82 protein-coding genes, 2 tRNA genes and 2 pseudogenes (1 of these 86 cut by a window edge) are annotated in these 89,041 nt (G+C 58.8%); 40 read left to right on the forward strand and 46 right to left on the reverse strand.

Annotation, left to right across the window (positions count from 1 at the left end; translation table 11 throughout):
* Window positions 1-282, reverse strand: partial view of an ATP-binding protein gene (locus HNO86_RS08225; RefSeq protein WP_175376501.1) — the beginning only. Its footprint begins 1,527 nt before the window's first position; the window shows 282 of its 1,809 coding nt (coding positions 1-282); it begins with the start codon at window positions 280-282; its stop codon lies off the left edge, out of view.
* A 13-nt stretch (window positions 283-295) separates the two neighbouring features.
* The gene (rfbC, locus tag HNO86_RS08230) at window positions 296-841 is read right to left on the reverse strand and encodes a dTDP-4-dehydrorhamnose 3,5-epimerase (protein WP_175376502.1); all 546 of its coding nucleotides are present in this window, start codon (window positions 839-841) and stop codon (window positions 296-298) included.
* Window positions 842-1,009: 168 nt separating this feature from the next.
* Here rfbC and HNO86_RS08235 point away from each other — a divergent pair, with 168 nt between their 5' ends.
* The 4 genes from HNO86_RS08235 (at window position 1,010) to HNO86_RS08250 (ending at window position 6,633) form a co-directional block, all read left to right on the forward strand.
* The gene (locus HNO86_RS08235) at window positions 1,010-3,922 is read left to right on the forward strand and encodes an aminotransferase (protein WP_175376503.1); all 2,913 of its coding nucleotides are present in this window, start codon (window positions 1,010-1,012) and stop codon (window positions 3,920-3,922) included.
* Window positions 3,923-4,195: 273 nt separating this feature from the next.
* Window positions 4,196-5,074 (forward strand): N-carbamoylputrescine amidase, encoded by an 879-nt coding sequence (gene aguB, locus HNO86_RS08240; RefSeq protein ID WP_175376504.1) that lies wholly within the window; start codon window positions 4,196-4,198, stop codon window positions 5,072-5,074.
* 5 nt (window positions 5,075-5,079) lie between these two features.
* On the forward strand, window positions 5,080-6,186 hold the full coding sequence (gene aguA / locus HNO86_RS08245) for an agmatine deiminase (RefSeq protein WP_175376505.1): 1,107 nt from the start codon (window positions 5,080-5,082) through the stop codon (window positions 6,184-6,186).
* Between the two features lie 234 nt (window positions 6,187-6,420).
* On the forward strand, window positions 6,421-6,633 hold the full coding sequence (locus tag HNO86_RS08250; RefSeq protein WP_175376506.1) for a hypothetical protein: 213 nt from the start codon (window positions 6,421-6,423) through the stop codon (window positions 6,631-6,633).
* Between the two features lie 145 nt (window positions 6,634-6,778).
* Here HNO86_RS08250 and HNO86_RS08255 read toward each other — a convergent pair whose 3' ends face one another.
* Window positions 6,779-8,872, reverse strand: a complete 2,094-nt coding sequence (locus tag HNO86_RS08255; RefSeq protein WP_175376507.1) for a TonB-dependent siderophore receptor — start codon at window positions 8,870-8,872, stop codon at window positions 6,779-6,781.
* A 444-nt stretch (window positions 8,873-9,316) separates the two neighbouring features.
* On the opposite strand from HNO86_RS08255, the gene HNO86_RS08260 reads away from it, so the two are divergent.
* From HNO86_RS08260 to HNO86_RS08295, 8 genes and pseudogenes are all read left to right on the forward strand, one after another.
* Window positions 9,317-10,603 carry an OprD family porin gene (locus tag HNO86_RS08260; protein ID WP_175376508.1) on the forward strand — a complete coding sequence of 429 codons (1,287 nt, stop codon included), beginning with the start codon at window positions 9,317-9,319 and terminating at the stop codon, window positions 10,601-10,603.
* A gap of 224 nt (window positions 10,604-10,827) precedes the next feature.
* Window positions 10,828-11,145: a hypothetical protein gene (locus tag HNO86_RS08265; protein ID WP_046040827.1), complete on the forward strand. Its 318-nt coding sequence runs from the start codon at window positions 10,828-10,830 to the stop codon at window positions 11,143-11,145.
* Window positions 11,135-11,419 carry a DNA-binding transcriptional regulator gene (locus tag HNO86_RS08270; RefSeq protein ID WP_175376509.1) on the forward strand — a complete coding sequence of 95 codons (285 nt, stop codon included), beginning with the start codon at window positions 11,135-11,137 and terminating at the stop codon, window positions 11,417-11,419. The genes HNO86_RS08265 and HNO86_RS08270 overlap by 11 nt, the downstream gene beginning before the upstream one ends.
* A 231-nt stretch (window positions 11,420-11,650) precedes the next feature.
* A complete protein-coding gene (locus tag HNO86_RS08275) occupies window positions 11,651-11,869 on the forward strand; it encodes a 4-oxalocrotonate tautomerase family protein (protein ID WP_175376510.1) in 219 nt (72 codons plus the stop codon).
* Entirely contained in the window at window positions 11,866-12,522 is a 657-nt protein-coding gene (locus HNO86_RS08280) for a DsbA family oxidoreductase (RefSeq protein ID WP_175376511.1), read from the forward strand. The genes HNO86_RS08275 and HNO86_RS08280 overlap by 4 nt, the downstream gene beginning before the upstream one ends.
* A 43-nt stretch (window positions 12,523-12,565) precedes the next feature.
* Window positions 12,566-13,276 carry an SDR family NAD(P)-dependent oxidoreductase gene (locus HNO86_RS08285; protein WP_175376512.1) on the forward strand — a complete coding sequence of 237 codons (711 nt, stop codon included), beginning with the start codon at window positions 12,566-12,568 and terminating at the stop codon, window positions 13,274-13,276.
* Window positions 13,277-13,529: 253 nt separating this feature from the next.
* On the forward strand, window positions 13,530-14,183 hold the full coding sequence (locus HNO86_RS08290) for a hypothetical protein (protein WP_175376513.1): 654 nt from the start codon (window positions 13,530-13,532) through the stop codon (window positions 14,181-14,183).
* Window positions 14,183-14,503: pseudogene (locus tag HNO86_RS08295) on the forward strand (BRCT domain-containing protein); the annotation flags it as partial. The gene HNO86_RS08290 and the pseudogene HNO86_RS08295, both read left to right, overlap by 1 nt.
* Before the next feature lie 793 nt (window positions 14,504-15,296).
* Here HNO86_RS08295 and HNO86_RS08300 read toward each other — a convergent pair.
* From HNO86_RS08300 to HNO86_RS08355, 12 genes are all read right to left on the reverse strand, one after another.
* A complete protein-coding gene (locus HNO86_RS08300; RefSeq protein WP_175376514.1) occupies window positions 15,297-15,818 on the reverse strand; it encodes a DUF1643 domain-containing protein in 522 nt (173 codons plus the stop codon).
* A complete protein-coding gene (locus tag HNO86_RS08305; RefSeq protein WP_175376515.1) occupies window positions 15,815-16,669 on the reverse strand; it encodes a deoxycytidine triphosphate deaminase in 855 nt (284 codons plus the stop codon). Before HNO86_RS08305 ends, HNO86_RS08300 begins: the two co-directional genes overlap by 4 nt.
* A gap of 24 nt (window positions 16,670-16,693) precedes the next feature.
* The gene (locus HNO86_RS08310) at window positions 16,694-17,254 is read right to left on the reverse strand and encodes a hypothetical protein (RefSeq protein WP_175376516.1); all 561 of its coding nucleotides are present in this window, start codon (window positions 17,252-17,254) and stop codon (window positions 16,694-16,696) included.
* Between the two features lie 1,234 nt (window positions 17,255-18,488).
* Window positions 18,489-21,005, reverse strand: coding sequence for a DEAD/DEAH box helicase (locus HNO86_RS08315; RefSeq protein ID WP_175376517.1), 2,517 nt, complete (start codon window positions 21,003-21,005; stop codon window positions 18,489-18,491).
* A 3-nt stretch (window positions 21,006-21,008) separates the two neighbouring features.
* Window positions 21,009-21,935, reverse strand: a complete 927-nt coding sequence (locus tag HNO86_RS08320) for a DUF1837 domain-containing protein (protein WP_175376518.1) — start codon at window positions 21,933-21,935, stop codon at window positions 21,009-21,011.
* Between the two features lie 194 nt (window positions 21,936-22,129).
* On the reverse strand, window positions 22,130-23,476 hold the full coding sequence (locus HNO86_RS08325) for an integrase arm-type DNA-binding domain-containing protein (protein WP_175376519.1): 1,347 nt from the start codon (window positions 23,474-23,476) through the stop codon (window positions 22,130-22,132).
* Between the two features lie 160 nt (window positions 23,477-23,636).
* A tRNA-Thr gene (locus HNO86_RS08330) sits at window positions 23,637-23,712 on the reverse strand.
* A gap of 416 nt (window positions 23,713-24,128) precedes the next feature.
* Window positions 24,129-25,358, reverse strand: coding sequence for a methyltransferase (locus tag HNO86_RS08335; RefSeq protein ID WP_175376520.1), 1,230 nt, complete (start codon window positions 25,356-25,358; stop codon window positions 24,129-24,131).
* On the reverse strand, window positions 25,339-26,028 hold the full coding sequence (locus HNO86_RS08340; RefSeq protein ID WP_175376521.1) for an ABC transporter permease: 690 nt from the start codon (window positions 26,026-26,028) through the stop codon (window positions 25,339-25,341). Before HNO86_RS08340 ends, HNO86_RS08335 begins: the two co-directional genes overlap by 20 nt.
* Window positions 26,025-26,720 (reverse strand): ABC transporter permease, encoded by a 696-nt coding sequence (locus tag HNO86_RS08345; RefSeq protein WP_175376522.1) that lies wholly within the window; start codon window positions 26,718-26,720, stop codon window positions 26,025-26,027. Before HNO86_RS08345 ends, HNO86_RS08340 begins: the two co-directional genes overlap by 4 nt.
* 77 nt (window positions 26,721-26,797) lie before the next feature.
* Window positions 26,798-27,544, reverse strand: coding sequence for an ABC transporter substrate-binding protein (locus tag HNO86_RS08350; protein WP_175376523.1), 747 nt, complete (start codon window positions 27,542-27,544; stop codon window positions 26,798-26,800).
* A 13-nt stretch (window positions 27,545-27,557) separates the two neighbouring features.
* Entirely contained in the window at window positions 27,558-28,331 is a 774-nt protein-coding gene (locus HNO86_RS08355; RefSeq protein WP_175376524.1) for an ABC transporter ATP-binding protein, read from the reverse strand.
* Window positions 28,332-28,896: 565 nt separating this feature from the next.
* Between HNO86_RS08355 and gabP the strand changes: the two genes are divergently transcribed.
* On the forward strand, window positions 28,897-30,288 hold the full coding sequence (gene gabP, locus HNO86_RS08360; RefSeq protein WP_175376525.1) for a GABA permease: 1,392 nt from the start codon (window positions 28,897-28,899) through the stop codon (window positions 30,286-30,288).
* Window positions 30,289-30,377: 89 nt separating this feature from the next.
* Here the strand turns inward: gabP and HNO86_RS08365 are convergent, their stop codons facing one another.
* Genes HNO86_RS08365 through HNO86_RS08375 form a run of 3 tightly spaced genes read right to left on the reverse strand, consistent with a single transcriptional unit; the run spans window position 30,378 to window position 32,273 of the window.
* Complete coding sequence (locus HNO86_RS08365) at window positions 30,378-30,830, reverse strand: hypothetical protein (protein ID WP_175376526.1); 453 nt, start codon at window positions 30,828-30,830, stop codon at window positions 30,378-30,380.
* A gap of 6 nt (window positions 30,831-30,836) precedes the next feature.
* Window positions 30,837-31,253 (reverse strand): hypothetical protein, encoded by a 417-nt coding sequence (locus HNO86_RS08370; RefSeq protein WP_175376527.1) that lies wholly within the window; start codon window positions 31,251-31,253, stop codon window positions 30,837-30,839.
* A gap of 36 nt (window positions 31,254-31,289) precedes the next feature.
* A complete protein-coding gene (locus HNO86_RS08375) occupies window positions 31,290-32,273 on the reverse strand; it encodes an alpha/beta fold hydrolase (protein WP_175376581.1) in 984 nt (327 codons plus the stop codon).
* Window positions 32,274-32,457: 184 nt separating this feature from the next.
* Here HNO86_RS08375 and HNO86_RS08380 point away from each other — a divergent pair, with 184 nt between their 5' ends.
* Entirely contained in the window at window positions 32,458-32,907 is a 450-nt protein-coding gene (locus HNO86_RS08380; RefSeq protein ID WP_175376528.1) for a carboxypeptidase regulatory-like domain-containing protein, read from the forward strand.
* A gap of 687 nt (window positions 32,908-33,594) precedes the next feature.
* On the opposite strand, the gene HNO86_RS08385 is transcribed toward HNO86_RS08380, so the two are convergent.
* Window positions 33,595-33,774 carry a hypothetical protein gene (locus HNO86_RS08385; protein WP_175376529.1) on the reverse strand — a complete coding sequence of 60 codons (180 nt, stop codon included), beginning with the start codon at window positions 33,772-33,774 and terminating at the stop codon, window positions 33,595-33,597.
* A gap of 102 nt (window positions 33,775-33,876) precedes the next feature.
* On the reverse strand, window positions 33,877-34,659 hold the full coding sequence (locus HNO86_RS08390) for a CHAD domain-containing protein (protein ID WP_175376530.1): 783 nt from the start codon (window positions 34,657-34,659) through the stop codon (window positions 33,877-33,879).
* Window positions 34,660-34,910: 251 nt separating this feature from the next.
* Here HNO86_RS08390 and HNO86_RS08395 point away from each other — a divergent pair, with 251 nt between their 5' ends.
* The 3 genes from HNO86_RS08395 (at window position 34,911) to HNO86_RS08405 (ending at window position 37,586) form a co-directional block, all read left to right on the forward strand.
* Window positions 34,911-35,324, forward strand: coding sequence for an arsenate reductase ArsC (locus HNO86_RS08395; RefSeq protein ID WP_175376531.1), 414 nt, complete (start codon window positions 34,911-34,913; stop codon window positions 35,322-35,324).
* Window positions 35,325-35,587: 263 nt separating this feature from the next.
* Window positions 35,588-36,586 carry a nitronate monooxygenase gene (locus HNO86_RS08400; protein ID WP_218583515.1) on the forward strand — a complete coding sequence of 333 codons (999 nt, stop codon included), beginning with the start codon at window positions 35,588-35,590 and terminating at the stop codon, window positions 36,584-36,586.
* 298 nt (window positions 36,587-36,884) lie between these two features.
* Window positions 36,885-37,586, forward strand: a complete 702-nt coding sequence (locus tag HNO86_RS08405; protein WP_175376532.1) for a 2'-5' RNA ligase family protein — start codon at window positions 36,885-36,887, stop codon at window positions 37,584-37,586.
* A gap of 147 nt (window positions 37,587-37,733) precedes the next feature.
* Here the strand turns inward: HNO86_RS08405 and HNO86_RS08410 are convergent, their stop codons facing one another.
* From HNO86_RS08410 to HNO86_RS08460, 11 genes are all read right to left on the reverse strand, one after another.
* Complete coding sequence (locus tag HNO86_RS08410; RefSeq protein ID WP_175376533.1) at window positions 37,734-38,189, reverse strand: hypothetical protein; 456 nt, start codon at window positions 38,187-38,189, stop codon at window positions 37,734-37,736.
* Between the two features lie 486 nt (window positions 38,190-38,675).
* A complete protein-coding gene (locus tag HNO86_RS08415) occupies window positions 38,676-40,367 on the reverse strand; it encodes a phage/plasmid primase, P4 family (protein WP_175376534.1) in 1,692 nt (563 codons plus the stop codon).
* Window positions 40,360-40,725 (reverse strand): hypothetical protein, encoded by a 366-nt coding sequence (locus tag HNO86_RS08420; protein ID WP_175376535.1) that lies wholly within the window; start codon window positions 40,723-40,725, stop codon window positions 40,360-40,362. The genes HNO86_RS08415 and HNO86_RS08420 overlap by 8 nt, the downstream gene beginning before the upstream one ends.
* A 157-nt stretch (window positions 40,726-40,882) precedes the next feature.
* Complete coding sequence (locus HNO86_RS30550) at window positions 40,883-41,209, reverse strand: AlpA family phage regulatory protein (protein WP_175376536.1); 327 nt, start codon at window positions 41,207-41,209, stop codon at window positions 40,883-40,885.
* Window positions 41,210-41,313: 104 nt separating this feature from the next.
* Window positions 41,314-41,733 carry a hypothetical protein gene (locus HNO86_RS08430; RefSeq protein WP_175376537.1) on the reverse strand — a complete coding sequence of 140 codons (420 nt, stop codon included), beginning with the start codon at window positions 41,731-41,733 and terminating at the stop codon, window positions 41,314-41,316.
* 58 nt (window positions 41,734-41,791) lie between these two features.
* Entirely contained in the window at window positions 41,792-43,000 is a 1,209-nt protein-coding gene (locus tag HNO86_RS08435; protein ID WP_175376538.1) for an integrase arm-type DNA-binding domain-containing protein, read from the reverse strand.
* 175 nt (window positions 43,001-43,175) lie between these two features.
* Window positions 43,176-43,251: transfer RNA gene (locus HNO86_RS08440), tRNA-Phe, on the reverse strand.
* Between the two features lie 102 nt (window positions 43,252-43,353).
* A complete protein-coding gene (locus tag HNO86_RS08445) occupies window positions 43,354-43,626 on the reverse strand; it encodes an oxidative damage protection protein (protein ID WP_175376539.1) in 273 nt (90 codons plus the stop codon).
* Window positions 43,623-44,690, reverse strand: a complete 1,068-nt coding sequence (gene mutY, locus HNO86_RS08450) for an A/G-specific adenine glycosylase (RefSeq protein WP_175376540.1) — start codon at window positions 44,688-44,690, stop codon at window positions 43,623-43,625. The genes HNO86_RS08445 and mutY overlap by 4 nt, the downstream gene beginning before the upstream one ends.
* Window positions 44,687-46,915 carry an AsmA family protein gene (locus HNO86_RS08455; RefSeq protein WP_175376541.1) on the reverse strand — a complete coding sequence of 743 codons (2,229 nt, stop codon included), beginning with the start codon at window positions 46,913-46,915 and terminating at the stop codon, window positions 44,687-44,689. Before HNO86_RS08455 ends, mutY begins: the two co-directional genes overlap by 4 nt.
* 91 nt (window positions 46,916-47,006) lie before the next feature.
* On the reverse strand, window positions 47,007-47,411 hold the full coding sequence (locus HNO86_RS08460) for an acetyl-CoA sensor PanZ family protein (RefSeq protein WP_175376542.1): 405 nt from the start codon (window positions 47,409-47,411) through the stop codon (window positions 47,007-47,009).
* 292 nt (window positions 47,412-47,703) lie between these two features.
* On the opposite strand from HNO86_RS08460, the gene HNO86_RS08465 reads away from it, so the two are divergent.
* The 7 genes from HNO86_RS08465 (at window position 47,704) to HNO86_RS08495 (ending at window position 53,693) form a co-directional block, all read left to right on the forward strand.
* Window positions 47,704-49,365 (forward strand): OFA family MFS transporter, encoded by a 1,662-nt coding sequence (locus HNO86_RS08465; protein WP_175376543.1) that lies wholly within the window; start codon window positions 47,704-47,706, stop codon window positions 49,363-49,365.
* Window positions 49,366-49,654: 289 nt separating this feature from the next.
* The gene (hisB, locus tag HNO86_RS08470) at window positions 49,655-50,248 is read left to right on the forward strand and encodes an imidazoleglycerol-phosphate dehydratase HisB (protein WP_024778052.1); all 594 of its coding nucleotides are present in this window, start codon (window positions 49,655-49,657) and stop codon (window positions 50,246-50,248) included.
* A complete protein-coding gene (hisH, locus tag HNO86_RS08475) occupies window positions 50,248-50,886 on the forward strand; it encodes an imidazole glycerol phosphate synthase subunit HisH (RefSeq protein ID WP_175376544.1) in 639 nt (212 codons plus the stop codon). Before hisB ends, hisH begins: the two co-directional genes overlap by 1 nt.
* The gene (locus HNO86_RS08480; protein WP_175376545.1) at window positions 50,887-51,150 is read left to right on the forward strand and encodes a DUF2164 domain-containing protein; all 264 of its coding nucleotides are present in this window, start codon (window positions 50,887-50,889) and stop codon (window positions 51,148-51,150) included.
* Window positions 51,151-51,245: 95 nt separating this feature from the next.
* Window positions 51,246-51,995, forward strand: a complete 750-nt coding sequence (hisA, locus tag HNO86_RS08485; protein WP_175376546.1) for a 1-(5-phosphoribosyl)-5-[(5-phosphoribosylamino)methylideneamino]imidazole-4-carboxamide isomerase — start codon at window positions 51,246-51,248, stop codon at window positions 51,993-51,995.
* Window positions 51,996-52,088: 93 nt separating this feature from the next.
* Window positions 52,089-52,859: an imidazole glycerol phosphate synthase subunit HisF gene (hisF, locus tag HNO86_RS08490; protein WP_175376547.1), complete on the forward strand. Its 771-nt coding sequence runs from the start codon at window positions 52,089-52,091 to the stop codon at window positions 52,857-52,859.
* 78 nt (window positions 52,860-52,937) lie between these two features.
* Entirely contained in the window at window positions 52,938-53,693 is a 756-nt protein-coding gene (locus HNO86_RS08495; RefSeq protein WP_175376548.1) for an ABC transporter substrate-binding protein, read from the forward strand.
* Here HNO86_RS08495 and HNO86_RS08500 read toward each other — a convergent pair.
* The 5 genes from HNO86_RS08500 to gpmI all read right to left on the reverse strand — a co-directional run bounded on the left by HNO86_RS08500 (window position 53,674) and on the right by gpmI (window position 60,302).
* Window positions 53,674-55,014 (reverse strand): Vps62-related protein, encoded by a 1,341-nt coding sequence (locus HNO86_RS08500; protein WP_175376549.1) that lies wholly within the window; start codon window positions 55,012-55,014, stop codon window positions 53,674-53,676. The genes HNO86_RS08495 and HNO86_RS08500 overlap by 20 nt on opposite strands.
* Before the next feature lie 74 nt (window positions 55,015-55,088).
* Complete coding sequence (locus HNO86_RS08505; protein WP_175376550.1) at window positions 55,089-55,871, reverse strand: divergent polysaccharide deacetylase family protein; 783 nt, start codon at window positions 55,869-55,871, stop codon at window positions 55,089-55,091.
* A gap of 2 nt (window positions 55,872-55,873) precedes the next feature.
* A complete protein-coding gene (locus HNO86_RS08510) occupies window positions 55,874-57,193 on the reverse strand; it encodes a S41 family peptidase (RefSeq protein WP_175376551.1) in 1,320 nt (439 codons plus the stop codon).
* A 31-nt stretch (window positions 57,194-57,224) separates the two neighbouring features.
* Window positions 57,225-58,520, reverse strand: coding sequence for a murein hydrolase activator EnvC (locus HNO86_RS08515; RefSeq protein ID WP_175376552.1), 1,296 nt, complete (start codon window positions 58,518-58,520; stop codon window positions 57,225-57,227).
* A 252-nt stretch (window positions 58,521-58,772) separates the two neighbouring features.
* Window positions 58,773-60,302 carry a 2,3-bisphosphoglycerate-independent phosphoglycerate mutase gene (gene gpmI / locus HNO86_RS08520; RefSeq protein ID WP_175376553.1) on the reverse strand — a complete coding sequence of 510 codons (1,530 nt, stop codon included), beginning with the start codon at window positions 60,300-60,302 and terminating at the stop codon, window positions 58,773-58,775.
* A 154-nt stretch (window positions 60,303-60,456) separates the two neighbouring features.
* Between gpmI and HNO86_RS08525 the strand changes: the two genes are divergently transcribed.
* Genes HNO86_RS08525 through secB form a run of 3 tightly spaced genes read left to right on the forward strand, consistent with a single transcriptional unit; the run spans window position 60,457 to window position 61,654 of the window.
* Window positions 60,457-60,870 carry a rhodanese-like domain-containing protein gene (locus HNO86_RS08525; protein ID WP_175376554.1) on the forward strand — a complete coding sequence of 138 codons (414 nt, stop codon included), beginning with the start codon at window positions 60,457-60,459 and terminating at the stop codon, window positions 60,868-60,870.
* 1 nt (window position 60,871) lies between these two features.
* The gene (grxC, locus tag HNO86_RS08530) at window positions 60,872-61,126 is read left to right on the forward strand and encodes a glutaredoxin 3 (RefSeq protein WP_175376555.1); all 255 of its coding nucleotides are present in this window, start codon (window positions 60,872-60,874) and stop codon (window positions 61,124-61,126) included.
* Between the two features lie 42 nt (window positions 61,127-61,168).
* On the forward strand, window positions 61,169-61,654 hold the full coding sequence (gene secB, locus HNO86_RS08535; protein WP_175376556.1) for a protein-export chaperone SecB: 486 nt from the start codon (window positions 61,169-61,171) through the stop codon (window positions 61,652-61,654).
* 168 nt (window positions 61,655-61,822) lie between these two features.
* On the opposite strand, the gene trmL is transcribed toward secB, so the two are convergent.
* Entirely contained in the window at window positions 61,823-62,278 is a 456-nt protein-coding gene (trmL, locus tag HNO86_RS08540) for a tRNA (uridine(34)/cytosine(34)/5-carboxymethylaminomethyluridine(34)-2'-O)-methyltransferase TrmL (protein ID WP_175376557.1), read from the reverse strand.
* Here trmL and HNO86_RS08545 point away from each other — a divergent pair.
* Window positions 62,277-62,717 (forward strand): hypothetical protein, encoded by a 441-nt coding sequence (locus HNO86_RS08545; protein WP_175376558.1) that lies wholly within the window; start codon window positions 62,277-62,279, stop codon window positions 62,715-62,717. The two genes, trmL and HNO86_RS08545, sit on opposite strands and share 2 nt — an antisense overlap.
* Window positions 62,718-63,320: 603 nt before the next feature.
* On the opposite strand, the gene ntrC is transcribed toward HNO86_RS08545, so the two are convergent.
* From ntrC to glnA, 5 genes are all read right to left on the reverse strand, one after another.
* On the reverse strand, window positions 63,321-64,757 hold the full coding sequence (ntrC, locus tag HNO86_RS08550; RefSeq protein WP_175376559.1) for a nitrogen regulation protein NR(I): 1,437 nt from the start codon (window positions 64,755-64,757) through the stop codon (window positions 63,321-63,323).
* Window positions 64,754-65,839 carry a nitrogen regulation protein NR(II) gene (glnL, locus tag HNO86_RS08555; protein ID WP_175376560.1) on the reverse strand — a complete coding sequence of 362 codons (1,086 nt, stop codon included), beginning with the start codon at window positions 65,837-65,839 and terminating at the stop codon, window positions 64,754-64,756. Before glnL ends, ntrC begins: the two co-directional genes overlap by 4 nt.
* Window positions 65,840-66,059: 220 nt before the next feature.
* Complete coding sequence (locus HNO86_RS08560) at window positions 66,060-66,677, reverse strand: DUF4124 domain-containing protein (RefSeq protein WP_175376561.1); 618 nt, start codon at window positions 66,675-66,677, stop codon at window positions 66,060-66,062.
* Window positions 66,674-67,189, reverse strand: coding sequence for a DUF4124 domain-containing protein (locus tag HNO86_RS08565; protein WP_175376562.1), 516 nt, complete (start codon window positions 67,187-67,189; stop codon window positions 66,674-66,676). The genes HNO86_RS08560 and HNO86_RS08565 overlap by 4 nt, the downstream gene beginning before the upstream one ends.
* Window positions 67,190-67,360: 171 nt before the next feature.
* Entirely contained in the window at window positions 67,361-68,767 is a 1,407-nt protein-coding gene (glnA, locus tag HNO86_RS08570) for a type I glutamate--ammonia ligase (protein WP_175376563.1), read from the reverse strand.
* Between the two features lie 328 nt (window positions 68,768-69,095).
* On the opposite strand from glnA, the gene thiI reads away from it, so the two are divergent.
* Together thiI and typA are read left to right on the forward strand one after the other, a co-directional pair.
* A complete protein-coding gene (gene thiI, locus HNO86_RS08575) occupies window positions 69,096-70,550 on the forward strand; it encodes a tRNA uracil 4-sulfurtransferase ThiI (protein WP_175376564.1) in 1,455 nt (484 codons plus the stop codon).
* A gap of 139 nt (window positions 70,551-70,689) precedes the next feature.
* Window positions 70,690-72,510 carry a translational GTPase TypA gene (typA, locus tag HNO86_RS08580; protein ID WP_175376565.1) on the forward strand — a complete coding sequence of 607 codons (1,821 nt, stop codon included), beginning with the start codon at window positions 70,690-70,692 and terminating at the stop codon, window positions 72,508-72,510.
* 153 nt (window positions 72,511-72,663) lie between these two features.
* On the opposite strand, the gene HNO86_RS08585 is transcribed toward typA, so the two are convergent.
* Window positions 72,664-73,101, reverse strand: coding sequence for a YkgJ family cysteine cluster protein (locus tag HNO86_RS08585; RefSeq protein ID WP_175376583.1), 438 nt, complete (start codon window positions 73,099-73,101; stop codon window positions 72,664-72,666).
* A gap of 259 nt (window positions 73,102-73,360) precedes the next feature.
* Between HNO86_RS08585 and HNO86_RS08590 the strand changes: the two genes are divergently transcribed.
* From HNO86_RS08590 to HNO86_RS08610, 5 genes are all read left to right on the forward strand, one after another.
* Window positions 73,361-75,811 (forward strand): glycogen/starch/alpha-glucan phosphorylase, encoded by a 2,451-nt coding sequence (locus HNO86_RS08590; protein WP_175376566.1) that lies wholly within the window; start codon window positions 73,361-73,363, stop codon window positions 75,809-75,811.
* A gap of 144 nt (window positions 75,812-75,955) precedes the next feature.
* On the forward strand, window positions 75,956-79,129 hold the full coding sequence (locus HNO86_RS08595) for a DUF2339 domain-containing protein (protein WP_175376567.1): 3,174 nt from the start codon (window positions 75,956-75,958) through the stop codon (window positions 79,127-79,129).
* Window positions 79,126-80,511, forward strand: coding sequence for a DUF3999 domain-containing protein (locus tag HNO86_RS08600; protein ID WP_175376568.1), 1,386 nt, complete (start codon window positions 79,126-79,128; stop codon window positions 80,509-80,511). Before HNO86_RS08595 ends, HNO86_RS08600 begins: the two co-directional genes overlap by 4 nt.
* Window positions 80,512-80,809: 298 nt before the next feature.
* On the forward strand, window positions 80,810-81,820 hold the full coding sequence (locus HNO86_RS08605) for a class 1 fructose-bisphosphatase (RefSeq protein ID WP_175376569.1): 1,011 nt from the start codon (window positions 80,810-80,812) through the stop codon (window positions 81,818-81,820).
* 4 nt (window positions 81,821-81,824) lie between these two features.
* The gene (locus tag HNO86_RS08610; protein ID WP_175376570.1) at window positions 81,825-82,427 is read left to right on the forward strand and encodes a DUF924 family protein; all 603 of its coding nucleotides are present in this window, start codon (window positions 81,825-81,827) and stop codon (window positions 82,425-82,427) included.
* 133 nt (window positions 82,428-82,560) lie between these two features.
* Here HNO86_RS08610 and HNO86_RS30555 read toward each other — a convergent pair whose 3' ends face one another.
* Together HNO86_RS30555 and HNO86_RS30560 are read right to left on the reverse strand one after the other, a co-directional pair.
* The gene (locus tag HNO86_RS30555) at window positions 82,561-83,325 is read right to left on the reverse strand and encodes a methyl-accepting chemotaxis protein (protein WP_372242520.1); all 765 of its coding nucleotides are present in this window, start codon (window positions 83,323-83,325) and stop codon (window positions 82,561-82,563) included.
* Between the two features lie 93 nt (window positions 83,326-83,418).
* Window positions 83,419-84,477: pseudogene (locus tag HNO86_RS30560) on the reverse strand (cache domain-containing protein); the annotation flags it as partial.
* 256 nt (window positions 84,478-84,733) lie between these two features.
* Here HNO86_RS30560 and bamE point away from each other — a divergent pair.
* Complete coding sequence (bamE, locus tag HNO86_RS08620) at window positions 84,734-84,988, forward strand: outer membrane protein assembly factor BamE (protein ID WP_175376572.1); 255 nt, start codon at window positions 84,734-84,736, stop codon at window positions 84,986-84,988.
* Between the two features lie 31 nt (window positions 84,989-85,019).
* Window positions 85,020-85,589 (forward strand): lipocalin family protein, encoded by a 570-nt coding sequence (locus HNO86_RS08625; RefSeq protein ID WP_175376573.1) that lies wholly within the window; start codon window positions 85,020-85,022, stop codon window positions 85,587-85,589.
* Between the two features lie 94 nt (window positions 85,590-85,683).
* Here the strand turns inward: HNO86_RS08625 and HNO86_RS08630 are convergent, their stop codons facing one another.
* Window positions 85,684-87,048, reverse strand: coding sequence for a formimidoylglutamate deiminase (locus tag HNO86_RS08630; RefSeq protein ID WP_175376574.1), 1,365 nt, complete (start codon window positions 87,046-87,048; stop codon window positions 85,684-85,686).
* A gap of 146 nt (window positions 87,049-87,194) precedes the next feature.
* On the opposite strand from HNO86_RS08630, the gene hutC reads away from it, so the two are divergent.
* From hutC to HNO86_RS30235, 3 genes are all read left to right on the forward strand, one after another.
* A complete protein-coding gene (gene hutC, locus HNO86_RS08635; protein WP_175376584.1) occupies window positions 87,195-87,905 on the forward strand; it encodes a histidine utilization repressor in 711 nt (236 codons plus the stop codon).
* 9 nt (window positions 87,906-87,914) lie between these two features.
* Complete coding sequence (locus tag HNO86_RS08640; protein WP_175376575.1) at window positions 87,915-88,484, forward strand: HutD family protein; 570 nt, start codon at window positions 87,915-87,917, stop codon at window positions 88,482-88,484.
* A gap of 460 nt (window positions 88,485-88,944) precedes the next feature.
* Window positions 88,945-89,041, forward strand: a 97-nt coding sequence (locus HNO86_RS30235; protein WP_372242521.1) for a hypothetical protein, incomplete at its 3' end; no start/stop codon positions are given.

The following is an 89,041-nucleotide window of genomic DNA, read 5'->3' on the forward strand; positions in this document are numbered from 1 at the left end:
CAGTCGGTTGGCGTTGCCCTGGGTGACGCTGTCGTCGGGCGCGCCGAGCACGGCGCGCAGGGCCGGCAGGTCGCCAAGAATCTGCGGCAGCACTTCATAGCGGTGCAGGGTACCCAGCAGGTTGGCCACGTAGAGGTCGAGGGTCTGGCGATTCTGCCCGGCCAGTTCGCTGCGGTAATAGCGCTCGGCCAGATGCTCCAGCGGCCACAGCAAGGGCGCCAGGCACAGGGCGAGCAGGGCCAGGCTGCGCCAGCGGGGTCTGCGCAGACGGTTGGTACTCATGGGCACATTTTGGCTAGGCAAAGACGTCGGCATCCTTGAACAGTGCTGCGCATTGATCCTTGGCCGAGAGCAGCGGCGCGCCGTTCAGCTGCCAGTCGATGGCCAGGTCCGGATCGTCCCAGCGAATGGTGCGCTCGGCGTGTGGATCGTAATAGTCGGTGGTCTTGTAGAGCACCTCGGCTGCCTCGCTCAAGGCGACGAAGCCGTGGGCGAAACCCTCGGGAATCCACAGCTGGCGATGGTCTTCGGCGCGCAGGTGCACCGCCAGCCACTGGCCGAAATGCGGCGAGCTGCGGCGCAGGTCCACCGTCACGTCCAGCACTTGGCCGCTGATGACGCGGACCAGTTTGCCCTGGGGCGTTTCCAGCTGGTAATGCAGGCCGCGCAGGACGCCTTTCTTCGAGCGTGAATGGTTGTCCTGAACGAAGGTCGCCTGCACGCCGGTGGCGTGGGCGAAGGTTTCGGCGTTGAAGCTTTCGAGAAAGAAACCACGTTCGTCCTCCAGCACCCGGGGTTCGAGGATCAGAATTCCGGGCAGCTCGGTGGCAATGACATTCATGGTTCTCTCCGACAGTAAGCGTTGCTGGGCGACATTCTTGCGCAAAGCGTCGTCGGGTGCGAGTCACCGCTGGGCGGGCAAGTCAGGGGCGGGGGGTTGCGTATCGGCTCGAGCAGTGGCGATATAGGCGCCTAATAAATTTAACACCCTCATCCTGGAGTCCGTTCCATGCCACTCGCCACCTTGATTCATCGCGCCAGTTTGCCCAGCCCGCAGGTTTCTGCGCAGCAGGCACTTGAGCTGTTGCAGGAACATTACGGGCTGAGCGGCAAATTGCAGGCCCTGGGCAGCCAGCAGGACCTGAACTACCGCGTCGACAGCGACCAGGGCCGTTTCGTCCTGAAGATCTGCCGCGGCGATTATTCAGCCGTGGAGTTGCAGGCCCAACACGCCGGCCTCAAGCACCTGGGGCAGCACCCCGACGTGCACGTGCCGCGGGTGATTGCGGCGAAAAACGGTGAGGATCTGCTGTCGCTTCAGGTCGAGGGCCAGGCGGTGCATGTGCGTCTGCTCGATTACATCGAAGGCCAGTCGCTGACTCACCTCGATCATTTCAACCGCACCGTGGTGGCCGGTTTCGGTCGACTGTGCGGCGAGATGGACCTGGCGCTGGCGGCCTTCGACCATCCGGGCCTGGTACGCACGCTGCAGTGGGATGCGCGCCACGCCCAGGCGCTGATCGCGCATTTGCTGCCGGTGATCCAGGACGACGCCCAGCGTAAGCTGATCGCCGAAGCGGCGGCACAGGCCGACCGTCACTTGCAGCCGCTGGTGGACAAGTTGCCGGTGCAGGCCATTCATATGGACATCACCGACGACAACGTGGTCTGGCAGCGCGATGCGGAGCGTCAGTGGCAGTTGCAGGGCGTGATCGATTTCGGCGATCTGGTGCGCACCTGGCGCATCACCGATCTGTCGGTGACCTGCGCGGCGCTGCTGCACCACGGCGATGGCGATCCGTTCTGCATCCTGCCGGCGGTGCAGGCCTATCACGCGGTCAATCCGCTGACCCATGAAGAACTGCTGGCGCTGTGGCCGCTGATCGTCGCCCGGGCGGCGGTGCTGGTGCTCAGTGGCGAGCAGCAGGTCAGCATCGATCCGGGCAACACCTACAGCCGCGACAACCTGACCCACGAGTGGGAAATCTTCCGCGTGGCGACCTCGGTGCCGCTGGCGCTGATGGAAGCGGCGATCCTCACCGCCGTCGGGCAGAACCTGCCGGCCATCGTCACCGAAGGCTTCGCGCCGCTGCTGCCGAGCCTGGTGGGGCGCGAGTTTCCGTTGATTGATCTGGGTGTGCTCAGCTATCACTTCGAGGCCGGCAACTGGGAAGAAGAGGGCATCGATCAGCGTTTGCTCGATGGCGCCGAGAAGTTTCACGGGTTGGCGGCCAGTCGTTATGGGCAATACCGGTTGTCCCGCACCCAGCCGGACAGCGCCATCGAACCGGAGACGTTCCCGTTGCACGTCGAGTTGCGTGTACCTCAGGGCACGGCGGTCGAAGCGCCGTTTGCCGGGGTGGTGCACCAGCCTTCGTCGGGCGTGCTGCAATTGGATGGCCCGCAGCTGAGCGTGCGTTTGTGGGGCGTGACGTCTTCGGTGCATGCCGGTGCCGCACTGGTCAAAGGCCAAGTGCTGGGCGCCGTCAGCGGACCTTTGGTGGTGCAGTTGTGCCGTGACGCATCGTTCAACGCGCCGCTGTTCTGCACACCGACCCGCGCAGCGGCCTGGCAGGCGCTGTGCCCGTCGCCGGCGGCGCTGCTGGGGCTGGCCTGTGACGCTGAAGAAGAACTCGACGCGCAGACTTTGCTGGCCCGTCGCGACGCCAGCTTCGCCCGCACACAGAAGCACTATTACGTCGACCCGCCACGCATCGAACGCGGCTGGCGCAATCACCTGATCGACATGCAGGGCCGTTCCTACCTCGACATGCTCAACAACGTCGCGGTGCTCGGTCACGGTCACCCGCGTATGGCCGCTGTCGCCAGCCGCCAGTGGTCGCTGCTCAACACCAACTCGCGCTTCAACTACGCCGCCGTGGCGGAGTTTTCCGAGCGCTTGCTGAAACTGGCGCCGGATTCCATGGACCGCGTGTTCCTGGTCAACAGCGGCAGCGAGGCCAATGACCTGGCGATCCGTCTGGCCTGGGCCTACAGCGGCGGGCGCGACATTGTCAGCGTGCTGGAGGCCTATCACGGCTGGACCGTGGGCGCGGACGCCGTGTCGACGTCGATCGCCGACAACCCCAAGGCCTTGAGCAGTCGCCCGGACTGGGTGCATCCGGTGGTGGCGCCGAACACCTATCGCGGCGAATTCCGCGGCCCGGACAGCGCGCCGGACTACGTGCGCAGCGTCGAGCACAACCTGGCGAAAATCGCCGAGCAGAAACGCCAGCTGGCCGGTTTCATCTGCGAACCGGTGTATGGCAATGCCGGCGGGATCTCGTTGCCGGCCGGCTACCTCAAAGAGGTCTACGCCAAGGTGCGCGCTCAGGGCGGCGTGTGCATTGCCGACGAAGTGCAGGTGGGCTACGGGCGCATGGGCCACTTCTTCTGGGGCTTCGAAGAGCAGGGCGTGGTGCCGGACATCATCACCATGGCCAAGGGCATGGGTAACGGACAGCCACTGGGCGCGGTGATCACCCGCCGGGAAATCGCCGAGGCGCTGGAAGCCGAGGGTTATTTCTTCTCGTCGGCCGGAGGTAGCCCGGTCAGTTGCGAGATCGGCATGGCGGTGCTGGATGTCATGGAAGAGGAAAAACTCTGGGAAAACGCCCAGGTGGTGGGCGGCTACTTCAAGGAGCGTCTGGAGGCGTTGGTCGATATTCATCCGCTGGTGGGGGCGGTGCATGGTTCCGGTTTCTACCTGGGGGTGGAGCTGATCCGCAATCGCGGAACCCTGGAACCGGCGACGGAGGAAACCACGGCGCTGTGCAATCGCCTGCGTGATCTGGGGATCTTCATGCAGCCGACCGGCGATTACCTGAACGTGCTCAAGATCAAGCCGCCGATGGTCACGTCGCGCCAGAGCGTGGATTTCTTTGTGGACATGCTTTCCAAGGTGCTTTGCGAAGATTTGTAAAATTTGAAATTGCCTTCGCGGGCAAGCCTCGCTCCTACAGATACCGTACCCGTACCCGTACCCGTACCCCGTACCCCGCACCCCGTATCCGTAGGAGCGAGGCTTGCCCGCGAAGCTTTTCTGATATCGATTAATATCTGTGTTTTGTGCGTGTTTTAAGACGAAAGGCAAATCATCAGCTTCTAAAGTCGATATTTATCGGATATAAAGTCGCCAATGCCAGGGCGTGGATCAACCATGCCCGACCGTCACGCACTTGCCCGGAGATGCTTCATGAGCCGTAACGTTACTGTCGCTGCCACGCAAATGGCCTGTTCCTGGGACCTTGAAGGCAACATCGAGGTCGCTGAAAGACTGGTCCGCGAAGCGGCCGCCAAAGGCGCGCAGATCATCCTGATCCAGGAATTGTTCGAAGCACCGTACTTCTGCCAGAAGCCGAACCCCGATTACCTGCAACTGGCCACGGCGGTGGAAGACAACGTCGCCATCAAGCACTTCCAGAAAGTCGCCAAGGAACTGCAAGTCGTACTGCCAATCAGCTTCTACGAGCGCGCCGGTCGCGCGCGCTTCAACAGCATCGCGATCATCGACGCCGACGGCAGCAACCTGGGGATTTATCGCAAGAGCCACATCCCGGACGGCCCTGGCTACCACGAGAAGTACTACTTCAACCCGGGCGACACCGGCTTCAAGGTGTGGAGCACCCGCTACGCAAAAATCGGCGTGGGCATCTGCTGGGACCAGTGGTTCCCCGAGGCTGCGCGCAGCATGGCGCTACAGGGCGCGGAGATTCTGTTCTACCCGACCGCCATCGGCAGCGAGCCCCACGACAAGACCATTTCGTCCCGCGATCACTGGCAGCGCGTGCAACAAGGTCACGCCGGCGCTAACCTGATGCCGCTGATCGCCAGTAACCGCATCGGCAACGAAGAACAAGACGGCTACGACATTACCTTTTATGGTTCGTCGTTCATTGCCAACCAGTTCGGCGAGAAGGTGCAGGAACTCAATGAGACCGAAGAAGGCGTTCTGGTTCACACCTTCGACCTCGACCAACTGGAACACATCCGTAGCGCGTGGGGCTCGTTCCGTGACCGTCGTCCGAACCTGTACGGCGCGCTGAAAACCCTCGACGGAACCCTGGAGTCCTGATCGACATGACCACTTTGAATAGCACCCCTCGCGCAGACGGCTTCTACATGCCGGCCGAGTGGGCCCCACAGACCCAGACCTGGATGATCTGGCCCGAGCGCCCGGACAACTGGCGTCTGGGCGGCAAACCGGCGCAAGCCGCGCACGTGGCGGTGGCCAAGGCCATCGCCCGTTTCGAACCGGTCACCGTGGCGGTCTCCGCCGGCCAGTACGAAAACGCCCGCGCCCGCCTGGATGTGCCGAACATCCGCGTGGTGGAAATGTCCAGCGACGACGCCTGGGTGCGCGACACCGGCCCGACGTTCGTCATCAACAACAACGGCGAAGTCCGTGGCGTGAACTGGGACTTCAACTCTTGGGGCGGTTTTGACGGTGGCCTGTACTCGCCGTGGAACCGTGATTCGCAGGTCGGCGGCAAGATCCTCGAGATCGAGCGCAGCCCGCGCTATCGCACCGAGGGCTTCGTGCTCGAAGGCGGTTCGATTCACGTCGACGGCGAAGGCACCCTGATCACCACCGAAGAATGCCTGCTCAACCGCAATCGCAACCCGCACATGAACCGCGGGGAAATCGAAGCGGTGCTGAGCGCCAACCTGGCTGTGGACAAGATCATCTGGCTGCCGGACGGCTTGTACAACGACGAAACCGACGGCCATGTGGATAACTTCTGCTGCTACGTGCGCCCGGGTGAAGTGCTGCTGGCCTGGACCGACGACCCGCAGGACCCGAACTACCCGCGCTGCCAGGCGGCGATGAAAGTGCTACAAGAAAGCACCGACGCCAAGGGACGCCCGTTCACGGTGCACAAGATGCCGATTCCGGGGCCGTTGTACGCGACCGAGGAAGAGTGCGCTGGCGTCGATCCGGTGGATGGCACCCAGGAGCGTAATCCTTCGGTGCGCCTGGCCGGTTCCTACGTGAACTTCCTGATCGTCAACGGCGGCATCATCGCGCCGAGCTTCGACGATCCGCTGGATGGCCCGGCCAAGGAAATCCTGCAGTCGCTGTTCCCGCAGCACGAAGTGGTAATGGTTCCCGGCCGCGAACTGTTACTGGGTGGCGGTAACATTCACTGCCTTACCCAACAGCAGCCGGCGCCACACAAGGTTTGAGTGAGCCCGTAACATCCTGAGTTGATTATTAAAAAATTCAGGCAAACGTTTTCGCTCGTTGCATAGCACAGAGCCCGCATTCCGCAAGGTTTGCGGGCTTTTTTGTATCGTTTCGCCGACCTTGGCATAGCTCTTGTATCGTTCAGGGTGCAAGACAGGGAGGGGGAGAACTTATTCGTTCTGTCATAAACCTTGGATAATTTAGCCGCTCACAAACCGGGAGAGAGCGCTGAAATGAACGCCGAAGTGAACGTAGTGGGCGAGCAAGCGATGCATCCCCTGGCCGTAAATGGTGAATCGCTCCAGATCCTGGCGCACTGGTTCAAGTCCAATGGAACGCGTCCGATCAGCGAGACTGATCCGCGCCGGACAATGATCGAGCGCTACCCCGCTGGTTTGTTCAGCGAAGCGGAACTGGAGGCGTTGTGGGATTTGATGGAAGGATAAGAAGAAAAACAACGGATTGAACAAACAAAAGCGCTGCCGGGATGGCAGCGCTTTTTTTAAGATCAAAAGCTCGCAGCCTGCGGCAGCTCCTACAGGATGAATGCATTCCAATGAAGGAGCTGCCGAAGGCTGCGAGCTTTTGCTTTTAGAAGCTGTAGGTCCCGGTCACCACCAGGCTACGTGGTGCCCCCGGCTGAATCTGCGCCGCACTGGTCGCCGACGAGTAATACGTCTTGTCGGTGATGTTGTTCAACGCCGCGCGCAAATCCCAATCCTTTTGCCGGAAGCCCGCCAGCGCATCCCAGCGGCCATAACCGGGCAGCACGGTGGTGTTGAGGTTATCGGCATAACGGTCGCCAACCAGGGTCAAACCGGTTTCGGCGTACCAACCCATCTCCGGTTTCCAGGTCACGAACAGGCTGCCGTTGTGCTTGGCGACGTTGCTGATGCGCTTGCCTTCAAAGCCGTTGTTGTCTTTCTCGACCGTGGCGTCCTGCACGCCCACACCGCCACGCACGTACCAATTGCCAGTGATCTTGCCGGCAGCGGTCAGCTCGATCCCGCGGGAACGTTGCAGGCCGGTGAGCAGGGTGATGGTCGGGTTGTTCGGATCGCTGGTGCGGCGGTTGTAGAGTTCCAGTTCGTAGATCGCCAGGGTGGTGCTCAGGCGATCGTCCAGCCAATCGCTCTTCACGCCGATTTCTTTCTGCTTGGTCAGTTCCGGACTCAGGTCGTTGGTGTTGCCCGCAGCGCCCGGCGTGATGCCGATCAGGCCGCCGCCGACCGGGGAAAAGGTTTTGGACCACGAGGCGTAGAAGGAATGATTCTGCAGCGCAGTCCAGACCAGTCCTACACGGGGGCTGGTGCTGTGGCTGTCACGGTCTTCGGAGATGTCCCGCAGCTTGTTGGTCGACTCGATGTCGAAGGTGTCGTAGCGCAAGCCGCCGAGCAATTGCCATTGATCGTTGAGTTGCAACTGGTCCTGCACATACACCGCGCGGCTTTCGACCTCGGTGTGGGAGCTGCTGCTGACCTGCATGCGCCCGGTGTGGCGCAGGTCGCGGTTGGGGTTGTTCAGGTCCAGCGAGGGCACCGGCGAACTGCCAGGCCCCGAGGTGGCGGCGGTGTACAGCGTCGGGTCACGCCGCTGGCTGCCGATCTCGATCCCGGTCAGCAGGCGATGCTCCAGGCCGAAGGTGTCGAAACCGCCTTCCAGCTCCACGTTGTTGTAAACGTTGCGAGTGGTCAGATCCTGTTGCCAGTGCTGGCGCGTGACCCGGTTGGTCGCCGGGGTATAGCCGGTCTGATAGGTGTTATCGAAATCGCTGTTGAGCTTGAACACGCCCAGGGTTTGGCGCAGTTGCCAGTTGTCGCTCAGTTCATAGGTGAGCTTCGAGCGCAGGGATTGGGACTTGTCGTCGATGAAATCGTTGTCGCTGAAGTAGGTGGTATCGCGCCCGACGTCCGCCGGACGACCGTTCACCCCGGGAATGCCGCGATCCGGCGTGCGGTTGTAGCGGCTGTATTCGTACTGCACCAGCCAGTTCAGGTCGGGCGTCAGCTGCCAGCTCATCGACGGCGCAAACAGTTGCCGATTGCCGCTGACCCCGTCGCGGAAGCTGTTCTGATCCATGTTGCCCATGTTCAGGCGCAGGCTGATGTTCTCGGCCGGGTCGGCGCTGAGGTCGGCGTACAGGCTGCGCAGATCGTCGCTGCCGCCCTGGGCTTCTATGGTCGAGCGGCGGCCGAACTCCGGCAACTTGCTGACCCGGTTGACGATCCCGCCCTGGCTGCCACGGCCATACAACACGGCGGCGGGGCCTTTGAGTACGTCGATGCGCTCGATGTTGTGCAAGTCGCGCACGTATTGGCTGTCGTCGCGGATGCCGTCCAGGTAGAAGTCGTTACTGGCATCGAAACCGCGAATGCGCAGGCTGTCGAAGCGGGTATCGGCGCCGCTGCTGACGTTGGGGATGCCACTGAGCGCCGTGCCCAGGTCGTTGATACCGTAATCGGCGACGTTCTCGGTTTTGATCGAATCGATGGCCTGCGGGACGTAGCGTACGGGCGTATTGGTGCGGGTCGCGGTGTTGGTTTCCTTGACGCGTGGGTCATCTTCCTCCGCTTCAGCGCTGATCGCGGTGGCAGGCAGAGTGGTGGTGGCAGCACAGGTAAAACCGGCAGACAGAAATGCGGAAAGCCCAAGACTGAAGGGCAGCAGGCGAAAAGGGGCAGGCATTGAAAGGCGCATCCGTGGAATTTTTAGGGGTGTAGCTCGAACGGCGCGAATGGTAATGCTTGTTATTTACTTGCGTTAATTATTCTTGATAAAGCATTGTGCTGGTTTGTTTCCAATTGTGTCGAAATTGCTACGTTTGGTCGGTTTCGCTTCGTTCGGCGGATGGATCATTGGCTTGCTATCGAATTTTTCTGCTGCGTAAATTCATTTCTTAGACGTTTTTTGCCTAATTCAAGACGATTCATGAAATTGACACACCGTTAAGGCCGCAGCTACGATTCGGCCCAACGCCTGTGGCAGACCGCCATAACCCGAAAATAATAAAAAGGCCCGCCGCGATTCGTCGTGGGCGGGCCTTTTTGTTTGCCGAATGAAAAAAGAGCGCGATAGTGCCGTTTCAGCCGTTCGACACAGCGCGTTTCAACCCGTAATAAGGAAAACAAAATGTTGAACAAGCGAATCAGCCTGATCGCTCTGGGGATTTTGAGCGCTTCACAGGCCATGGCTAACGACCAGGCCGAATCCAAGGGTTTCGTTGAAGACAGCAGCCTCAAGGTGCTGCTGCGCAACGCCTACATGAACCGTGATTTCAAAGACGGCAACGCCGACAAGTCCGAGTGGGGCCAGGCGGCCATCGGTACGTTCTCGTCCGGCTTCACCCAGGGCACCATCGGTGTCGGCGTGGATGCCTTCGGCCTGTACGCCCTGAACCTGGAGCGCAGCGAAGATCGCAGCGGCGCGCAAGGTATCGACTTCTTCAAGAAAGGCGCCAGCGGCGAGCCTGCAGACGACCTGGCCAAGGCCGGCGCGGCAGTCAAATTCCGCCTGTCGAGCACCACGCTGACCTACGGCGACCAGATGCCAGCGCTGCCAGTGCTGAGCTACGACAACGTGCGTCTGCTGCCGGAAAGCTACACCGGTACCCTGATCACCTCCAAAGAGATCAAGGGCCTGGAACTGAATGCCGGTCGCTTCACCGCCGAATCGCGTAAAAGCGCCGAAGGCCGTGACAGTGGTGGCCTGAAGTCGATCAACGTGTTGGGCGGCAGCTACCAGTTCACCGAACAGTTCAAGGCGGCGCTGTACGCTTCCGACGTCGAAGACGTGCTGAAGAAGCAATACGTGAACGCCAACTACGTGTTCCCGCTGTCCAAGGATCAGTCCCTGACCCTGGACTTCAACGGCTACCGCACCAAGCTGGACAGCTCCTACGTCGATGCCAACAACCTGACCGGCGACGACAACAAGATCTGGAGCCTGGCGGCCATCTACGCCACCGGCCCGCACTCGTTCACCCTCGGCTACCAGCGCAGCACCGGCGACAGCAACCTGGGCTACCCGTACGGCGGCTACCAGAAGGATCAGGGTCGCATCGGTGACGGTGGCAACACCATCTACCTGGCCAACTCCTACTGGTCCGACTTCAACGCCGAAGACGAACGCAGCTGGCAACTGGGCTACGGCCTGGACTTCGGCTCCTTCGGTGTACCGGGCCTGAGCTACAACTTCGCCTACGTGCGCGGTGACAACATCACTACCTCCACCAGCACAGGCGGCACCGAGCGCGAAATCTTCAACCAGTTCAAATACGTCGTCCAAAGCGGCCCGGCCAAAGACCTCAGCGTGAAACTGCGCAGCTCCATCCTGCGCGTGTCGCAGAAGTCGAGCGAGTACAACGTCAGCGGCAACGAAGTGCGCGTGTTTGTGGATTACCCGATCAACATCTTCTGATGATTGGTTTGGGATCGAGGCCTGATGTGGGGCTGAGATAGGAAAAGCCCCGACGTGTCGGGGCTTTTTTGTGCGCGTTTGGTGGCTGGCGGTGACTGCTGACTGTTGAAGCAAACCTGCAAATTTCTGACGGACTGGTGACGGACATTGGCAAAATCGTTGTCGGCTTGAATCAGATAGACGTCCATTGCAGTGCTATACGGCAAGGCCGTATAGTTCGCTCCATGTTCACAATCATCGAAACCGAAATTTTCAAGCGTTACGCTGAATCCATCTGGGACGATGGCGAACGTCATGAATTCATTACCTGGCTGGCTGCGAATCCATTGGCCGGTGATGTGGTTCCTGGCAGCGGTGGTCTACGCAAGGTTCGTTGGTCCCGGAGTGGGATGGGCAAACGAGGTGGCACACGTGTCATTTACTACAATACGCTTTCGGAAGGTTCTATCTGGTTGCTGATCGCCTACACCAAGGCGAAGTTCGACAACTTACCCGCGGCCTTTCTCAAGCAACTGAAGGAGGAAATCAGCAATGGTCAATGAACTGGAGCAATTCCAGCAGGACTTGCTGGACTCTGTGCGGCAAATGAAAGCCGGCAAAGCTGCGCGTGTAACTGAGGTGCCTTTGTCAGCCGCCGCTGAAGCGCGGGCCAAAGTGGGCATTTCTCAAAGTGCGTTCGCCGAGCTGATCGGGGTCAGTTTGCGAACCTTGCAGGATTGGGAGCAAGGGAGGAGGCAACCTACGGGGGCTGCACAGACTCTATTGCGCGTCGCCAGTCAGCATCCTGAAGTGTTGCGTGATCTAGAAGCGATTTGAATCACAAATTGGCAGATTTGTTTTGGGAAGTGGCCTGCATCCAGGATAAGTCTGCCAGCGAATATTTGTATGTATTCTCTGGAGCTATAACCCTCTGATCCAGTTTTAATCATTACACTGCGTAATGAATGATGTTCCCCGCCCCATCTTTTTCCCCTCCACTCAAATCCCTAAATTGAGCTCCAACGCCTCTCCCATCATCCCGACGGGAAGGTCACTGGAGACTCCTCAATGCCTTTCGTAAGTGTCCGCATTACCCGCGATGGCGTGACCACTGAGCAGAAAGCTCAGGTGATCGCCGAAATCACTGAAACACTGGAACGCGTTCTCAACAAACGCCCTGACCTGACCCACATCGTGATCGAGGAAGTCGACACCGACAACTGGGGTTACGCCGGGATTACCACCACCCAGTACCGCAAACAGTTGGCGGAAGAGGGGAAGTCATGACCGCGCCGGTGATCATCGATTTCGTCTCCGATGTGGTGTGCCCCTGGTGCGCACTGGGCGCCACGGCGCTGGAGCAGGCGATCGCGAACGTGGCGGGTGAGATCTCGGTGGAGCTGACTTACAAGCCCTTCGAGCTGAACCCGAACATGCCGCCCGAAGGCGAGAAAGCGGTCGAGCACCTGATGCGCAAATACGGACGCACCGCCGAAGACGTTGCCTCCGGCAAAGCGATGCAGATCGCTCGCGGTGAGGCCATCGGCTTCAAGTTCGACCTGGAGAAACGCACGCACTTCTACAACACGTTCGACGCCCACCGGCTGCTGTACTGGGCGCAGGAAGAGGGGCGTCAGGTGGCGCTGAAGAAGATCCTGCTTCGCGCTTACTTCAGCGAGGGCCAGAACCCGAGTGATCAGCAGACGCTGGTGCGCCTGGCCGGTGAAGCCGGGCTGGACGAAGTTCAGGCCCGCAAGGTGCTGGTGTCGGGCGCATACGGCGACGAAGTGCGTGAACTTGAGGAGTTTTACCGGCAGCGCGGCATCAATTCGGTCCCGGCCGTGGTCCTGAACGGTCGTCACCTGGTGTCCGGCTCGCAGTCGGTCGAGTACTACGAGCAAGTGTTGCGGCAAATGGCGTCGGCCCCTGCTGAAGCCTGATTCATCAAATTTCAGATCCCATTATCGGTTAGAGGTATACATCATGAGCAATTCGAAAAAAGTTATCGTTATCACTGGCGCATCCCAAGGTCTGGGCGACGGCATGGTCAAGGCCTTCCGTGAACTGGGCTACCAGATCGTCGCCACTTCGCGTTCGATCAAACCGTCCACCGATCCGGACATCCACACCGTGGCCGGTGACATCGGCGAACCGGAAACTGCCCAGCGCGTGATTCGTGAAGCCATCGCCCGTTTCGGCCGCATCGACACCCTGGTCAACAACGCCGGTATCTTCATCGCCAAGCCGTTCACCCAGTACACCGCCGAAGACTACGCCAACGTGCTGTCGGTGAACCTCAACGGCTTCTTCTACATCACTCAACTGGCCATCGCCGAGATGGAAAAACACGGCAGCGGCCACGTGGTGAACATCACCACCAGCCTGGTCGACCACGCCATCGACGGCGTGCCATCGGTCCTGGCCTCGCTGACCAAGGGCGGCCTGAACGCGGCGACCAAATCCCTGGCCATCGAATACGCCAAGCGCGGCATCCGGGTGAACGCCGTATCCCCAGGCATCATCAAGACCCCGATGCACGGCGAAGAAACCCACGCCGCCCTGGGCGCCCTGCACCCGGTCGGCCACATGGGCGAGATCGACGACATCGCCAACGCGGTGGTGTACCTGGATGGCGCCAAGTTCGTGACTGGCGAAATCCTGCACGTTGACGGCGGTCAGAGCGCGGGTCACTAAGCGCCGGGTTACAAATAGTGGAAATGACCAAGCCCTCGTAGCGATACGAGGGCTTCGTTTTGCGCGGATTAATGAGCATTAATCTCGGAAGGGTCCGACATACGCGGTAGCCAGATTCCGATGATCATTGTTACCTTTGCACGGCATGTCGCTGCGCAATGATCATTGAAGGGATTCAAATGCATCGCGATCAACTACATCACGGTATGTCGAAAGACATGCCTGCGCTGGGCCGTCGCTGATGAGGTCCCCAATGAACAAGGTGTCTTTGGACGTCGATCGCGCATTCTGCATTTCCTTGAGTGCGCGCGAAGACAGGCGGGCATTGTTCGGGCGAACCGTCGCAACCCGGATTGCCAATCCGATCGAATTCCTGCTCGTGGAACGCTGCAGTGACCCGATCCGCGGATGCTATGAGTCCCATCAAGCGCTGGCCAAACGAGTCCTGGCCGAAAACTGGCAGCGCATCCTCATCTTCGAGGACGACGCGCAACCCTACGATATTTGCCCCACACAAATCCGCTGGATAAACCTGTTCCTGCGGACAAGACGATTTCACGCATTGCATCTGGGCTACACCGTGGGACAGGTCTGGCTAACGTGGTTTCCCTTCATCGCGCGCGGGAGAGTGGTTGCACTCCATGCCTACATCATCTCGCGCGAAGCGTGTCAGATCCTGGCTGAAACACCGTACTGCGGAAAGCCTGTTGACGTTTTGTTCAAGCAACGGCTGAAGCAGCACTGTGTGTTTCCGATGCTTTATCGTCAGTATGCCGCGGCTGTGACTGGGAGTGATATTCAGGAGATTCCGATGAATGAGGATGGGTGGTGGGAGCGGAATTGGAAGAAGCACTGGCGGTCGGTGTGGCGGAATATGTGGAGGACGGTGCTTAGGATTGGGTTTTGATTGCCGTCACTCCTACGGACCTACCTTTCAATTCACCTGTGCCTGATTGGGTGTGGAGTGGCCGGACGTTTGTATTCAGGGGGGGCATGGCCTTTGGTCCGCGTAGGAATTGTCAGGTGCTGGTCGAAGAGCGGGGCGGTTTGATTGGAGGTGGTGTGAGCAAGAAGGTGCATTACCTGGTGGTCGGTAGCGTAGGTAATAAGCAGTGGCGCCACAGTACTTACGGAACGAAGATCATGAAGGCAGTGGAATTACGGGAGGCGGGAGCCTCGATTGCCATTGTGGGTGAGGATCATTGGCAGAGGATGCTGTTTGGTTGAGGTCGTTTCGTTGGCTAGCAGCTCGTCGGTGGGCTTGACGGCTTCATCGCGAGCAGGCTCGCTCCCACAGATTTCAGTGTGTGGACAAAAAGTGGACGCTTCAGAAACAACAAAGCCCTCGTATTTCTACGAGGGCGTTGTTTTGTATGGTGCGGCACCAGGAGTCGAATGTGCAGCTAACTTATTAAATTGCCGAACTTTTATTAAATGATTTAACTGTTCTACCCCTAATACTACCTCTAATCGACTTGCCTTTGGTAGACGCCGCGATGAAAGTGAGCGCGGGCTTTCAGAAGCATGTAGGGTATTCCAGTTAGGCGTAATGCTCTATCGGTAGGGGAGTCGGTAAGTCAAGTAAGTATTTATATTTGCTGAGAAAGCTGCTGTGAAATAAGCGATGCCTAATTGCAGTAAACAATTTTTAGTGCTGCAATAGTTAGGCTTAAGGCGCTGACCCCATATGCGGATATTAATATCTTTCGAGAGGTTGGCTGGGAACTGATTCCCATCAATAGTGGCCCAGCTTGCATCCACATCAGCGAAGCGAGTAGGCCGACTGGAAATAATTCGATCGATGTACTTTTCGCTAGCTCCGGTACCGAGAAAACAGTTGTCCCTGCTAGTAAGATTGGTAGCAGACAAGCAAGAACAGTCCCCAAACCAGCAGGAAATCGAGTTTTTGATACAATAAAGCCCGTGACTACACCCGCGCTAGCGCCTAAACATAACAAACCTAATCCATCCAACTTCTTTCTCCCGACTTTTGAATTGTTATTTGTATTTTGTGATGTCTTTATTCTTTCTGCGAATACTGGGTGGTAGTGTTCTGGGAGTAATATCTCACAGGCGTAACTTCACTGCGGAGATATAGTGGGTGTCCAGGCATGCCCTGTTTCGTTATGGCCAGAGCGTATAAATAGTTTGAGTATTTATTCTCTATTAGCTTGTTTCTATCAAGTAGGCTGCCATGGTTTCCCCACGCAGCGATTACCAAATCTGATGATAAAATGGTTTTTTCAAGCCAGTAGTCGTTGTCAGGGCCTACAGGATCTTTAGCTATTAGTAACTCGCTCGGATTTGTAGCGCGGTGTGCGAACAAGTTAACCATCGATAGCGACGTGCCGCCAAAAGCTTTGGCGAATGCTATGCAACGTCGAATCGTCGGGTCATCATTTTCCGCATCGGCCGTAGATGGATTTAAACCAATAAACGCTATTTTTTTGCCTGATATCCCCCACTGTCTTGATAAAAAATAGCGGTATACTCTATCCTCTGAGAGGATAGCTAACGGTTCTTGAGGGAAGAGGTCGTTCATAGCTCACGCCCATACGAGCTGCTCTCAGTTGAAGATTTTTTTTCAACAGAATTCTGCGTTCGTGGTGAATATAGCAGCGGATTTTTTTCTGAGGTTTCTTTTGCATCTGGTTTTTGACGAATTTCATAACCTGCAGAATCCAAAGTTCTAGCGATTACCACTCCCGTCCAGCTTGGTAATAGAGCAAACCCAGCTACTATGATGCCAAGAACGATGCCGATTGCAGTTGCAACGCTAGCGGTAATTCCCATTCTAAGTTGTAGATTGCTCAGCTTTTCATGCACTTGATCAAGCTGACGTTTCAATACTTGCGGGGAAAAAGTCTGGGATGTTAATTTTGTCAAAAGATCAGGCTTGATAGAGTTTTGTCCTTGGGAACCTCCCCTATATATTTCGTTAGAATCTCGGTCTAGATCTGAATAGACGATTAAGAACATGGCTTCGCCTTTTTCGACGACGACAGCTTGAGGTCCTGCATTATATATGCTGAATAAAAGCTTCCCATCCCAGCCCGGGTCTACGTGAAATCCTGATACGTTTATCAAACCCTGGAATTTGTATTTCGCACGCATTGAAATTAGGGCCAATGCATTGATCGGCACCTTGATATTTTCTAGCGTCAAGATGAATGCGAATTGTCCTGGTGCAATTCTGAGCATATTATCCGGAGCCGTGCCTAATACGGTCACTAGCTTCGCTGCTGGCTCAGTAGATTCCAATTGCTCAGATGTTACAAACGCTTGCTCACCTACAGAAAGCTTATACGAAGCGCAGTCTATATTTGAGCTAATATATGGAGTTATAAGACTAGGTAGGTGCTGAGCTAATTTTTCGCCACTCCAAAATGCCAAAGAGAAACTCCCGTTATATAGATTTTATATAGTCCACTGCTCTTCTATTTCGGAAAAGCGGCTTTTGATGTAAGCCTCAAGCCCTCCGTCTAGACGGCCTAAGTTTGACATGACGCTAACTGTAAGTTTTGGTACCAGCATCCTCATTTCGGAGCGTGGGTTCCCATCCTCCATATGGTCCGAGGACTCCATAACTTTAGCCATTCTTCCTCCAATAAGCAGAAAATCTCTAATGGAGGACATGAAAATATCTTGGTTTAAATTATCCCTGGCGAGAACTCTGCATAACTCGTCAAGGTTTGTGGCGTTTTCATCTGTTGATATTACGGAGCTTAACGAGAGCTTTAAAGCATTTGCTGATGCGAAGCATATAATTAAGGCGTCGATCAAGATTTTACGCAAAGCTGCCTTGTCGTTTGCGTCACTAGCCTCTTGGATTTTTCCGGCATATTTATAGAAGTGAAGAACCATATGCTTAAGGCGTTTATATAAATCAAAACTCAATATATCCTTATGGGCGATATTATCATGCTCGCTCTGAAGCCGCTGCAGTGCCTGCAATGTTTGCTCAAAAGCTCGATTCATGATTGGCAATCCCTCCATTTAGCATTGTATCAATTCGGTATTACGCAATTTACCGTTACAAATTCTTATCCAGCTACTGGCCTAATCTGTTGGGTTGATTCACAACCACTGCAAGGCCGATCCCGGGTTTAAGCCCATTTTACTCAAAAATAGCAGATAGCGACTACATCTGTGTGGAGGTCGGATGGCAATAATCAGTCGTTTTTGACGTGCGCTTTCCAAGGGGGGGCTTGGCGAATGGATCCGAGGCTGCGCTGGATGGGCGAAGGGGTGGGCATCAGATCTAGGACGGCCTTTGGCTTTTCGCTTGCAAAATACCTCGGACGTACGCCTCTCGAAACCAAACACTTCAAACCTTCCCTCTCGTCATCCCGCCAAGAATGTTGAGTGTTATCAGGGATCAAGGCCCCTGCGGCCTGTGAGGGCTGTCCGCTAACGCGGGACTGGCGGCCCCTTACGACCGGGAGCTTGGGCATCTCATGATCTGGCCTCCTGAACACCGATACCGGTGGGCGGGTGGAGGTTGCACTGGCTGACTAGACCTGCGCCGCGAGATCCTGAGTCGGGTGAAGGCAGTGATGCGATGACCGGGGCATACCTGACTGTCAGTCAGGTGCAGTCCATCCCGTGGGCTGCGGCACCATCATCGGCATCGCTGTTGCTGGTGACTTTTCGGTGTTTGTCACGCCGATTGTCATGAGGGGGAATGCGGCAAAGCCTTGTACGAGTTGGGCTGCGGCAGCGGTAGGAGCGCCCGTCTCTTTCTAGAAGAAAGAGACGGGCGCAGGTTGGCGCAAGGAAATGGCCAAGCGGATAGGTTGCCGCGGTCAGCTATGAAAGGGGATGAGTTGCCGCAGTGGGCGCACTGGTAAAAGTAGGCATCCATCACATCGCTGTGACCGTGCGAGCCGCCGGACGCTAATCGCACTTTGGGAGAACCACCACGGTGTGGCGTAGCCTAAAGGTTCTGGCTACCTGGGGTTGCTGTCAGGGACAGCGCTTTACCCGATCTTTTTACTCCTGTGGATAATCCGGGTCAAGGCTCGAATTTTTGGGAGTTCTGCGGCTGTGGATGAAATTATCCACCGGTGGAAATCAGTGGTTTTCCACAGATAGTTGCTTGGGCTTTAGATTTTTAAGTGAGGTCCATTTCAGCAGGGCGGCTTTGCAGCTATGCTGAAATGGACCCTGATTGAAGAGGCATAGTGCAATTCAGGATAGGCAATACTGTTAATTATCGTCCCAAAATACTTTTTAGCTCGTTCAGGCATAATTTCGGAAGGTCGATTGAGTTGATATTGATTTTCGAAAGAGCTTCCAAGTAATCTTCTACATCTACGGCGTCTGTGTTCCCGATGATTTTCTTCAATCTAAGCGCAGTAAATCTTGAAAAGCCTACTGACATCAGACCTAATTCAACTTTGTTACATGAGCCGAACTCTAGGAAAGTGTGATAGGGAGCCTGTTGAGCGTCTTCTTTGGAGAACCCTCTTTCCAATAAAGCTAGCTCTAGAAGATCTTCGTATGCGCTAAGGTATTTAACGAGTCTAAATCTTATTGCGCTTTCGATAACTTTCAACACTTGTCGAATTATTGAGGAGGCGCTTAATTTGTTATCGTCGTCTCTGCGGACGTAATTTACGCGATCTTTGAGTATGGATCCGATGGATTTACCAGTAACCCAATCGTGTGCGAGATTACATATAAGATTTCTATATTTTATAGAGTTTACTGGTGCATCCCAAGAAAAATACTCACAAACGAGATCCACAGCATTTGACATTCTTTCTTTTCCGCCAACCTCGAACGGATGCAAAAGCGAAAGATGGTCAATGCTCAGCGCTCCAATCATATGGTTGTAAATATGTTGGAGGTGATCTGGTCTCAATGATCGATGGGCCTCAAGAATATCATAAGGAAGCGTGACCTCAAGCGATCTTATATGGATTAAGTTATCGTTGAAAATGTCGGCGGTGTCAGAGGTACTGTACTTTGCTGTTAGTTCCGTATCAGTTGACGTCATGCTTTCATGAAAAAGCTTACTAAATCCAGCTTCGGCTATCTCCTTTTCTTTTTCATCAGTTAGAGACTCGTTTATAAGCTCCTGAATAATTTTTCCGCCGTCACCCATAATTTTATCCATGGATGATTTTATTTCTTGTAGAGTGTCGCCCTTGTAGGATTCGTCCACCCAACTTCCTGGTCTTATACACCAGATGTTGCCATGGAACTCCTGGAGAAGTCTGCCGGCTCTTCCTGCTAGATTTAAGAAGTCCGATCGCAGCATTGGATTTTTTCCGCTGTACGGGTTGTCAATCACAATGTGCTTTGCGGGAAGATTGACCCCCTGTAATAGGGTGCTGGTACAACATATGTATTTGATTTCTCCAGATCGAAATAAATCTTCGATACCAGCCCTTACAATGGAAGGAATGTCTCCATAATGGAAAGCTACACCGCTTTGCAGGCTTTTTACCAATCCGTGCTCTTCGTGGATCTCGCTTTTAATAAAGCTAACAAATTCTTTAATGTTGTTGCTTGGTTCGAAATTTTTATTGAGTGAGGAAAGCTCGCTTGCTATTTTCTCTGCGTCACTGGGGTCGTTTGCAAATATTATTGTAGAGTCATCGTTCTTTGTTATCGCATAAGCTAGGTTTGCTCTTTGCTTGAAGATGCTGTCTCTAAAGCGGAAATTTACATGGCGCTCCCCGATTGTGATGTCAAATTTATTCGTGAGCAGCGAAACGTTAACCATGTTAGGCTTTTTGTTAACTTCGGAAATTAATAAGATATTCTGTGATACGGGTGAAACTGTTTCGGTGAAGAACTGCCCATTATCATTGCGTTTAAATAAATTTAGTAAGTATCCAGGGTTCTTTATGAGAGGGCTAGCAAACATAAGCGACGTTTTGGGATGTTTCGACAGTGCGATTTCAACTGCATTGTGTAGTACTATCCCTCGATTCCCTTTTTGAATTTCATGCGCTTCATCCACGATAAGTGTGGAAATCTGTTGCGTGTTATTTTTTGGCTTTAGAAGGGTTAGAAGTCTTTCAGGTGTGAGAATATATACAATGCTTTTGAATTTCGATTCTGTTTCCAGCGGAAATGGCGCGGTTCGAACCGTCGTGTCATTTATGTTTTCACGCTGAAGTGTTTGCCGGATTCGGTTTGAAACTTCACTTATTAGAGCGCGTGTTGGTACTATGTATACAACGACCTTTTCTGTACAAGACTTTAATCGGCGGACCAGGTCTATGTTGAGGATAAACGATTTTCCCGCTGAAGTAGGCGCGGAGACACTTAAGGATGATTGCTTTTGTAAGGCTTCTAAAAGCTTATATTGAAAATCCGTTAAAAGAATTCCCTCGTTGGTGGAATTTTCGGCCTCGCGTGCAACTCTTTCCAATGCAAGAGAAATAGGAATGCTGGGTCGCTCATCTTGCGTGTAACGACTGCGCAATAGTGTGCGTCCTGGAAAATTCCCTAGCCTAGAAAGTATAATGTCTGCTGCAGAAGTTATATCTATGGCGGATTCTTCGGTAGACTCTATAAGTCTACTCATTATTTCGTAAGACAGAATTAGATCGCTGGGCTCTTCGGATAGGGAAAGCGCCGAGGATACCCCAATAAGTTTTTTAATTTCGCCTTCTGTAATCGAGGCAGCGCTTATTGGGATTGGGAGTAGCGACTCTATGTTTAGCTTGTAAAGCTTTGCTATCTGGGGTTGAAATTCTTCGGCGATATTCATGGTTTAGTCCAGGGCTGCGTTGAATTCATCACGAAACTGCTGGACAGATGGAAATGGGAGGAAGAAAACTTCAAAGTTAAGATGTTTTTTTTCAAAATCGCTAAACCTTGAGTTTAGTGCTTTAGATATGTTCTTGCTTTCGGTAAGTAGCATTTGGCGGAATTGACTAGAAAGATCGCTTTGTTTGATTTTGTGTATGTTTTGATATTCTTTCCAGTTGTAGCCGATTAGGCATGCATGGTTGATGCGAGCCCCAGGACCAGGTTCGCCAAGCTTAATTAGATCAATAACTGCATTTTTTGTGTTTTCATCAGTATATTTGAAATGCTTTGTTATCATTGTAAATTCGTGCTTATATATTTCTTTGTCGTGGAATTCGTTAATGCTTTTCAGTGCAGATGTAATAGCTCCATCAATCGAACTGTATAGTTTTGACTCGCCAAAGTAAAAGTCCACTAATTGATCTTGTTCGCACCAGCGCATATGGATGCCGTCAGACCCGTTTGACTCCAAACGCCTATTCGTCTTTAATTCCATTTTTGCAACGATTTGAGGGGCTCTAAGAATTGCTTCTGTTAGGAAGAAAAGAAGTGTTTCACCAGCCTCTCCAGTTTTGTCAGGATCATCCTCTGATATTTCTGGATGTCTAAATAACTTTCGTGCCTCTTTTGTTAGTTGTGCGGATTGTCTGTTTGTTAGGGTTTCTGGCCTGTTTTTCGAGGCTATGCAATAGTCAATTATGTATTGGTAAAGTAGCTCGGCTAGGGCCTTGGACATTGGTCTACCGTTCCCATCAAACTTTAGATGATGTATTCGAATGTTTGCTTTTGCTTCATCTATTGTTTCGGTGTGCTCAATTACGTCGATGCATGATTGGTAGTCTAGCTCATCTACTGAAATATAAAGTGACGAATCTTCTAGGCTGCTCAATTATATTCTTCCTTGATTCGTTAAGACCTTTATTTATGGCTATTTAATACTCGTTATCACATTTAGATTTTTACGTTTCAATCTGAAGCCTTCAGTTGCCTCATTCCGACTGAAGGGGGTTTTGGGATCATAGCCTTGGGAGACGCTGGTGGCCAGTACTGTGCCATCCCTTCGCGGTTCATCCCTACATGAGCCTACTCGATACGCAGCGGACTGAGCCCGCATTTGGGGCTTTTCGCCGACTTAAGTGGTGTAACTGTAGCGCCGCTACAGTTCGCAAACTCATGCGGCGTGACATGCTCTTTTCTATTCGCCTCAAGGTACCGGCTCCACCAGTTCATGATCAGTCTGCGCTCCTCGATGAACTCTGCCTTGTGGATGTAGGCCACACGAACGTTGTTCCGCTCTTTGTGGCTCATCTGCCTTTCAATGGCGGTCTCGGACCACAGTCCTGACTCAATCAGCGCGCTACAGGCCATTGAACGAAAGCCATGGCCGCAGATTTCGGTTTTGGTGTCGTAGCCCATCTTTCTCAGTGCGCTGTTCACCGTGTTTTCAGACATGGGTTTCCAGGGCTTGGCATCGCCTGCAAACACCAGGTCGAATTTGCCGGTAAGGGCGTGGATATGTTCAAGCAGGGCCACGGCTTGCGGCGATAAGGGTACAAGGTGGATGTCCCCGGCCATCTTCGTACCTCTTGTTGAAAAGGGTACGCCGTCCAGCGCGGGTCGAGTGTCCGGTATCTCCCAGGTGCCGCGCTTGAGGTCGAACTCGCTCCAGCGGGCGAAGCGCAGTTCGCTGGAGCGGACGAACACATGCAGCGAGAGCATGACCGTCAGCCGGGTAAGTGCGCGGCCTCTGTAGGTGTCGATACGCTCCTGCAATTCAGGCAGACGCGATAAGGGTAGAGCAGGGCGGTGAATCACCCTCGGGGCTTTGATCAAACCTTCAAGGTCGTAGGCAGGATTTGCCGCGATCTGTCGAGCACGTTTCGCCTCGCGCATGATGCTTTGCAGGTAGTTTTGTACCCTTAAAGCGACGTCAACCGTGCCGCGCTTCTGGATCGCTTCCAGAGGTTGCATCAGGTCATGGGTGTCCAGATCGACGATGGAGCGAGCACCAATCAGTGGGAAGACATGGGTTTTGAGGCGGCTCAGAACCGTCTTTGCATGACCCGGTGCCCATTTGGCAGACATCGCTTTGTGCCATTCCAGTGCAGCGCTTTCAAAGGTTCGGCCTTTGATTGCGGCCTGCGTCTTGGCTTGGTGTTTGGTCTCAATGGGGTCGATGCCTTTCGCCAGCATCCGTTTGACCTCCAGGCGCTTGTTGCGCGCATCGGCGAGTCCGACCACGGGGTAGCTGCCGAACGAGGTCAGTCCTTCGCGTCCATCAGGTTTTACATACCTGAGACGCCAGCCTTTACGGCCATTGGGCTGGATTAGAAGGTAGAGCCCGTCGCCGTCGAAAAGCTTGTAGGCGCGGTCGGTGGGCTTGGCTGAGCGGCAAGCCGAATCGGAGAGTGGAGCAGTGGTGCGCGACATAAGGGTACTCCCCCTTTTATCGAATTACCTTACCCCTAAAACGCTTGGAATCCACCAGTTTCTGACGGAATCCGACGGAACGCCAAAACGAAAAAACCCGCCATAAGGCGGGTTTTTCGGGGGTTCCAGAGATTTTGAAAGTCTTCTCTGGAACCTTGTATGGTGCCGGCACCAGGAATCGAACCCGGGACCTACTGATTACAAGTCAGTTGCTCTACCATCTGAGCTATACCGGCGTGTCAGGGCGACGATTATAGCGATTGGGTGGGTTCTGTAAACCCCTGAATTCTGACTATTTTTGCGTAGCGGATTGCGCAGGATCCTTGTCGCGCCTGGGCCGAGCCTTTCTGCGCATTTAGCGCGATCGATATCTCGGATTGCCCACCATCAACCCTCCGCATTCTCTGCTCAATAAGCCCTCAGTATCCCGTTTATGTCCTTTTGATTGAACGCTTATGCACAACCGGGTTTTCCATGCGCGGGCGATTCGGCCAATTTCTGGATCCATTCTCATCGGCACGCAAATCACTGTTTTTCGGGTTTTTTATTTGGGTGTACGAAAACTGAACAGTCTCGTTTCAGCTCTGAAACAGCTATAGATATTGGATCCACACTGTTTTCATCAACAGAGTTATCCACAGGCTATGAGCCATTAGGGGCGTTCGGCCAGGATCAGCAGATTACGCGGGGTGAGTGGGGTTTGGCAGAAGGTGCCGAGGCGAACGCGGTAGCCCTGTTCCTGCAGGAAAAGGGCGCGGTCCAGTACCAGCCAAAGCTCCAGCGGGCGTCGGAAAAGTCCGCGTAGCAGTTCCAGGTTGCGTACCTGTGCCAGGCGTTGCCAGCCGGCAGCCTCCCATGCTGCCCAGTCCTGATTGCCGATTGTGGATAACTCTTTAAGCTCGGCCAAATGATGGCAGTAGTCGGCGAACGGTTTGTCCAACCAGAGGCTCGGCAGGGAAGGGGTGGGCAGGTATTCATCGATGCCGCGCACGTGCCGCTGCAGCAGGTCGAAGCCCAGGCGTCGGGCCATGGAGGTGTCGCGTTGGCGGCGGACCCGGGCGCCGGCGGTTACGGTTTCGCTCGCCGGTAGCGCCAGATCGTCGAGTGACAGCCGCAGGTCGGAGCCCTTGGCTGTCGAGGACATCGGCGCGTACCGCGTCAGATGGATGCGGTTGTAGCAGCAGGGAGCGATGGCGAGTTGTTTGCAGCCGGCGGCGCTGGCGAGCTGGATCAGGCGTACATGCAGATCGCCACAGGCGTGGAGCGCTACTGGGGTGTGCTGACCATTCAATAACGCGGCAGCGTCGGCAGCGAGTACATCCTGTTCCACGTGCTGCGCGTGCAGTTGATGGCGCTGACTGAGGGCCTGACCGCTGGCGACCAGTGCCGGATCGTATTCCAGGCAGGTCAGTTGCTGACCGCTTTGCAGCAAGCGTCGCCCCAAGTGGCCCTTGCCTGAGCACCAGTCCAGCCAATGCTTGGGCATTTGGGCAAACTGCAATCGACTGGCGAACGCTTCGATCTGCTCCCATTTGCGACCCGGCACATCGACATTCAGTCGATGACCCGCCGCTTGCAGGGCATGGGCGGGCAATTCATCCACAGCACTCAATGCCAATGAAGTCGCCGCCAGCGCAGCAAAAGGCTCTGGCGCATCCATCAGGGCAGGTTGGTTGTGGGCGCTTTCCGCTTCTTCCAGCGAGCGCCCGCGTAGCCAGGCGGCCAGTTCAGGGTAGGAAGTTTCCCAAGGCAGGTGCAGATGTGTGAACGGGCGGGGTTTCCACAGCGCCTGATGCTCTGTCAGAAAAGCATTCAGCGCGGTGAAACGGGCGAGCAGGGTCTCGCCCGTCAGCACGCTGTGCTCAACGCCCTTGGCAGGCATCGACGCGCAGCCAGCGCTCCAGCAGCTTGAAGCCGCGCACCAGCACATAAGCCATCACGAGATAGAACACACCGGCGGCGAAGAAGATTTCCACCGGCAGGTAGGTCCGGGCAATGATGGTGCGGGCCATGCCGGTCAGTTCCAGCAAGGTCACGGTGCTGGCCAGGGCGCTGGCCTTGAGCATCAGGATCACTTCGTTGCTGTAGGCCGGCAGGCCGATGCGCGCAGCCCGGGGCAACATGATGTAGAACAGTGCCTTGGGCTTGGACATGCCCAGAGCCCGTGCCGCTTCGATCTCGCCCGGTGGAATCGCCTGGATGGCGCCGCGCAGGATCTCGGCAATATAAGCCGCGGTGTGCAGCGTCATGGTGGCAGTGGCGCACCAGAACGGATCCCGCAGGTAAGGCCACATCGAGCTGTTACGAACCGCGTCGAACTGCGCCAGGCCGTAGTACACGAGGAACAGTTGCACCAGCAGTGGCGTGCCGCGGAAAAAGAAGATGTAGCCGTAGGGAAATGCCCGCACCCACCACAGGCGCGAGGAGCGAGCGATGCCCAGCGGAATTGCCAGCAGCAAACCGGCGATCACGGCGATGGCGACCAATTCCAGCGTCAGGGTTGCGCCCTGAGCCAGCTTCGGCAGCCATTTGATGATGACTTCCCAGTTCATTGGGCGCTCCTCGTGAAGCCGCGAGCGGCGCGTTTTTCCAGGAAGTGCATGCCGGTCATGGCCAGGATCGTCAGGCCCAGGTACATGAAGGCCGCGACCATATAGAAGGTGAACGGCTGTTTGGACACGGTCACGCCAATCTGGGCATGGCGCATGATTTCTTCCAGGCCGATCACCGACACCAGCGCGGTGTCCTTCATCAGGATCATGAACAGGTTGCCAAGGCCGGGCAGGGCGATGCGCCACATCTGCGGCATGATCAGCTTGGTGAAGATGCGCCATTTCGACAGGCCCAGGGCCACGCCGGCCTCACGATGGCCTTTGGGAATGGCGATGATCGCGCCGCGAAACACTTCCGTGGCGTAGGCGCCGAAGCACAGGCCCAGCGCGATCACGCCGGCGGCGAAGGCGTTGAGTTCAAGGTCGGGGTTGCCGAAGAACTCGCCCAGGGCACGCATCATGTTGACGGTGCCGAAGTAGATCAGCAGCACCCAGAGCAATTCCGGGACGCCGCGAACCAACGTTGAATAGGTGCCGCCAAGCCATTGCAGCGGCTTGTACGGGGAGGTCTTGGCCAAGGCGCCAAGCAGACCGAGCACCAGCCCCAGGCACAGGGCCGAGAGTGCCAGTTTCACAGTCATCAGCGCGCCAGCGGCAAGCGCCGGGCCGAATCCGTAGAGGTCGATAATCATGGATTTCTTTTCAAATCGCGGCAGGCAAGGCCGGGGACCGGCGCCCCCTTAGGCGACACCGGTCCGGCAGGTCAGTATCAATAGATGCTGAACGGGAAGTACTTGTCGTTGATCTTCTTGTAGGTGCCGTCGGCAACGATTTCCTTGAGCGCGACGTTCAGCTTCTCGCGCAGCGGGTCGTTCTTGCGCACGGCGATACCGATCTTGTCGCTTTCTTCCACGGGCTCGCCCTTGAATTCGTAGGACTTGCCGGCGTCGCTCTTGAGCCACTCGTAGTTGACGTATTTGTCGGCCAGGATGCCGTCGACGCGGCCAGCGGTCAGGTCGAGGTAGGCGTTTTCCTGGGTGTCGTAGAGCTTCACTTCAACGCCAGGCATGTGGTCTTCCATCCAGGTGCCGGCGAGGGTCGCACGTTGTGCGCCGATCACCTTGCCTTTCAGGGAAGCCTCGTCGGTCTTGAAGTCGACGTCTTTCTTGGCGATGAACTGCAGCTTGTTGGAGTAGTACGGGTCGGTGAAGTCCACTGCCTGCTTGCGCTCGTCGGTGATCGACATCGAGGAGATCAGGAAGTCGAACTTCTTGGCGTTCAGGGCCGGGATGATGCCGTCCCAGTCGGAGGTGACCACGGAGCATTCGACTTTCATCTTGGCGCACAGGGCGTCGCCGATTTCCTTGTCGAAGCCGACGACGTTGCCGCTGGCGTCTTTGTTGTTGAACGGCGGGTAGGCCGCTTCGATGCCCATCTTCAGGGTCTCGGCCATGGCACCGGCGCTGAACGCCAGGGTGACGGCGGCGGCCAGGAAGACCTTCTTGTAGTTCTGCATGCGGGTAGCTCCGTTAGCGGTTGCTGGACATGAATTGTTTGCAGCGCGCCGAAAGCGGGTTTTCAAACACCTGCTGTGGCGATCCTTGCTCTTCGACCAGGCCCTGGTGGAGGAACACCACTTCGCTGGACACCTGACGGGCGAAGCTCATTTCGTGGGTGACCAGCAACATGGTGCGGCCTTCTTCGGCCAGGGCGCGGATGACATTAAGTACTTCCTGGACCATTTCCGGGTCAAGGGCGGAAGTCGGCTCGTCAAACAGGATGACTTTGGGCTGCATGGCGAGGGTGCGGGCGATGGCCGCGCGTTGCTGCTGGCCACCGGACAACTGCGAAGGGTAGGCGTGGCGCTTGTCGGCGATGCCGACCTTGGCCAGCAAGGCTTCGGCGACTTCGATGGCTTCGGCCTTGCTCTGGCCGAGCACGCGGCGCGGGGCTTCGATGATGTTGTCGAGCACGCTCATGTGCGGCCACAGATTAAAGTTTTGAAACACAAAACCAATCTCGCTGCGCAGGCGATTGATCTGTTTGCCGTCGGCGGCAACCAGTTCACCGTTCTTCGCGGCCTTGAGTTTGAGTTCTTCGCCGGCCACCAGGATCTGGCCCTGGTGCGGGTTTTCCAGCAGGTTGATGCAGCGCAGGAAGGTGGATTTGCCGGAGCCGGAAGAACCCAGGATCGAGATCACATCGCCGTCACGGGCGGTCAGCGAGATGCCCTTGAGCACCTCCAGCGAACCGTAGCGTTTGTGCAAGTTGCGGATTTCAAGCGCGGGCGTGGCCTCAGCCATGTGCGTTCCTCATATATATGTTGCGCTCCTGCTGTGGGCGGGCCTTCCTGGCGAGGCGGCCAACCTAGCATAGCGTTTCGATGGCAGCCAACGCGCTACGGGCGGTAAACGGGTGGCATTGAGCAGGTTGTCGCATCGGCACAGCAGACTGTCGCCCCACCAACAACCGAACAGCCGTTTGAACCGCATTTTCAATCACATTGCAGGCTGGCTGTCGCAAAAAGGGCGCGATGTTGCCAGCTTTGGCGGGGTGTTGGAAGCGTTAAAGGACCAGGCGCCGTCGATCTGCACTTTTATCGTGCGTCAAGCGCGTTTTGGGGTGTGTTTCCGGTGCGCTTTTTCGTCTTTAAAGTGGGTCGCAGGGTAACGCCTTGGCAAAGTGCCATTACTTTCAATGACTTGCGATGACTGTCCGGTCTGGTTGAGATCACCGGATTAGAAGGTTTTGAAACATTTTGGCGCAATTATTGCGTGCAGATTCCGGAACGCTCCGTTGGTTTCTTTTTACAGAAGGGAAACTCAAACGGCACGCATGCATTCGCTTTTCCTTACAAAGGTAGTTTCAATGAGCAGTACCCAAAGCTCTAACGGCCTCGAACAGGGGCTCAAACCGCGTCACGTCACGATGCTGTCGATTGCCGGTGTTATCGGTGCCGGTCTGTTCGTAGGCTCCGGCCACGCTATCGCTGCTGCGGGCCCGGCTGTGCTGTTGGCCTACGCTGCCGCCGGTATGCTGGTGGTGTTGGTGATGCGTATGCTCGGCGAGATGGCCGTGGCTTCGCCTGATACAGGTTCCTTCTCTACTTACGCCGACCGCGCGATCGGTCACTGGGCCGGCTTCACCATCGGCTGGCTGTACTGGTGGTTCTGGGTTCTGGTAATCCCGCTGGAAGCCAACGCCGCCGCCACCATCCTGCACGCCTGGTTCCCGGGTGTGGATATCTGGGCCTTCGCCCTGGTCATCACCATGCTGCTGACCGTGACCAACCTGTTCAGCGTGAAGAACTACGGTGAGTTCGAGTTCTGGTTCGCCCTGCTCAAGGTCGTTGCGATCATTGGCTTTATCGTTCTCGGCGTTCTGGCGATCTTCGGCTTCCTGCCGAACAGCCAGGTCAGCGGTGTTTCGCACGTGTTCGACACCCAGGGCTTCCTGCCAAACGGCATGGGCGCGGTATTGGGCGCGATTCTGACCACCATGTTCTCCTTCATGGGTACCGAGATTGTGACCATCGCGGCCGCGGAATCGAAGAACCCAGGCAAGCAGATCTCCAAGGCCACCAACTCGGTGATCTGGCGTATCGGTCTGTTCTACCTCGTATCGATCTTCATCGTTGTGGCCCTGGTGCCATGGAACGATCCGGTTCTGGCCAGCGTCGGCTCCTACCAGACCGTGCTTGAGCGCATGGGCATCCCTAACGCCAAGATGATCGTCGACATCGTCGTACTGGTTGCTGTAACCAGCTGCCTGAACTCGGCGCTGTACACCTCCTCGCGCATGCTGTTCTCCCTGGGCAAGCGCGGTGACGCACCGGCCATGTCCACCCGCACCAACAAGAGCGGCACCCCTTACTGGGCGGTGATGCTGTCCACCGGCGCTGCGTTCCTGGCCACTTTCGCCAACTACGTGGCCCCGGCTGCGGTGTTCGAGTTCTTGCTGGCCAGCTCCGGCGCCATCGCGTTGCTGGTGTACCTGGTGATCGCGATCTCGCAACTGCGCATGCGCAAGCAGCGTATGACGCGCGGCGAGAAAATCGCTTTCAGCATGTGGCTGTTCCCGGGCCTGACTTACGCGGTGATCATCTTCATCGTCGCGGCCCTGACCATCATGGGCTTCCAGGACGCCCACCGCGTGGAAATCCTCGCGACCGGCCTGCTCAGCGTTCTGGTGGTTGCCGCCGGCATGCTGGTGGCTCGCCGCCGTCGTAACGAGCAGCTGGGTGCTGCTGTTGCGCGCTGAGTGATGGGTTTGAGGTAGTTGTTGTAGATGTAGAAAACGGCCGCTGTCAGTGATGACGAGCGGCCGTTTTTGTTTGCAGCACCGGCGTGTTATTCGCCTTTTTCTTCCTGCGCTTCCAGCGACTGGCGGTACGCATCCAGTGCATCGCCAAAGTCGTTGATGAACTGCGGTTCGCTCAGCCAGGCCTGGGCGGTTTCGCGGTCCATGCCGTCGGCCCACATGCGGTAGTCGATCAGCATGTCGGCGGCCAGGTGGGTGGCGGCCATGGCTTCGTTGTCGGCGTTTTCCAGGTCCAGCAGTTCGGGGTGATCGTTGATGATCCCGGAGAGGTCGTTCAGCAGGATCGAGAGCATTTCGCTGCGGCTGGCGGCTTCGGCGTCACGCATTTTGCTGAACATGGCCAGGGTGTATTCCGGGATCGGTTCTGCGAGGTGGCCCTGGTCATCGTCCAGGGCGAGAGGTTTTCTGCCGACCATGCGGATTTGCTTGGCTTTGGCTTTGGCGCGTTTTGCGCGTTTCTGTTGCTTGTTCAGGGAGGCCATGGGAACTCAGTTCGGTTTCTGTTGGGTTTGCGCGGCGATGGCGTCGGACGCGGCCACGTAGTCGGCCTGGAAGGCCGGGGATTCTATCCATGCCAGGGCGCCGGCTTCGTCGGTTTCGGTGGACCACTGGCGGTACTCGATCAGCGCGGCGAGGATGAAGTCCATCGCGCCTTCTTCACCTTCCTGCTCGTAAACCAATTCCAGCAGCGGGTCTTCGAGGAAGGCCGTGCACATGGCCTGCTGACTGGTTTTCTCGGCGTCGATCATCTTTTTGAACAGATCGGTCAGGTCCACCGATTCGAAATCGATACGCTCGTCATTCGGGTCCAGCTCCACCGGCGCGGCGGCGCGCTGGGTGCGGTTCTGCTTGGCTTTGGCCTTGGCGCGGGAGGCGCGTTTTTGCTGCTTGTTGGCGGAGGCCATGGGCGTCGTTCCGTAATTCGTTGAATGAGCAATGACTCAGGTGCGTGGCACGGTCTGCCCGGGAGTGTCGGGAGCCAGTTCGCCGTGTTGCAGCCAGGACAATGCGATGGGCCATAGTGTGGCTTGGTATGCGCTGCGAAAAAAGGCGAAATGTCCGACTTCTTTCTCGCCGATGTCTTCGGGGGCGATGCGCAGGTGGGTATTGGCGCTGCCGGTGAAGTAGCTCAGCAGGCGCTCAATGGCCGGAATGGTGCCGTAGGGGTCGTCGCTGATGCTGATGGCGAGGATTTTCGCCTTGAGGGCGGCGAAGGGCAGGCCCCCGTTGGTTGCGTGCAGCAGGCGACCGCTGGGGCGCGTTTCATAGTGCGGTGTGGGCGTGGTCCAGTCGCGGACTACGCCTGAGGGAGTGTCCTCGAGCCAGCCCAGGCGTTTGCCGGGGAAGAAACCGCACAGCCGCGTCACGATCGGCATCACCACATGCCATTTGCCGAACATGCGCCACCGCTGAGCCGGCGCGTAATCGCGCCAGTAGGCGAACTGCGCCCCGACCGTCACCACACGTCGAATAATCGCACCGGAGGCTCCCAGGCCCGCTGCACAGCCGCCAAAGCTATGAGCGACTACATCGACAGGCTGCCCCGGAAACTCGCGCTGTGCACGCTTGAGCATCGCCTCGAAATCCAGCGCACCCCAATCGGTCCAGGACGCCTCGAGCCCCTTGAGCCCCTTGAGCGATGCCGGACGCGATTCACCGATACCGCGGTAGTCATAGGTGATGACATCGAAATCGTTGGCGAACAGGTAGTCGGCAAAGCGCGAATAGTGCCGGCAGCGAACCGAGGTAGCGGCGTTGATGATGACGACCGGGCGGGAAGAGTCCCGGGCAGCGTGCCGCCAGGTGAAGCCGCCGAGGATGAAGCCATCGGCGGCGGCTTGCTTGAACGGCTCGCCCGCGACATCAGCTGCCAGTTGCAGCTCGATTTGGGTGGGAGCCAGTGAGGGCATGTCCTGCAGGTTCATCGGCGTTGGACCTTTGCGGGTAGTGGCCAACGATAGTCCTGGTGACGTGGATGGACAATCCTTTGCTGGCAGGTGTAGTCCGTTTCGTAGCGCCCCCTAGCGCGAAACGATCTGGAACATGACGACCCGGACAGAAATCCAATTCAAGTAACGATTGGGTTCTCCGAACCCGGGAGTTGTCATCATGAAAAGTTTCCATTCACTCATGTTGCCCCTCGCCACGGTCGGCGTTTTGATGTGTCCCGCCCTGTTGCACGCCACCAGTCTGGAGCCTGTCGACAGTCAGGGTGTGCAAGTTCAGCGGCAGGAGCAAAACGGGATTGCCTATCTGTCCGGAGGTATTGGCGAGGATGAGTCGAAAGCCATCCAGCAGACTACCGGTTACAACCTGCACATGACTTTTTCCACCGGCCCGCAGAACGAATATGTGCCCGATGTGGATGTGGTCGTTCAGAAAGCGCCTGGGCAACCGGTTTTGACCTTGAACCAGGCCGGCCCTCTGGTCTATGCCCAGTTACCTCCTGGCAAATACACCGTTGTCGCGACTCGAAATGGGGTAGAGCGGCATGACACGGCGAATGTAGGGAGCGGCGCAGCGCGCAATCTGGTCTTTCACTGGAATGACCCGCAATAGTGCTTGAGGAGGCTGTAATGAAATCGCGGGCATAAAAAAACCTGAATCTTTCGATTCAGGGTTTTTACGGTCTTCTGGATTACCGTAGAAAGCAAAAAGCCCGCACGAGGCGGGCTTTCTGTGTGTCTTCAGGTGTGCTTGGCGCCACCTGAAAACGGAAGGTGGTGCCAGAGACGGAATCGAACTGAACCGCCAAACGCCCGCTTTTACGGACTTTCTTCGAGGTCACTCATCAGCGACGCCCCCAAAAAAGCCCCCAAATGGAAATCTACCTTACCGGAGAGGTCCCTAATTTTAACCAATCAATGCTAATGAGCACCAGCAAGACCCAAATGATTCATGGTTTGGGCCTCACGCCAAGGCAATATTTCTGCACGCTGATCGCCTGGGTCGGTCGAACCGTCGACGCTGTTGGAAACAGCTGACTAACCTTCAGGTTAAGACGGCTTCTGTTGCCTCTCGCGAGGGGCAGGAGTCGACCCATAGCTGCCGGTGGAGACAGTTAAATTTGCTCCCGAACAGTTAACTCGAGCAACTGCTTCTGGCTGAAATGAAAAAGCCCGCATGGGCGGGCTCGGGGGGACTCACAATAAACGGAGCTGTTCCATCAGATGGTCGTAAGTCTAGATGACGTCCGCTAAACCCTCGTCAGCAGGCTGGCCTCATAGGCGACCTCTTGCAAGATGCTTACTGAACCTGCGGATCTCCAGCGTCCAGGGCAAATGTATGAGCGGCCGCCTCGATCCGCTCTTCGAGCTGGGCAATGTAGGTTTTGGCGTCCTCCAGACTTGGGAATGAAACCACCGTTTCCCCAAGCCACACCTTGCACCCGTGCCCTTGCTCATTTGCTTCAATGGTGATCTTCATCTGCAAACCCTTTGCTGTTGAGGCGGCGGAGAGTATCGCATTTCTTAAATAGCTCAAAATGTATCAAAGGCTCTAAAACGGGCATTTCAAGGCAGTTTTATTTCAGCCTTGAGCCTTCGCTAGGTCTTTCTCCAGATGATCAAGCAGCGAGGCCAGTCTCAGTTCGGCATCAGCCAGCGCCTGTTCCGATGCGACTGCCCAGTAGGGTGCGATTTCGAGCAGGTCAGGTTCGGATTCGGCACGCAGGCACCATTGATGATGGTCGTGCCATGAGCCGAGCGACGCCTGTACCGACTTCAGTTGAAATCTGGATATTGCCTTGAGCGGTGACAGTGCCGGGAAAGCATCGGAGAGGTATCTCGCGTTCTTCACAATGATCCGCAGTTCGTGCCGGTCAAAATGTTGGTCCCGAAGTCCGGCGATCAGTTGCGTGATTCTTTTCTTCAGGGCTTTCTCGATCTGCCTTTTGACATCAACCAGCTCACCGGCTCTCTCGGCGGTCCTGAACATCTCCGGCCACCGATCCAGTTCGGCAAACAGTTTGTCGAGCACCGGGCTGGCGGCGATCTCCCGATACTGCTCCGGCAGGGTTGTGCTTCGACTCGTCGCCTGGTGCGGATAACCCCTTTTCTGCAGCTCATCAATGATCACCTCAAGGTCCCTCGCAGGAGTAGTGGCCCTGCCGACTTCGGCTGCAGCCTGGTTCAACGCTGCGACCTCGGGCATGTTGCGCAGCGGACGCAAAAAGCTGCGTATTTTGCGTACCGCGATCCTCAGATCATGCAGGGCTTCGCTGTCGGTGTTGGCTTGCAGTCGTGCGTGTGAGTGGTACAGAGAGACTTCCAGGGAAATGATGTGAGCCACGAAATCGTCGACAAATGCCATCATCATCCTCGCTCGAAAGGGGGGGTCGCAGAGCGTAGCAGAGCCATTTTTCGTTGCTGCCGTTTGCACACTGATACTGCAATAAATAATTCATCAAGTACCGCTTCACATTGGCAGCCAACGTTTGACGTGGGCACAGAAAAATTTGGAAACACAGTCCATCGACTGAAAATCGGGCGATCAAATAACTCTGCTTAACTGAACAAGCCGTTTTCTCGGATCACTGTTCAGACGCTGTAAGGGAGAAAGGAATGGCTGACAAAATGCGGGTCCTGTTTGTCTGCGCCAGAAACGATGTCCGTTCTTTATGGGCCGAAGCACTGCTTCGCCATACCGCCCCATCAAACTTCGAAGCCTTCAGTGCCGGCCTCGAACCTGGCGAGGTTGATCCTCGAACCCTGGACTCCCTCGAACACATAGGCATAGAGACCAACGGCTTGCGCAGCAAGTCAATCAACGAGTTCGAGGGGCAAGAGTTCAATTACGTGATCACGCTGTGTGACAAGTCTTCCGAGGAAGCTTCACGGATGCCGTCCTCCGGTGAGGTGATCGTATGGAGTTTTGAAGACCCGACTACCACCGAGAAGCATGAGCCCTTCCGCCATACACTCCAGGAAATTCACGACCGCATCAAAATGTTCGTTACCGTGAAGACAAGGCAGTGAGCATAGATTCGTGTTAACCATTACGAGCCGTTTTAGACGCTCATTCCAATCACCGCTCCAGGCCGGTTGCTGCCCTAAGCTAACAGACATGACATGCCGCTCCCTCAATGCACACAGGTCAATCGCTTGTCTCTTTGCTACTGAACGGATGTTCAGCTATAACGTCATGACCTTCCGGTTCTGTGCGGCTTTCGCGTGGGTTTGACCTCTTTCGCCCGAATTGGATTGTTTCCCCCGTGCCGTCAATTAGCTGGAGAACTCCCGTGCGAAGCCAGTTGTTCAAAACGCGCATCACCGAAATGCTCGGCATTCGCCATCCCATCCTTTGCGGCGGTATGGGACCTGGTGTCTCCGACGCGAACTACGTCGCGGCTGTGGTCAACGCTGGCGGAATGGGTTTTATCGTTGCGGCCGGTTTTCCCGATCCGCATGTATTTCGCGAACAGCTTCGAAAATGCCGCGAGCTGACTTCCGGCAAGGGCTTCGGCGTGAACCTGTATATTTCAGGTCAAGCCGAGGCAACGGAACGCTTGCAAGAGCATGTGAAGCTTCTTGCCGAAGAAAGGGTCCTTTGCGTAGAGACCTCGGGAGCAAGCCCCGAAGGTATTCTTCCGGCCCTGCGGGATGCTGGCATCAAGGTCCTGCACAAGGTTCCCGCTGTCCGTTACGCACGGTCAGCTGCGCGGCTTGGCGTGGATGCAGTGATCGTGGTCGGCAATGACAGTGGCGGCCATCCAGGCACGTATGGCATCAGCAGTATGGTTCAGGCGCCACATGCCGCGAATGAGATCTCCATTCCACTGGTCATCGGGGGAGGAATAGGGACAGGCCGTCAACTGGCTGCGACCCTGATGATGGGGGCAGACGCCGCCTTGATGGGTTCGAGAATGTTGGTAGCGGAAGAGCTGTGGATTCACCGCCAGTACAAGGATCTACTGGTTCAGAGCGATGGTACGGATAGCGTCGTTGTGAAGACAGGGCTGCGGCAACATCACCGAGTGCTGAACAACGAAAGCGCCAAGGCGGTTGCCGCCCTGGATGCGGTAGGAGCACGCGACTTCGAATGCTACCGTCCGCATGTAATGGGAACTCTCACCACCCAGGCCTACCTGACTGGCGACAGCAGTCTTGGCATGCTCGACTATGGTCCATCGGTGGTGTTCGCCAACGCCGTGCAGTCGGTGGAAGCCATCTTTGATGAAGTGCTTGACGATGCGCAGCGGGCAATGGAGCGAATGGACCTTCTCCACTGCGAAGTCTGAGGTTCCTCTTGAGCGTCGCGACTCCTGTTCCCAGTGCGCAATGGCTCTCCTTAGGGACCCGCTACTCAAAAACAAGCCAGCGCGACTCTCATCCACTGACAGGCAGCTATTGGCCGGTTTCAGCCTGTCACGAAGGGCAAATAACGACCGGGCGACTCCCGCTTATCGTGACTGCGAGCAATCAGTATCTGTCAGTGGCGAGGAACCACCCTGGATGAGTACGCCTCGGCTACGCTTACTTTCACTCACCAGAGCGACGATGCACTGCAATGAACCAGCAAGATTAGGAGAAATGGCAATGCTGACGACTATCTTGAAGAAAATGCTCGTACTGACAGCGCTGTTGCTGGCTGTATCGTCAGTCAATGCCCGTGACGACCTGATCGCTATCGACATCCTCATCCAGCCCGATGCAAAAATGGTCGAAGAGGCCGGGAAATGGAATGGCGTGATGCGTGAGCAAAGCCCGGACGGTTTCGCACTGGATGCAGAGCACGCTCCGCACATCACCTTGCTCCAGCTGTACATTGCGCAAGCCGACTTGCCGAAAGTCGTGGCGGCAGTGGACGGCGTGAAGTCAGCATTCGAACTTGACCACCTCAAACTGGTTGCCACAGGGCTTTACCATATACCCAATGGCAAGATCGGCCTGGCCGGTGTCGTCATCCAGCCGACTGAACGTTTGCGCATGTTGCAGCAAGCGTTAATCGATGGCACGGGCGGGTATGCAGTGAAGGGCGGCGATGCCTCGGCCTTCGTTCCCGACAAGTCCGGCGCCGCCTTTCCCACTGCCCTGTTCGAATATGTCGACACGTTCGTCCCCAACCAGACCGGTGACAAATACAACCCACACGTGACGATCGGCGTTGCGCCGCTCGACTGGCTCAAGACACTTGAAATGCAGCCATTCGAAAGTTTCACCTTTGGCGCCAAGAACATTGCGATCTATCAGCTCGGGAATTACGGCACGGCTTCAAAACGTCTGGATAACGGCCAGTGAATGGTCGACGCGTAATGACCGCCTAGGTTGTTAGCAGTGTCCGCTTCCGGCCGATTTCTGCCTGTCACCAAGGGCAGCGATTGACCCACAGCAGCCGATGAGAGGGTGCCTACGAAACTAGGGGCAATGCCACGGAGGGCGACACCTTTATGCCAATAGCGGGTCGTCGTCTGCGTCACGAGCAGCTTGCTGCAAATCCATCTCCCGCACTGCACGTTCGCGATTCGGAGCGGTGCCAAGGGCACGCTGGCCAGCCGACAGCCCCAGCGCACGCGTCAGTGTGATTGCTTGCCGCTTTAGGCTGCCGCAGTGTGTGGCCCGTGGATTGACGATTGGTGCCCCCAGTCGCGTCGTTAACACGTCGCCCTCTATAGCCAACACCGATTCAACGCATTCGACACGGTAGCTCAACTCGGCCAGATCGGTCGCCAATTGCATGTCAAAGGCCCCCCACATACTGATCGGGCGCATGGCGATAACCATGGCGAATATCTGTTGGGCGCGCGGCTCCAATTTACGTGTGGGCTTCAGCACAACCCGTACCGACTGAATGGCCTCAACTTCGGCATCAACCGCCGTGACTGGTTCTTTGCGCCTGGACATTTTGCCCCCTGAAAACAGTCAAATGGATATTGAAATCGGGCTCATTGGCCGCTCGTGCATTGGTCGACCATTTTGCAGCGATGGCCCCCCGGGTCAGCCTGCCTCACAGGCCCCGGCTGGCTTGAACGAAATCGAAAATGCATGCCTACACGATAGGCGCTGTTCGTTCCTTTGGCCTATGGGGGTATTAAAATCCTGTGGTTTTCGCAAAAGGACAGATTGGACAGGTTTTCCACGGTTTCCCCCTATATGCGTATATAGACGAATACTCTGCGGACGCTACTATCCCCCAATAATCTGTCCAACATGTCCCTGACTCTTGCTGTGAGCTTCTAGCACGGGCCTTTCGGCTGGGACAGATATTAAAAAAACCGGCCCTAACGCCCTCCTGGCATGTCAATATCTGTCCCACTTTACCGTTCGTCTCCACGTAGCCACAAAAAATCCGACAGAAACGCTGGGCTCTGAAGCGTCTGCACGTTTAGGTCAGTCGTCATTTCCATAACGGGTACCGGTGCCCTCTGGTGGCAACTTGAGGCTAATACGCTTGAATCCTCGACTGCCTTCGACTTTTCCCCGTTCATACCCTCGTTTGGTCATCAGTTGCGTAAATGATTTCTGAGTCTGAGGCCCTTCGCCCGCTGCTTTGGCATAGTCTGACCAGCTTGCAAACAGGTCGCAGTGCTTGCCGCTGCCCGGGCCTTCAATACAGCAATCCTCCAGCCACTGACCTAACAGGTCTTGGTCTTCAAAATATTCCTCCGTCGCGTTGATCACTACTTGCGGGATAACAAACCCGTTCTTTTTCCAATCAAGGCAACCGTCGATCATGCGGCGCAGAATGGCAGGCCCTTCAGCACGCAACTTCCGCTCAAGGTGCTTATCCGGCGTGACCGGTTTGTGCATGAAAGGGAGGATTATAAATCGGCGTCGTGTCGCGGCGTCGACATTGGCAAGGCTTGGCTTATGGTTGCCGATGACCATCAGTTTGAATTGGGGGGTGAAGGTAAAGGCATCACAGTGCATATATCGGGCGGACACGGGCTCGGCCCCGGTCAACTGTTTAATCTTTGCCACGGCCCAACTTCTGCCTTCCTCTGTCTCGCTGGCCGTCACCAGTCGGGCACCTTCCAGCATGGCAATGTCAGTAGGATGGCGGTCGTTTTTGCTGGCGGTAAAGGTATCGCTCAAGGCTATTTTCGCGTAATCGCCCAGAATCCAGATGATGACGTTGATCAATACCGACTTGCCGTTGCCGCCAGGGCCGTAGATGAAAAACATTTTTTGTTCGGTAGTATCACCGGTCAGACCATAGCCAAAAATTTGGATCAAATACCTGGCATACGCCTTATCGCCCATGGTGATGTCATCCATTAACCGATCAAACACCGGGCATGGCGTGCCGGGCGGTGCGGGGTCAACCGAAAACTGTTTAGTGATGTAGTCCTGAGGGCTGGGGGTATACGTTCCGCCCGTTTCAAGGTCAACCGTGACGCTTTGGGCTCCAGCGCGCCATATATTGCTGTTCCATATTTTTGATTTGACAGCAAAGGAGCGGGAGGCGCTGGCGAGCTTTTCAATGGCGGTGAAGGTCCTTTGTTTCAGAAAAGACGGTTTCTTATGCGCCCCTTGTCGACAGCATTCCCGGACAAGGTCCGCGACTTGCAAGGTCTCGTCGCGACGCCATATATTGCCGTCATAAATGCGCCATGCGCCGTGCCCTTTGCAGTAGCGTAATCTGCGATGAAATATAGCCTCAAACAGCAGAGCTATTCGGTCCTCGCTGACGCCGTCCGCATCCTTTGGCATGGCCTGCTCGACGGTAAGCCGTGGCGGCTCAACGTCCGCACTTTCAGGCTCAGCTTCGCCCAGTGCCTGCGCTTCTCTTAACCACGACGGATCGCCTTCGCGTGTAGTCCTCTTGCGCTGCCTGGGTGAATCGACATCCCTCAACCGGGGCGGCATTTCATCAAATGGCGGCTCATCCTCCAGCAGAGTAGTGGCCCGCACGTTAGCGGCGGAGAGGACAGTGCTGTACTCATCTTTTGGGTCGTGTTCGTTGTGCGGTGGGCGGATGCTCTTGTGTTCATCGCCCCCAGGGATCAGCGCCACGTCATCCCGGGGCAGCTCCAACAGCGAGGCGCTGTTCTTGAGTTCGGCCATCTCCGCGCTATTCATGGCCGGGCTCCGCAAATTGGATGCTGACAAATGGATCTAACCCCATTCCGAGGTCGGATGCGACGTGGCTTGCAAGTCTGGTCACTCGCTTCCATTGGCGGGTGGTGCGCTTGTCTTTATCGGTTTGGGAGAGTTCGGTAAAGGCATCCACAAAATCAAGGCAACTATTGCGCTGTGTGACACAAGTAATCAAGATGACATTATTGCACAATGCGCTATAAAGAAGTTCCAGTGCATTCAACATGCGGACCGTCTGCTTGTCGCCGAAGCGTATCAGGTCTAAGGAGTTTTTAAACTCGTATGTGTATTTGTGGGGCTGTTTTTCATTAGGGGCGATAAACTTAAATTTCAGTTTCATGTTTGTTTCCTCTACGGGGGCGCTTTCTCCGGGCAAGCCGAAAGCGCCTCCGCTTTTTTGTGCAGGTTGGTCGACTCGCCTTAATCAGTTGTTTATATGTGTGACGGTCGCGGGCAGTGGTGTCGGCAAGTCGATGGGGCTGACCGGACGTCAAACGTTAGTCCAGCTCTTCACGGCTTTTCCGGACATTTTCATCAATGAAGTCGAGGACGGCAGAAAGGGGCCATACGCTGGATTTTGGCCCGAGTTTTACCTGTTTTGGAAACGTCCCAGCAGCAATTCGTCGGTAAATTTCGGAAGTGGAAAGCGTGGTCAGAGCGCGCACCTCGGGCAGTCTGATAAAGCGGTATGACTTGAGGGCGGCTTTGACGCGTTTTTCAAACTCTTCATCTTCATCTTTCTTTGCATCTCGTAAGGTATCGCTGTGCCGTTTCTCCAGTTTGGCTTTCGCTTGATAAAGTTTTGATAGGGGAGGGTGTGCCATGTTTTGCGACCTCTTGGGTTGCGTGGGGAACATGGTTGTTAGTTAATATTCTGGGGATGGATTCCACCATGCCAATAAATCGTGTGATTTTCTGGAAACGGATGTCACCGTTTGTTTTTGCGCGGTTGGCTGGTAGGTGATTTGATTATCCCGGGCATGACGTGCGCAAGTTTTTTCCAAGACGCTATGGGTTGGCTATCCGTCATAGAAGGTAAGGACTTTGCTTTTTCCCAGTAGCGACGGAGTGTGCTCTCGCTCATGCTGTAATCTTTGGCTACGGTATAAAAGGCATTTTCGCGGGTTTCTCCTTTCGCCACTTTTGGCGCAGCCTCCCGAACGGCATCTAGCATTCGCCGACATTCGTCCTCCGCAATGTCCTTCTGCGGGCGTCCCCTACCTCGTCTTCCATTCAGCTCCGCACGCACCAGTTCTACAGCCGCCTCTACTGCCTTGTCGCTTTGTGGTTTTCCAGTCTCGAATGCGCGCACAAACTCTCTGAGGAGGGACTCGCTAGGTATGGCCATCAGTTGTTCTCCAAGGTGAACGTGTGATGGCTTGAGTTTAGTCGACCCTGCTTGGGAATTACCCCATGTGCTTGAGACTCACCACGTTGGTACCTGCACACAGTGTGTCTATGGAGTCCGCCCACGCCTGCATCATCTCTCGGCGTTGATCCAGATAAACAGCATGGTTGTAGGTGTCGCGAATGTCGTCCTTATCACCATGTGCAAGCTGTCGCTCAATCCAGTCACGGTTATAGCTCCGGCCGTTCAACTCGGTTGACAGCAGATGACGGAAGCCGTGGCCGGTTTGTCGGCCCTCATACCCCATCAGCCGCAATGCCTTGTTGATCGTGTTTTCACTCATGGGGCGGGCGGGGTTTTGCTGGCCGGGAAATAGCAGCTCATAGCTACCGGTGAGCTCGTGAAGCTGGCGTAGGATGGATACCGCCTGACGGGGCAATGGCACCACGTGCGGGCGACGGGCTTTCATCCGTTCTTTCGGTATCGTCCACGTAGCGGCGTCCAGATCGAATTCGGCCCAAAGCGCAGCGCGTAATTCGCCAGGGCGCACGGCGGTCAGCACCAGCAGGCGGATGGCAAGGCGGGTAGGGGCGTAAATCTTTGCGATTTCCACCTTGGCTAGCAAGTCGGGCAACTCCGCAAAGCAGATGTGTGGGTGATGGCGTGGGGGCTTGGGTGGCGCCGCCAACACATCCAGATCGGTGGCCGGGTTCGCGTCGACAACGCCCTTTGCGAGCCCGTAGCGGAATATCTGGTGCAGCCACTGCCGAATTTTACCGGCAGCATTGAAGGTGCCGCGCGCTTCCACACTCCGTACCAGTGCCACCAACTCGGGCCGGGTAATTGCCTTCACGGGGCGCGAACCAATGCCGGGGATGATGTCGTTTTCCAAATACAGCTTGGCCTTGTAGCGGGTTGTCTCTGCCCAGCGTGGCGCGTTGTAGGTGTACCACTCCCGCGCCAGCACCTCAAAGGTCAGCTCAAGAGCTGTTTGAGCGTGTTTGGCGGCTTTGCGTTCTGCGCTGGGGTCTATGCCATTCGCCAGCTGTTCGCGTGCGCTGTCACGGCGCTGGCGGGCTTGTTGCAGGCTTATGGTGGGGTAGGCGCCGACGGCCAGTTTCTTTTCCTTGCCACCTACGCGGTATTTCAATTGCCACAGCTTTGAACCACTGGGGTTGATCAGCAGGTAAAGGCCGTTGGCATCGCTCAGTTTGAATGGCTTGTCTTTGGGTTTGGCTGCCTTGATGGCGCTGTCAGTCAGGGACATATCTTTGCTTCCAGTTGGGGGCTTTTGTTAAACCGAACCGGCAAGGCCCCCAGATAGGCCCCCAATTAAGTGGGCTGCTAGGGAGCATTTGGGAAAGCATAGACAACAAAAAACCCGCACTAGGCGGGTTTCCTGGGGCTTTCGGGTGGTTTAGACACCACCTGAAATTAATTAGTGGTGCCCAGAGACGGAATCGAACCGCCGACACGGGGATTTTCAATCCCCTGCTCTACCGACTGAGCTATCTGGGCAACGGGGCGCATTAAACGGGTTTTTCAGGGGGTCGTCAAGCAAGTTTTCAAAAAAAATTTAATTATTACCGTCGCTTACGTTCCGACCCCCGCAAAAGCGGGTTATTCCGAGGGCGGTACGTAGCCTTCGGCCTTGGCGTATTCCTCGCCGGAGAAGTACTTGTCCATCTCGCCCTGAAGATATTTGCGATCTTCGGCGTTCATCATGTTCAGGCGTTTTTCGTTGATCAGCAGGGTCTGGTGCTTTTGCCAGTCGGCCCAGGCCTTGGCCGAAACGTGGTCGAAAATGTCCTGGCCTTTGGCGCCAGGGAAGGGCGCGCGCTCCAGGGCGGGCAGTTCTTCTTTGTACTTGCGGCACATGATGGTGCGGGTCATGACGACTCTCCTGCGTTCAATACGACGGCCGCGCGTTCGAGCAAGGTCTTGACCGGGGCGGCGAGGCCCAGGCGCGGCGGGGTGGCGAGGTTATACCAGAGCCAGTCGGCCTCGGCCACGTGATGGCCGGCCTCCTGGACCTGAACCAGCACGGGTTCGATGGACAATTGAAAATGACTGAAGGTGTGCACCAGCTCTGGCAGCGCCTGCCGGGTGCCGAGTTCGAGCGAGTGCTGCGAAGCCAGATGTTGCAGGTCGTCGAGGTCGTCGAGTTCCGGCAGGCTCCACAGGCCACCCCACAGGCCCGTCGACGGGCGACGGTAAAGCAGGATTTCCCCTTCGCCATTGGCGAGCATCGGCATCAGCGTGCGCTTCTGCGGGATGGCCTTGCGCGGCTTGGGGATCGGGTAGCGGGTTTCCAGGCCGAGCATGTGCGCTTCGCAGCCCTTTTCCAGCGGGCACAGCAGGCAGCTGGGTTTGCTGCGGGTGCAGAGCGTGGCGCCCAGGTCCATCATCGCCTGGGTGTAGGCGTTGACCCGGTCATGGGGCGTAAAGCGCTCGGCGTTCGCCCACAGCTGTTTGGCGACCTTCGGCTCGCCGGGGTAGCCCTCCTGCGCGGTAAAGCGCGCCAGCACCCGTTTGACGTTGCCGTCGAGGATCGGCGCACGCAGGCCCATGCTGATGCTGGCAATGGCCCCGGCGGTGGACAGGCCGATGCCGGGGAGATCGGTGAGTTTTTCCACATCCCGCGGAAACTCGCCGCCGTACTGCTCGACGACGATCTTCGCGGTTTTCTGCAGATTGCGTGCGCGGGTGTAGTAACCCAAGCCGGTCCACAGGTGCAGCACTTCATCTTCAGGCGCAGCCGCCAGGGCCTCGACCGTCGGCAGCGAGGCCATGAAACGGTCGAAGTAGTTCAGCACCGTGCTGACCTGGGTTTGCTGCAGCATGATTTCCGAGACCCAGACCCGATACGGATTGATGTCCTGTTGCCAGGGCAAATCGTGACGGCCGTGGCGGTCGAACCAGTCCAGCACCGCCGTTGAAAACTGCTCGGCTCTCATCGTTTGAACAGCCCCTTGAGTGCGTCTTTGAGTTCCGGGCTGACCTTGTCGCCAAGTTTCTCTTCGATTTTTTCGCCGATCCGCTCGCCGGCCATCTTGCTGGCGACCTGACCCATGCGTTCGTTGTCCAGGCGGCAGGCCTTGGCGCCGAGCTCCAGCGGGCCACGGCAGCGCAGCGGCCATTCGATGCCGACGAATTTCTCGCCCACCTGGCAGGCCGGATCCGGCATGTCGCTCTTGTCGCCTTCGACGATGATGCCGACGCGATAGTCCATGCCCAGCACCCGCAGATCGACATCACCGTCGCCATTGACGATCATGCCCGGGATGCGGACTTTCAGGTCCGGGTTGCTGGCCACGCCGTTGCGCAAGTTCAGGTTGCCCTTGAGCTCCTGGAACGGCGTGTCCTTGCCCCGCGGTTCGCCGCTGAGGGTCTTGCGATTGAGCGTCGCGATGCCCCGGCACAGCTGCTGTTCGAGGTTGGCATTGAGCAGCACGCCATTGTTGATGACGAAACTGGCGTTGCCGTTGAGGGTTTCGATCAGCGCTTTCTGGCTGTTGCCGGCGCCGGTCAGCGTACTGTTGAGGGTGACCAGGCCCTTGACCGGAGGGTTCTTGCCCTGGCTTTCGAGGATCTTCTCCACCGGCACCCGGTTGATCCGGGTCTGCAGGTTCAGCAGCGGCGCCTGTGGCCGCACATCGAGGGTGCCCTTGGCGTCGAAGCTGCCTTCGTACAGCTCGCCGCTCAGGTTCGACAGCGTCAGCAGCCCGCCCTGGCCGTTGGCCTTGAGAACGGCGTTGTGGATCGGCAGTTTTTCCAGGGTCAACTGGCCGAAGGTCAGGTCGGCGTCCACATCCAGCTTGCTCAGGCGTTCAACCGGCAGCAGGCGCTCGTTGCTCCACGCTTCCTTGGTCGGCGCCTGCGGCAGCGGCGTGGTGCCGGCGCCGGCCATGGCATCGGCTTCAGTGCTGGCGACTTCGGCCTGACGCACTTCCTTCGCGCTATTGGCTTGAGCAGATTTCGGCGGCAGGTAGCGGTCGACGTTGAAGGTGTCGGCCTTGAGGTTGGCGCGCAGCGACTGCTTGGCGAAGTCCTCGACGGCGATGCGCCCGGTGAAAGTGCTGTCGTCGACTTTCAGGTTGATGTCATCCAGCACCACGCTGCTTGGCGTGCCGGCCAGGCGGCTGACCAGCTCGACTTTGCTCAGGCTGCCCTCGGCCATCTTCGGCATCTGCTGGCCGATGCTGTCGACGAATTTCGCCAAATCGAACTGGGCAATCGACAGACCGCCGCTGACCTGCGGGGTCTTGTCCAGTTCGTTGACCTTCAGCTCGCCCAATGCCCGCAGCTGGTTGGCGGAGATCTTGATGCCGGTCCATTCCGCGACATTGGCGGCCTTGTCCAGCAGCAGCTGGCCCTGGGCGGCGAAGGTCATGGTCTTGCCTTGCAGAGGATCACCAGCGAGTTCGCCGGACAGTTTCATGTCTTCGAGCTTGTAGCGCTGCAGCGCGCGTTCGAAGCGCAGTTCGCCGTTGAGCTCGGTGCGAACCCGCAGCACAGGCTGGTTGGTACCCAGGAAGGCGGTGAGCTTGACCGGGATGTTGGTGGAGTCATGCACCGGACCGGTGCTCAGCTGGATGCTTTCGGCGCTGAACTGGCGGCCGGTTTTTTCGTCGCTGTATTCGACGCGAGCGTTGTTGACGGTCAGGCTGTCGATGTCCAGGCGAATGGGTTGCGCAGGCTTTTCCACCGGGACGGTGGCTGGCGCTTGAGGCTCGCCGGTGGTGGCAGGCGGGGTGCCGGCGGTGCTCGCGGTGGCCGGGACCTTGCCGATGTCTTCCCAGTTGCCGTGGCCGTCCTTGTCGCGGTTCAGGCGCAGGTTCAGGCCTTCGACACGCACATCGCTCATCTGCACTTCGCGGCGCAGCAGCGGCAGCACGCGCACCGACAGACCGAGCATTTGCAGATCAGCGAAGGGTTCGGCCGGTTTGGCCAGGGTCGCCACGGCGGCGTCGTGCAGCTCAAGGCCCAGCCACGGGAACAGGCTCCAGCCGATATCGCCATTGAGCGTCAGCTCGATGTGGGCCTTGTCGCGGGCAATCTGACGGATCTCGTCTTTGTAGTCGTTGGGATCGAAGAGGTGGGTCAGGGCAAAGCCCAGCGCCACAATGATCAGCAACAACCCGAGAAGTACCAGACCCAGGATTTTGCCGAACGCTTTCATGGGCGAGTCCTTGTAGTGAGTCGACGCAGTTGGTCGAATTAAAAATTTAGCCGAGGAGTATAGCGCCCCGCAGTGGACGGCCGGTCAGCGATCACTCGGACAGGGCATCGAGCGGCATGTTCAACTTCGCCGCCAGCGCCTGGGCCTCCAGGTGACCGGCGGGCGCGAGCAGGCGCAGGGTCGCGCCCGATTGCGCAGCCATGGCCTGTGCCTCTCGCACCAGACGTTCGGCAACCCCGCGACGACGGGTGATTTTTCGTACGCACAAATGGGAAAGGTGCCAGACCTGCGCTTGCCGTTGCAGGCGTGCCGCGCCCAGCAGTCGATCATTGAAGCGCCCGGCGATCAAGGTGCCTTCCTGCAGACTTGTTTCAAGTAATTGCGCGTCCCCGGTGAACGGCGCGAACAGCCAGTCCGGGGCGTCGCGGTAGATCTTCTGCAGATCCTGCTGATCCTGATCGGTAGCCTGATCCAGCGATTGGACAATGACCGGCATGGTCTCTCCTGTGAGTTGAACCGACCCCGTGCAGGAGCAGCCTTCGGCAGCTCCTGCACGGGGAGCACGTGAGCCAATAGTGGTACGAGAACAGACAACTTCGAAAAAACGTGATGTCACTTTGGTTTTTCTGTCACGTGCAAATGTTACCCTTCGCCCGTTCGTCTGCCCTTCTGCGACCCGATGTCGCACCAAGATGGAGCTTTACCTGAAAACAACAGTCGTGCCTGCGTGCGCCAAGGCTGGGGGTGAAGAGTGGATGGCGAATCATACTAATAATTGGGGATACACAATGACCACGAGTATTGCGGCTGACGGCTACGCCGACCAGCCCTCGTTCCTGTCCAAGGAACGAATCATCGCCAGGCCCGGTTTCAACCGTTGGCTGGTGCCACCGGCCGCGCTGGCCATCCACCTGTGCATCGGCATGGCCTACGGCTTCTCGGTGTTCTGGTTGCCCCTGTCCAAGGCCCTGGGCATCACCAAGCCGGTCGCCTGCGCGCCGGACATGAGCTTCATTGCCCAGGTCTTCTCTTCGCAATGCGACTGGCCGATCTCGATGCTTGGCTGGATCTACACCCTGTTCTTCATCTTCCTGGGTTGCTCGGCAGCCATCTGGGGCGGCTGGTTGGAACACGCCGGGCCGCGCAAGGCCGGTGTCGTGTCGGCGCTGTGCTGGTGTGGTGGCCTGCTGATCTCGGCATTGGGCATCTATACCCACCAGATCTGGCTGATGTGGCTAGGCTCCGGGGTCATCGGCGGTATCGGCCTGGGCCTGGGTTACATCTCGCCGGTGTCGACCCTGATCAAGTGGTTCCCGGACAAGCGCGGCATGGCGACCGGCATGGCGATCATGGGCTTCGGCGGTGGCGCGATGGTCGGTGCGCCGTTGGCGACTGCACTGATGAACCATTTCGGTTCGCCGGAAGGTGTCGGCGTGTGGCAGAGCTTCGTGGCCATGGCCGCGATCTACTTCGTGTTCATGATCGGTGGCGCGCTGTCCTACCGCGTTCCGCCAACCGGCTGGAAGCCTGAAGGCTGGACCGCTCCTGCGAAAAAAGCTTCGAACGCGATGATCACCCACCGTCACGTGCACGTGAACGTGGCATGGAAAACCCCGCAATTCCGCCTGGTCTGGCTGGTGCTGTGCCTGAACGTATCGGCCGGTATCGGCATCCTCGGCATGGCTTCGCCGCTGCTGCAGGAAGTGTTCGGCGGCAAATTGCTGGGCAATGATCTGGCGTTCGGTCAGCTGGACGCTTCACAACTGGCGTCGATTGCCGCGATCGCTGCCGGTTTCACCGGTCTGCTGAGCCTGTTCAACATCGGTGGTCGTTTCTTCTGGGCATCGTTCTCCGACTTCCTGGGCCGCAAGAACACCTACTTCGTGTTCTTTGCCCTGGGTATCGCGCTCTACTCGCTGATTCCGAACCTCGGTCATGGCGGTCACATCGCTCTGTTCGTGGCGGCGTTCTGCATCGTCCTGTCGATGTATGGCGGCGGTTTCGCGACCGTTCCGGCTTACCTGGCCGACCTGTTCGGTACGCAAATGGTCGGCGCGATCCACGGTCGTCTGTTGACGGCGTGGGCGGCGGCGGGCGTGTTGGGCCCGGTGCTGGTGAACTACCTGCGTGAGTATCAACTGAGCATCGGCGTTGAACGTGCCGCGGCCTACGACATCACCCTGTACATCCTGGCGGGCCTGCTGGTGCTGGGCTTCCTGTGCAACCTGATGGTGCGCCCGGTGGCCGACAAGTACTTCATGACCGACGCTGAACTGGCGGCCGAACAGGCGCTGGGTCACGACAAGGGCGCTGACGGCAGCACCGTGCTGGAGTGGAAAGCGGCTTCCGGTACCGGTCTGCTGGCTGTTGCTGCCTGGCTGGTGGTGGGTATTCCGCTGGCGTGGGGTGTGTGGGTGACGCTGCAGAAGACGGCGGTGTTGTTCCACTAAGCGCTCTGGCCCGGGACTCAATGGCCCGGGCATCCAACACCTTGTGGGAGCGGGCTTGCTCGCGAAAGCGGTGTGTCAGTCGACATTAATGCTGGCTGACACATCGCATTCGCGAGCAAGCCCGCTCCCACATTTTGTTTTGTGGTGTCTCAAATGGCTTGTATGGACATGTACATCGCCGCTGACCCAAGGGTCTGTCCGTCAGCGATATCACCTCTCGTATTTCTGTTTGGCGCCCGCACGCCTATAATGGCTGCCTTTTTCGCCCAATGATTTTGCGGAGCTGGTGATGGCCGAACGTAAGGCGTCTGTCGAGCGCGACACTCTGGAAACCCAGATCAAAGCCTCGATCAACCTCGATGGCACCGGTAAGGCCCGATTTGATATCGGTGTTCCTTTCCTTGAGCACATGCTGGACCAGATCGCCCGTCACGGGTTGATCGACCTGGATATCGTCAGCAAGGGCGACCTGCATATCGATGATCACCACACCGTGGAAGACGTCGGTATCACCCTCGGCCAGGCCTTCACCCAGGCCATCGGCGACAAGAAAGGCATCCGTCGCTACGGCCACGCCTACGTGCCGCTCGATGAAGCGCTGTCGCGCGTGGTGATCGACTTCTCCGGCCGTCCTGGCCTGCAGATGCACGTTCCGTATACCCGCGCCACCGTCGGCGGTTTTGACGTCGACCTGTTCCAGGAATTCTTCCAGGGCTTCGTCAACCACGCCAACGTCACCCTGCACATCGACAACCTGCGTGGCCACAACACCCACCACCAGATCGAAACCGTGTTCAAGGCTTTCGGCCGCGCGCTGCGCATGGCCGTGGAGCTCGATGACCGCATGGCCGGGCAAATGCCATCGACCAAGGGCGTTCTGTAATGCAGACAGTTGCGGTTATCGATTACGGCATGGGCAACCTGCACTCGGTGGCCAAGGCCCTCGAGCACGTCGGTGCCGGCAAGGTGCTGATCACCAGCGATGCCAGCGTGATTCGCGAAGCCGACCGGGTGGTTTTCCCCGGCGTCGGTGCGATTCGCGATTGCATGGCGGAGATCCGTCGCCTGGGCTTCGACTCGCTGGTACGTGAAGTCAGCCAGGACCGTCCGTTCCTCGGCATCTGCGTCGGCATGCAAGCCTTGCTCGACCACAGCCAGGAGAACGACGGCGTCGACTGCATCGGCCTGTTCCCGGGCGAGGTGAAGTTCTTCGGCAAGGACCTGCGTGAAGACGGCGAACACCTGAAAGTCCCGCACATGGGCTGGAACGAAGTGAAGCAGACGGTCAATCACCCGCTGTGGCACGACATCCCGGACATGGCGCGCTTCTACTTCGTGCACAGCTACTACATCGCCGCCGCCAACGCGCGCCAGGTGGTGGGCAGCGGTCACTACGGCGTCGATTTCGCCGCGGCACTGGCCGATGGCTCGCGTTTCGCCGTGCAGTTCCACCCCGAGAAGAGCCATACCCACGGCCTGCAACTGCTGCAGAACTTCGCGGCGTGGGACGGTCGTTGGTAAATGGCTGTCAAGAAATCCAAGCCGTCGATCCTCACGCTCACCCCTGAGCAGGAGGCCGAGGCCAACCGCAAGATAAAGCGCTTCATGGAAGATCGCTTTGACCTTGACCTGGGCTCGTTCGAGGCGGCCGAGATTCTTGAGCTGTTTACCCGCGAAATTGCTCCGCACTATTACAACAGGGCGATTTTCGATGTGCAGACACACCTCAAAGAGAGGTTCGAAAGCATCGAAAGCGACCTGTGGGCGCTCGAAAAAAGCAGCTGAAAGCTTCAAGCTTCAAGCTGCAAGAGAGAAACATACACACGCATGCTTGCAGCTTGTGGCTTGCAGCTTGCAGCTCTTTTGACGAAGGAAAAAGCATGCTGATTATTCCCGCTATCGATCTTAAAGACGGTGCCTGTGTTCGTCTGCGCCAGGGCCGCATGGAAGATTCCACAGTGTTCTCCGATGACCCGGTGAGCATGGCTGCCAAGTGGGTGGAGGGCGGTTGCCGCCGTCTGCATCTGGTCGACCTGAACGGCGCTTTCGAAGGCCAGCCGGTCAACGGCGAAGTGGTCACCGCCATCGCCAAGCGCTATCCGAACCTGCCGATCCAGATCGGCGGCGGCATCCGCTCGCTGGAAACCATCGAGCACTATGTCAAGGCTGGCGTGAGCTACGTGATCATCGGCACCAAGGCCGTGAAAGAGCCGGCTTTCGTCGCTGAAGCCTGCCGCGCGTTCCCGGGCAAGGTGATCGTCGGTCTCGACGCCAAAGACGGCTTTGTCGCCACCGACGGCTGGGCCGAGATCAGCAAGGTGCAGGTGATCGACCTGGCCAAGCAGTTCGAAGCCGACGGTGTGTCCGCCATCGTTTATACCGACATCGCCAAAGACGGCATGATGCAGGGCTGCAACGTACCGTTCACCGCCGCGCTGGCGGCTGCCACCACGATCCCGGTGATCGCGTCCGGCGGCATCCACAACCTGGGCGACATCAAGACCCTGCTCGACGCCAAGGCGCCGGGCATCATCGGTGCAATTACGGGCCGCGCGATTTATGAGGGCACTCTGGATGTTGCTGAGGCTCAAGCGTTCTGCGACAGCTACGCGGCCAGCTCCAAGCTGTAAGCTTCAAGCTGCAAGTTAAAAACGCGACGCGATTCGCTCTTACTTGCAGCTCGTAGCTTGAAGCTTGCAACTCTTGATCGGAGATTAAGTCTTATGGCGTTAGCCAAGCGCATCATCCCTTGCCTGGACGTGGACAACGGCCGGGTGGTCAAGGGTGTGAAATTCGAAAACATCCGCGACGCCGGTGACCCGGTGGAAATCGCCCGTCGCTACGACGAGCAGGGTGCCGACGAGATTACCTTTCTCGACATCACCGCCAGCGTCGACGGCCGCGATACCACGCTGCACACCGTCGAGCGCATGGCCAGCCAGGTGTTCATCCCGCTGACCGTCGGCGGTGGCGTGCGCACCGTGCAGGACATCCGCAACCTGCTCAACGCCGGTGCGGACAAGGTCTCGATCAACACCGCCGCGGTGTTCAATCCGGAGTTCGTCGGCGAGGCAGCAGCGCATTTCGGCTCGCAGTGCATCGTCGTGGCGATCGACGCGAAGAAGGTTTCCGCGCCAGGTGAAACCCCGCGCTGGGAAATCTTCACCCACGGCGGCCGCAAGCCGACCGGCCTCGATGCTGTCGAGTGGGCGAAGAAGATGGAAGGTTTGGGTGCCGGTGAAATCCTGCTGACCAGCATGGACCAGGACGGCATGAAAAACGGCTTCGACCTGGGCGTGACCCGCGCCATCAGCGATGCGCTGGGCATTCCGGTGATCGCATCCGGCGGCGTCGGCAACCTGCAGCACCTGGCCGACGGCATCCTCGAAGGCCACGCCAGCGCGGTGCTGGCGGCGAGTATTTTCCACTTCGGCGAATACACCGTTCAGGAAGCAAAGGCCTACATGGCGCATCGCGGAATCGTGATGCGCTGAACATTCCGATGCAGGCCAGTGGACATCATGGCGGGCTCAAGGCACTCTTGGGTACGCCATGGATTTCGGTAGCCAGACATGCTTAAACGCCTTCTTCTCGCCCTTGCCAGTACTTGCGTGTTGTTGACTGGCGGGGCTCACGCTGATGATCGTCCCGATACCGACATGGTGTTGCTGACGGAAAACTTCCCGCCGTACAACATGGCCAAGAACGGCAAGAACTTCGCCCAGGACGAGAACATCAATGGCATCGCCACTGACATCGTCCGCGAGATCTTCAAGCGTGCCGACATCTCCTACAGCCTGACGCTGCGCTTCCCCTGGGAGCGAATCTACAAACTCACCCTGGAAAAACCCGGCTACGGCGTGTTCGTCATGGCCCGCCTGCCGGACCGCGAAAAGCTGTTCAAGTGGGTTGGTCCGATCGGCCCGGACGACTGGATCATGCTGGCCAAGGCTGACAGCAAGATCACCCTCGAATCCCTGGACGATGCGCGCAAGTACAAGATCGGCGCCTACAAGGGCGATGCGATTGCCGAGACTTTGACCAAACAAGGCTTGAAGCCGGTGGTGGTCCTGCGCGATCAGGACAACGCGAAGAAACTGGTCAACGGCCAGATCGACCTGTGGGCCACAGGCGACCCGGCCGGCCGTTACCTGGCGAGGCAGGACGGCGTGACCGGGCTCAAGACGGTGTTGCGTTTCAACAGTGCCGAACTCTATCTGGCACTGAACAAGGACGTGCCGGACGAAGTCGTCTCCAGGCTGCAGGCAGCGCTGGACCAGCTGCGCAAGGAAGGCGGCGTGGACGACATCATGGCGCGCTATCTGTAACGACCGGATCCACTGCCGGTTGCGCCGGGGCGGGAGCCTCTTCTTCTGTTTCCGGCGGGTATTCGCTCAGGGACAGGCTGTCGATATCGGTGTAGAGGACGTCGTTGGCCACTTGGGTGCCGTCCTCGCGCAGCAGCCTGTAGCCACTTTCAATCACATGAACCGCCAGACTGGTTTTTTTCGCGATGCGGGTGATGACCTCGACGGCAGCCGAGGTTGTCCAGCCGATGTGCGAGGTTTCGGTGTGGGTGAACGCCTTGCCCAATTTCGCCGAGAAGCGCATCGACGATGACAGTAGCGTATGCAGGGCCATCGGATTCGATACGTAGAGCGGCCACTCGGAGGAGACCCTGATGGTGGTGACCTCGGTGAATGCCTCCAGCGACTCCATTCTCTGCGCGCGCGGCGCGGTCCATTTGAAGGTCTGGCCAGTGGTGCCGGTATTGTGACCATGACCCACGAGCACATAGCGATCCGATCTTTGCAGGCGGTAGAAGGGCGATGTCCGGAATTGCTCCAGCGGCGCCAGGGCGGGGTCTATGACCGTGAACCACGGCAGGTGGGCTGTTTGCGTGAGGATGGCGGGTTCTTCGGGGGCAGGCGATTCATGGCCCAGGAGAATGGGGCGCGCGGGCGGGGTATCGATGTGCATGGGTATCGGCGCGCGCAGTGAGTACGCCGCGGTATTGGCTGCCGGCCTGCCATGGCTTTTGACGCCGATGAAGGTGCCCGGCGAAAAGTAAATCTCACCGGCTTCGGCGCTCGGTGGTTCGATGGCCCAGGCGCTGAAATCCTGGCTGGCGCCACTGCCGCTGTCGCTCCAGATCTCTCTGCTGACGCTGGATGCGACCACCAGATCCTCCCGCACGCAGCGCACAGTGTTGGTCAGCGGTTTGTCGCGGCCATTGGAGCAGACCATGCCCATGGCCACGTAGCCGGCGGGAGGAATCGGGCGCCATACGGTGCAGTCGGCGTCCGCGCCGGAGCTTGAGTCTTTCCAGACCCGCTCGAAGTCATCCGGGGCGCTGAGCGCTTTGTCCGGCGACGTATCGCCGTCTTCTGCAGGGCCTTCGCAAACCACGGCGACAATGATCTTGCCGTTGATGTTGTCGAAGCCGGGAGCGGCAAAGTCGCCGAGTGGGAAATAGCCGGGCAGGGCGTCGGGAGCGGGGGTGGGGCGCCAGAAGCTTCCAGGCTTGGAGTCGGAGCCCTTGCTGTCCCAGATGCGGTGGAATTCGGTGGTGAAGTTGATCAGCAGGTTGCCGAGCTTGATCGGTGGTTTTTGTCCGGTGGGCGATGGTGCGTTTTCGCGGGTTTGCATGGTCGATCCTGATCCTGGAGGAGTGAGCCCTCACTATCAGGAGCCAGGGCAGGTGCCTGGCGGTAATTACTTATTCAGCGGTAAACGCCGTCCTTGCCATGGGCGGCCGTGGCCCGGTTGCTGCGCACGCTGATCATCTGCCGGATATCGATCCAGTCGATGCCCTGGGCCTTGAGCTTGGGCAGCTCGCGTTCCAGCACCGCCAGGGTCTGCGGATACGGATGGCCGATCATCACCGCCGAACCCTGCTTGCGCGCCAGATCGATCGCGGTCTGCAATTGGTTGTAGATCGCCGCTTCAGTGCGTTCGTCATCGAGGAACACATCTCGCGACACGCTCGCCAGATCGATCTTCTGCGCCTGCTGCGCCGCGACCGTCTGGGCGCTGGTGCGGCTGTCGACGAAGAACTTGTGGCGCCGTTGCAGCTCGGCCATCAACCACGCCATGGCCGCCGGTTGCGCGGTCATTCGGCTGCCCATGTGGTTATTGATGCCGGCGGTGTAGGGCACCATCTTGAAGGCGGCGTTGAGGCGTTTTTCCAGTTCTTCCTGTGGCAATTCAGGGTGCCAGGCAAACGGCCCGGTGGCCGGGTCCATGGGCATGTGCAGGATGACGATCTTGCCGGCGCGATGGGCTTCGCGGGCAAATTCGGTAGCGTGGGGCGTGTCGGGCATGATCGCCGTGGTGACCGGGCCGGGCAGGGCCAGCACGCGACGATCCCGGGGCAGGTTCTGCCCCAGGTCATCGATGATCAGGCTCAGGTAGGCTTTGGTCTTGTGAGGCACCTGTCCGGCGGGTTCTGCGTGAACCGTACCCGCCAGACAGCACAACAGGACGAGGATGAAGCGCAAACCCATCCTCAGCGGCCGGAGGTGATGCTCAGCCCTTTGAGCAGGCTCAGGGCCTGGGCCAACTGGTAATCGTCATCCTGCGGCATCGCCTTGGACTTGCCGCCGGAACCGGTCGGCTTGTCTTCGCCGCCGTTGCCGTTGCCCAGGTGACCCTGCAGGTCGGCTTCCTTGAAGTAGTCGCCGTCCTGCTCGCTGGTGATCTTGGCCTTGCGCACTTCGATGTCCGGGACGATGCCCTGGGCCTGGATCGAGCGGCCGTTCGGCGTGTAGTACAGCGCCGTGGTGATCTTCAGTGCGCGATCGTTGTTGAGCGGCAGCACGGTTTGCACCGAGCCCTTGCCGAAGCTGGTGGTGCCCATGACCACTGCGCGTTTCTGGTCCTGCAGGGCGCCGGCCACGATTTCCGACGCCGAGGCGCTGCCGCCGTTGATCAGCACGACCATTGGCACGGCTTCGCTTTCGTCCTTGCCGGTGGCCGAGAAGCGCAGTTCGGAGTTGGCGATGCGGCCCTTGGTGTAGACGATCAGGCCTTTGGTGATGAAGTGGTCGACCACTTCCACCGCTGCCTGCAGCACGCCGCCCGGGTTGTTGCGCAGGTCGAGCACGATGCCGTTGAGCTTCTTGCCGTTTTCCTTGCGCAGCTTGGCCAGGGCCTTGGAGACCTCTTCGCCGGTCTTGACCTGGAACTGGGTGATGCGGATGTAGCCGTAGCCGGACTCCAGCAGTTGGCTCTTCACGCTCTTCACTTGAATGATGGCGCGGGCCAGGGTCACGTCGAACGGCGTACCGCCGTCGCGTACCAGGGTCAGGGTGATCTTCTGGCCGATCTTGCCGCGCATCTTGTCCACGGCTTCGGTCATGCTCTGGCCGCGAGTCGGCTGGCCGTTGATCTTGACGATGAAGTCGCCGGCCTGAATGCCGGCCTTGGAGGCCGGGGTGTCGTCGATGGGCGACACCACCTTGATGAAACCGTCCTCGGCGCCGACTTCGATGCCCAGGCCGCCGAATTCGCCGCTGGTGCTTTCCTGCAATTCGGCGAAGTCTTCAGGGCCCAGATAGGCGGAGTGCGGATCGAGGTTGCTGAGCATGCCCTTGATCGCGTTTTCCAGCAGGGTCTTGTCGTCCACCGGCTCCACATAGGCAGCCTTGATGCGGTCCATGACCTCGGCGAAGGTGCGCAGCTCTTCCAGCGGCAATGGCGCCTTGGTGGTCGCCGCAGTGCCCGCAGGCGCGGCGGCCGGGGCGGGTTGGGCAGCGATCGCCAGCGGCGCGCCGATCACCAGGGCGATCGTCAGGGCCAGCGAGGTAAGGCGGGACAAATGCAGCATGTCGAACGAACTCCTGAATTAGGCGGCACGCTTATCCTTGCGTGCGGCACCATTGCGCCGGGTCACTGGGGTGGCCCTGCTGACGAATCGCAAAATACAACGCCGGGGTGTCCTGCCCGCCACTGTTACCGACAGTGGAGATGGACTCACCGGCTTTCACCACGTCACCCGCAGACTTGAGCAGCGTCTGGTTGTGACCGTACAAACTCAAAAAACCGTTGCCGTGGTCGAGAATCACCAGCAGCCCGGCACCGCGCAGCCAGTCGGCGAACACCACGCGCCCGCCGTGCACCGCATGTACCGCGCTGCCGGCAGAGGCTCCGATCATCACGCCGTCCCACTTGGTCCGTGCATCGTCGCCACGGGTTTCGCCGAAGCGTGCCAGCAGTCGACCATCGACAGGCCAGGGAAGTTTGCCGCGGGTAGACGCAAACGGACCGCCAAAAGTTTCGCCGGCGCTGGAAACCAGTGCGCCAGGCGTCGATCTGACAGGTTTTCGTGGGGCCTCGTCGCTGGCATCCGCCTGCTCCTGGGCCTCACGTAAGCGCTTTTTTTCGGCTTCCTGCTGGGCGATCAGCGCTTTTTGCCGCGCTTCTTCTGCCTCACGGGCCTGGCGAGCCAGGGTTTCTTCAATGGTTTTAAGGACTTTAGACAGGTCTGCCTGATCCTGCTCGCGGGCTGCCAGTTTTTGGTCGCGAGCCTTCACATCTTCATTGAGCTTGGCCAGGGCTTGCTGGCGCTCTTCGCGGACTTTGTCGAGTTCGCTGCGCTGGGAATCGAGGTTGCCTTGCTGGACCAGCAGCTGGGCCTGTTGCCTGGCGATGTCCTGTTCGACATTGGCCAGCTGACGCAGGGTTTCGTTGAAATTCTTCAGCTGCTCCAGGCGGGCCTGGCTCAGGTAATCGTAATAGGTGAGGGTGCGAGCGAATTTTTCCGGGTTCTGCTGGTTGAGCAGCAGTTTGAGATATTCCTGACGGCCGTTCTGGTAGGCGGCCCGGGCCTGGATGGCGATCAGTCGTTGCTGTTCAGTGCGCGCGCTCTGGAGTTTTTTTTTCTCCGCATCGAGCCGCTGCAGCTCGGATTCGCTCTTCTTGAGCTCTTTTTGCAGGGCTTCGACCTGCTTCTCGAGCTTGCCCATCTCGGTTTCGGTGCCTTTGAGGTCTTTCTGCACGCCGGATTTTTCTTCCTGCAGCTTACTCAGCAGCTTCTTCAGCTCGGCGATGTCCTGGCGCGTGGCTTCCAACTGCTGTTGGGTTTGCGCGCGCTCGTCCGCAAAGGCCGGTTGGAGCAGGCAAGTCAGAGCAAGGGCTATCAGGACGCGAAGCATAGAGGCGGGCAGCACCAGGGATGAGGACGGCCTAGTATGCCCGCCCCACGCTGCAAAAAAAACGCCCAAATGGGGCTGTGTGATAACTGGCCCGAGATGCCGGGGTAATTAATTTTCAAAACCACCACAAACCACTGCGGGAGCGGACTTGCTCGCGAAAGCGCAGTGTCAGTCGCAATCTGCATTACTGACACTGCGCATTCGCGAGCAAGTCCGCTCCCGCAGGGTTTTTGCGGTGTTTGGGCGAGCGGGTTAGACGAGGATCGAAGTCCCGGTCATTTCCGCCGGCTTTTCCAGCCCCAGCAGCTTCAGCATGGTCGGCGCCACGTCCGCCAGCACGCCGCCTTCACGGACTTTGAGGTCGCGCTTGCCGACGTAGATGAACGGCACCGGCTCGGTGGTGTGGGCGGTGTGGGCCTGGCCGGTGGTTTCATCGGACATCTGCTCGACGTTGCCGTGATCGGCGGTGATCAGCGCTTCGCCGCCGACTTTCTCCAGGGCATCAACGATGCGGCCGACGCAGGTGTCCAGGCATTCAACGGCCTTCACCGCTGCCTCGAACACGCCGCTGTGACCCACCATGTCGCCGTTGGCGTAGTTGACCACGATCACGTCGTAGCGCTGGTTTTCGATGGCATCGACGATGCGGTCGGTGACTTGCGGCGCGCTCATTTCCGGCTGCAAGTCGTAGGTGGCGACTTTCGGCGACGGGATCAGGATGCGCTCTTCGCCCGGGAACGGCTCTTCGCGACCGCCTGAGAAGAAGAAGGTCACGTGGGCGTATTTCTCGGTTTCGGCAATGCGCAGCTGGGTCTTGCCGTTTTTCGCCAGGTAATCACCCAGCACGTTGTCCAGGCTGCCCGGGGCGAAAGCCGCAGGGGCCGGGATGCTGGCGGCGTATTGGGTCAGCATCACGAAGCCGGCCAGTTTCGGCTGACGGCTGCGCTCGAATTCCTTGAAATCGTCTTCGACGAATACGCGGGACAGTTCGCGGGCGCGGTCGGCGCGGAAATTCATGAACACCACGGCGTCGCCGTCTTCGACTTTCACCGGCTCGCCGATCGAGGTGGCTTTGACGAACTCGTCGCTTTCGCCGCGCTCGTAGGCCGCTTGCAGGCCTTCCTGGGCCGTGGCGGCGTTGAATTCGCCCTGGCCGTCGACGATCAGGTTGTAGGCCTGGGAAACGCGGTCCCAACGGTTGTCACGGTCCATCGCGAAGTAACGGCCGATGAGGCTGGCGATGCGGCCCTTGCCCAGGGCCTGGAAGGTGGCGTCGAGCAGTTCGATCGACGATTGCGCGCTTTTCGGTGGCGTGTCGCGACCGTCGAGGAACGCGTGCAGGTAGATGTTCTGGGCGCCGCGCTTGGCCGCCAGTTCGGCCATCGCGACCAGATGATCCTGGTGGCTGTGTACGCCGCCATCGGACAGCAGGCCCATGAAGTGCACCGCTTTACCGGCTGCGACGGCTTTATCAACGGCGGCGCAGATGGTCGGGTTCTCGAAGAATTCGCCATCGCGGATCGATTTGGTCACGCGAGTGAAGTCCTGGTACACCACGCGGCCGGCGCCGAGGTTCATGTGACCGACTTCGGAGTTGCCCATCTGGCCGTCCGGCAGGCCGACATCCATGCCGCTGCCCGAGATCAGGCCGTTCGGCACGGTGGCCCACAGACGGTCGAGGACCGGCTTCTTCGCCGCGAACACGGCGTTGGACTCCGGGTTATCGCTGTGACCGAAGCCGTCGAGAATCATCAGGACCAAAGGTTTAGGCGTGGTAGTCATGGAATCCACTCGTGGCTGAATTAAAAAGGGCGATGGAAAAATGGGAGTGGCAGTTTAAAGCGAAGTTCCGGCCACGTCACCGCCGGACGGGGTTTGGCCCACCTTGGGGGCTGTGTATACTGGCCGACATTTTAATGCCCTGGAACCTCCTTCGATGGTTGCTCACCTGATTGAATTCGCCACCAACCACTACATTCTTGTCGGTATCTTCGTCGTACTGCTGGCCCTGCTGATTGCCTATCAGATGCAAGGCGGCGGCCGCAGCCTGAGCACCGGCGAACTGACCGGGCTGGTCAACAAGGACGCCGGCGTTGTCGTCGACATCCGTCCGAGCAAGGATTTTGCCGCCGGTCACATTGTTGGCGCGGTGAACATTCCTCACGACAAACTGGCTGCACGCGTGGGTGAGCTGGAAAAGCACAAGTCCAAGACCATTATCCTGGTCGATGCCATGGGCCAGACCGCCGGTACTCACGCTCGCGAACTGGTGAAAGCCGGTTTCACCGCCGCCAAGCTGTCCGGTGGCGTTTCCAGCTGGAAAGCCGACAATCTGCCGCTGGTGAAGTGACATGAGCCACGTCGTCATCTACTCCAGCGACTACTGCGGCTACTGCTCGCGAGCAAAATTTCTGCTCGAGAACAAAGGCGTGGCCTTCGAGGAGATCAAGGTCGATGGCAAGCCTCAGGTGCGTGCTGCCATGGCTCAAAAAGCGGGACGCACGTCGGTGCCGCAGATCTGGATCGGCGAGCGCCACATCGGTGGCTGTGATGATTTGTTTGCCCTGGAGCGCGCCGGCAAGCTCGATGCGCTGCTCAAGGCCTGAATTCCTACCCAATAAAAGAACCAAGATCAGAAAGGATCTGAGATGACTGACCAACAGAACACTGCAGCTAACGAAGAAGAATCCGCACCGCAATTCTCCTTGCAGCGCATCTACGTACGTGACCTGTCCTTCGAAGCCCCGAAAAGCCCGGCGATCTTCCGCCAGCAGTGGGAGCCGAGCGTCGGTCTGGATCTGAACACCCGTCAGAAGGCACTGGAAAACGATTTCCACGAAGTCGTGCTGACCCTGTCGGTCACCGTGAAGAACGGTGAAGAAGTGGCGTTCATCGCCGAAGTGCAACAGGCCGGTATCTTCCTGATCAAGAACCTGGACGCAGCTTCGATGAGCCACACCCTGGGCGCGTTCTGCCCGAACATCCTGTTCCCGTACGCTCGCGAAGCACTGGATAGCCTGGTGACCCGTGGCTCGTTCCCGGCACTGATGCTGGCGCCGGTGAACTTCGATGCGCTGTACGCGCAAGAGTTGCAGCGCATGCAGGCGGCTGGCGAGACTCCGACTGTTCAGTAAAAAGCTTGGTTTGTCCCATGAAAAAAGCGCCCTTGATGGCGCTTTTTTCATGGGACAAACGAAACCTTCGAGTAGGAGCTGCCGAAGGCTGCGATCTTTTGATCTTGCTTTTAAAAGACAAAAGCAAAAGATCGCAGCCTTCGGCAGCTCCTACAGGGGGCGGCGGGGTTATTTGAAATCGTTCTGGCGCCAGGCTTCGTAAACGGCCACTGCCACGGTGTTGGACAGGTTCAGGCTGCGGCAGCCTTCGCGCATCGGCAGGCGCAGGCGTTGTTCGCCGGGCAGGGCATCCAGTACCTCAGGCGGCAGGCCGCGGCTTTCCGGGCCGAACAGGAAGGCATCGCCCGGGGCGAAGCTGACGTCGTGGAACGGCCGCGAGCCCTTGGTGGTGAAGGCGAACAGCCGTGGGTGGCTCAGGCTTTCCAGGCAGCTGGCCAGGTCCGCGTGGCGTTGCAGGGTGGCATACTCGTGGTAGTCGAGGCCGGCCCGGCGCAAGCGCTTGTCGTCCATTTCGAAGCCCAGCGGTTCGATCAAATGCAGGTGGCAGCCGCTGTTGGCGCACAGCCTGATAACGTTGCCGGTATTCGGCGGAATTTCCGGTTGGAAAAGGATGACGTGAAACATGCACGGCTCCGAAGGTAAAGATGAGCGGCATTCTACGCCGCAAGCGGACTCCCGTTCGAAACAATTCCCTCGGGTGTTGGCGTCGCTGGCGATTGTCGGGTTGATGGTGGGGCTGATGATCGGTCGCCTGACCACCCCCGACCCCAGCGAACTGCAGCAGGTCGAGGTAACGGAAGACGGTCTGGTGGTGTGGTTCAACAATGAACCCAAGACCCATGGCGAAGTCGTCGATGGCAGCGTTGCCTTGCTGTTCGAGGCGCAAGGCAAGGCGCAACAAGGCCAGCTCAAGCTCAACGACAGAAGCGTGAACTGGCGGGTGCGTTTGAGTGGCGGGGGCTTGTTGCTGACGGCGGTGGCGGCCCGGCCGCTGCAGGGCGACTGGGCCGGCAGCGAGGTCGATGACCGCTGGCGGCTGGAGATCCATCTCCGGGAGCAATAAAAGAGGGAATCCCCGGCCTGCCTGTACCAAGGTCCCCAAAAAGGGCGGGTTCGCGCACGGTGACGTGAACCCGGTGTAAAGAGGGAATCCCCGGCCTGCCTGTACCAAGGACCCCAAACCGGCAGGGCTCGCGCATGGCGTCGTGAGCCCGGTGTAAAGTGGAACCCCTGACCTGCCTGTATCAAGGGCCCCAAAAGGGTGGGCTCGTCGCCTGTGCGGTGTGAGCCCGGTGTAAAAGAGGGGATTCCCCGGCCTGCCTGTACCAAGGTCCCCGAAACCGGAGAGTGAACTGATTCACTGATGAGACCTTTGCAGGGGGCGTGCCAGTTTTTAACAAGTTGAAACAGAAACCCGCGCATGAGCGTTGAAAGCCCCGTGATTCGGGGTTTTCGGGTTTTTGGGTGAAGGGGTTTTGTGTGGTTTTTGGGAGGATTCGCGCAGAAGCGGCATGCGCGATTGCGGATCGGGGTGCATTGCGGTGGTGCATGCCGGCCGTAAAAAGCTTCGCGGGCAAGCCTCGCTCCTACAGGTATCGTGCGAAATCCGTAGGAGCGAGGCTTGCCCGCGAATGGGTCTGACTGAAAATGAAGATCCAGAGGCAGATCAGCCCTCATCCCCCTCATCATCATCCCCACCATCGACCTTCATCCCCAACTCCTTGATCTTGCGCGTCAGGGTATTGCGCCCCCAGCCCAGCAAGACCGCGGCATCGCGGCGGCGGCCGGCGGTGTGCTTCAGCGCGGTCTCGATCATGATCCGCTCGAAGGTCGGCACCGCGCTGTCCAGCAGGCTCGACTGCCCGCGGGCCAGCGCCTGGTCGGCCCACTGGCGCAGCGCCTGCTCCCAGTTGGTCACCGGCGCCGAATCCTGGGGCAGGCTCAGCAGCTCCGGCGGCAGGTCGCCGATGTGCACTTCGCGACCGGAAGCCATCACCGTGATCCAGCGGCAGGTGTTCTCCAGCTGACGCACGTTGCCCGGCCACGGCAGGTTCTTCAGGTATTCCTCGGTTTCGTTCTTCAGCAGCTTGGGCTCGACCGCCAGCTCCTGGGCGGCGCGGCTGAGGAAATGCTTGGCCAGGGTCGGGATGTCTTCGCGGCGATCCGACAGGCGCGGGATGTGGATGCGTATCACGTTGAGGCGATGGAACAAGTCCTCACGGAATTTCCCGGCGTGCACCAGGGTTTCCAGGTTCTGGTGGGTCGCGGCGATGATCCGCACATCGACCTTCACCGGCACGTGACCGCCCACGCGATAGAACTCGCCGTCGGCCAGTACGCGCAGCAAGCGGGTCTGGGTGTCGGCCGGCATGTCGCCGATTTCGTCGAGGAACAGGGTGCCGCCGTCCGCCTGTTCGAAACGCCCGCGACGCAGGTTGGCCGCGCCGGTGAACGCGCCTTTTTCGTGACCGAACAACTCCGACTCCATCAGGTCCTTGGGAATCGCCGCCATGTTCAGCGCGATGAACGGCGAGGCCGCGCGCGGGCTGTGGCGGTGCAGGGCGTGGGCCACCAGCTCCTTGCCGGTGCCCGATTCGCCGTTGATCAGCACGGTGATGTTGGAGTGGCTCAAGCGGCCGATGGCGCGAAACACCTCCTGCATCGCCGGCGCTTCGCCGATGATTTCCGGGGTGCGGGTCAGTGCCGGGGCGACTTCCAGGCCCTGCTGTTCCTGGGCGTGCTGGTTGGCGCGCTTGACCAGCGACACCGCTTCGTCGACATCGAACGGCTTGGGCAGGTACTCGAACGCGCCGCCCTGGTAGGACGCGACAGCGCTGTCCAGATCGGAATGCGCGGTCATGATGATCACCGGCAACCGTGGGTGCTGCTCGCGAATCCGTGCCAGAAGGTCCAGGCCGCTGGCGCCGGGCATGCGAATGTCGGAAATGATCACGTCCGGCTGCTGGCGCGCCAGGCGGCTCATCACGCCATCGGCGCTGTCGAAGCTCTGGGTGGTCATGCCTTCCTGCTGCAAGGCCTTTTCCAGAACCCAACGGATAGAACGGTCGTCATCGACGATCCACACGGTTTCACTACGGCTCATGTCGATGTGGCTCCTTGTTCCAGTGGCAGAAAGATCGAGAAGGTGGTGTGGCCGGGGTGGCTGTCACACTCGATCAGGCCCTGGTGCTGGCTGATGATGTTCTGGGTAATGGCCAGGCCCAGCCCGGTACCGTCCGGACGACCGCTGACCATGGGAAAGAAGATGGTTTCCTGAAGTTCCGCAGGAATGCCCGGACCGTTGTCGATGATTTCGATCTTGGTCACCAGGCGATGGCGCACGTGGCCGATGGTGAACTGGCGCATGGTGCGCGAGCGCAGGGTGATGCGGCCCAGGCGCAGCTCGTTCTGGCTGCTGATGGCCTGCATCGCGTTGCGCACGATGTTCAGCACCGCCTGGATCATCTGTTCGCGATCGATCAGTACGTCGGGAATGCTCGGGTCGTAATCGCGCACCAAAGTGATGCAGCCCTGGCTTTCGGCCTCCACCAGCTGGCAGACGCGCTCCAGCACTTCGTGAATGTTGCACATGGCCAGCGACGGCAGCTTGTTGGAGCCGAGCATGCGATCCACGAGGTTGCGCAGGCGGTCAGCCTCTTCAATGATCACATTGGTGTAGTCGCGCAGGCTGTCTTCCGGCAGTTCGCGGGCCAGCAACTGGGCCGCACCGCGAATCCCGCCCAGCGGGTTCTTGATCTCGTGGGCCAGGCCGCGCACCAGCATCTTGCTGGTTTCCTGCTTCGACAGTTGCGCTTCTTCCTTGGTGATCCGCAGCAGGCGGTCACGGGGATGGACTTCGAGCAGCAGCAGCGTGTCGCCGCCGCTGAGGATCGGCGTGACCGCGTAATCCACCGTCAGGGTCTGGCCGGTGAGCGCCGTGAGCATGGCTTCGCGCTTGGTGAACGGGTGCGCCTGCTGGACCGCCTGGCGCAGGGAGTTGAGGGCTTCGGTGGATTCGGTGAACAGCTCGCTGATGAACTGGCCATGGCTGCGCTGACCGCTGATGGCCAGGAGCATTTCCGCCGCCGGGTTCATGTACTCCAGGCGCAACTCGGCGTCGAGCAGGATCGTCGCGGTGGTCAGGTTGTCGAGCAGCAAGCGGTGTAGTGCGTCACTGATGGTCATTCAGGACCTCTTTTGGCGCATGAATGGAAAGCCGATGCGAGGAAACTGCAAGAACCAAACCAAGGCTCCGAAAAGAAGCGTCCGGCCCGTGAAACAGGCGTTTTACGCTCGATTGCGTGGCGCTTCGTCGGCTTTTTCGGGTTGTTTCGAACCAAAATGGGTTGCGATGAAACAATGATGCAGCTAATCGCACCAATATAGTGCGCAAACCTGAACAGGGTTAGAAGAAGCGCAAAAGCGGATTTTTTTCTTCGACGGGCTTCTCGGCGATGGGGCATTCCGGGCGCTGGCCGAAGTCTTCGAGGGTGCAGGGTTTGGCCTTGCGTTTTTGCGCCAGGGACATGCGCAGCATGTGCATCGGCTGATTGGCAGTGCGTTCGACGATTCGATCCTGTTCGTCGAGGATTTCCACGGACAGTTGATGGGTGCCGCGATCGACGTTGGTCAGCGGGAACACCGGGCTCAGGCCGGGCTCGGCCGTGGGTTGGCCATCGAGCAGCAGGCGATAGCGATGACCCTTTTGCAGGCCCGGTTCGCTGGTCACGCTGACAATGATCTCTCCGGCGGTGCTGCGCACGGTGGCGTCCGGCTCCGGCACCAGGATGCGCAGCATGTCGTAGCGCAACTGCGGTTTTTCCGCAGGTTTGCTCGTGGTGGCGAGGGACGGTGCGATATCCGGGGCGGGCATCCGATTGCCGGTGCCCAGCGGCACGCGCTTGGCGTTGCCGGGTTTTGGCTGGTCGGTGAAGACCCGATTGCCCTGGGCGTCGACGTAGGTGAAGACCTCTGCCGAGACGGGCAGGGCGAGCAGGCAGGCGATCAGTAGCCAGGCTTTCAAGGCTTGTGTACCCGTTGCACGGTGAAGGTCGCTGTGGGGCTTTGCTGGATGACCGTCTCTGCGTCGATCACCTGCACGGCCAGACTGTGCAGGCCGCGATCGATGTTGACCAGTTGCAGGGACGGTACGTTGCTCGGCTGGCCGTAGGGCTGCTCGTCCAGCAGCAGCCGGAACAGATGCGGGCCTTGCAGGCGCGGTTTGATCAGCACGTTGACGGTGAAGGTGCCGTTGTTGGCGCGCAGGGCTTCGGTGGTGGGCAGGTTGGTCAGTTCCAGGATTTCGTAGACGCCCTTGGAGGGTTCACGGCTCTCGGCCGTGGCGGTTGGCGCAGGATTATTCGGCGCCTGGGGTTCGACGCTGTTGAGCGGCGGCAGGTCGACCGGCTGTGCGGTTACCCCGTCAGGCGGCTGATTGCTGTAGGCGGTATTGCCGTTGGCGTCGGTGTACTTGTAGATCTGCGCTGCGACGGGCAGGGCGATCAGCAGCAATATGTAGAGAAAACCACGACCCATGAGATTGACCGCAAGCGAAAGCGTTGGGTTGCAGCATAGGTCAGGGTGAGTGGTTGGCCCAGCTTGTTTATTGCCGGGTGTGGAAGAGCAAAGTCTTTTGATTTTTCAGGCATAAAAAAGGCCTCCCGAAGGAGGCCCCTTTTTCACGCCGCTTGCGCAGGCGCTACCGGATTAGCAGCTGTAGTACAGATCGTATTCCAGTGGGTGTACGAAGGTGCGGACCTTGATTTCTTCTTCGCTTTTCAGAGCGATGTAAGCGTCGATGAAGTCGTCGGAGAACACGCCGCCTTTGGTCAGGAACGCACGGCCCTTGTCCAGCTCTTCCAGGGCTTCTTTCAGGCTGCCGCAAACTTGTGGGATCTCTTTCGCCTCTTCTGGCGGCAGGTCGTACAGGTTTTTGTCAGCAGCATCGCCAGGGTGGATCTTGTTCTGGATACCGTCCAGGCCAGCCATCATCAGTGCAGCGAAGCACAGGTATGGGTTGGCAGCCGGATCCGGGAAGCGGGCTTCGATACGGCGAGCTTTAGGGCTCGACACGTAAGGAATACGGATCGAAGCGGAGCGGTTACGGGCCGAGTAGGCGAGCATGACCGGAGCTTCGAAGCCTGGAACCAGACGCTTGTAGGAGTTGGTAGCCGGGTTGGTGAAGCCGTTCAGGGCCTTACCGTGCTTGATGATGCCGCCGATGAAGTACAGGGCGGTATCGGACAGGCCGGCATAGCCTTCGCCTGCGAAGGTGTTCTTGCCATCTTTCCAGAGGGACATGTGTACGTGCATGCCCGAACCGTTGTCGCCGTACAGAGGCTTAGGCATGAAGGTCGCGGTACGGCCGTAGGCGTCGGCAACGTTGTGTACAACGTACTTCAGGGTCTGGGTTTCGTCGGCTTTCTTCACCAGGGTGTTGAACTTGACGCCGATTTCATTCTGGCCGGCAGTTGCCACTTCGTGGTGGTGAACTTCGACGGTCAGGCCCATTTCTTCCAGTGCGTTGCACATGGAGGTACGGATTTCGTGGTCGTGGTCGAACGGCGGAACCGGGAAGTAGCCGCCTTTGACGCCTGGACGGTGGCCTTTGTTGCCGCCTTCCACGTCCTGGTCGGACATCCAGGAGCCTTGTTCGGAGTAGATCTTGAACATGGAACCGGAGATGTCGGACTTGAATTTCACCTGGTCGAAGATGAAGAACTCTGGTTCCGGACCGGCGTAGGCGGTGTCACCGATACCGGTGGACTTCAGGTACTCTTCGGCGCGCTTGGCGATCGCACGTGGGTCGCGGTCGTAGCCTTGCATGCTCGATGGGTCGACGATGTCGCAAACCAGGATCAGGGTCGGCTCTTCGGTGAACGGGTCCAGTACGGCGGTGCTGTCGTCCGGCATCAGGATCATGTCGGAGGCTTCGATGCCTTTCCAGCCAGCGATGGAGGAACCGTCGAACATCTTGCCGACTTCGAAGAAGTCGTCTTCCAGCGCGTCGCGAGCCGGCATGGTCACGTGGTGCTGAGTACCGCGGGTGTCCGTGAAGCGCAGATCAATCCACTTGACGTCATGATCTTTAATGAGTTGAACCGACTTCGACATACTGTCCTCCGGGGTGGCTTAGGGCGGTAATGGATGCCCTTAAATGTTTGTGATGCCGGCGCGAATACTCTGCCAAGGCAACCTGCCTCACAAGGGAGCAAATTGCATGCCAGTGCCCCAGCATGGGTTTTTTGCCCCAAATTCACGCTTATTAAGGCGTTGAGCCCATAAAAGCGGAAATTATCGCCCCTTAATGTGGCGCCAAAAACCCAAAGTGAACCGTTTTGGTGCATGTGAAACCTTCTGCACATTAATTGGTTAAACCTTGAGCAATTTCCGCTATAATCCGCGCCCCCCTTTTTCGGCTGGCCCTGCGCGCGCTGTTTTCATGAAACTAATCGTAAAAGTCTTCCCCGAGATCACCATCAAGAGTCGCCCTGTCCGGACGCGTTTCATCCGTCAGTTGGGCAAGAACATCCGTGCCGTGCTCCGCGACCTGGACCCGGCTGTGGTGGTGAACGGCGTATGGGACAACCTCGAGCTGGAAACCCGCGTCACCGACCCCAAGGCCCTGAAAGAGATGGGCGAGCGCCTGAGCTGCATGCCGGGCATCGCGCACTTCCTGCAGATCGACGAGTACCCGCTGGGCGATTTCGACGACATCGTCGAAAAGTGCAAGCAGCACTACGGTGATGCACTGGCCGGGAAAATCTTCTCCGTGCGCTGCAAGCGCGCCGGCAAGCACCCATTCAGTTCGATCGACGTCGAGAAATACGTCGGCAGCCAGCTGCGTCGCCAGTGCGGTGCCGCCGGCATCGACCTGAAAAAGCCTGAAATCGAAGTGCGCATCGAAGTTCGCGACCAACGGTTGTTCGTGATCCACAGCCAGCACAACGGCATCGGCGGCTACCCCTTGGGTGCGCTGGAGCAGACCCTGGTGCTGATGTCCGGCGGTTTCGACTCCACCGTGGCGGCCTACCAGATCATGCGCCGCGGCCTGATGGCCCACTTCTGCTTCTTCAACCTGGGCGGACGTGCCCACGAACTGGGCGTCATGGAAGTCGCGCATTTCATCTGGAAGAAGTACGGCAGCTCGCAACGCGTGTTATTTGTCAGTGTGCCGTTCGAGGAAGTGCTGGGAGAAATTCTCGGCAAAGTCGATAACAGTCATATGGGCGTAGTATTGAAGCGTATGATGTTGCGCGCTTCCTCGCAGATTGCCGATCGACTGCACATCGACGCGCTGGTCACCGGTGAGGCGATCTCCCAGGTATCGAGCCAGACGCTGCCGAACCTGTCGGTGATCGACTGCGTGACCGACAAGCTGGTGCTGCGCCCGCTGATCGCCAGTCACAAGCAGGACATCATCGACACGGCCATCGACATCGGCACCGCCGATTTCGCCCGGCACATGCCGGAGTACTGCGGGGTGATTTCGGTCAATCCGAAAACCGCGGCCAAGCGCTACCGCGTGGAACACGAAGAGAAAGAATTCGACATGGCTGTGCTCGAGCGCGCGCTCGAGAACGCCAAGCTGGTCCCTATCGATCGGGTGATCGACGAACTGGGCCAGGACATTCAGATTGAAGAAGTCAGCGACGCGCTGGCCGGTCAGATCGTGATCGACATCCGCCACCCGGATGCCGCCGAGGATGACCCGCTGGAACTCGCTGGCATCGAGGTACGAACGATGCCGTTTTATGCACTGAACGCTCGTTTCAAGGAACTGGCGCCTACTCGCCAGTACCTGTTGTATTGCGACAAAGGCGTGATGAGTCGCCTGCATGCCCACCATCTGCTCAGTGAGGGGCATGCCAATGTGCGCGTTTATCGACCGAGCTAAGTGCCCGGGGCTGTTTGCCTGTGGCCTGCGTCACCGGCCCCCCGATGCCACCGTCAAGCTGTAACGGCTTTCACGGACGCTACTGTTAATCGCTGCCAAGACTTGTCAGCACACCGAATCCTCTGATCGAGATACACAAGTGATCGAAAATCTACGCAACATCGCCATCATTGCCCACGTTGACCACGGTAAAACCACCCTGGTAGACAAACTCCTGCGTCAGTCCGGCACCCTGGAGCGCAACGAGCTCAACGACGAGCGCGTGATGGACTCCAACGACCAGGAAAAAGAGCGCGGCATTACCATTCTGGCGAAAAACACCGCCATCAACTGGAACGGCTACCACATCAACATCGTGGACACCCCGGGCCACGCCGACTTCGGCGGCGAAGTAGAGCGCGTAATGTCGATGGTCGACTCCGTTCTGCTGCTGGTTGACGCTCAAGACGGCCCTATGCCGCAGACCCGTTTCGTGACCAAGAAGGCTTTCGAAGCCGGTCTGAAGCCAATCGTCGTGATCAACAAGGTCGACCGTCCGGGCGCGCGTCCTGACTGGGTTCTGGACCAGATCTTCGACCTGTTCGACAACCTGGGTGCCACCGACGAACAGCTGGACTTCAAAGTCGTCTACGCCTCGGCCCTGAACGGCATCGCCGGTCTGGACCACACCGACATGGCCGAAGACATGACCCCGCTGTACCAGTCGATCGTCGACAACGTTCCAGCGCCGGCTGTTGACCGTGACGGTCCGTTCCAGATGCAGATCTCCGCTCTGGACTACAACAGCTTCCTGGGTGTTATCGGTGTTGGCCGTATCGCCCGTGGTCGCGTCAAGCCGAACACTCCGGTTGTCGCCATCGACACCGAAGGCAAGAAGCGCAACGGCCGTATCCTGAAGCTGATGGGTCACCACGGTCTGCACCGCATCGACGTCGAAGAAGCTGCAGCGGGCGACATCGTCTGCATCAGCGGCTTCGAAGAGCTGTTCATCTCCGACACCCTGTGCGACATGAACAACGTCGAAGCGATGAAGCCACTGACCGTTGACGAGCCGACCGTTTCCATGACCTTCCAGGTAAACGACTCGCCGTTCTGCGGTAAAGAAGGCAAGTTCGTGACCTCCCGTAACATCAAGGAGCGTCTGGACAAGGAACTGCTGTACAACGTTGCCCTGAAAGTTGAAGAAGGCGACTCCGCCGACAAGTTCAAGGTTTCCGGTCGTGGTGAGCTGCACCTGTCGGTTCTGATCGAAACCATGCGTCGCGAAGGCTTCGAAATGGCTGTAGGCCGTCCAGAAGTAATCATCCGCGAAGTGAACGGCGCCAAGCAGGAACCGTTCGAAAACGTGACCATCGACATCCCTGAAGAATCTCAGGGCAAGGTCATGGAAGAGATGGGTCTGCGTAAGGGCGACCTGACCAACATGTCCCCGGATGGCAAGGGCCGTGTACGTCTGGAGTACAACATCCCTGCTCGCGGTCTGATCGGTTTCCGTAACCAGTTCCTGACCCTGACCAACGGTGCAGGCATCCTGACCTCGATCTTCGATCGCTACGACACCATGAAGTCCGGCCACATGTCCGGCCGTCAGAACGGTGTTCTGGTATCGGTAGAAACCGGCAAGGCGCTGACCTACTCCCTGGAAACCCTGCAGGCGCGCGGCAAGCTGTTCGTCGAGCACGGTCAGGAGATCTACAACGGTCAGATCGTTGGTCTGAACAGCCGTGACAACGACCTGGGCGTGAACCCTACCAAGGGCAAGAAGCTGGACAACATGCGTGCTTCGGGTAAAGACGAAACCATCGCTCTGGTTCCACCAGTGCGTTTCACCCTGGAACAGGCTCTGGAGTTCATCCAGGACGACGAGCTGTGTGAAGTGACTCCTAAGTCCATCCGTCTTCGCAAGAAGATCCTGGACGAAGGCGAGCGCACCCGTGCTGCCAAGAAAGCCAAGGCCTAATTAGCCCCGGCTGAACGAAAACGCCCCCGGTCGAAAGGCCGGGGGCGTTTTTGTTTGTCAGGAGCAAAAATCAAAAGATCGCAGCCTTCGGCAGCTCCTACAGGGGAACGCATTCCAATGTAGGAGCTGCCGAAGGCTGCGATCTTTTCAGGCTTAAAACTTTTCCAGGTTCCGCCGCCCGCCGGTCTCACGCACCACTTCCTTGGGCTTGTACGCGCAATACCCCGGCCGCGGGCCGATTTTCGGGTGGTTGCGGCACGTGTCGGGGCGCTTGTCATAAATGGTGCACAGGCGGCTCTTACGATCCAGGTAGTAGCAATCGTTGTTGCTCATGCGCTGCAGCGTGAAGATGCCGGTTTTCTGATTGAAGCGCTCCACCAGCCCTTCCTTTTGCAGGCGCTTGGCGATGTTCTTCGGCGGATCGCCCAGTTCGAACTCATCGACCACGCCGATGCGCACCAGGTCCTTGATCTTGACCTCGACCGGCAGGGTGCAGCAGCTTGATATGCAGGAACCGCACATCGGGGCGGAATATTTCGCCCAGGTTTCGAGGCGGTCGATCTCCGCGGCGGCGATCAGGGTGGGCTTCATCATCGGTTGTTACCAGGCGTGTGCATCAGGGCGCGCGATCATACCGGGACTGGTGGATTTTTGAACAACCTTTCGCCAGTTTTTTCAGGCGCCAGGCAATAAGGATGTTAAACCGGCACAACACCTGCATCGTTTCAAGCTCACGACAAACAATTGCCGGACCGTTCGCACTAACTGGAAAAACTGCCGAACCAGAGCCTCTACCGCCTGTCAGACCGTCTAGGCTCAGACAACTCCAAGCTCGCTCGAGGTCCAATCGATGACTCAGGAACCACTTGTTCGCGAAGCAGAGGTGGCCGCATTCCGCGACGCCGTCTTGACCAAACTCACCTATGCGGTGGGCAAAGACCCTGATCACGCCTTCGACCACGACTGGTTCGAAGCCATTGCGCTGGCAGCGCGCGATCACATGGTCGAGCACTGGATGGACCACACGCGGCAGATCTACCGCAAGGGTCAGAAGCGGGTTTACTACCTCTCCCTGGAATTTCTCATCGGCCGGCTGCTCTACGACAGCCTGAGCAACCTCGGCCTGCTCGATGTGGCGCGCGAGGCGCTGACAGAGCTGGGCGTCGACCTGGAGCGCATCCGCATGCTGGAGCCCGACGCGGCGCTGGGCAATGGCGGCCTCGGACGCCTGGCGGCGTGCTTCATGGAAAGCATGTCGACCTTAGGGATCGCCGGTCACGGCTACGGCATCCGTTATGAACACGGCCTGTTCCGTCAGGCGATTGTCGACGGCTGGCAGCAGGAGCAAACCGAGCACTGGCTGGATTTCGGCAACCCCTGGGAGTTCGAGCGTCCGGAGGTGGTCTACCCGATCGGCTTTGGCGGCAGCGTCGAAACCGTGACCGACAGCGAGGGCAAGACCAAGCAGGTCTGGCATCCGGCGGAAACCGTGCGGGCCATTGCCTACGACACGCCGGTGGTCGGCTGGCGTGGAGCGAGTGTGAACACCCTGCGCCTTTGGCGGGCACGGGCCATGGAAGATCTGCACCTGGAGCGCTTCAACGCCGGCGACCACCTGGGCGCGGTGGCGGAAGTGGCCCGGGCCGAAAGCATCTCCCGCGTGCTCTACCCGGCGGACAGCACCGAAGCCGGTCAGGAATTGCGCCTGCGCCAGGAGTATTTCTTCGTCGCCGCTTCCTTGCAGGACTTGCTGCGCCGCCATCGCAACATGCACACCTCGGTGCTGACGCTTAGCGATCACGCGGCCATCCAGCTCAATGACACCCACCCTTCGATCGCCGTCGCCGAACTGATGCGGCAACTGGTCGACGTCTATGACGTGGCCTGGGACGCCGCCTGGGAAATCACCGTCGGGACCCTGGCCTACACCAACCACACCCTGTTGCCCGAGGCGCTGGAAACCTGGCCGGTAGGCCTGATGGAGCGCATGCTGCCGCGGCACATGCAGATCATTTACCTGATCAACGCCCAGCACATCGACTCGCTGCGGGCCAAGGGCATCCACGATTTCGACGTGCTGCGCGCGGTGTCGCTGATCGAAGAGGACAACGGTCGCCGCGTGCGCATGGGCAACCTGGCGTTCCTCGGTTCCCACAGCGTCAACGGCGTGTCCGGGCTGCATACGCAGTTGATGCGCAAGACGGTGTTCTCCGAGCTGCACAAGCTCTATCCGCAGCGGATCAACAACAAGACCAACGGCATCACCTTCCGCCGCTGGCTGTTCCAGTCCAACCAGGAATTGACCTCGATGCTGGTCGATGCCCTCGGCCCGCAAGTGCTGGACGGTCCCGAGGAGCGTTTGCTGGCCCTGGAACCGTTCGCCGAGAAGAGTTCATTCCGCAAGGCCTTCGCCGAACAGCGCCTGCACAGCAAGAAGGCCCTGGCGTACATCATTCATGAACGGCTGGGCGTGGCGGTCAATCCGGCGGCGATGTTCGACGTGCAGGTCAAGCGGATCCACGAATACAAACGCCAGCTGCTCAACCTGATGCACACCGTGGCACTGTACCAGGCGATTCGTGCCGAGCCTGAAATCGACTGGGTGCCGCGGGTGAAGATCTTCGCCGGCAAGGCCGCGGCCAGTTATCACCAGGCCAAGCTGATCATCAAGCTGACCAACGACATCGCCCGGGTGGTGAACAACGACCCGACTGTGCGCGGTTTGCTCAAAGTGGTGTTCTTGCCCAACTACAACGTCAGCCTGGCGGAGAGCATCATTCCGGCGGCGGACTTGTCCGAGCAGATTTCCACCGCGGGCTTCGAGGCCTCGGGCACCAGCAACATGAAGTTCGGCCTGAACGGCGCGCTGACCATCGGTACCCTGGACGGCGCCAACGTGGAAATGTGCGAGCGCATCGGTCCCGAGCACATGTTCATCTTCGGCCTCAGCGCCCAGCAGGTGGAGGCGCGCAAACAGAATCACGAGTTCAGCGCGGTGCCGGACATCGCCGCGTCCCATCGGCTCAATGACGTCTTGCAGGCGATTCGCGGCGGGGTGTTCTCGCCGGATGATCCGACGCGTTACGCCGGGCTGATCGACTCGCTGGTGGACTACGACCGCTTCTTTGTCTGCGCCGATTTCGACTCCTACTGGAACGCGCAGATGCGGGTCGAAGCCCATTGGCACGACTCCCAGCAGTGGTGGCGTTCAGCGGTGCTGAACACCGCGCGCATGGGCTGGTTCTCCTCGGACCGGACGATTCGCGAATACGCCACGGATATCTGGAAGGCGTTGGGATAAACTCCACGTCTTAAAAGCGCAAAAGATCGCAGCCTTCGGCAGCTCCTACATTGGAATTCGTTCCCTGTAGGAGCTGCCGAAGGCTGCGATCTTTTTGGGCTGGCTACGCTAGTCTTTCAGGATTGCGATCAAGGATTTCGCCTCATGCAATGGATGTTGATGCTGATTGGCCTGGTGCTGGGCTGGATACTCGATGAGTCATTCGGCGATGCGCTGCTGGGCGCTTTGTTCGGGTTGTCGGTGGGGCAGGCCGTTCGCATTGCCCGGTTGGGTTCGCAGGCCAATGAGCAGCAGAAATTGCTGGAGCAGGCGCAGGTCGCATTGCATGGCGTAGAGCAGCGGCTGGCCTTGCTGGAGGTGTCTGGCGTCACGGCGCCCGAGGCGCCTCAACCCGTCAGCGATAATGCGCCCGAAATCGTCCCCCCTGTTCAATCCCCTGAGCTGGTCTGGGAGCTGCCGCCAGACCTTGAGCCGGCGCAACCGCTGCCGGACGACCCGTGGAAATCCACATCCACGCCGCGCCAAGCGCAACAACCCGCCACCCCCCAGGAGCCCAACGTCATCGAACGCGCCATCAGCGCCGCTCGCGCGTGGCTGTTTGGCGGCAACACCGTATTGCGGGTCGGCGTGGTGCTGTTGTTCCTCGGCTTGGCCTTCCTGCTGCGCTACGCCACCGAAGGCGTGGTGGTGCCGGTCGAGTTGCGTTATGCCGGCGTCGCGGCCGCCGCGTTGGGTCTGTTGGGCCTGGGTTGGTGGCTGAGGGCACGCAACGGCAATTACGCGTTGATCCTGCAAGGCACCGGGGTTGCGGTGCTGTACCTGACGGTCTTCGCCGCGATGCGCCTGCACCCGTTGCTGGATCCCTCGGCAGCGTTCGGGCTGCTGGTGGCGGTGACGGTGTTCTCGGCCATTCTCGCCATCACTCAGGACTCCATCGGGCTGGCTGCCGCCGCCGCGCTGGGCGGTTTCGCCGCACCGCTGCTGGCGTCCACCGGTGAGGGCAGCCACGTCGCGCTGTTCAGCTATTTCGCCCTGCTCAACGCCGGCATTCTGGCCACCGCCTGGTTCAAGGCCTGGCGCCTGCTCAACGTGATCGGTTTCGTCGGCACCTTCGGCATCGGCTTTGCCTGGGGCGCGCGTTCCTACACGCCGCAGCTGCTGTGGAGCACCGAGCCGTTCCTGATTCTGTTCTTCCTGATGTACCTGGCCATCGGCCTGCTGTTCGCCCGGCGCAAGCTGCTGGAAACGAACGATGCACCGCAACAGGACAGTCGCGATGCGTTGTTGCGCTGGTCGGCGCACAAGGGCGATTACGTCGACGGCACGCTGCTGTTCGGGCCGCCGCTGGTGGGCTTCGGCTTGCAGTTCGCGCTGGTGCAACACATGGAATTCGCCGCCGCCTTCAGCGCTCTGGCGCTGGGCATCCTCTACATGGGCCTGGCCCGTTTGCTGTACGCAGGTCGCACCGTGCTGCTGGCGGAAACCTGCCTGGCCATTGGCGTGATTTTCACCAGCCTGGCGATTCCTTTGGGATTGGATGCACGCTGGACCACCGCCGCCTGGGCAGTGGAAGGCGCGGGGATTTTCTGGCTCGGCCTGCGCCAGCAACGGCGGATGGCCCGAGTCTTTGCCTTGCTGCTGCAACTGGGCGCGGCGCTGGCGTTCTTCAGCGAGCTGGGCGAGGGCGAGAGCAGCCTGCTCAAGGGCGTGCCGCTGGGTGCGCTGATGCTGGGTGTGGCGCTGCTGTTCAGCTTCCTTCAATTGCACAAGGCTTCGCCCGAGCGCACGTCGTCGTGGGAGCGCAAGGGCTCGCCGGTGCTCGCGTGTCTTGGCCTGTCGTTCCTCTATCTGTTGGCGCCGCTGTTTTTCTTCGCCCAGGGCACGGCGATCAGTTGGGCGTTGGCCGGGTTGATCACCTTGTTTGTCGGTCTGCCGCTGGCGTCGCGGACCTTTGTGTTTACGGCCATGGCCGTGCAATTGCTCGGTGGCGTGGTGTTTCTGGTGGGTGGCCTGCTGTTCGAGGAAGGTTTGCGTCCGTTGGCCCACGGCGGTTTCTGGGCGCCGCTGATGCTGGGTATCGCGGGTCTGGTCGGGGCCTGGCGCTTGCAGGTTGGCAGTTCTGCCTTCGCTGGCATCAACCTGCAGCGATTGTCCGAGGGCCTGCTGTTTTGGGGCGCTGCCTGGTGGGCGTTCGCGTGGAGCAGTGAGGTGCTGCGTTTCGCCCCGATGCATCTGCAAGCGACGCTGTTGTTAACCGCCGCGGCGCTCAGCGTTGCGCTATGGGCGGTGCTGGCGCTGCGCCTGAAATGGCCGGCGCTGGGCTTGCTCTGCACGCTGTTGATTCCCGCTGCGGCTCTGGTGCTGCTGGCCGCCTGGCATTCGCGTTATCACCCGGCCGCCGACTTCGGCTGGCTGGCGTGGGCGGTGCTGTTCATCGTGCATTTCCTCTCGCTGCGCCGTCTGGCGCCGATGTTGCCGGCGTGGGCCTTGAGTGGTGCACACGTCATGGGTTGCTGGCTGCTGATCGGCGTGCTGGCGCTGGAGCTGCGTTACGGTCTGCTGCTGATGTCCGAGCAGTACAACGCCTGGCGCTGGCTGGGTTGGGCGATCCTGCCGAGCCTGTATCTGGTGATGATCGCCGCGCCGCGAAACTGGCCGTGGCCGGTGTCGGCGCATTCACGCGAGTACCGGGTTCTGGCGGCGGTCCCGCTGGCGCTGTTGATGCTGGGCTGGTTCTGGCTGGCGAATATCTTCAGCGAAGGCAACGCCGAGCCGCTGCCGTATGTGCCATTGCTCAACCCGCTGGAGCTGGGCCTGTTGTTTGCCCTGTTCGGCGTCTACGTCTGGTCACGCAGTGTTTCGACGCAGTTGGCGCTCGACAAGCGTTACCTGAATCTGGCCACGCAAATGATCGTCGGCGTTTCGCTGTTCGCCTTCTTCACCGCCATGGTGATGCGCGCGGCCCATCACTGGAGCGGCGTGCCGTTCGAGCTGGATGCGTTGCTCGAATCGATGCGGGTCCAGGCCGGGCTGTCGATCGTCTGGACCCTGATGGCCCTGGCGCTGATGATCGGCGGGCACCTGCGCCGTCGTCGCGAAGTCTGGCTGATCGGCGCGGCGCTGATCGGTGTGGTGGTGGCCAAACTGTTCTTTGTCGAATTGAGCAACCGCGGCGGACTCGCCCGGATCGTCTCGTTCATTGGCGTTGGCGTGTTGCTGCTGGTGGTGGGCTATTTCGCCCCGCTGCCGCCCAAGCGCGCCGAAGCGTTGCCGGACGCGGAAAAACCGGCACCCGAAACCGAAGGAGTGTCGTCTTGAGTCAGAAGCTGAACCTGAACTGGTTGGGCGTGGCGGTGATTGGCGTGGCTGCGATGGGGGTTGCGCTGGCGGCGGCTGCCGAGGAAAAGCCGGCGGATTTCGCCACGCAGATTCCGTTGACGGTGAGCGGCAACGGCCCGTGGTATCGCCTGGAGTTGCCTCTGGCCGTTCTGCTCAATGCGCGGCAAACCGATCTGGGCGATGTGCGGGTATTCAACGCCGCGGGTCAGCCGCAGGCGTATTCCCTGGCCCGGGAAGCGGCGAAAACCGACGAGAATCGCACGCTGACCGACGTCAAATGGTTCCCCCTGTACAACTCGGCGGATGACACCGAGCGCGCGCCCAGCGTGCGGGTGCAATCGAGCGCCAATGGCGCGTTGGTCGAGGTCCAGCCCTCCAGCCAGCTGGAGGCAGGCGAGGAAGAATTGCGTGGCTGGCTGCTCGACGCCAGCGCGATCAAGGCGCCGTTACAGCAATTGATACTCGACTGGACCAGCGAACGCGACGGCTTCCAGCGGTTCACCATCGAGGCCAGCGATGACCTGCAGCACTGGCAGTCGTGGGGCGAAGGGCAGGTGGCGCGGCTGACCCTGGCCGACGAGCGGGTCGAGCAACATGAAGTCGGCCTGCCGGGGCAGTCGGCGCGCTATCTGCGGTTGCTGTGGAGCACGCCGCGATCGGCGCCGGTGTTGACTTCGGCGCAGCTGCAAAGCGGCAGTCCGCGCAGCCTGCCACTGCCGTTGTCGTGGTCGCAAGCGCTGGCCGGTAGCTCGGCAAAGGCCGGGGAGTACACCTGGCAGTTGCCGATGGGGCTGAACGTCGAGCGGGTGCAGGTCGCGCTGGATCAATCCAACAGCCTGGCGCCCGTGATCTTGTCCGCGCGGCGCGACAGCAGTTTGCCGTGGCAACCGGTCAGCAATGGTCTGCTCTATCGCCTGACCCAGAACGGCGAGGATGTGGTGCAGAACGAATTGCAGCTCACGGGGCAGCCCGTGCAGCAATTGAAACTGACGGTGGACGAGCGCGGTGGTGGCCTGGGCGAACAGGCGCCGGCCCTGAAGTTCGCCGTGCGCGCCACGCAACTGGTGTTTCTGGCGCGAGGGCCGGGGCCTTATGTGCTGGCGCTGGGCAGTGCGACGGCGAAAGCGGCGAGCCTGCCGTTGTCGATGCTGATTCCCGAGTACAACGCGCAGAAGCTTGCGACATTGGGCAAGGCGTCGGTCGGTGGTGCGGCGGTGGTTGCGCCGGTTGCTTCGCCGGTGCAGGCGCCGGTGGGTACCGACTGGAAGACGTTCGGCCTGTGGGCGGTGTTGCTGCTCAGCGTGCTGTTTCTGGGGGCGATGGCGTACAGTCTGTTGCGCAAGCCGCCTGAAAACACCTGAGAATGGCTGGCGCTGCGCGCCATTCGCGAGCAAGCCCACACATTGGAATGCATTCCCCTGTAGGAGCTGCCGAAGGCTGCGATCTTTTGATCTTGCTCTTTTAAAACAACATCAAAAGATCGCAGCCTTCGGCAGCTCCTGCAGGCTGTATTTCCAGCAGTACAACCGTCCATTTCGAACTACGCTCATCCCCGCGCATGAACTCTCTTCAGCCGATCACGTCTGATAGGAGGCAATGCGCCCCGACTCGCGCTAAACTGCGCGGGTTTTTAGCCCCCCCCATTCCTCGGAGCCTTCCATGTCCCGCGTTACCTTGAGTCGCTATTTGATTGAGCAGACCCGCAGCAACAACACTCCTGCCGATCTGCGCTTCCTGATCGAAGTGGTGGCGCGTGCTTGCAAGGAGATCAGCCACGCCGTTTCCAAAGGCGCCCTGGGCGGCGTCCTGGGCAGCATGGGCACTGAAAACGTTCAGGGCGAAGTGCAGAAGAAGCTGGACGTGATCTCCAACGAAATTCTGCTCGAAGCCAACGAATGGGGCGGTCACCTGGCCGGCATGGCGTCCGAAGAAATGGACAACGCCTACCAGATCCCGGGCAAGTACCCGAAAGGCGCCTACCTGCTGGTATTCGACCCGCTGGACGGTTCGTCGAACATCGACATCAACGCCCCGGTCGGCACCATCTTCTCGGTACTGCGTTGCCCTAACGAATACCTGAGCCAGAACGAAGCCCTGAACGAAAAGGCCTTCCTGCAGCCAGGCACCCAGCAGGTTGCCGCCGGTTACGCGATCTACGGTCCACAGACCATGCTGGTCCTGACCCTGGGCGACGGCGTGAAAGGCTTCACCCTGGACCGCGAAATGGGCAGCTTCGTCCTGACCCACGAAAACATCACCATTCCTGAAACCACCCAGGAATTCGCGATCAACATGTCCAACCAGCGTCACTGGGAAGCCCCGGTACAGCGCTACGTCAGCGAACTGCTGGCCGGCGAGGAAGGCCCGCTGAAGAAGAACTACAACATGCGCTGGGTCGCTGCGATGGTGGCGGACGTGCACCGCATCCTGAACCGTGGCGGTCTGTTCATGTACCCACGCGATGCCCGTGAGCCGTCCAAGCCGGGCAAACTGCGTCTGATGTACGAAGCCAACCCGATGTCGTTCCTCGTCGAACAAGCCGGCGGCGCCTCCACCGATGGTCGCCAGCGCATCCTCGACATCCAGCCTGAAGGCCTGCACCAGCGTTGCGCGGTATTCCTGGGCTCGAAAGAAGAAGTGGCCCGCGCCACGGCGTACCACAAGGAGTAAAACCATGAACGAGCCCTGGCAGCCGTTGCTCGAATGGTGGTTCGGAACATCCGGATCAGCGAGGGAAGTGGCGGTGCAGAAGGGCAAGTTATGGTTCGGCAAGCGTGACAGTCAGGACCTCGAGGCGCGCACGCGTTTCGGGGACCTGGTCGAACAGGCACTGGCCGGCGGATTGACCGACTGGGCGCAACGCCCCGAAGGTTGGCTGGCCCTGGTGCTGCTGCTCGATCAACTGCCACGCATGCTCTTTCGCGATTCCCCCAAAGCCTATTCCGGTGACATCAGAGCCCAGGCCCTGGTGGCCCAAGGCATCGCCGCGGATTTTGACCGGCAATTGCAGCCGATCCAGCGGGTGTTTATCTACCTGGTGCTGGAGCACTGCGAACACCTGGCGGTGCAGAACGAATGCATCTCGCGCTACATCGAACTGATCGCGCAGCAACCGGAAAGCGATCAGGCCCTGTTTGCCGATTACCTGGACTACGCCGAGAAGCATCAGAAGGTGATTGCCCGGTTTGGGCGGTTTCCTCATCGCAATGAGGTGTTGGGGCGGGAGTCTACGGCTGAGGAACTGGAGTTTTTGAGCAAGCCTGGTTCAAGGTTCTGAATCTCTCTCGCCAGTGATGGCCTCTTCGCGGGCAAGCCCGCTCCCACAGTGATTGTTGTTGTACGCAGATTCCGTGTACGACATAAAGCCCTGTGGGAGCGGGCTTGCCCGCGAAGGGGCCGGGGTGAACACCTTAGATCCTGAAACTACCCACCAACTGCTTCAACCGCGCCGCCTGCTGTTCGAGGTCGGCGCAGGCGCGTAGGGTCGACTGCAGGTTTTCCACGCCTTCCTGGTTCAGGGTGTTGATTTCGGTGATGTCGACGTTGATCGATTCGACCACGGCGGTCTGTTCTTCGGTGGCGGTGGCGACCGACTGGTTCATGCCGTCGATTTCGCCGATGCGCTGGGTCACGCTGCCCAGGCGTTCGCCGGCCTGGTTGGCGATGCCCACGCTGCTTTCGCTCTGACGCTGGCTGTCGGTCATGGTGCTGACCGCTTCGCGGGCGCCCACTTGCAGCTCTTCGATCATCTTCTGTACTTGCTGCGCCGAGTCCTGGGTGCGGTGGGCGAGGTTGCGCACTTCGTCGGCGACGACCGCGAAACCGCGACCGGCTTCACCGGCGCGCGCCGCTTCGATGGCGGCGTTCAGGGCCAGCAGGTTGGTCTGCTGGGAGATGCTGGTGATCACTTCCAGAATCTGCCCGATGTTGACCGTGTTGCTGTTGAGCGTCTCGATGTTGCCGCACGAATCGCTGATCTTCGCCGACAGCTGATGCATCGCCGTGATGGTCTTATCCACCACCTGCTGGCCTTCCTCGGCGAGGGAACGGGCATCGCTGGAATGCTGGGAGGCGAGGGCGGCGTTCTGGGCGATTTCCTGGGCGGCGGCGCCGAGCTGGTTGATCGCCGCGGCCACGCTACTGGTGCGCGAGGCCTGCTGGTCGGAGTTGAACATCGACGAGTTGGAAGCCGCCACCACGCGCAGCGCCACCTCGTTGACCTGGCCGGTGGCGGAGGACACTTCGGTGATCGAGGTGTGAATACGCTCGACGAAACGGTTGAACGACAGCCCCAGCGCGCCGAACTCGTCGTGGCCGTGAATGGTCAGGCGCTTGGTCAGGTCGCCTTCGCCTTCGGCGATGTCATGCATGGCGCGACCCATGGCCAGCAGCGGCTGCATCAGGAAGCTGATCAGCATGCCCAGCAGCGCGATGATGATCACCACCGCAATCACCATGGCCACGATCGCCGACGTGCGGAATTCGCTGAGCATCGAGAACGCGGTTTCCTGGTCGAGCACCAGGGCCACGTACCAGTCCGCCGACGGCACGCCGTTGACGTGGGTAAAGGAGATGAACTGGCGCTTGCCGTCGATCTCGACTTCCTTCATGCCCGGGCTGACTTTCGGGGTGTCGCTCGGGTAGGCCTCGGCCAGGCTCTTGAGCACCAGCTTGCTGTCGGGGTGGATCAGGATCTTGCCGTCGGCGCCGACGATGAACGCGTGGCCGTGGCCGCCGAAGTTCAGCGAGTTGATGATCGCACTGACGCTGGACAGGTCGATGTCGGCCCCGGCCACACCGATCATCTGGCCCTGACGCTGCACCGGTGTCGCCACGGTGATCACCAGCTTGCCGGACGAGGTGGCGATGTAGGGTTCGGTGACGATGGTCTGCTGCGCGCTGTTGGCCGACTTGTACCAGCCGCGGGCGCGTGGATCGTAGTCCGCCGGACGGTTGCCCGCCGGGATCGAGAACATCACGCCATCGGTGCCGCCGAAGTAGCTCAGTTGGAAGTTGCCGGTGTAGGCGGGCAGGTCGATGACGCGCTTGAGGCTGTCCGCGGAACTGCCATCCGCGCTGATCTGCTGGGACATCGATTGCAGCAGCTGGATGCGGCCCACCAGCCAGGTCTGGATGTTGCTGGTGGTCAGGCTGCCCAGTTCCTGCATCGAGGCTTCGGTGCTACTGCGCAGTGTCTGGCGCTGGCGATAGTCGTTGAACAGGATGAAACAGGCGAACGCGACCGCCACCACGAGGGCGGCAGCCGACAGGATTTTGTGGCTGAACTTCATGTTTCTGGTCATTAGATGAATACCGCACGGAGGCATTGTCGACAAAGGGGGCAATTTCCTCGTCCGTGAGCATTGCGCTGCACTTCATGTCGGCTGGGCGGCGCCAAAGATTAGTCGTTTTTGGATAAAAACGACGAAATGCACGACAGCTTCACAAAGCGCTTGATTTCCCGGCTGAAAGAGACGAGCGGCCCCATAAATAGGCACCCGGCGAGGGAACCAGATCGCTGTTTGGTCTTCTAAGGATCTGTTTGGCAGTCATGCCAATCCCCCTCGCCCCCGGAGTTACACAATGTCCCTGCGATCCATCGCCTTGCTTTCGTTCTGCGTGTTGTTGGCTGCGTGCAGCAAGGTCAATCAGGAAAACTACTCCAAGCTCGAGTCTGGAATGAACAAGGCCGAGGTTGAAAACCTGCTGGGCAAGCCCACCGATTGTTCCGGCGCGCTCGGCATGTCCAGTTGCACCTGGGGCGACAAGAACAGCTTTATCAGCGTGCAGTATGCCGGTGACAAAGTGCTGATGTTTTCCGGCCAAGGCCTGAAGTAAACCGGGGCGGTACGCCCGCGGGAGAAAAACAATGAAGCAGTTATTGATCATGCTTTTTGCCGGCCTGGTATTGGCCGGCTGCGCCACGTCTGGCCAGGATACGTTGGCACCCAAGACGGCCAATAGCGTGAACCTCAAGCGTTACCAGGGCACCTGGTACGAATTGGCGCGTCTGCCGATGTACTTCCAGCGCGATTGCGCGCAATCCGAAGCCCATTACACGCTCAAGCCTGACGGCAACGTCGCAGTGCTCAATCGCTGCCTGACTCCGCAGTGGGAGTGGGAAGAGGTCAAGGGTACGGCTTATCCACAGGTGCCGGGCAAGACCGACAAGTTGTGGGTCGAGTTCGATACGTGGTTCTCGCGCCTGATCCCGGGTGTGGCGAAGGGCGAGTACTGGGTGCTGTACGTCAGCGACGACTACAAGACCGCCATCGTCGGCGATCCGAGCCGTCGTTATCTGTGGCTGCTGTCGCGCACGCCGACCGTCAACGGGGTGGTGCGTGAAGAGCTGTTGAGCAAGGCGCGTCAGCAGGGTTACGACACCACGCGACTGATCTGGCGGGCGACGGATACGCAGATGGCGAAGACTTCGAACTAGCGGTGTATCTGAAAAAAAGATCGCAGCCTGCGGCAGCTCCTACGGTGATCGAGTGATTCTGTAGGAGCTGCCGAAGGCTGCGATCTTTTGCTTTTTAGCCCAGGAGGTCGCGTAGGACTTGGGTAAACGCCTGGCTGCTTTCCTCTTCCCCGGCATGGCGCCCGTCGCGCACGACCCACTGGCCGTTGACCAGCACATCACGCACCTGGCGATCGCCACCGGCAAACAGCCAGCGATTCAAGATCCCGTCACCGCTGGCCGTCGCCAGGTACGGATCGCTACCGTCCAGCACCAGCCAATCCGCGCGCTTGCCGACTTCCAGAGCCCCAATCGACTGGCCCAGCGCCTGGGCGCCGCCATCCAGCGCGGCATCGAACAGTGTGCGACCGACCATCGGCTGGTCCGCGCCATACAGGCGGTTTCGCCGCTGATCGCGCAGCCGCTGGCCGTATTCCAGCCAGCGCAATTCTTCCACCACGCTCAAGGACACATGGCTATCGGAACCGATACCCATGCGCCCGCCTTGGGCGAGGAAATCCACCGCCGGGAAGATCCCGTCGCCGAGGTTGGCCTCGGTGGTCAGGCACAGGCCGGCGATGGCGCGACTCTTGGCCATCAGCGTGACTTCTTCCGGGTTGGCGTGGGTGGCGTGGACCAGGCACCAGCGCTGATCGACTTCGACGTTTTCGTACAGCCACTGCAGCGGACGGCGGCCGCTCCAGGTCAGGCAGTCGTCGACTTCCTTCTGCTGTTCGGCGATGTGGATGTGCACCGGGCATTGCTTGTCGCTGGCCGCCAGCACTTCGCTGATCTGCTGCGGGGTGACCGCGCGCAACGAGTGGAAACACAATCCCAGCGACTGAGCTTTCTGCTGCGCCAGCAGAGGTTGCAGGCGCGATTGCAGCTTCAGGTAGTTCTCGGTGCTGTTGATGAAACGGCGCTGGCCTTCGTTCGGCGTCTGGCCGCCGAAACCCGAGTGGCTGTAGAGCACCGGCAACAGGGTCAGGCCGATGCCGGCGTCGGTCGCGGCCTGGCTGATGCGCAGCGCCAGCTCGGCCGGGTCGGCGTAAGGCTGGCCGTTGTTGTCGTGATGCACGTAGTGAAATTCGGCGACCGAGGTGTAACCGGCCTTGAGCATTTCGATGTACAGCTGGCGAGCGATGACGCCCAGTTGCTCGGGGCTGATTTTTCCGACGAGGCGATACATCAGATCGCGCCAGGTCCAGAAACTGTCGTTCGGATTGCCCGCCACTTCCGCAAGTCCGGCCATCGCCCGCTGGAAGGCGTGAGAGTGCAGGTTCGGCATGCCCGGCAGCAGCGGGCCGCTCAGCCGTTCGGCGCCATCAGCGTGGGAATCGGCCTGGATATGGGTCAGCAGGCCCTCGGCGTTGACCTCAAGACGTACATTGTTGGCCCATCCACTAGGCAGCAGCGCGCGTTCGGCAAAGAAGGCGGACATGGTTCAGCACCCCATCGTGTGTTATTTGTATATACATATACAGACGTTTGCCTGCCCGGTAAACTCCGGCAAGCTAGCAATCTCAACCAAACGACCAAGGATCCATCGTGCCGACTCCGCCTCCAGTCTCTCCGTTGGCCGCGAACATGGGCGACAGTCCGGCGCCCTTGTACGCCCGCGTCAAACAAATGATCACCCAGCAAATCGACAGCGGGGCCTGGCCGCCGCACTACCGCGTTCCGTCGGAAAGCGAGCTGGTCAGCCAATTGGGCTTCAGCCGCATGACCATCAACCGCGCCCTGCGCGAGATGACCGCCGATGGCCTGCTGGTGCGCATGCAAGGTGTCGGCACGTTCGTCGCCGAGCCCAAAAGCCAGTCCGCGCTGTTCGAAGTGCACAACATTGCCGACGAGATCGCTTCGCGCGGCCATCGCCATACCTGCCAGGTCATCACCCTGGAGGAAGAGGCCGCCGGTTCCGAGCGCGCGCTGGCGCTGGACATGCGCGAAGGGCAGAAGGTGTTCCACTCGCTGATCGTGCATTTCGAAAACGACATCCCGGTGCAGATCGAAGACCGCTTCGTCAACGCGCTGGTGGCGCCGGAATACCTCAAGCAGGACTTCACCCTGCAAACCCCGTACGCCTATCTGAACCAGGTCGCGCCGCTGACCGAAGGCGAACACGTGGTCGAGGCGATCCTGGCCGAGTCGTCCGAATGCAAGTTGCTGCAGATTGAAAAGGGCGAGCCGTGCCTGCTGATTCGCCGCCGTACCTGGTCGGGCCGTCAGCCGGTGACCGCCGCTCGTCTGATTCACCCCGGTTCCCGTCATCGTTTGGAAGGCCGCTTTCACAAATAGGGAACACAAATGAATGTATTGAAAGTTCTACGCGCCAAAGACTATCCGCGCATGCCGTGGAAAAACGGCGGCGGCAGCACCGAAGAAATCACCCGCGATGCCGGCACCGGCCTGGACGGCTTCGGCTGGCGCCTGTCGATTGCCGACATCGGCGAGTCGGGCGGGTTTTCCACCTTCGCCGGTTACGAGCGGATCATCACCGTATTGCAGGGCGACGGCATGACCCTGTCCGTCGACGGCAGCGACACCCGGCCACTGTTACCGCTGGACCCATTCGCCTTCAGTGGCGAGAGCAAGGTCGCCTGCACCTTGCTCGGCGGGCCGATCCGCGACTTCAACCTCATCTATGCACCGCAGCGTTACAGCGCACGGTTGCAGTGGCTGGAGGGAGAGCAGCGGTTTTTCAGCGAGGCGGGGACGGTGCTGGTGTTCAGCGTGAGTGATGCGCTGGAAGTGAAGGTCGGTAACAACGCTTCGCAGCTGGGTCGCCATGACTGCCTGCAGCTTGACGGTAACAATGGGTTGATTGAAGTCGCCAGCAATGGCGCCTGCTGCGTTATCGAACTGACTGCGCGCTGATTCAAGCCTTAAAAGATCGCAGCCTTCGGCAGCTCCTGCATTGGAATGCGTTTCCCTGTAGGAGCTGCCGAAGGCTGCGATCTTTTGATTTTCAGCGTTCCCGAACGCGCACCACTTTGTTACCGAACGCCCCAATCCGGCGCAAAACCCCTCCCCAGTAACAACTGTCCACTCCCGCAAAAACTCCCCCCGAAAAATTTCATCTTCGCCACACGCCTTGATCCAGGCGCTCTCCAGCCATTTCGAAACTTTTCTTGAACACCCATCCAACAAGTTGGCCGCTTGATTGCATATGCTTGTATGTACAAGTAAAGACGTATGCGTATAAGTCGATCCGAACGACCCGCAACGTCCACTGATTCGCTTGTAGCGCAACGAGGCGCACAGGCTGGTTTACCCACCGCCAGGGTTGGTTTGGATTGATCGCTGAGGAGTCTTTTTCGTGACTACTGACAACAAAATTACCAAGTTTCGTGATGTCGAGATCCGCGCTGCCCGCGGTAACAAGCTGACCGCCAAAAGCTGGCTGACCGAAGCGCCGCTGCGCATGCTGATGA

The organism is Pseudomonas sp. C1C7 (genome assembly GCF_013359595.1).
Taxonomy (GTDB): Bacteria; Pseudomonadota; Gammaproteobacteria; order Pseudomonadales; family Pseudomonadaceae; genus Aquipseudomonas.

Coding starts and splice junctions, on each gene's coding strand:
- HNO86_RS08385 (WP_175376529.1), bottom strand. CDS start 33,774: ATGAAGATCACCATTGAAGCAAATGAGCAAGGGCACGGGTGCAAGGTG.
- grxC (WP_175376555.1), top strand. CDS start 60,872: ATGAGCCACGTCGTCATCTACTCCAGCGACTACTGCGGCTACTGCTCG.
- HNO86_RS08275 (WP_175376510.1), top strand. CDS start 11,651: ATGCCTTTCGTAAGTGTCCGCATTACCCGCGATGGCGTGACCACTGAG.
- hisH (WP_175376544.1), top strand. CDS start 50,248: ATGCAGACAGTTGCGGTTATCGATTACGGCATGGGCAACCTGCACTCG.
- HNO86_RS08350 (WP_175376523.1), bottom strand. CDS start 27,544: ATGCAGAACTACAAGAAGGTCTTCCTGGCCGCCGCCGTCACCCTGGCG.
- aguB (WP_175376504.1), top strand. CDS start 4,196: ATGAGCCGTAACGTTACTGTCGCTGCCACGCAAATGGCCTGTTCCTGG.
- HNO86_RS08260 (WP_175376508.1), top strand. CDS start 9,317: ATGTTGAACAAGCGAATCAGCCTGATCGCTCTGGGGATTTTGAGCGCT.
- HNO86_RS08595 (WP_175376567.1), top strand. CDS start 75,956: ATGCAATGGATGTTGATGCTGATTGGCCTGGTGCTGGGCTGGATACTC.
- HNO86_RS08280 (WP_175376511.1), top strand. CDS start 11,866: ATGACCGCGCCGGTGATCATCGATTTCGTCTCCGATGTGGTGTGCCCC.
- trmL (WP_175376557.1), bottom strand. CDS start 62,278: ATGTTTCACGTCATCCTTTTCCAACCGGAAATTCCGCCGAATACCGGC.
- HNO86_RS08455 (WP_175376541.1), bottom strand. CDS start 46,915: ATGAAAGCGTTCGGCAAAATCCTGGGTCTGGTACTTCTCGGGTTGTTG.
- HNO86_RS08365 (WP_175376526.1), bottom strand. CDS start 30,830: ATGGCCTCCCTGAACAAGCAACAGAAACGCGCAAAACGCGCCAAAGCC.
- HNO86_RS08545 (WP_175376558.1), top strand. CDS start 62,277: ATGCACGGCTCCGAAGGTAAAGATGAGCGGCATTCTACGCCGCAAGCG.
- secB (WP_175376556.1), top strand. CDS start 61,169: ATGACTGACCAACAGAACACTGCAGCTAACGAAGAAGAATCCGCACCG.
- hutC (WP_175376584.1), top strand. CDS start 87,195: ATGGGCGACAGTCCGGCGCCCTTGTACGCCCGCGTCAAACAAATGATC.
- HNO86_RS08390 (WP_175376530.1), bottom strand. CDS start 34,659: ATGGCATTTGTCGACGATTTCGTGGCTCACATCATTTCCCTGGAAGTC.
- HNO86_RS08315 (WP_175376517.1), bottom strand. CDS start 21,005: ATGAATATCGCCGAAGAATTTCAACCCCAGATAGCAAAGCTTTACAAG.
- HNO86_RS30550 (WP_175376536.1), bottom strand. CDS start 41,209: ATGGCACACCCTCCCCTATCAAAACTTTATCAAGCGAAAGCCAAACTG.
- HNO86_RS08375 (WP_175376581.1), bottom strand. CDS start 32,273: ATGAACCTGCAGGACATGCCCTCACTGGCTCCCACCCAAATCGAGCTG.
- gabP (WP_175376525.1), top strand. CDS start 28,897: ATGAGCAGTACCCAAAGCTCTAACGGCCTCGAACAGGGGCTCAAACCG.
- HNO86_RS08410 (WP_175376533.1), bottom strand. CDS start 38,189: ATGTCCAGGCGCAAAGAACCAGTCACGGCGGTTGATGCCGAAGTTGAG.
- HNO86_RS08420 (WP_175376535.1), bottom strand. CDS start 40,725: ATGAAACTGAAATTTAAGTTTATCGCCCCTAATGAAAAACAGCCCCAC.
- HNO86_RS08625 (WP_175376573.1), top strand. CDS start 85,020: ATGAAGCAGTTATTGATCATGCTTTTTGCCGGCCTGGTATTGGCCGGC.
- mutY (WP_175376540.1), bottom strand. CDS start 44,690: ATGAGAGCCGAGCAGTTTTCAACGGCGGTGCTGGACTGGTTCGACCGC.
- HNO86_RS08590 (WP_175376566.1), top strand. CDS start 73,361: ATGACTCAGGAACCACTTGTTCGCGAAGCAGAGGTGGCCGCATTCCGC.
- HNO86_RS08355 (WP_175376524.1), bottom strand. CDS start 28,331: ATGGCTGAGGCCACGCCCGCGCTTGAAATCCGCAACTTGCACAAACGC.
- HNO86_RS08235 (WP_175376503.1), top strand. CDS start 1,010: ATGCCACTCGCCACCTTGATTCATCGCGCCAGTTTGCCCAGCCCGCAG.
- HNO86_RS08610 (WP_175376570.1), top strand. CDS start 81,825: ATGAACGAGCCCTGGCAGCCGTTGCTCGAATGGTGGTTCGGAACATCC.
- hisF (WP_175376547.1), top strand. CDS start 52,089: ATGGCGTTAGCCAAGCGCATCATCCCTTGCCTGGACGTGGACAACGGC.
- HNO86_RS08345 (WP_175376522.1), bottom strand. CDS start 26,720: ATGATTATCGACCTCTACGGATTCGGCCCGGCGCTTGCCGCTGGCGCG.
- HNO86_RS08285 (WP_175376512.1), top strand. CDS start 12,566: ATGAGCAATTCGAAAAAAGTTATCGTTATCACTGGCGCATCCCAAGGT.
- HNO86_RS08270 (WP_175376509.1), top strand. CDS start 11,135: ATGGTCAATGAACTGGAGCAATTCCAGCAGGACTTGCTGGACTCTGTG.
- HNO86_RS08405 (WP_175376532.1), top strand. CDS start 36,885: ATGCTGACGACTATCTTGAAGAAAATGCTCGTACTGACAGCGCTGTTG.
- HNO86_RS08395 (WP_175376531.1), top strand. CDS start 34,911: ATGGCTGACAAAATGCGGGTCCTGTTTGTCTGCGCCAGAAACGATGTC.
- HNO86_RS08605 (WP_175376569.1), top strand. CDS start 80,810: ATGTCCCGCGTTACCTTGAGTCGCTATTTGATTGAGCAGACCCGCAGC.
- HNO86_RS08565 (WP_175376562.1), bottom strand. CDS start 67,189: ATGGGTCGTGGTTTTCTCTACATATTGCTGCTGATCGCCCTGCCCGTC.
- HNO86_RS08300 (WP_175376514.1), bottom strand. CDS start 15,818: ATGAACGACCTCTTCCCTCAAGAACCGTTAGCTATCCTCTCAGAGGAT.
- HNO86_RS08340 (WP_175376521.1), bottom strand. CDS start 26,028: ATGAACTGGGAAGTCATCATCAAATGGCTGCCGAAGCTGGCTCAGGGC.
- HNO86_RS08495 (WP_175376548.1), top strand. CDS start 52,938: ATGCTTAAACGCCTTCTTCTCGCCCTTGCCAGTACTTGCGTGTTGTTG.
- HNO86_RS08505 (WP_175376550.1), bottom strand. CDS start 55,871: ATGGGTTTGCGCTTCATCCTCGTCCTGTTGTGCTGTCTGGCGGGTACG.
- HNO86_RS08250 (WP_175376506.1), top strand. CDS start 6,421: ATGAACGCCGAAGTGAACGTAGTGGGCGAGCAAGCGATGCATCCCCTG.
- HNO86_RS08370 (WP_175376527.1), bottom strand. CDS start 31,253: ATGGCCTCCGCCAACAAGCAGCAAAAACGCGCCTCCCGCGCCAAGGCC.
- bamE (WP_175376572.1), top strand. CDS start 84,734: ATGTCCCTGCGATCCATCGCCTTGCTTTCGTTCTGCGTGTTGTTGGCT.
- HNO86_RS08585 (WP_175376583.1), bottom strand. CDS start 73,101: ATGAAGCCCACCCTGATCGCCGCCGCGGAGATCGACCGCCTCGAAACC.
- HNO86_RS08525 (WP_175376554.1), top strand. CDS start 60,457: ATGGTTGCTCACCTGATTGAATTCGCCACCAACCACTACATTCTTGTC.
- HNO86_RS08460 (WP_175376542.1), bottom strand. CDS start 47,411: ATGCCGGTCATTGTCCAATCGCTGGATCAGGCTACCGATCAGGATCAG.
- HNO86_RS08480 (WP_175376545.1), top strand. CDS start 50,887: ATGGCTGTCAAGAAATCCAAGCCGTCGATCCTCACGCTCACCCCTGAG.
- thiI (WP_175376564.1), top strand. CDS start 69,096: ATGAAACTAATCGTAAAAGTCTTCCCCGAGATCACCATCAAGAGTCGC.
- hisA (WP_175376546.1), top strand. CDS start 51,246: ATGCTGATTATTCCCGCTATCGATCTTAAAGACGGTGCCTGTGTTCGT.
- HNO86_RS08640 (WP_175376575.1), top strand. CDS start 87,915: ATGAATGTATTGAAAGTTCTACGCGCCAAAGACTATCCGCGCATGCCG.
- hisB (WP_024778052.1), top strand. CDS start 49,655: ATGGCCGAACGTAAGGCGTCTGTCGAGCGCGACACTCTGGAAACCCAG.
- HNO86_RS08430 (WP_175376537.1), bottom strand. CDS start 41,733: ATGGCCATACCTAGCGAGTCCCTCCTCAGAGAGTTTGTGCGCGCATTC.
- HNO86_RS08510 (WP_175376551.1), bottom strand. CDS start 57,193: ATGCTGCATTTGTCCCGCCTTACCTCGCTGGCCCTGACGATCGCCCTG.
- ntrC (WP_175376559.1), bottom strand. CDS start 64,757: ATGAGCCGTAGTGAAACCGTGTGGATCGTCGATGACGACCGTTCTATC.
- HNO86_RS08515 (WP_175376552.1), bottom strand. CDS start 58,520: ATGCTTCGCGTCCTGATAGCCCTTGCTCTGACTTGCCTGCTCCAACCG.
- gpmI (WP_175376553.1), bottom strand. CDS start 60,302: ATGACTACCACGCCTAAACCTTTGGTCCTGATGATTCTCGACGGCTTC.
- HNO86_RS08335 (WP_175376520.1), bottom strand. CDS start 25,358: ATGCCTGCCAAGGGCGTTGAGCACAGCGTGCTGACGGGCGAGACCCTG.
- HNO86_RS08435 (WP_175376538.1), bottom strand. CDS start 43,000: ATGTCCCTGACTGACAGCGCCATCAAGGCAGCCAAACCCAAAGACAAG.
- HNO86_RS08265 (WP_046040827.1), top strand. CDS start 10,828: ATGTTCACAATCATCGAAACCGAAATTTTCAAGCGTTACGCTGAATCC.
- HNO86_RS08500 (WP_175376549.1), bottom strand. CDS start 55,014: ATGCAAACCCGCGAAAACGCACCATCGCCCACCGGACAAAAACCACCG.
- HNO86_RS08310 (WP_175376516.1), bottom strand. CDS start 17,254: ATGAATCGAGCTTTTGAGCAAACATTGCAGGCACTGCAGCGGCTTCAG.
- HNO86_RS08255 (WP_175376507.1), bottom strand. CDS start 8,872: ATGCCTGCCCCTTTTCGCCTGCTGCCCTTCAGTCTTGGGCTTTCCGCA.
- HNO86_RS08325 (WP_175376519.1), bottom strand. CDS start 23,476: ATGTCGCGCACCACTGCTCCACTCTCCGATTCGGCTTGCCGCTCAGCC.
- HNO86_RS30555 (WP_372242520.1), bottom strand. CDS start 83,325: ATGTTCAACTCCGACCAGCAGGCCTCGCGCACCAGTAGCGTGGCCGCG.
- glnL (WP_175376560.1), bottom strand. CDS start 65,839: ATGACCATCAGTGACGCACTACACCGCTTGCTGCTCGACAACCTGACC.
- HNO86_RS08445 (WP_175376539.1), bottom strand. CDS start 43,626: ATGACCCGCACCATCATGTGCCGCAAGTACAAAGAAGAACTGCCCGCC.
- rfbC (WP_175376502.1), bottom strand. CDS start 841: ATGAATGTCATTGCCACCGAGCTGCCCGGAATTCTGATCCTCGAACCC.
- HNO86_RS08465 (WP_175376543.1), top strand. CDS start 47,704: ATGACCACGAGTATTGCGGCTGACGGCTACGCCGACCAGCCCTCGTTC.
- HNO86_RS08415 (WP_175376534.1), bottom strand. CDS start 40,367: ATGAATAGCGCGGAGATGGCCGAACTCAAGAACAGCGCCTCGCTGTTG.
- HNO86_RS08630 (WP_175376574.1), bottom strand. CDS start 87,048: ATGTCCGCCTTCTTTGCCGAACGCGCGCTGCTGCCTAGTGGATGGGCC.
- HNO86_RS08380 (WP_175376528.1), top strand. CDS start 32,458: ATGAAAAGTTTCCATTCACTCATGTTGCCCCTCGCCACGGTCGGCGTT.
- aguA (WP_175376505.1), top strand. CDS start 5,080: ATGACCACTTTGAATAGCACCCCTCGCGCAGACGGCTTCTACATGCCG.
- HNO86_RS08290 (WP_175376513.1), top strand. CDS start 13,530: ATGAACAAGGTGTCTTTGGACGTCGATCGCGCATTCTGCATTTCCTTG.
- glnA (WP_175376563.1), bottom strand. CDS start 68,767: ATGTCGAAGTCGGTTCAACTCATTAAAGATCATGACGTCAAGTGGATT.